General features: G+C 38.1%; 102 protein-coding genes and 4 tRNA genes (1 of these 106 running past the window's edge). 70 read left to right on the forward strand and 36 right to left on the reverse strand.

Going from position 1 to position 115,343, the window contains the following annotated elements; all coding sequences use genetic code 11:
- Window positions 1–319 precede the first annotated feature (319 nt).
- The 6 genes from gyrA to dnaA form a co-directional block, all read right to left on the reverse strand.
- A complete protein-coding gene (gene gyrA / locus ACFX4R_RS18170; RefSeq protein WP_025752396.1) occupies window positions 320–2,830 on the reverse strand; it encodes a DNA gyrase subunit A in 2,511 nt (836 codons plus the stop codon).
- A 126-nt stretch (window positions 2,831–2,956) separates the two neighbouring features.
- On the reverse strand, window positions 2,957–4,873 hold the full coding sequence (gene gyrB / locus ACFX4R_RS18175) for a DNA topoisomerase (ATP-hydrolyzing) subunit B (RefSeq protein WP_025752397.1): 1,917 nt from the start codon (window positions 4,871–4,873) through the stop codon (window positions 2,957–2,959).
- Window positions 4,874–5,113: 240 nt separating this feature from the next.
- Complete coding sequence (gene recF / locus ACFX4R_RS18180; protein WP_043977615.1) at window positions 5,114–6,232, reverse strand: DNA replication/repair protein RecF; 1,119 nt, start codon at window positions 6,230–6,232, stop codon at window positions 5,114–5,116.
- Window positions 6,233–6,246: 14 nt separating this feature from the next.
- Window positions 6,247–6,462, reverse strand: a complete 216-nt coding sequence (yaaA, locus tag ACFX4R_RS18185) for a S4 domain-containing protein YaaA (protein WP_013054822.1) — start codon at window positions 6,460–6,462, stop codon at window positions 6,247–6,249.
- 100 nt (window positions 6,463–6,562) lie between these two features.
- Window positions 6,563–7,699: a DNA polymerase III subunit beta gene (dnaN, locus tag ACFX4R_RS18190; protein ID WP_013054821.1), complete on the reverse strand. Its 1,137-nt coding sequence runs from the start codon at window positions 7,697–7,699 to the stop codon at window positions 6,563–6,565.
- 186 nt (window positions 7,700–7,885) lie between these two features.
- The gene (gene dnaA, locus ACFX4R_RS18195) at window positions 7,886–9,229 is read right to left on the reverse strand and encodes a chromosomal replication initiator protein DnaA (protein ID WP_028411911.1); all 1,344 of its coding nucleotides are present in this window, start codon (window positions 9,227–9,229) and stop codon (window positions 7,886–7,888) included.
- Window positions 9,230–9,983: 754 nt separating this feature from the next.
- Here dnaA and rpmH point away from each other — a divergent pair.
- The 10 genes from rpmH to ACFX4R_RS18245 all read left to right on the forward strand — a co-directional run bounded on the left by rpmH (window position 9,984) and on the right by ACFX4R_RS18245 (window position 19,193).
- Entirely contained in the window at window positions 9,984–10,118 is a 135-nt protein-coding gene (gene rpmH / locus ACFX4R_RS18200; RefSeq protein ID WP_013059930.1) for a 50S ribosomal protein L34, read from the forward strand.
- Window positions 10,119–10,228: 110 nt separating this feature from the next.
- Window positions 10,229–10,582, forward strand: a complete 354-nt coding sequence (rnpA, locus tag ACFX4R_RS18205; protein ID WP_013059929.1) for a ribonuclease P protein component — start codon at window positions 10,229–10,231, stop codon at window positions 10,580–10,582.
- 115 nt (window positions 10,583–10,697) lie between these two features.
- Window positions 10,698–11,462, forward strand: coding sequence for a YidC family membrane integrase SpoIIIJ (spoIIIJ, locus tag ACFX4R_RS18210; protein ID WP_165575680.1), 765 nt, complete (start codon window positions 10,698–10,700; stop codon window positions 11,460–11,462).
- Window positions 11,459–12,088 carry an RNA-binding cell elongation regulator Jag/EloR gene (gene jag / locus ACFX4R_RS18215; RefSeq protein WP_043977608.1) on the forward strand — a complete coding sequence of 210 codons (630 nt, stop codon included), beginning with the start codon at window positions 11,459–11,461 and terminating at the stop codon, window positions 12,086–12,088. The genes spoIIIJ and jag overlap by 4 nt, the downstream gene beginning before the upstream one ends.
- Window positions 12,089–12,393: 305 nt before the next feature.
- Entirely contained in the window at window positions 12,394–13,782 is a 1,389-nt protein-coding gene (gene mnmE / locus ACFX4R_RS18220; RefSeq protein WP_080781575.1) for a tRNA uridine-5-carboxymethylaminomethyl(34) synthesis GTPase MnmE, read from the forward strand.
- Between the two features lie 22 nt (window positions 13,783–13,804).
- Window positions 13,805–15,694, forward strand: coding sequence for a tRNA uridine-5-carboxymethylaminomethyl(34) synthesis enzyme MnmG (mnmG, locus tag ACFX4R_RS18225; RefSeq protein ID WP_013059925.1), 1,890 nt, complete (start codon window positions 13,805–13,807; stop codon window positions 15,692–15,694).
- Window positions 15,695–15,724: 30 nt separating this feature from the next.
- Window positions 15,725–16,441, forward strand: coding sequence for a 16S rRNA (guanine(527)-N(7))-methyltransferase RsmG (gene rsmG / locus ACFX4R_RS18230; protein ID WP_013085565.1), 717 nt, complete (start codon window positions 15,725–15,727; stop codon window positions 16,439–16,441).
- Window positions 16,442–16,576: 135 nt separating this feature from the next.
- Window positions 16,577–17,452: a nucleoid occlusion protein gene (gene noc / locus ACFX4R_RS18235; RefSeq protein ID WP_013059923.1), complete on the forward strand. Its 876-nt coding sequence runs from the start codon at window positions 16,577–16,579 to the stop codon at window positions 17,450–17,452.
- A 117-nt stretch (window positions 17,453–17,569) separates the two neighbouring features.
- Window positions 17,570–18,352: a ParA family protein gene (locus ACFX4R_RS18240; RefSeq protein WP_013085563.1), complete on the forward strand. Its 783-nt coding sequence runs from the start codon at window positions 17,570–17,572 to the stop codon at window positions 18,350–18,352.
- Complete coding sequence (locus ACFX4R_RS18245; protein ID WP_013059921.1) at window positions 18,324–19,193, forward strand: ParB/RepB/Spo0J family partition protein; 870 nt, start codon at window positions 18,324–18,326, stop codon at window positions 19,191–19,193. The genes ACFX4R_RS18240 and ACFX4R_RS18245 overlap by 29 nt, the downstream gene beginning before the upstream one ends.
- 32 nt (window positions 19,194–19,225) lie before the next feature.
- On the opposite strand, the gene yyaC is transcribed toward ACFX4R_RS18245, so the two are convergent.
- Window positions 19,226–19,846, reverse strand: a complete 621-nt coding sequence (yyaC, locus tag ACFX4R_RS18250; protein WP_013059920.1) for a spore protease YyaC — start codon at window positions 19,844–19,846, stop codon at window positions 19,226–19,228.
- 86 nt (window positions 19,847–19,932) lie between these two features.
- On the opposite strand from yyaC, the gene ACFX4R_RS18255 reads away from it, so the two are divergent.
- The 24 genes from ACFX4R_RS18255 (at window position 19,933) to rlmH (ending at window position 39,636) form a co-directional block, all read left to right on the forward strand.
- Entirely contained in the window at window positions 19,933–20,946 is a 1,014-nt protein-coding gene (locus tag ACFX4R_RS18255) for a YkvI family membrane protein (RefSeq protein WP_043977603.1), read from the forward strand.
- A gap of 67 nt (window positions 20,947–21,013) precedes the next feature.
- Window positions 21,014–21,907, forward strand: a complete 894-nt coding sequence (locus ACFX4R_RS18260) for a mechanosensitive ion channel family protein (RefSeq protein ID WP_013085559.1) — start codon at window positions 21,014–21,016, stop codon at window positions 21,905–21,907.
- 14 nt (window positions 21,908–21,921) lie between these two features.
- On the forward strand, window positions 21,922–22,119 hold the full coding sequence (locus tag ACFX4R_RS18265; protein ID WP_013059917.1) for a DUF951 domain-containing protein: 198 nt from the start codon (window positions 21,922–21,924) through the stop codon (window positions 22,117–22,119).
- 170 nt (window positions 22,120–22,289) lie between these two features.
- Window positions 22,290–23,390 (forward strand): redox-regulated ATPase YchF, encoded by a 1,101-nt coding sequence (gene ychF, locus ACFX4R_RS18270; RefSeq protein WP_013059916.1) that lies wholly within the window; start codon window positions 22,290–22,292, stop codon window positions 23,388–23,390.
- 189 nt (window positions 23,391–23,579) lie between these two features.
- On the forward strand, window positions 23,580–23,867 hold the full coding sequence (rpsF, locus tag ACFX4R_RS18275; protein ID WP_013059915.1) for a 30S ribosomal protein S6: 288 nt from the start codon (window positions 23,580–23,582) through the stop codon (window positions 23,865–23,867).
- 48 nt (window positions 23,868–23,915) lie between these two features.
- The gene (ssb, locus tag ACFX4R_RS18280; protein ID WP_013059914.1) at window positions 23,916–24,416 is read left to right on the forward strand and encodes a single-stranded DNA-binding protein; all 501 of its coding nucleotides are present in this window, start codon (window positions 23,916–23,918) and stop codon (window positions 24,414–24,416) included.
- Between the two features lie 66 nt (window positions 24,417–24,482).
- The gene (gene rpsR, locus ACFX4R_RS18285) at window positions 24,483–24,722 is read left to right on the forward strand and encodes a 30S ribosomal protein S18 (protein ID WP_013059913.1); all 240 of its coding nucleotides are present in this window, start codon (window positions 24,483–24,485) and stop codon (window positions 24,720–24,722) included.
- Between the two features lie 138 nt (window positions 24,723–24,860).
- Window positions 24,861–25,805, forward strand: coding sequence for a YybS family protein (locus ACFX4R_RS18290; RefSeq protein WP_043977601.1), 945 nt, complete (start codon window positions 24,861–24,863; stop codon window positions 25,803–25,805).
- A 36-nt stretch (window positions 25,806–25,841) separates the two neighbouring features.
- Complete coding sequence (locus tag ACFX4R_RS18295) at window positions 25,842–27,815, forward strand: DHH family phosphoesterase (protein WP_043977599.1); 1,974 nt, start codon at window positions 25,842–25,844, stop codon at window positions 27,813–27,815.
- Window positions 27,812–28,261, forward strand: a complete 450-nt coding sequence (gene rplI / locus ACFX4R_RS18300) for a 50S ribosomal protein L9 (RefSeq protein ID WP_013059910.1) — start codon at window positions 27,812–27,814, stop codon at window positions 28,259–28,261. The genes ACFX4R_RS18295 and rplI overlap by 4 nt, the downstream gene beginning before the upstream one ends.
- Window positions 28,262–28,377: 116 nt before the next feature.
- Window positions 28,378–29,742 (forward strand): replicative DNA helicase, encoded by a 1,365-nt coding sequence (gene dnaB / locus ACFX4R_RS18305; protein ID WP_028409758.1) that lies wholly within the window; start codon window positions 28,378–28,380, stop codon window positions 29,740–29,742.
- 187 nt (window positions 29,743–29,929) lie between these two features.
- On the forward strand, window positions 29,930–31,216 hold the full coding sequence (locus tag ACFX4R_RS18310) for an adenylosuccinate synthase (protein ID WP_013085553.1): 1,287 nt from the start codon (window positions 29,930–29,932) through the stop codon (window positions 31,214–31,216).
- Window positions 31,217–31,384: 168 nt separating this feature from the next.
- A tRNA-Lys gene (locus ACFX4R_RS18315) sits at window positions 31,385–31,457 on the forward strand.
- A 15-nt stretch (window positions 31,458–31,472) separates the two neighbouring features.
- Window positions 31,473–31,544 (forward strand) — tRNA-Glu (locus ACFX4R_RS18320).
- Window positions 31,545–31,578: 34 nt separating this feature from the next.
- Window positions 31,579–31,654 (forward strand) — tRNA-Asp (locus ACFX4R_RS18325).
- Window positions 31,655–31,658: 4 nt separating this feature from the next.
- A tRNA-Phe gene (locus tag ACFX4R_RS18330) sits at window positions 31,659–31,731 on the forward strand.
- Window positions 31,732–31,993: 262 nt separating this feature from the next.
- The gene (yycF, locus tag ACFX4R_RS18335; RefSeq protein WP_013085552.1) at window positions 31,994–32,701 is read left to right on the forward strand and encodes a response regulator YycF; all 708 of its coding nucleotides are present in this window, start codon (window positions 31,994–31,996) and stop codon (window positions 32,699–32,701) included.
- Window positions 32,702–32,707: 6 nt separating this feature from the next.
- Window positions 32,708–34,615 (forward strand): cell wall metabolism sensor histidine kinase WalK, encoded by a 1,908-nt coding sequence (gene walK / locus ACFX4R_RS18340; RefSeq protein WP_013059906.1) that lies wholly within the window; start codon window positions 32,708–32,710, stop codon window positions 34,613–34,615.
- Complete coding sequence (locus ACFX4R_RS18345; protein WP_028409756.1) at window positions 34,606–35,973, forward strand: YycH family regulatory protein; 1,368 nt, start codon at window positions 34,606–34,608, stop codon at window positions 35,971–35,973. The genes walK and ACFX4R_RS18345 overlap by 10 nt, the downstream gene beginning before the upstream one ends.
- Entirely contained in the window at window positions 35,960–36,739 is a 780-nt protein-coding gene (locus tag ACFX4R_RS18350; RefSeq protein WP_043977594.1) for a two-component system regulatory protein YycI, read from the forward strand. Before ACFX4R_RS18345 ends, ACFX4R_RS18350 begins: the two co-directional genes overlap by 14 nt.
- An 18-nt stretch (window positions 36,740–36,757) precedes the next feature.
- On the forward strand, window positions 36,758–37,552 hold the full coding sequence (locus ACFX4R_RS18355) for an MBL fold metallo-hydrolase (protein ID WP_014457688.1): 795 nt from the start codon (window positions 36,758–36,760) through the stop codon (window positions 37,550–37,552).
- 57 nt (window positions 37,553–37,609) lie between these two features.
- Entirely contained in the window at window positions 37,610–38,842 is a 1,233-nt protein-coding gene (locus tag ACFX4R_RS18360) for a S1C family serine protease (protein WP_043977633.1), read from the forward strand.
- 72 nt (window positions 38,843–38,914) lie between these two features.
- On the forward strand, window positions 38,915–39,073 hold the full coding sequence (locus tag ACFX4R_RS18365) for a CxxH/CxxC protein (protein WP_063611556.1): 159 nt from the start codon (window positions 38,915–38,917) through the stop codon (window positions 39,071–39,073).
- Between the two features lie 83 nt (window positions 39,074–39,156).
- Window positions 39,157–39,636: a 23S rRNA (pseudouridine(1915)-N(3))-methyltransferase RlmH gene (gene rlmH, locus ACFX4R_RS18370; RefSeq protein WP_043977590.1), complete on the forward strand. Its 480-nt coding sequence runs from the start codon at window positions 39,157–39,159 to the stop codon at window positions 39,634–39,636.
- 169 nt (window positions 39,637–39,805) lie between these two features.
- On the opposite strand, the gene ACFX4R_RS18375 is transcribed toward rlmH, so the two are convergent.
- Together ACFX4R_RS18375 and ACFX4R_RS18380 are read right to left on the reverse strand one after the other, a co-directional pair.
- Window positions 39,806–40,804, reverse strand: coding sequence for a tRNA dihydrouridine synthase (locus tag ACFX4R_RS18375; protein ID WP_028409752.1), 999 nt, complete (start codon window positions 40,802–40,804; stop codon window positions 39,806–39,808).
- A 409-nt stretch (window positions 40,805–41,213) separates the two neighbouring features.
- A complete protein-coding gene (locus ACFX4R_RS18380) occupies window positions 41,214–43,112 on the reverse strand; it encodes a PhoX family protein (protein WP_377570038.1) in 1,899 nt (632 codons plus the stop codon).
- Between the two features lie 523 nt (window positions 43,113–43,635).
- Between ACFX4R_RS18380 and ACFX4R_RS18385 the strand changes: the two genes are divergently transcribed.
- Together ACFX4R_RS18385 and ACFX4R_RS18390 are read left to right on the forward strand one after the other, a co-directional pair.
- Complete coding sequence (locus ACFX4R_RS18385; protein ID WP_377570040.1) at window positions 43,636–44,835, forward strand: class I SAM-dependent rRNA methyltransferase; 1,200 nt, start codon at window positions 43,636–43,638, stop codon at window positions 44,833–44,835.
- Window positions 44,836–45,114: 279 nt separating this feature from the next.
- Complete coding sequence (locus ACFX4R_RS18390; protein WP_043977584.1) at window positions 45,115–46,548, forward strand: anion permease; 1,434 nt, start codon at window positions 45,115–45,117, stop codon at window positions 46,546–46,548.
- 29 nt (window positions 46,549–46,577) lie between these two features.
- Here the strand turns inward: ACFX4R_RS18390 and ACFX4R_RS18395 are convergent, their stop codons facing one another.
- Entirely contained in the window at window positions 46,578–48,029 is a 1,452-nt protein-coding gene (locus ACFX4R_RS18395) for an alpha-amylase (protein ID WP_014457695.1), read from the reverse strand.
- A 250-nt stretch (window positions 48,030–48,279) separates the two neighbouring features.
- Here ACFX4R_RS18395 and ACFX4R_RS18400 point away from each other — a divergent pair, with 250 nt between their 5' ends.
- Together ACFX4R_RS18400 and ACFX4R_RS18405 are read left to right on the forward strand one after the other, a co-directional pair.
- Entirely contained in the window at window positions 48,280–48,969 is a 690-nt protein-coding gene (locus tag ACFX4R_RS18400; protein ID WP_025752427.1) for a response regulator transcription factor, read from the forward strand.
- Window positions 48,947–51,196: a sensor histidine kinase gene (locus ACFX4R_RS18405; protein WP_322552511.1), complete on the forward strand. Its 2,250-nt coding sequence runs from the start codon at window positions 48,947–48,949 to the stop codon at window positions 51,194–51,196. Before ACFX4R_RS18400 ends, ACFX4R_RS18405 begins: the two co-directional genes overlap by 23 nt.
- A gap of 325 nt (window positions 51,197–51,521) precedes the next feature.
- Here ACFX4R_RS18405 and katA read toward each other — a convergent pair whose 3' ends face one another.
- Window positions 51,522–52,982 (reverse strand): catalase KatA, encoded by a 1,461-nt coding sequence (gene katA / locus ACFX4R_RS18410; protein WP_162215123.1) that lies wholly within the window; start codon window positions 52,980–52,982, stop codon window positions 51,522–51,524.
- A gap of 274 nt (window positions 52,983–53,256) precedes the next feature.
- Window positions 53,257–55,065 carry a carbon starvation protein CstA gene (gene cstA, locus ACFX4R_RS18415; RefSeq protein ID WP_013085534.1) on the reverse strand — a complete coding sequence of 603 codons (1,809 nt, stop codon included), beginning with the start codon at window positions 55,063–55,065 and terminating at the stop codon, window positions 53,257–53,259.
- A gap of 243 nt (window positions 55,066–55,308) precedes the next feature.
- Here cstA and proB point away from each other — a divergent pair, with 243 nt between their 5' ends.
- Window positions 55,309–56,142, forward strand: coding sequence for a glutamate 5-kinase (gene proB, locus ACFX4R_RS18420; protein WP_043977576.1), 834 nt, complete (start codon window positions 55,309–55,311; stop codon window positions 56,140–56,142).
- Window positions 56,139–57,383 (forward strand): glutamate-5-semialdehyde dehydrogenase, encoded by a 1,245-nt coding sequence (locus tag ACFX4R_RS18425; protein WP_043977574.1) that lies wholly within the window; start codon window positions 56,139–56,141, stop codon window positions 57,381–57,383. Before proB ends, ACFX4R_RS18425 begins: the two co-directional genes overlap by 4 nt.
- Window positions 57,384–57,416: 33 nt before the next feature.
- Here the strand turns inward: ACFX4R_RS18425 and ACFX4R_RS18430 are convergent, their stop codons facing one another.
- Window positions 57,417–58,802, reverse strand: a complete 1,386-nt coding sequence (locus tag ACFX4R_RS18430) for a sugar porter family MFS transporter (protein ID WP_165575686.1) — start codon at window positions 58,800–58,802, stop codon at window positions 57,417–57,419.
- Window positions 58,803–58,991: 189 nt separating this feature from the next.
- On the opposite strand from ACFX4R_RS18430, the gene ACFX4R_RS18435 reads away from it, so the two are divergent.
- The 9 genes from ACFX4R_RS18435 to ACFX4R_RS18475 all read left to right on the forward strand — a co-directional run bounded on the left by ACFX4R_RS18435 (window position 58,992) and on the right by ACFX4R_RS18475 (window position 70,445).
- Window positions 58,992–59,768, forward strand: a complete 777-nt coding sequence (locus tag ACFX4R_RS18435; protein WP_043977570.1) for an alpha/beta hydrolase — start codon at window positions 58,992–58,994, stop codon at window positions 59,766–59,768.
- Between the two features lie 95 nt (window positions 59,769–59,863).
- Entirely contained in the window at window positions 59,864–60,874 is a 1,011-nt protein-coding gene (locus ACFX4R_RS18440) for a LacI family DNA-binding transcriptional regulator (RefSeq protein WP_043977567.1), read from the forward strand.
- Between the two features lie 145 nt (window positions 60,875–61,019).
- Window positions 61,020–61,781, forward strand: a complete 762-nt coding sequence (locus tag ACFX4R_RS18445) for a threonine/serine exporter family protein (protein ID WP_013085528.1) — start codon at window positions 61,020–61,022, stop codon at window positions 61,779–61,781.
- Between the two features lie 14 nt (window positions 61,782–61,795).
- Window positions 61,796–62,251: a threonine/serine exporter family protein gene (locus ACFX4R_RS18450; protein WP_013059882.1), complete on the forward strand. Its 456-nt coding sequence runs from the start codon at window positions 61,796–61,798 to the stop codon at window positions 62,249–62,251.
- Between the two features lie 301 nt (window positions 62,252–62,552).
- Window positions 62,553–63,959 (forward strand): cytochrome ubiquinol oxidase subunit I, encoded by a 1,407-nt coding sequence (locus tag ACFX4R_RS18455; protein WP_377570044.1) that lies wholly within the window; start codon window positions 62,553–62,555, stop codon window positions 63,957–63,959.
- Window positions 63,946–64,962 carry a cytochrome d ubiquinol oxidase subunit II gene (gene cydB, locus ACFX4R_RS18460; RefSeq protein WP_043977563.1) on the forward strand — a complete coding sequence of 339 codons (1,017 nt, stop codon included), beginning with the start codon at window positions 63,946–63,948 and terminating at the stop codon, window positions 64,960–64,962. Before ACFX4R_RS18455 ends, cydB begins: the two co-directional genes overlap by 14 nt.
- Complete coding sequence (gene cydD, locus ACFX4R_RS18465) at window positions 64,962–66,674, forward strand: thiol reductant ABC exporter subunit CydD (RefSeq protein ID WP_377570047.1); 1,713 nt, start codon at window positions 64,962–64,964, stop codon at window positions 66,672–66,674. The genes cydB and cydD overlap by 1 nt, the downstream gene beginning before the upstream one ends.
- Window positions 66,671–68,419 carry a thiol reductant ABC exporter subunit CydC gene (gene cydC / locus ACFX4R_RS18470; RefSeq protein WP_377570049.1) on the forward strand — a complete coding sequence of 583 codons (1,749 nt, stop codon included), beginning with the start codon at window positions 66,671–66,673 and terminating at the stop codon, window positions 68,417–68,419. The genes cydD and cydC overlap by 4 nt, the downstream gene beginning before the upstream one ends.
- 226 nt (window positions 68,420–68,645) lie before the next feature.
- Window positions 68,646–70,445, forward strand: a complete 1,800-nt coding sequence (locus tag ACFX4R_RS18475; RefSeq protein ID WP_043977557.1) for a cation:proton antiporter — start codon at window positions 68,646–68,648, stop codon at window positions 70,443–70,445.
- A gap of 28 nt (window positions 70,446–70,473) precedes the next feature.
- Here ACFX4R_RS18475 and ACFX4R_RS18480 read toward each other — a convergent pair whose 3' ends face one another.
- The 9 genes from ACFX4R_RS18480 to ACFX4R_RS18520 form a co-directional block, all read right to left on the reverse strand.
- Window positions 70,474–71,850: an O-antigen ligase family protein gene (locus ACFX4R_RS18480; RefSeq protein WP_043977555.1), complete on the reverse strand. Its 1,377-nt coding sequence runs from the start codon at window positions 71,848–71,850 to the stop codon at window positions 70,474–70,476.
- A gap of 25 nt (window positions 71,851–71,875) precedes the next feature.
- Complete coding sequence (murJ, locus tag ACFX4R_RS18485) at window positions 71,876–73,378, reverse strand: murein biosynthesis integral membrane protein MurJ (RefSeq protein ID WP_377570051.1); 1,503 nt, start codon at window positions 73,376–73,378, stop codon at window positions 71,876–71,878.
- 30 nt (window positions 73,379–73,408) lie between these two features.
- Window positions 73,409–73,741, reverse strand: coding sequence for an EamA family transporter (locus tag ACFX4R_RS18490; RefSeq protein ID WP_043977551.1), 333 nt, complete (start codon window positions 73,739–73,741; stop codon window positions 73,409–73,411).
- Window positions 73,734–74,069 carry an EamA family transporter gene (locus tag ACFX4R_RS18495; protein ID WP_013059873.1) on the reverse strand — a complete coding sequence of 112 codons (336 nt, stop codon included), beginning with the start codon at window positions 74,067–74,069 and terminating at the stop codon, window positions 73,734–73,736. The genes ACFX4R_RS18490 and ACFX4R_RS18495 overlap by 8 nt, the downstream gene beginning before the upstream one ends.
- Entirely contained in the window at window positions 74,069–75,787 is a 1,719-nt protein-coding gene (locus ACFX4R_RS18500) for a DUF6020 family protein (protein ID WP_043977549.1), read from the reverse strand. The genes ACFX4R_RS18495 and ACFX4R_RS18500 overlap by 1 nt, the downstream gene beginning before the upstream one ends.
- A 2-nt stretch (window positions 75,788–75,789) precedes the next feature.
- Window positions 75,790–76,728 carry a glycosyltransferase family 2 protein gene (locus tag ACFX4R_RS18505; protein ID WP_013059871.1) on the reverse strand — a complete coding sequence of 313 codons (939 nt, stop codon included), beginning with the start codon at window positions 76,726–76,728 and terminating at the stop codon, window positions 75,790–75,792.
- Entirely contained in the window at window positions 76,725–77,825 is a 1,101-nt protein-coding gene (locus ACFX4R_RS18510; protein WP_237075088.1) for a glycosyltransferase family 4 protein, read from the reverse strand. The genes ACFX4R_RS18505 and ACFX4R_RS18510 overlap by 4 nt, the downstream gene beginning before the upstream one ends.
- A gap of 291 nt (window positions 77,826–78,116) precedes the next feature.
- A complete protein-coding gene (locus tag ACFX4R_RS18515) occupies window positions 78,117–78,902 on the reverse strand; it encodes an endonuclease/exonuclease/phosphatase family protein (RefSeq protein WP_013059869.1) in 786 nt (261 codons plus the stop codon).
- Window positions 78,903–78,906: 4 nt separating this feature from the next.
- On the reverse strand, window positions 78,907–80,544 hold the full coding sequence (locus ACFX4R_RS18520) for a PTS transporter subunit IIBC (protein ID WP_025752447.1): 1,638 nt from the start codon (window positions 80,542–80,544) through the stop codon (window positions 78,907–78,909).
- Window positions 80,545–80,819: 275 nt separating this feature from the next.
- On the opposite strand from ACFX4R_RS18520, the gene pgmB reads away from it, so the two are divergent.
- Window positions 80,820–81,527 carry a beta-phosphoglucomutase gene (gene pgmB, locus ACFX4R_RS18525; RefSeq protein WP_043977541.1) on the forward strand — a complete coding sequence of 236 codons (708 nt, stop codon included), beginning with the start codon at window positions 80,820–80,822 and terminating at the stop codon, window positions 81,525–81,527.
- Between the two features lie 88 nt (window positions 81,528–81,615).
- Complete coding sequence (locus ACFX4R_RS18530; protein ID WP_043977539.1) at window positions 81,616–82,485, forward strand: Cof-type HAD-IIB family hydrolase; 870 nt, start codon at window positions 81,616–81,618, stop codon at window positions 82,483–82,485.
- Between the two features lie 33 nt (window positions 82,486–82,518).
- Here ACFX4R_RS18530 and pdxK read toward each other — a convergent pair whose 3' ends face one another.
- Window positions 82,519–83,343 carry a pyridoxine/pyridoxal/pyridoxamine kinase gene (gene pdxK, locus ACFX4R_RS18535; protein WP_013085513.1) on the reverse strand — a complete coding sequence of 275 codons (825 nt, stop codon included), beginning with the start codon at window positions 83,341–83,343 and terminating at the stop codon, window positions 82,519–82,521.
- Between the two features lie 262 nt (window positions 83,344–83,605).
- Between pdxK and ACFX4R_RS18540 the strand changes: the two genes are divergently transcribed.
- Window positions 83,606–84,397, forward strand: coding sequence for a hypothetical protein (locus ACFX4R_RS18540; protein ID WP_162215112.1), 792 nt, complete (start codon window positions 83,606–83,608; stop codon window positions 84,395–84,397).
- A gap of 62 nt (window positions 84,398–84,459) precedes the next feature.
- Here the strand turns inward: ACFX4R_RS18540 and ald are convergent, their stop codons facing one another.
- Together ald and ACFX4R_RS18550 are read right to left on the reverse strand one after the other, a co-directional pair.
- Window positions 84,460–85,593 (reverse strand): alanine dehydrogenase, encoded by a 1,134-nt coding sequence (gene ald / locus ACFX4R_RS18545; protein WP_013059863.1) that lies wholly within the window; start codon window positions 85,591–85,593, stop codon window positions 84,460–84,462.
- Window positions 85,594–85,844: 251 nt separating this feature from the next.
- The gene (locus ACFX4R_RS18550; RefSeq protein WP_028409727.1) at window positions 85,845–87,080 is read right to left on the reverse strand and encodes a PucR family transcriptional regulator; all 1,236 of its coding nucleotides are present in this window, start codon (window positions 87,078–87,080) and stop codon (window positions 85,845–85,847) included.
- A gap of 395 nt (window positions 87,081–87,475) precedes the next feature.
- Here ACFX4R_RS18550 and gndA point away from each other — a divergent pair, with 395 nt between their 5' ends.
- A complete protein-coding gene (gene gndA / locus ACFX4R_RS18555; protein WP_013059861.1) occupies window positions 87,476–88,888 on the forward strand; it encodes an NADP-dependent phosphogluconate dehydrogenase in 1,413 nt (470 codons plus the stop codon).
- A gap of 42 nt (window positions 88,889–88,930) precedes the next feature.
- Here the strand turns inward: gndA and zwf are convergent, their stop codons facing one another.
- Together zwf and ACFX4R_RS18565 are read right to left on the reverse strand one after the other, a co-directional pair.
- Window positions 88,931–90,433, reverse strand: coding sequence for a glucose-6-phosphate dehydrogenase (gene zwf / locus ACFX4R_RS18560; protein WP_013059860.1), 1,503 nt, complete (start codon window positions 90,431–90,433; stop codon window positions 88,931–88,933).
- 305 nt (window positions 90,434–90,738) lie between these two features.
- The gene (locus ACFX4R_RS18565) at window positions 90,739–91,185 is read right to left on the reverse strand and encodes a staygreen family protein (RefSeq protein ID WP_043977531.1); all 447 of its coding nucleotides are present in this window, start codon (window positions 91,183–91,185) and stop codon (window positions 90,739–90,741) included.
- A 177-nt stretch (window positions 91,186–91,362) separates the two neighbouring features.
- On the opposite strand from ACFX4R_RS18565, the gene ACFX4R_RS18570 reads away from it, so the two are divergent.
- The 3 genes from ACFX4R_RS18570 to ACFX4R_RS18580 all read left to right on the forward strand — a co-directional run bounded on the left by ACFX4R_RS18570 (window position 91,363) and on the right by ACFX4R_RS18580 (window position 92,827).
- A complete protein-coding gene (locus ACFX4R_RS18570; RefSeq protein ID WP_043977528.1) occupies window positions 91,363–92,037 on the forward strand; it encodes a uracil-DNA glycosylase in 675 nt (224 codons plus the stop codon).
- A 103-nt stretch (window positions 92,038–92,140) separates the two neighbouring features.
- Window positions 92,141–92,440 (forward strand): YwdI family protein, encoded by a 300-nt coding sequence (locus ACFX4R_RS18575; protein ID WP_377570056.1) that lies wholly within the window; start codon window positions 92,141–92,143, stop codon window positions 92,438–92,440.
- Between the two features lie 15 nt (window positions 92,441–92,455).
- A complete protein-coding gene (locus tag ACFX4R_RS18580) occupies window positions 92,456–92,827 on the forward strand; it encodes a DUF423 domain-containing protein (RefSeq protein WP_252123964.1) in 372 nt (123 codons plus the stop codon).
- A gap of 24 nt (window positions 92,828–92,851) precedes the next feature.
- On the opposite strand, the gene gerQ is transcribed toward ACFX4R_RS18580, so the two are convergent.
- The 3 genes from gerQ to hemQ form a co-directional block, all read right to left on the reverse strand.
- Window positions 92,852–93,331 carry a spore coat protein GerQ gene (gene gerQ, locus ACFX4R_RS18585; protein WP_043977525.1) on the reverse strand — a complete coding sequence of 160 codons (480 nt, stop codon included), beginning with the start codon at window positions 93,329–93,331 and terminating at the stop codon, window positions 92,852–92,854.
- 26 nt (window positions 93,332–93,357) lie between these two features.
- Complete coding sequence (locus tag ACFX4R_RS18590; protein ID WP_016765947.1) at window positions 93,358–93,780, reverse strand: cell wall hydrolase; 423 nt, start codon at window positions 93,778–93,780, stop codon at window positions 93,358–93,360.
- Window positions 93,781–93,957: 177 nt separating this feature from the next.
- Complete coding sequence (gene hemQ, locus ACFX4R_RS18595) at window positions 93,958–94,701, reverse strand: hydrogen peroxide-dependent heme synthase (protein ID WP_323619160.1); 744 nt, start codon at window positions 94,699–94,701, stop codon at window positions 93,958–93,960.
- Between the two features lie 276 nt (window positions 94,702–94,977).
- Here hemQ and pta point away from each other — a divergent pair, with 276 nt between their 5' ends.
- On the forward strand, window positions 94,978–95,949 hold the full coding sequence (gene pta / locus ACFX4R_RS18600) for a phosphate acetyltransferase (RefSeq protein ID WP_013059853.1): 972 nt from the start codon (window positions 94,978–94,980) through the stop codon (window positions 95,947–95,949).
- Between the two features lie 33 nt (window positions 95,950–95,982).
- Here pta and lipL read toward each other — a convergent pair whose 3' ends face one another.
- Complete coding sequence (gene lipL, locus ACFX4R_RS18605) at window positions 95,983–96,834, reverse strand: octanoyl-[GcvH]:protein N-octanoyltransferase (protein ID WP_043977522.1); 852 nt, start codon at window positions 96,832–96,834, stop codon at window positions 95,983–95,985.
- A 128-nt stretch (window positions 96,835–96,962) separates the two neighbouring features.
- On the reverse strand, window positions 96,963–97,637 hold the full coding sequence (locus tag ACFX4R_RS18610; RefSeq protein ID WP_043977519.1) for an RsfA family transcriptional regulator: 675 nt from the start codon (window positions 97,635–97,637) through the stop codon (window positions 96,963–96,965).
- A 201-nt stretch (window positions 97,638–97,838) separates the two neighbouring features.
- On the opposite strand from ACFX4R_RS18610, the gene ACFX4R_RS18615 reads away from it, so the two are divergent.
- From ACFX4R_RS18615 to ACFX4R_RS18625, 3 genes are all read left to right on the forward strand, one after another.
- Window positions 97,839–98,063 (forward strand): YuzB family protein, encoded by a 225-nt coding sequence (locus ACFX4R_RS18615; protein ID WP_013059850.1) that lies wholly within the window; start codon window positions 97,839–97,841, stop codon window positions 98,061–98,063.
- 193 nt (window positions 98,064–98,256) lie between these two features.
- Complete coding sequence (locus tag ACFX4R_RS18620; protein WP_043977517.1) at window positions 98,257–99,564, forward strand: HD domain-containing protein; 1,308 nt, start codon at window positions 98,257–98,259, stop codon at window positions 99,562–99,564.
- A gap of 23 nt (window positions 99,565–99,587) precedes the next feature.
- The gene (locus ACFX4R_RS18625) at window positions 99,588–100,097 is read left to right on the forward strand and encodes a YwgA family protein (RefSeq protein WP_013059848.1); all 510 of its coding nucleotides are present in this window, start codon (window positions 99,588–99,590) and stop codon (window positions 100,095–100,097) included.
- A gap of 46 nt (window positions 100,098–100,143) precedes the next feature.
- Here the strand turns inward: ACFX4R_RS18625 and ACFX4R_RS18630 are convergent, their stop codons facing one another.
- Complete coding sequence (locus ACFX4R_RS18630) at window positions 100,144–100,329, reverse strand: 2-hydroxymuconate tautomerase (RefSeq protein WP_013059847.1); 186 nt, start codon at window positions 100,327–100,329, stop codon at window positions 100,144–100,146.
- A gap of 273 nt (window positions 100,330–100,602) precedes the next feature.
- Here ACFX4R_RS18630 and ACFX4R_RS18635 point away from each other — a divergent pair, with 273 nt between their 5' ends.
- Both ACFX4R_RS18635 and ACFX4R_RS18640 read left to right on the forward strand, forming a co-directional pair.
- The gene (locus tag ACFX4R_RS18635) at window positions 100,603–101,247 is read left to right on the forward strand and encodes a site-2 protease family protein (RefSeq protein ID WP_043977515.1); all 645 of its coding nucleotides are present in this window, start codon (window positions 100,603–100,605) and stop codon (window positions 101,245–101,247) included.
- A 19-nt stretch (window positions 101,248–101,266) separates the two neighbouring features.
- A complete protein-coding gene (locus ACFX4R_RS18640) occupies window positions 101,267–101,779 on the forward strand; it encodes a YwhD family protein (RefSeq protein ID WP_025752469.1) in 513 nt (170 codons plus the stop codon).
- A gap of 39 nt (window positions 101,780–101,818) precedes the next feature.
- On the opposite strand, the gene ACFX4R_RS18645 is transcribed toward ACFX4R_RS18640, so the two are convergent.
- Window positions 101,819–103,885, reverse strand: coding sequence for a transglycosylase domain-containing protein (locus ACFX4R_RS18645; RefSeq protein ID WP_237075085.1), 2,067 nt, complete (start codon window positions 103,883–103,885; stop codon window positions 101,819–101,821).
- 266 nt (window positions 103,886–104,151) lie between these two features.
- On the opposite strand from ACFX4R_RS18645, the gene speE reads away from it, so the two are divergent.
- From speE to argS, 4 genes are all read left to right on the forward strand, one after another.
- Window positions 104,152–104,979, forward strand: a complete 828-nt coding sequence (gene speE / locus ACFX4R_RS18650) for a spermidine synthase (protein WP_013059843.1) — start codon at window positions 104,152–104,154, stop codon at window positions 104,977–104,979.
- Between the two features lie 75 nt (window positions 104,980–105,054).
- Window positions 105,055–105,933 (forward strand): agmatinase, encoded by an 879-nt coding sequence (gene speB, locus ACFX4R_RS18655; protein WP_013059842.1) that lies wholly within the window; start codon window positions 105,055–105,057, stop codon window positions 105,931–105,933.
- 187 nt (window positions 105,934–106,120) lie between these two features.
- Window positions 106,121–106,561: a YwiB family protein gene (locus ACFX4R_RS18660; RefSeq protein ID WP_237075084.1), complete on the forward strand. Its 441-nt coding sequence runs from the start codon at window positions 106,121–106,123 to the stop codon at window positions 106,559–106,561.
- On the forward strand, window positions 106,558–108,228 hold the full coding sequence (argS, locus tag ACFX4R_RS18665) for an arginine--tRNA ligase (protein WP_014457737.1): 1,671 nt from the start codon (window positions 106,558–106,560) through the stop codon (window positions 108,226–108,228). The genes ACFX4R_RS18660 and argS overlap by 4 nt, the downstream gene beginning before the upstream one ends.
- Window positions 108,229–108,259: 31 nt before the next feature.
- On the opposite strand, the gene uvsE is transcribed toward argS, so the two are convergent.
- Together uvsE and cls are read right to left on the reverse strand one after the other, a co-directional pair.
- Complete coding sequence (gene uvsE / locus ACFX4R_RS18670; RefSeq protein WP_043977511.1) at window positions 108,260–109,213, reverse strand: UV DNA damage repair endonuclease UvsE; 954 nt, start codon at window positions 109,211–109,213, stop codon at window positions 108,260–108,262.
- 24 nt (window positions 109,214–109,237) lie between these two features.
- The gene (cls, locus tag ACFX4R_RS18675; RefSeq protein ID WP_052500286.1) at window positions 109,238–110,431 is read right to left on the reverse strand and encodes a cardiolipin synthase; all 1,194 of its coding nucleotides are present in this window, start codon (window positions 110,429–110,431) and stop codon (window positions 109,238–109,240) included.
- Window positions 110,432–110,629: 198 nt separating this feature from the next.
- On the opposite strand from cls, the gene ACFX4R_RS18680 reads away from it, so the two are divergent.
- The 4 genes from ACFX4R_RS18680 to ACFX4R_RS18695 form a co-directional block, all read left to right on the forward strand.
- A complete protein-coding gene (locus ACFX4R_RS18680) occupies window positions 110,630–112,741 on the forward strand; it encodes a (Fe-S)-binding protein (RefSeq protein ID WP_162215103.1) in 2,112 nt (703 codons plus the stop codon).
- A 102-nt stretch (window positions 112,742–112,843) separates the two neighbouring features.
- On the forward strand, window positions 112,844–114,007 hold the full coding sequence (locus tag ACFX4R_RS18685; protein ID WP_097824923.1) for an acetyl-CoA C-acetyltransferase: 1,164 nt from the start codon (window positions 112,844–112,846) through the stop codon (window positions 114,005–114,007).
- 15 nt (window positions 114,008–114,022) lie between these two features.
- Window positions 114,023–114,877 (forward strand): 3-hydroxybutyryl-CoA dehydrogenase, encoded by an 855-nt coding sequence (locus tag ACFX4R_RS18690; RefSeq protein WP_162215102.1) that lies wholly within the window; start codon window positions 114,023–114,025, stop codon window positions 114,875–114,877.
- A 12-nt stretch (window positions 114,878–114,889) separates the two neighbouring features.
- On the forward strand, window positions 114,890–115,343 hold the 5' portion of the coding sequence (locus ACFX4R_RS18695; protein ID WP_377570062.1) for an acyl-CoA dehydrogenase. 674 nt of this gene lie beyond the right edge of the window; only the first 454 of its 1,128 coding nucleotides appear in the window; the start codon lies at window positions 114,890–114,892; its stop codon lies beyond the right edge, outside the window.

Genomic DNA, 115,343 nt, shown 5'->3' on the forward strand with positions numbered 1-115,343 from the left:
CATGTATTAGGCACGCCGCCAGCGTTCATCCTGAGCCAGGATCAAACTCTCCGAAGAAATGTTTGACTTGCTCAATTTAAAAAATAAAAATTAACGTTGACGTTTACTATTTCGTTCAGTTTTCAAAGAACTCTTGTCTTAAAGCGACTCCTATATAATAACACTTTATAAGAATCGTTGTCAACACTTTTATATAACTTTTTTAAAACTACTAAAAAACTCATATATGTTTTGCTGACTTTTTATATATTACCAAAATCAAAAGCCTATGGCAAGGTTTTTTACATAAAAAAAGCCCCTGCTTTTTCAGGGGCTTTTTTTATTCTTCTGTTTCTTCAGCTTCAATTATTATATCTGTCTCTTCATGTTCATCTAATTCGTCTAAAACTTCGTCTTCATCTTCTGAAGTTTGTACTTTTGCAACCGTTGAAACAAACTCTTCGTCTCCTAAACGGATGACTTTGACACCTTGTGTGTTACGGCCCATTTGTGAAATATCTGAAACAGAAACACGGATAAGAACGCCGCTTACTGTGATAAGCATAATATCTTCTTCTTGAGATACGCATTTCAGTGCGACAACATCACCATTTTTATCAGTGATATTACATGTTCTTAAACCTTTACCGCCTCTTGTTTGTACACGATATTCTTCAATCGGCGTACGTTTTCCGTAACCATTTTTCGTAATGATCAAGACATCTGATTGTTCTTCGAGAATCTCCATACCGATTACTTCATCTTCTGAATCGAGAGTGATCCCTTTAACTCCAGTGGCTGTACGTCCCATTGAACGAACATCATTTTCATTAAAACGAATTAACATACCCTTCTTCGTTCCAATAACCATATCGCGCTTACCATCTGTCAATTTAACAGAAATCAATTCATCTTCTTCTCTTAAATTCAAGGCGATAAGTCCGCTATTTCGAATGTTCTCAAAAGAAGATAAAGGTGTACGCTTAGAAATTCCTTGTTTTGTAGTAAAGAATAGATACCAATCGTCTACAAATTCATCGACGCGAATGATGGCATTTACCCACTCACCCTTGTCTACTTCTAACAAGTTAATAATAGGTATCCCTTTAGCCGTTCTTCCGTACTCTGGAATTTCGTATCCTTTCGTACGGTAAACTTTTCCCTTATTTGTAAAGAAGAGAATCGTATCATGGGTAGAAGTTGTTAGAAGATGTTCAACAAAATCATCTTCGTTTGTATTCATTCCTTGAATACCTCTTCCGCCTCTTCGCTGACTCTTATACGTAGAAACAGGCAAGCGTTTAATATAGCCGTTGTGCGTTAAGCTAATAACAATATCTTGGCGAGGAATCAGATCCTCGTCTTCGATAATTTCAGCTCCTCCGCTTACGATTTCTGTTCGACGGCCGTCATTGAATCTTTCTTTTACTTCTATTAGTTCTTCTCTAATAATTTCTAATACTTTTTCTTCATCTGCTAAAATAGCTTTTAATTCAGCAATTAGCGCTAATAAAGATTGATATTCTGCTTCAATCTTCTCTCGCTCTAATCCTGTTAAACGCTGTAGGCGCATATCCAAAATAGCTTGCGCTTGTTTTTCAGATAACGAAAACTGCGTCATTAATCCTTCACGTGCAATATCTGTTGTTTGAGAACCTCTAATTAAAGCAATAACAGCATCTAAATTATCAAGAGCAATCTTTAAACCTTCTAAAATATGCGCACGTGCTTCTGCTTTTCGAAGTTCAAATTCAGTACGACGGCGAATAACCACTACCTGATGGTCTAAGTAGTACTGTAGACATTGCTTCAAGTTCAATACTTTTGGCTGTCCATCTACTAATGCAAGGGTATTAATACCAAAACTTGTTTGAAGAGATGTCTGCTTATATAAGTTGTTTAATAAAACATTCGCATTTGCATCACGTCTTACTTCAATAACAATACGCATACCCGAACGGTCAGACTCATCTCGTAAATCCGTAATTCCATCAATCTTTTTATCACGGGCTAGCTCGGCAATTTTTTCAATTAGCTTTGCTTTATTTACTTGGTATGGAAGTTCATGAACAAGAATAGTTTGTTTACCATTGCTTTGTTCTTCAATTTCTACTTTTGCGCGAACAATAATAGAACCTTTTCCAGTTTCATAAGCTTTACGAATTCCGCTGCGCCCAAGAATTTGTCCTGCAGTTGGGAAATCCGGGCCTGGAATAATCTCCATTAACTCTGCAATTGTGATATCAGGGTCTTGACTTACAGCTAAAACGCCGTCAATGACTTCCCCTAACTGATGCGGAGGAATATTTGTCGCCATACCTACCGCAATTCCGGCTGAACCGTTTACAAGTAAATTTGGAAATCTAGCAGGTAATACAATTGGTTCACGTTCAGAACCGTCATAGTTATCTTGGTAATCAATTGTATCTTTATTGATGTCACGTAACAGTTCCATCGAAACTTTTGACATTCTTGCTTCTGTATAACGCATAGCTGCTGCTGCATCTCCATCAACAGATCCAAAGTTTCCATGACCGTCAATTAGCATATAACGATAGCTAAAATCTTGTGCCATACGAACCATTGTTTCATATACAGCTGAGTCACCGTGTGGGTGATACTTACCAATTACTTCTCCTACGATACGAGCTGATTTTTTATATGGCTTATCCGATCCCATACCTAAATCATTCATTGCATATAAAATACGACGGTGCACAGGCTTAAGTCCGTCTCTTACATCTGGTAAAGCACGCGATACAATTACGCTCATTGCATAATCTAAAAAGGATGCGCGCATTTCTTGACTAATATTTACTTCTCTTATTTGAGAGTTTGGTTTATCTGACATCGATAAGAACCTCCTTCGCGAAGTTCAGTATAGTAATTCATATATATGTAAACGCAGGATAGACCCTATCTCTATCCTGACGTTTATATACCCTTTATAAAAAATATAAAGGGTATTACCGTTCATTTAAATATCAAGATTTTTTACGTACTGAGCATTTTCTTCAATGAAATTACGGCGTGGTTCTACTTTGTCGCCCATTAAAATTTCAAATGTCTCATCAGCTTCAATTGCATCTTGCAAGTTCACCTGAAGAAGGGTACGGAACTCTGGATCCATTGTTGTTTCCCATAATTGTTCAGGATTCATCTCTCCTAAACCTTTGTAACGCTGAAGGTTTGGTTTTGCGCCTTCAGGGAAAGAAGCTAATACCTCTTCTAATTGACGATCGTTGTACGCGTACTCCACTTTTTTACCCTGTGTAACTTTGTAAAGAGGCGGCTGGGCAATGTAAACATATCCGTGCTCAATAATCTGTCTCATATAGCGATAGAAGAACGTTAGAAGAAGCGTACGAATATGCGCACCGTCTACGTCTGCATCTGTCATAATCACAATTTTATGGTAGCGGGCTTTCGAAATATCAAAATCGTCACCAATACCCGTTCCTAGAGCGGTAATGATTGTACGAATTTCGTTATTAGATAAAATTTTATCTAAACGCGCTTTCTCTACGTTGATAATTTTACCACGTAAAGGCAAAATAGCTTGGAAATGACGGCTTCTTCCCTGCTTAGCTGAACCTCCTGCAGAGTCACCCTCTACTACATAAAGTTCGCTAATAGAAGGATCTTTTGATGAACAATCTGCTAATTTACCCGGTAAGTTTGAAATTTCAAGCGCGCTTTTACGGCGTGTAAGCTCACGAGCTTTTTTAGCCGCCATTCTTGCTCTTGCAGCCATTAAACCTTTTTCAATTACCTTTTTCGCCACAATAGGGTTCTCTAGCAAGTAAGTTTCTAAGTGTTCTGCAAACACAGAGTCAGTAATTGTTCTTGCTTCACTATTTCCCAGCTTTGTTTTTGTTTGTCCTTCGAACTGCGGATCTGGGTGCTTAATAGAGATGATAGCTGTAATTCCTTCACGAACATCTTCACCCGTTAGATTGGCGTCACTGTCTTTAAATACGCTGTTTTTACGTGCATAGTCGTTAATTACACGCGTTAACGCTGTTTTAAATCCTGCTTCGTGCGTTCCACCTTCATATGTGTGAATGTTGTTTGCAAAAGAATATAAATTACTTGTATAGCTATCGTTATATTGAATAGCAATTTCTACAGAAATGTTGTCTCGATTACCTTCAATATAGATGGGCTCTTCGTGAATCACTTCTTTCGAACGGTTTAAGTGTTCAACGTAAGACTTAATTCCGCCTTCATAGTGATATTCACGTCTTTTATCTTCTTCACGTTTGTCTTCAATCGTAATTTTAATGCCGCGATTTAAGAAAGCTAACTCACGCAGACGATTAGCTAACGTGTCAAAATCGTATTCAAGCGTTTCTGTAAAAATTTCACTGTCTGGACGGAATTGAATAACAGTACCTGTTTTATCTGTTTCTCCAACTACTTTTAAGTCAGCAGCCGGTACACCTCGTTCATATTTTTGATAATGAACTTTACCGTCACGATGTACGTGCACTTCCAAAGAGGTAGAAAGTGCGTTAACAACTGAGGCACCTACACCGTGTAATCCACCAGATACTTTATAGCCGCCGCCGCCAAATTTACCTCCGGCATGAAGAACCGTTAAGATAACTTCAACGGCAGGTCTGCCCATTTTTTCTTGAATACCAACCGGAATTCCACGACCGTTATCTTTGACTGTAATACTATTATCCTTTTCGATAATAACATTAATTTCATCGCAATAGCCGGCCAGCGCTTCATCAATACTATTATCTACAATTTCCCATACAAGATGATGTAAACCCTTTGCGCTCGTCGATCCAATATACATCCCCGGACGTTTACGAACAGCTTCTAATCCTTCTAATACTTGTATCTGATCAGCTTCATATGCTTGTACTTCTTTTTGTTCCATCGTCAAATGTATCACCTACACTTTTTTTTAACAGCAAACTGCTGTATTTATCATTTTGTATTATGTTTTTCGAATATTATGTGGAAATAATACGGAGCCTTTAATGTATTTGCAATTTGTTTACTTATGCACAAAATTTTCATAATCGAGGGTACGAGTTGAAATATATAGACTTAAAACTATAATGATATCATATTTCAGTTAGATTGCCTTGCGAAAAGTTTTTAGACAGATCAATTGCTATTTGACCTTTTGAATTTGGCCAGCTTCTACGTGATATGTAGCGGCTTTTTCTAAGGTCTCGTGATGAATTCCTTCAATGCTCGTTGTCGTTACAAACGTCTGAACTTTTCCTTGAATGGTATTTAGCAAGTGTGATTGACGAAAATCATCTAATTCAGACAATACGTCGTCTAAAAGCAAGATTGGATATTCACCTACTTCTTGATGAATTAACTCAATTTCAGCAAGCTTTAACGATAAAGCAGTCGTCCGCTGTTGCCCTTGTGAACCAAATGTTTGAACGTCTTTCTCATTAACGTAGAAAAGAAGATCATCACGGTGTGGTCCTGCTAAGGTGACACCTCTATCAATTTCTCTACTTTTTATTTTATCAAACTTTTGATGATATGCTTCTAACATTTTCGACAAATCTGCATCTTCTGATACATCAATTGAATTCTTATACTCAATTTTTAATGTTTCTAAGTCTCGACTGATCCCTTTATGAATAGGCTCTGCCCACTGTTGGAGTAACCGTAAAAACTCAAAACGTTTTTTTAAGATTTTCGCCGCCATTTCACTTAACTGTAACGTAAGTACGTCTAAAAGTGAAAGATCCGTTTGTTTTTTTGTCTGCAGCTGCTTCAAATATTGATTTCTTTGCTGCAAAATCTTTTGATACCTGCTTAAATCATGCATGTAAACAGGCGAAACTTGACCAATCTCCATATCGATAAATTTGCGCCTTACTTGCGGACTCCCTTTAACTAAGTTCAAATCCTCCGGAGCAAACATGACAGTGTTAATTGACCCTATATATTGACTGAGTTTTTTCTGCTCAATGTGATTATATTTTGCTTTTTTCCCTTTTGTTGAGATGACTAAATCCAGTGTAACAGGCCCTCTATGCTTTTCTACAATGCCAGATAGCTTTGCATACTCACAGTCCCATTTAATTAATTCTTTATCGTTGGATGTACGATGAGATTTAGCCATAGATAATACGAAGATCGATTCCATCACGTTTGTTTTACCCTGTGCGTTTTCACCCAAAATGACGTTTACTTTATTTTCAAAAGGAATCGTTGTCTTCGTATAGTTTCGGTAATTTGTTAAAGTAATTTCTTTAATATACAAACGTTTCACCAACTTTAAGTAATGACAACAAATGATCCTGCAGCCGGTATATCCACTTCGTCATTTGCATATAATTTACGTCCGCGGCGCTCTTCTAGCTCCCCGTTTACATATACTTCGTGCTCACTTAAAAACCATTTTACCATTCCACCTGTTTGAATGACGTCTGCTAGTTTTAAAAACTGGCCAAGCGTAATGTATTCAGTTGAAATTTTAACTTCTGTTTTCATGCGACTCTCTCACTTTCTAATGATGTACCTCTATTTTACTAAATAATTCTCCTTGAGAAAAGAAAGCTACTAGTACGGCATGCTAGTAGCTTTCTGAGATTTAATATGTTCGCACTGGTAAAATCAGCTGCAGCATTGAATCATCCTCTAATGTTCGAATGACAAATGGACGCATCGCACCAGTGAAGTTAATTTTGATATCTGTTCCTTCGAGCGCTTTTAATGCGTCTAACATATATTTTGCGCTAAAAGAAATTTTTAATTCTTCTCCTGAGATAGACTGACTTTGTACCTCTTCAATTACTTTTCCGATTTCAGGAGAGTTAGAAGAAATTTCAACAATTCCCTCATCCAGCGTAGATAGTTTTACTACGTTGTTTCTTCCTTCACGAGCTAATAAAGAAGCGCGGTCAATCGATTGCAAGAATTCTTTTACGTTCAATATAACATCCGTTTTACTATCAGCTGGGATTAATCTTGAAGTATCAGGATAATTTCCGTCCAACAATCTTGAGAAAAATAGTAAATGTTTTGTTTTAAATAATACTTGATTTTCCGTGATAACAATGTCTACTAATTCATGAGAATCATCAAGGATCTTACTGAATTCACTTAAACTTTTACCTGGAATAACCACATTATACGTTGCTTCATTTCCAGTTTCAATGGTCGCTTTTCGCAAAGCTAGGCGGTGGCTGTCAGTGGCAATGCACGTTAATTCTTTGCCATCGACTTTCCAGTTTACACCTGTCAAGATAGGTCGTGTTTCTGAGGTGGACACCGCAAAGACAGTTTGTCGAATCATGTTTTTTAATAAGTCTGTCGGTAATCTAAACATATTGTTTTCTTCGATCTGTGGCAAATGAGGATACTCTTCTGCATCTAAACCGTTTAAGTTAAATTCAGCTTTTCCTGAACGAATGATTGTTAAGAAGTGACTTTGGACGTCTAATTCTACAATGTCTTTAGGAAGCTTTTTGACGATTTCACTAAAGAAACGAGCTGGGAGAACAACGCTGCCTGGTTTTTGGATATCAACAATCTCTTTTCCTTCTTCTTCGTTTGGAATAAACGATTCAATCGAGATATCAGAATCACTTCCTGTTAAGGTAACACCTTCTTCAGTCGCTACAATTTTAATCCCCGTTAAAATTGGAATGGTTGTTCTAGAAGATACAGCTTTCATAACGTCTTGAACGCTTTGAACTAGATAGTCTTTCTGTATGATAAATTTCATAATAATTAATCCTCCTTAAAAGTAGGTTTAAAAGCTTATTATTTATTATATTTTAAGATAGTAGTAGTAATAGGGGCTGTGGAAATGTGGATAACCCCTAAAAACGTGAGAACACAGCCTATCCACATGTGGACAGACTGTGTACAATCCTAACTCACTTATACACAAAATACAAGTAAAAAAAGCCTATATTTTTAGTGATTCACTTATTTCTTTAATTTGTTTTTGTAGGTCAGTATCTGTTTGAACAAGTTTTGAAATTTTTTCATGAGCATGGATGACAGTAGTATGGTCTCGCCCGCCAAACTCTTCTCCAATTTTAGGCAGCGAAAAATCTGTTAGTTCGCGAGAAAGGTACATGGCAATTTGTCTAGGAAACGCTACTGACTTTGTACGTTTCTTCGCTTTAAAATCATCTAATTTTATATTAAATTCTTGTCCAACAATCTGTTGGATGTCTTGAATCGTAATAACCCTAGGTTTTGAACTAGGAATGATATCTTTTAATGCTTCTGCTGCTAAATCAGCGTTTATATCTTTATTAATTAGTGAAGAATAAGCTACTACACGAATAAGTGCGCCTTCTAATTCTCTGATATTTGAATCAATCTGATTGGCGATATAAAGCATAACTTCATTTGGAATAACTAAGCCGTCCGCTTTTGCTTTTTTACGCAAAATAGCAATTCGTGTTTCCAAATCTGGTGGTGTGATATCTGTAATAAGGCCCCATTCAAAGCGAGAGCGAAGTCGATCTTCAAGTGTAGGAATTTCTTTCGGCGGTCGATCACTTGAGATGACAATCTGCTTGCTTTCTTCGTGAAGCGTATTAAACGTATGGAAAAATTCTTCTTGTGTCTGCTCTTTACCTGCTAAGAATTGAATATCATCAATCAGTAAAACATCTACATTACGGTATTTGTTGCGGAATTCTACTGCTTTATTGTCACGAATAGAGTTAATAAACTCATTTGTGAATTTTTCAGATGATAAGTACACGACTTTCGCGGCAGGATTATGATCTAACACATAGTGGCCTATGGCGTGCATTAAGTGTGTTTTACCTAATCCTACTCCCCCGTAAATAAAAAGCGGATTATACGCTTTAGCCGGCGCTTCTGCTACTGCTAAAGAAGCTGCATGCGCAAACCGATTTCCAGATCCGATAACAAATGTATCAAAGGTATACTTCGAATTTAGCATGCTTTGAGGAAATTCTGCTCCTTCGTCTTTATTGACTTTCTTTTTAGGAGTTTGAATATCGAATTCTTCCTCGGCCTGGTTAGGAGGAATAATAAATTTTACATCTAACTCTTCCCCCGTAAGATCATAAAGCGTTTCAGCAATTAAATTAGAATACCTAGATTCTAACCAGTCCCGTGCAAAATCATTAGGCGCAGTAATAATGAGCGTGTCTCCTTGTAAAGCATGAGCTTTTGTCGATTTGAGCCACGTTTCAAAACTAGGTTTGCTTAATTTTTTTTCAATTTGATCTAAAGCTCTATTCCATAAATCATGAATGTTTTCCAACGAGCAATCCCTCCTTTTTCTAGCTTTTATGCGCTTTGTACAACTCTTGTACAACCTGTACAAAACCTTATGCATAAAAAATTTATATTTATACAATTGCTATTATGTGGGTAAATATATATTATAGAAGAAAGCCGACTATTCGACAGATTCCACATGGTGTGGATAACTTTATACAGTGATAGTGGAAATGATGTCCACAAGTTGTCCACAGTTTGTGGATAAAAACCAACTGTGGAAAAGTAATTAAGAGTGAAAACAAAAATATAATATCAAAGAATTCGGCATGATGCAATGAATTTTCGAAACTTATCCACAATCACTACACCTTGTGGAGAAAAGTTTTCCACAACACAAGATAGTGTGCATGAGTTGTCGATAAGAAATGGAAAAGTAGAAAAATGTCGAAAAAACTTATCCACAAAGGTTTAAGAGAAGAATTTGAATAAAAAAGAGGCTTTTTATAACATTTATTGTTGTAGTTTTGTTCAGTAACGATGCGATCACAGCTGGTAGAGAAAGAAAAAGAGATGAAAAGGAAAAATTTTTTCTTTAATAAATCAATGAATTTTATTGATTAGGTATAGACAATTGGGTTATAAAGATATTAGAATGAAGAAGATTGAGTAAAACAGATAATGAAACCAAGAGATTGAAAATTTTATTTTTTAAATAACATTGACATCTTCTTAGTCTTTTCATTATAATTGCAAGGACTGTCTTTTTCAGTTATTCCTCGAGGAGGTGTTTATAGATGAAAAGAACTTACCAACCAAACAAACGTAAGCACAGTAAAGTACACGGTTTCCGCGCTCGTATGAGCTCAGCGAATGGACGTAAAGTTTTAGCTCGTCGTCGTCGTAAAGGAAGAAAAGTATTATCAGCATAATAGACCACTGACGCCAGTGGTCTTTTTTCGCTTTATAAGACTAAAATCACCTCTGTTCCTGTAGGGACTACATAAAAGCATGACCTGAAAAAGGGCAGGAGTTGTTAAAAATGAAAAAAAGATATCGTATAAAAAAGAATGATGAATTTCAAACAGTTTTTAAAAAGGGCAAGTCCGTAGCGAATCGCCAATTTGTCTTGTATGTTCTAGACAAACCGGATCAAGAACATTTCCGCGTAGGATTCTCCGTGGGCAAAAAGATTGGAAATGCCGTGACTCGTAATCGAGTTAAGCGCCTTGCTAAACAAATTATGTTTGAATTCACACCGTATTTGAAGCAAGACAAAGATTATATTGTAATTGCAAGGCAGCCTGCTGCAACAATGAGCTATGAAGAAATTAAAAGCAGCTTGCAGCATGTCTTTAAGCGTGGCAAATTACTTACACATAGACAAAACGATTAATAAACAATAGAAGAAAAGCCTTTAATAGCTGTTGTTTTTCTACTGCATCCTTATATAATGGATTTTGACGCACTTTCAGAATTGAAAGGTGAACATGTAGAAGGAGGAAAAACAGGTGAAGAAGAAGTTGTTTTTAGGGATAACGCTTATCTTTCTATTAACTGTTTTAGCGGGTTGTACGGAAATTAACCAACCTATTACAGATGATAGTAAAGGTTTTTGGAATGAGTATGTTGTGTATCCGCTGTCATTAGTCATTACGTATCTGGCGGAGGTATTTAAAAGCTATGGAGTTGCGATCATCGTTGTCACAATCCTGATTCGCTTACTTATTCTACCGCTTATGATTAAACAGATGAGAAACACGAAAGCAATGCAGACACTTCAGCCCGAAATGCAGAAGTTAAAGGAGAAGTACAGTTCAAAAGATGCCCAGACGCAGCAGCAATTGCAGAAAGAAACGATGGCATTATTCCAAACTTACGGAGTAAATCCTTTAGCTGGGTGCTTCCCAATTCTAATTCAAATGCCCATTCTTATTGGGATTTTCCACGCGATTACACGAACGTCAGAAATCGCAAACAACAGCTTTTTATGGTTTGATTTAGGTACGCGTGACCCGCTATTTATCTTACCAATTGTCGCAGGAATCACAACGTTTATTCAGCAAAAGATGATGATGGCCGGAAATGCAAATCAAAATCCTCAAATGGCTATGATGCTTTGGGTTATGCCGATTATGATTGTGGTTTTTGCAATCAATTTTCCAGCCGCCTTATCTCTTTATTGGGTAGTGGGAAATCTATTTATGATTATTCAAACCTACTTCATTAAAGGGCCAGACTTAAAACAAGCGAATATTGAAGGGGTTAAAAAATGAACGAAATCACAATTACGGCCCAGACGATTGAAGCTGCTGTTCAAGAAGCATTAGATGCTTTAGAAGTAGAGCGAAATCAAGCAAATGTAGAAATAATTGAACCAGGCAAAAAAGGATTTTTAGGAATCTTTAAGGGAAAACCTGCAGTTGTAAAAGTTACAAAAATAGTTGACCCTGTAGAGGAAGCGGTTCATTTTATTACAAATGTTAGCCGTAAAATGGGGATTTCGATTCATACGAACGTCAAAAAAACCTCGAGAAACTGCATAATTGAGATTAGTAGTGATTCTGCGGGAATGTTGATTGGAAAACATGGACAAACCCTTAATGCGCTCCAGCTTCTCACACAACTGGTAGCTAATCGATACAGTCAGCAATTTTTAAATGTTGTATTAAACCCAGAAGGCTACCGAGAAAAACGAAAAGAAATGGTCGAAAAACTGGCATTAAAAATAGCAAATCAGGCGATTAAAACGAATCGATCTGTTCAACTAGAACCAATGCCTTCGCATGAAAGAAAAATGATTCACCAAGTGTTAGCTAAAAATTCTTTAGTTGAGACACACTCTGTCGGAAAAGAACCAAAAAGAAGTATTTTGGTTCAGCCCGTCGGAAAAAAGCACTAGCAAAATGCGCTAGTGCTTTTTTATGTTTACTTTTATCAAGCTAGCGTTCAAAAAATCAAGTTACATACGTTGTTATTCACATGTGGATAAGTTAAAATAGTACATACTGCCTGTTTTTCTTACTGTGTATAACAGAAGAACGTTAGAGATGTTCCAAATCGGTGAATTGTGGTATTCTATTTATTTGGTTCATACAAATTACGGGCCTTAAAATAGATGTTTTTGTTCGTGGAAAATTGTTAACGATGATAGTATATAACATCGTTTAAAATAAAAGGTTTATAAAATGAAATGAGGTGAAGTTGGTGCTAGATTTTGATACAATTGCGGCCATTTCTACACCAATGGGAGAAGGAGCTATTGCCATCGTCCGCCTGAGTGGTGAAGAAGCCATTACGATTGCAGATCGTATCTTTAAAAGCGTTTCGAACAAACGATTAACAGACGTAGCTTCTCATACTATTCACTACGGTCATATCGTAGATCCCAAGACAGAGCAAGTCGTCGAAGAAGTGATGCTTTCCATTATGAAAGGTCCCAAGACATTTACTAGAGAAGACATTATTGAAATTAACTGTCACGGAGGAATTGTATCCGTTAATCGTGTGCTGCAGTTAGTTATTGCAAATGGTGCCCGTTTAGCTGAGCCGGGTGAGTTTACAAAACGAGCGTTTTTAAATGGTCGAGTAGACTTGTCACAAGCAGAAGCTGTCATGGATTTAATTCGTGCCAAAACAGATAAAGCGATGAATATGGCGATTGGCCAAATGGAAGGGCGTTTGTCCAAGCTAGTACGTCATTTACGGCAGGAAATTCTCGAAACACTTGCCCATGTAGAAGTAAACATTGACTACCCAGAATATGACGATGTAGAGGAAATGACTCACCAAGTATTGATCGAAAAAGCTTCAAATGTACGCCAAGAAATTGATAAGCTTCTTCAAACCTCTCATCAAGGAAAAATTTTAAGAGAAGGATTGGCTACGGTTATTATTGGACGTCCTAATGTAGGGAAATCTTCTCTTTTAAATAGTTTAGTGCAAGATGCAAAGGCCATTGTCACAGACATTCCTGGAACGACGCGAGATGTAATCGAAGAGTACGTCAATGTGCGAGGAGTTCCTCTGCGATTAGTTGATACAGCTGGAATTCGTGAAACAGAAGATATTGTAGAACGAATTGGTGTGGAACGCTCCCGTCAGTACTTGAAAGAAGCAGATTTAATTTTGCTTGTGTTGAATTTTAATGAAGAACTAACGGACGAAGATAAAAAGCTATTTGAAGCTGTAAAAGGCATGGACGTTATCGTGATTGTGAATAAAACAGATCTTGAGCAAAAAATTAATCTAGAGGAAGTGCAGAAATTTGCTGGTGATCATCCAGTAGTTACGACTTCGCTTCTTCAAGAACAAGGAGTAGATCAGCTTGAAGAAGCAATCGCAGCTCTTTTCTTTGGAGGAACAATTGAATCTCAAGATTTAACATATTTATCTAATACGAGACATATTGCGCTTTTAACGCAAGCAAGAGGAGCTATCGATGAGGCCATCACAGGCATTGAAAGTGGTGTTCCAATCGATATCGTCCAAATTGATTTAACAAGAACGTGGGAACTATTAGGTGAAATTATTGGTGATGCTGTTCACGAAAGCTTAATTGATCAGTTATTCTCTCAATTCTGTTTAGGAAAATAGATTATTAAAGGAGGCTACTATTATGCAATATGAAGGTGGACAATATGATGTTATTGTCATTGGAGCAGGTCATGCAGGTTGTGAAGCGGCACTTGCTTCTGCGCGTATGGGTGCTAAAACGTTAACGTTGACCATCAACTTAGACATGGTGGCGTTTATGCCCTGCAACCCTTCTGTAGGGGGTCCTGCAAAAGGTATTGTCGTACGTGAAATTGATGCTCTTGGCGGAGAAATGGGTAGAAATATCGATAAAACTCATATTCAAATGAGAATGTTAAACACAGGAAAAGGTCCAGCTGTTCGAGCACTTAGAGCTCAAGCGGATAAATTTGCTTATCAGCATGAAATGAAAAAAACGTTAGAAAATGAAGAAAATCTAACGCTTATGCAAGGTATGGTAGAACAATTAATCGTAGAAGACGGTGTATGTACGGGCGTTGTCACTCAAACGGGAGCTGTGTATAAAGCTAAAACAGTTGTTATTACGACAGGGACATTCTTACGCGGGGAAATTATTTTAGGTGAACTAAAATATTCAAGCGGTCCTAATAATCAACAACCGGCTATTAAGCTTTCTGAACACTTAGAGGAGTTAGGACTGGACATGGTCCGTTTTAAAACAGGAACTCCACCTCGTGTTAATAGCTCAACTATTGATTACAGCAAAACAGAGATTCAGCCTGGGGATGATGTGCCTCGTGCTTTCTCATACGAAACAACACAGTACATTACAGATCAACTGCCTTGCTGGTTAACATATACAAGTGAACAAACTCATCAAATTATTGATGACAACCTTCACTTATCTCCTATGTATTCTGGGATGATCAAAGGTACTGGACCACGCTACTGTCCATCTATTGAAGATAAGGTTGTGCGCTTTAATGATAAACCGCGCCACCAAATTTTCTTAGAGCCAGAAGGACGAAATACGCAAGAAGTATATGTTCAAGGACTATCAACAAGTCTTCCTGAGCACGTACAGCGTCAAATGCTTGCGACAATTCCGGGTCTTGAAAAAGTCCAAATGATGCGTGCGGGCTATGCTATTGAATATGATGCAATTGTTCCGACTCAGTTATGGCCAACGCTTGAAACGAAGAAAATTAAAAATCTTTATACGGCTGGACAAATTAACGGAACATCTGGTTATGAAGAAGCTGCAGGCCAAGGTCTTCTTGCTGGAATTAACGCGGGAAGAAGAGCCCTGGAACAAGAAGAAGTCATCTTAGGACGTTCTGATGCTTACATCGGTGTATTGGTGGATGATTTAGTAACAAAAGGAACAAATGAACCGTATCGTCTGTTAACGTCTCGTGCAGAATATCGTTTATTGCTTCGTCATGATAACGCTGATTTACGCCTTACTGAAATTGGTCGTGAACTAGGATTAATCAGCGATGAGCGCTATGCTAAATTTGAACAGAAGAAAGCGGAAATCGAGCAAGAGAAGAAACGTCTTTTCTCCTTTATTATTAAGCCGAACGAAGCTGTTCAACAACTGATTAAAGAAGCTGGCGGCAGCGAATTAAAAGATGGCATTCGTGCGACAGATTTACTTCGCCGTCCTGAAATGACATATACTCATATTCATCAATTAGCACCAGCTGATGAGACGGTAGATCCTGAAGTAGCTGAACAAGTAGAAATTCAGGTGAAATACGAAGGATATATTCAGAAATCACTTCAGCAAGTTGAACGCTTGAAGAAGTTAGAAAACAAAAAGATTCCTGATTATATTGATTATGATGCAATTAACGGTTTAGCTACAGAAGCACGTCAAAAATTAAACCAAGTGCGGCCACTAACGGTAGCGCAAGCTTCACGTATTTCTGGAGTCAACCCAGCTGATATTTCAATCTTGCTTGTTTATATTGAACAAGGGCGCATCGCTAAAGTATCAAATGATTAAAACTCTTAGGCGCGAAGAAAGGGAAACTCAATGAATATTCAACAGTTTCAACAGCTATTAGAAGAAAAGGGAATTTCTCTTTCTTCTAAACAGCTGAATCAATTTGAAAAGTATTATCAAGTTTTAGTGGAATGGAACGAAAAAATGAATTTAACTGCTATCACTGATCACGGTGAAGTGTATGAAAAGCATTTTTACGATTCTATTTCAGCTGCTTTTTTTCAAGACTTTACAGAAATTGAATCCATGTGTGATGTAGGTGCAGGAGCAGGATTTCCAAGTATTCCGATCAAAATTTGCTTTCCGCATTTGCATGTAACAATCGTTGATTCGTTACAAAAGCGTATTACGTTTTTAACGCATCTTGTAAATGAGCTTGAACTAGACAATGTCACACTATGTCATGATCGAGCTGAAACATTTGGTAAAAAAGAAACGATTCGCGAGTCATTCGATCTTGTAACGGCAAGAGCCGTCGCACGTATCTCGGTTCTTAATGAATTTTGCTTACCGCTTGTTAAAGAACAAGGACGCTTTTTAGCAATGAAAGGTGCTTCTGCCCCAGAGGAATTGAAAAATGGAGAAAAATCATTCCAAGTATTAGGCGGAAAAGTGAAGTCGATTGAACATTTCCAATTGCCTTTGGAGCAAAGTGAACGTTACATTATTTTAATAGACAAAATCAAGAAAACGCCTAAAAAATATCCTAGAAAACCTGGTACCCCAGTTAAGCTTCCACTAGAGTAGGCATTAAATAGATAGAGAAGAGAATGTTTCATATGAAACATTTTCTTCTCTATATTTTCTGTTTAGAAAGCAGGATATGGTTAAAAAACATCGAATTAGTTTAAGGCGGGATTTTCCTGAAGGTGGTGTGGGACTATGAAATCTGCTTTTTCACGTTTTTTTAATTTAAAGGAAAAAGATGAGGATATTCATGTAGAGATTGAAACTGTCCAAGATGAAAATGTCGAAAAAGTTTTAAGAGATGAAGTAAAACAAATTAGGGTTTCAAGTATTATTCCAAATCGTTACCAGCCGCGTACTGTGTTTAATGAAGCAAAAATTGAAGAGCTAGCTCTGACTATTCATACACACGGTATCATTCAACCTATTGTGGTTCGACCGACTGAGGGCGAAGAATACGAATTAATTGCTGGAGAACGCCGTTGGAGAGCTGTACAAAGCTTAGGATGGGATACGGTTCCTGCAATTGTGAAACATTTTAACGATACAGAAACGGCCTCTGTGGCTTTAATAGAAAACTTACAACGTGAAGAGCTAACGGCTGTCGAAGAAGCACTAGCCTACGCAAAGTTAATTGAGTTACATAATCTTACCCAAGAGGCATTAGCTCAACGTTTAGGAAAAGGCCAATCCACAATTGCAAACAAGCTTCGTTTGTTAAAGCTTCCTGTTGAAATACAAGAAGCAATCAAACAAAAATTGATTACAGAGCGACATGCAAGAGCGCTCATTCCCCTCAAAAATCAAGAAAAACAACTTCAAGTATTAGCTGAAATTATTGAAAAACAATTAAATGTAAAACAAACGGAAGATCGAGTAGTTAAATTGTTAGAAACGCAGGTTAAAAAGCCAAAAGCAAAAAGAAAAGCGTTTAGTAAAGATACGCGCATCGCAATGAATACAATTCGTCAATCCTTGACAATGGTTAGTGACAGCGGTATTTCATTAAACACGGAAGAAGAAGAGTTTGATGAGTATTTTCAGTTTACTATTAAGATTCCGAAAAAATAAAGAAATAGCCCTCATCTTTTTTTGATGAGGCTTTTTTATCAAAGTTTTTCGTCAGAAAATTCAATGAGCAATTAAACTGTCTGGACAAATGGGATGGAAATGAAAGTAGGTGACAACATGGGGAAAATTGTGGCAGTTGCGAATCAAAAAGGCGGAGTTGGAAAAACAACAACCGCTGTTAATTTAGGAGCTTGTTTAGCTGAACAAGGAAAAAAGGTTCTACTTGTAGACGGAGATCCCCAGGGTAACGCTACGAGTGGAGTTGGCATAGATAAAGCAGATGTAGATGAATGTATTTATAATGTAATCGTGGAAGATATGGAAGCTAAGAACGTTGTTCGTTCAACAGCCGTCGGAAATTTATCAATCATTCCCGCGACCATTCAATTAGCTGGTGCAGAAATTGAATTAGTGTCCACCATTTCACGTGAAGTTCGACTTAAGAGAGCTTTAGAAACGGTGAAAGATCACTTTGATTATGTTATTATTGATTGTCCCCCTTCTCTTGGTTTACTGACATTAAATGCGTTAACGGCAGCTGATTCTGTTTTAATACCTGTACAGTGTGAATATTATGCGCTTGAAGGGTTAAGTCAACTGCTAAATACCGTTAGATTAGTCCAAAAACATTTGAATAATCAACTGCGTATCGAAGGTGTGTTACTGACTATGCTTGATGCACGCACAAATTTAGGACTTCAGGTAACAGCAGAAGTGAAGAAGTACTTTCAGGATCGCGTTTATCAAACGATTATTCCTCGAAATGTTCGTTTGAGCGAAGCACCTAGTCATGGTGAACCAATTATCTTATATGATGCAAGATCTAGAGGGGCCGCAGTTTATACGGAACTTGCAAAGGAAGTGATTTATAATGGCGAAAGGATTAGGGAAAGGAATTAATGCCTTATTTTCAGGCTTAGATGCACAGGCTGATGATTCAATTCAGGAAGTTGCTATTCACGAACTCAGACCCAACCCCTATCAACCACGTAAAACGTTTAATAAAGAAGCAATTAATGAGTTAAAGCAATCCATTTTACATCATGGCATCTTACAGCCTATTGTAGCTCGCAAAAGCATTAAAGGCTATGAAATCTTAGCGGGTGAAAGACGATTTAGAGCTGCTAAAGAAGCCGACCTTGCTACTGTTCCTGTCATTATAAAAGACTTTTCAGAAAAGCAAATGATGGAACTAGCTTTGTTAGAAAATTTACAGCGTGAAGATTTGACGCCAATTGAAGAAGCAACCGCTTATCAATTGCTTATGGATAAGCTCGATATGACACAGGAGCAACTTGCTACACGACTGGGAAAAAGCCGACCTCATATTGCTAACTATGTTCGCCTCTTGCAGTTGCCTGAGGAAATTCAAACCCTCATTTCTACTAATGAATTGTCTATGGGCCACGGCCGTACGCTAGTCGGTTTGAAAAATAAAGCTCTTCTACCTAAAGTCGTTGAAAAAATACGCAAGGAACAATTGAATGTTAGACAGCTAGAGGCTTATATTGCCCACTTAAATAAAGCCGTTCCACGTGAAACATCAAAAACTAAAAAAGATAAAGATTTATTTATAAAACAAAGTGAAACACAGCTTCGTGAGCGTTTTGGTACCTCTGTTCATATTACACAAAGCAAGAAAAAAGGAAAAATTGAAATCGAATTTTTCTCTAAAGAAGATTTAAACCGTCTTCTTGAATTATTTAACGATCTTTCTCAGACTAACAAATCTTCTGTATAAAAAAGGTTGTCCTAGTTTTAGGACAACCTTTTTTATTGTTTATAATGTCTTACAGGTTGGTAAACCGAAGAATTATTAAACTCTTTCTCTCGTTCGTTGTGCGCAGTCTCAATACTTTTCGCGATTAAATCGGCAATGCACATAACGAGGTGAAGCCTCGTATTTTGCAAGACGAAAAACTCCATAAATCCGCTCACGTTGACAACCCCTGTTATATGAATATCCCCGACTGGCGGCAATTCTTTATTAACTCCTGCTCCTGGTTTAACGGGTCCTATTCCAAGTGATGCAGAGCCTACGCTTTTCATACGACCTAAACAAGCATCAATTCCAATAATAAAAGGATTCGGGAAAAGTTTTTGAATATGTTTTAACGTTTCTTTCAAATTAACAGCATGAACAGGCTCTTCTAACGTTCCAAAAATGTGAAAAGACGAAACCTTCTTTTCATTCAATTTCGTTCCGACTAATGGACCCAATGAGTCCCCAGTTGAACGGTCCGTTCCAATACATACAAAAACAATTGGTCTGTCTTTCTGTGCTGGAAGTAAAGATAGTAACTGTGTACTCAGCTTCTTTGTAGCAGATTCTTCATCATGAAATACACGGGTTGAATGTTGTGTCTTCTCAAAGAAGGGAGATTTTAAATTCATAGGGTCCACTCCTTATACATAATAGTAACAGTATACGAAGATTTTGAAGATTCTATACATATATTTCATGGATTGGGGGAAAATCGATGTGGAGAGCAGGATGTAAATGGATATTCTTAATTATGGGAACCATGATAGGCGCTGGGTATGCTTCAGGGAGAGAGCTATGGCAGTTTTTTGGCGAAGAAAGCGGACTTGCTATTTTTCTATTTTCTATTATTTTTGCGATTTCTTGCAATGTGATTATGCAAATCAGCTATCGCTACCGAACCAATCAATTTTATCCAGTACTAATTGAATTAATAGGAAAGAGATGGGCTGCAGCCTACGATGTTTTAATCGTTTTTTATTTGTTTACGACGACGGTGATTATGATCGCGGGCGGCGGGGCGACATTGGAAATGTGGCATGTTCCTTACTGGTGGGGAATTGGCGCTCTTAGTGCGTTTATCGTCTTTGTTTTTTCAAGAGGATTAAATGGGCTTCTTTCTATCAATTCTTTCGTTATGCCAATTTTAATGATTGGACTAGCTGGCGTACTTCTTACATTTGTTTTACGTCATCCTGGAGTAACTGATTGGCATCTTCAGCATAATTGGCCTGCTGCTTTTACCTTTACGGCTTTAAATATTCTTCCTCTTGTCGCGGTATTATCTACAATTGGAAAGGAAATTAAAAGCAAAAAAGAGATTTATATTGCAAGTGTTGGCAGTGGTTTTTTATTAGGGGGGCTCTCCTTTATTTATAATGAATCGCTTATTCAAGTTTCAGGCCTTCTTTCTTCTTATGAAATTCCATTATTCGCTATTCTGAAAGACTTTCCTTATACGATGCTGTTTTTGATGAGCATTGTTTTGCTCATTGCAATTTATACAACAGCCGTATCGGGAATCTTAGGACTGACCGCGCGTTTTCATACTGAAAGAGTGCAATCTCTTTGGAAATTGGCAGCCTGCTGGCTACTTTTAATGATTCCCTTTACAAAGTTAGGCTTTTCTACTTTGATTGCCGTTTTGTATCCAATGTATGGAATCGTCAATTTATTTTTAGTAACAGCTGTTCTATTGTATCCATTTCGAAATCGCTACAAAAGTTCGTAGAAACTTGCTACAATAGATTAAAACTTTCTCGTATGTAGAGTATGTTACGATAGGAGCTACATGTAGTATGAATTCGTTGACGTCAGTTTTTAAGAACGTATTTGAGCCATTTTTTCAAGAAGAAACGTGGGCACATATTGGAGAAGGCTTCATAAAAATTCTGTTGATTCTGCTTATTTCCATGTTTTTAATTCGAATTGGAAAGCAAGCGTTAAATAAATTTGTAGAGGTTCGCACAAATAGCCCTCTGCGTATTTCTGAGCGACGAGAAGCTACGATGGTCCGTTTGCTTCAGAATGTTTTTTCTTATGCTATTTATTTCGTTGCGGGAGTTATGATTTTAGAAACATTATCGGTAGATGTTCGAGGATTGCTAGCGGGGGCTGGAATCGTAGGGCTCGCGGTAGGGTTTGGTGCTCAAAACTTAGTGAAAGACATCATTACGGGATTTTTTATTATCTTTGAAGATCAGTTCTCCGTTGGGGATTATGTTCGAGTAGGAACATTTGAGGGAACTGTAGAAGAAATCGGTCTGCGAACAACAAAGATTAAGAGTTGGACAGGCGAGATTAATATCTTGCCCAATGGCAGTATTGTGGAGGTCACTAATTTTTCGTTACATAACAGCGTAGCTTTTGTTGATGTAAGCATTTCTTATGAAGAAAACATACAAAAAGCAGAAAAAGTGATTTTAGAGCTGCTAGAAGAATTACCAAGCCGCTATGAAGATATGGTTAAAACGCCTGAATTGCTGGGGGTTCAAAATATCCATGCAACTGAAGTCACAATGAGGATTACAAGCGAAGTAAAACCAATGAGACATTTCCATATTTCTCGTATGATTCGTAAAGAAGTGCGTACAAGGCTAAATGAACATGGCATTGAAGTTCCATTTCCTCGTATGGTTATGTATAATCGTACAGAAGAAGCACAGCATTCGTCGACGTTGAAAGGGAAATAAGGAGGAGAGAGTTGATGACGGAAAAAGAATTTGGTTTAAATGACGTTGTGGAAATGAAAAAACCTCATCCTTGCGGTACAAATGAATGGAAAATCATTCGAATGGGAATGGATATCCGCATTAAATGTGAAGGCTGCGGCCATAGCGTAATGATTCCAAGACGTGATTTTGCACGTAAAATGAAAAAAATTCTTGTAAAGCATGAGGAATAACCTCATGCATTTTCTATGTTTATGCCTTATACTGTAAGGTGGGACAAAATGAAGCATCTTAAAGCGGTGTTACTAAAGGTTCTTTATTAAACTTGTATTTCAAAAGTTGACTCACTATAATTGTGACAGGTTAACTTGTTTCGGATATATAAAGAGGAGTGAATAAATATATGGCTTTAACAGCTGGAATTGTTGGTCTTCCGAACGTTGGGAAATCAACATTATTTAATGCAATTACACAAGCGGGCGCAGAATCTGCGAACTATCCTTTCTGTACGATTGATCCTAACGTAGGTATTGTAGAAGTACCTGATCATCGTCTTCAAAAACTTACAGAGCTTGTAAAACCTAAAAAAACAATTCCAACAGCATTTGAATTCACAGATATCGCTGGAATCGTAAAGGGTGCTAGTAAAGGTGAAGGACTGGGAAATAAATTCTTATCTCATATTCGAGAAGTAGATGCGATTTGTCACGTTGTGCGTTGTTTTGAAGATGAAAACATCACGCACGTTTCAGGAAAAGTAGATCCTATTTCAGATATTGAAACAATTAATTTAGAGTTGATTTTAGCAGATTTAGAAACGGTAGAGAAGCGTATTGGCCGTGTTCAAAAGATGGCTAAACAAAAAGATAAAGAAGCAATGTATGAATACGAAATTTTAGAGAAACTAAAGAATGCATTTGAAAGTGATCAGCCAGCTCGTGCTGTATCATTTACAGAAGAGCAAATGAAACTAGTAAAACAATTTCATTTGCTAACGATCAAACCTATTCTTTATGTAGCAAACGTTTCTGAAGATGAAGTAGCGGATGCATCTGCTAACGAATATGTAGCAAAAGTGCGCGAGTATGCGGCAAGTGAAGGTGCAGAAGTGATTGTTGTTTGTGCACGCATTGAATCTGAAATTGCTGAGCTTGAAGGAGAAGAAAAAGCAATGTTCCTTGAAGAACTAGGCATCGAACAGTCAGGTCTAGATCAGCTTGTACGTGCAGCGTACGACTTACTTGGATTAGCTACGTACTTTACAGCTGGTGAGCAAGAAGTACGCGCATGGACGTTTACACAAGGTATGAAAGCTCCTGAGTGTGCAGGTATTATTCATACAGATTTTGAACGCGGATTTATTCGCGCAGAAACGGTGTCATATGAGGATTTATTAGCTGCCAAAACAATGGGAGCAGCTCGTGAAGCTGGAAAAGTACGTTTAGAAGGAAAAGAATACATCGTAAAAGACGGAGACGTTATGCATTTCCGCTTTAACGTATAAGATTAAAAGCCGAAAGGAGATATCTTCTTTCGGCTTTTGTCGTTGGCTAAAATATTAGCATATATTTACGAAACAGCCCGCAATGCGTATTGCTTTGCCTATGGTAGTATGCTATAATTTTAATTCGTGAGTAATATTTTATTGCTCCTTGCCCATTTCGGGCCGTTAGACCAAAAGGAGGTGACAGTGATGAGAAAGTATGAAGTAATGTACATCATCCGTCCAAGCATTGATGACGAAGCAAAGAAAGCATTAGTTGAGCGCTTTAACGGCGTATTAACTGATAATGGTGCTGAAATCGCAAATGTTAAAGAATGGGGTAAACGTCGTTTAGCATACGAAATCAATGATTTCCGTGACGGTTACTACATGATTCTTGACGTGGCGGCTACTTCAGAAGCAGTTTCTGAATTTGATCGTCTTGCGAAAATCAACGAAGACATTATCCGTCATATCGTTGTTAAACAAGAAGCATAATTAAACGTTTAAATAAATTGGGTTTTATTTCCTTAAGGAGTGGTTCTGATGATGAATCGCGTAATTCTCGTAGGACGCTTAACCAAAGATCCTGAATTACGTTATACCCCGAGTGGAGCAGCGGTTGCAACATTCACTTTAGCGGTAAACCGCACATTTACAAATCAGCAAGGTGAACGTGAAGCTGACTTCATCAACTGTGTTGTATGGCGTCGTCAGGCTGAAAATGCAGCCAATTTCCTTAAAAAAGGAAGTTTAGCTGGTGTTGATGGTCGACTACAATCTCGCAGTTACGAAGGACAAGACGGTCGTCGCGTATACGTAACGGAAGTTGTAGCGGAAAGTGTGCAATTTTTAGAGCCGAAAAGTGGCGGTGGGGATACGCAACGCAGTAACTTTGCTAACACTGGAGGATCTGGACAAGGCTCTCCATTTGGAGATAATCAGAACCGTAACTCAGGTAATCAAGGTTATACTCGCGTTGATGATGATCCATTTGCAAATAATGGCGAGACAATTGACATTTCAGATGACGATTTACCGTTTTAATTCGCAGTAGATTATCCGGAGTATAAAATTTTATAGAAACTTTTAAGCGGAAGGAGGCGTATCAAAATGGCAGGTGGACGTAAAGGTGGACGCAACAGACGTCGTAAAGTTTGTTTCTTCACAGCAAACGGCATCACTCACATCGATTACAAAGATGTAGATATGCTTAAAAAATTCGTTTCAGAGCGTGGTAAAATTTTACCTCGTCGTGTAACTGGAACAAGCGCTAAATACCAACGTAAATTAACGATCGCTATCAAACGCGCTCGTCAAATGGCATTATTACCATATGTTTCTGGTGAATAATGAACGGTATAAAAAGAGGCAGTAAGGATTCCCTTACTGCCTCTTTTTACATTACATAGGTGCTCTTTTGTCAAATAGTTGCTTCTTATGAATTGAATCGATAAAATAAATAATAGTCTATATCAACGAGGTGAAGTTGTGAAAGGAATTCGATATATTACAGAAGGAGCAGCTCTTTTAGCGCTGTTTGTGGCGCTGTTGCTTTTTTCACTATACATACCTGTTGTGGGAACCATTTTTCAACTAGCGCTAGCTGTTCCATTTATTGTGTATACCGTTCGTCATGGGTGGAAAAAGGCAATATTATTTTTAGTAGTAGGGTTGTTATTGACTTTGTTATTTGGAAATGTGTTGACTCTTCCTTTTACATTTGTATTTGGTATTGGTGGATTAGCAATAGGAATGCTTTACCGACAAAAACAAAAAAGGTATACCATTTTACTAGGCGGCACGGTTGCGTTTAGTTTAGGTTTACTTTTATTGTTCGTAGGAGCAAACATCGTTTTTAATGTTAATCTAATGGAGCAAATAAATAATGCTTTAGATCAATCGATTAATCAAAGTATTGAAATGATGAAAAGTTTAGGACAAGACGTTAAGGAATCTCAAATTGACCAAATGAGAGATGCATTTGATATGTTTAAAAATCTGTTGCCTCTATTAATTGTTATGGGTGGAGTTATTCTGGCCTTTTTCTCTCAGCTTATTGCTACGCCTATTCTTAAAAGAACAGGTTATGAGGTGCAAGCATTCCCGCCTTTTCGTGAATTTAAACTTCCTAAAAGTATTCTATGGTATTATTTGATTGCATTAATTTTATCCTTCCCATCTTTTAATATTGAACAAGGTACATTTATGTACGTAGCTATTATCAACATCGTGATGGGACTGCAAATGCTAGTCGTGTTACAAGGGATCTCTTTTATTTTCTATTTCTCACATCAAAAAGGGTATGCCAAAGCAATTCCAATTGTTGTAACAATTTTAGCATTAATTATTCCAATTATCCTTCAAATTGTGCGCATCTTAGGTATAATTGATTTAGGGTTTAATTTAAGAAAACAATTAGACACAAAAAAGTAGATATTGTGGAACTTAAAAAAGTAGGAGCTGAAATGGATGCCTGTCTTTACAAAAAAGAACGTCATTCGCTATCCATTTTACTCATTGTATAGTATAGCTCTGATTTTAGTAGGTATCGTGACCTATCATAATTGGATCATAGGAATGATAGGCTTTATATTACTATTAGCCTGTCTTTTTCTATACATGAGAATGGAGCGAATGCTGTCCGATGAGTTTGAAACCTATATTTCAATGCTGTCTCATCGGCTGAAAAAAGTAGGCGAAGAGGCATTAATGGAAATGCCGATTGGGATTATGCTGTTTAATGATGAATATCAAATTGAATGGACGAATCCTTTTCTAGCATCTTGTCTCGGTGAAGACACACTAGTGGGAAGATCATTATACGATGTAGCCGAAAGTATTATTCCACTGATCAAACAAGAAGTGGAAACAGAAGTTGTCACGTTGCATGATCGGAAATTTAAAGTGGTGATTAAACGAGACGAGCGCTTACTGTACTTCTTTGATATTACAGAGCAAATAGAAATCGAAAAATTGTATGAAGAAGAACGAACAAGTTTAGGTATTATCTTTTTAGATAATTATGATGAACTAACGCAAGGAATGGATGATCAAGTTAAAAGTAACTTGAATAGTCAAGTAACCTCTATGTTAAATAGTTGGGCTCAAGAATACGGTATTTTTATTAAACGTACGTCTTCCGAGAAATTTATTGCGATTATGAATGAACAAATCTTAATTCATTTAGAGCGAAGTAAATTTTCTATCTTAGACCAAGTTCGTGAAGAGACGTCTAAACAAAATATACCGCTTACATTGAGCATTGGTATCGGAGCTGGTTCTGCTGATTTACCTGAGCTGGGTGCTTTAGCTCAATCTAGTTTGGATTTGGCCTTAGGTCGAGGTGGAGATCAAGTAGCGATTAAACAGCCGAATGGAAAAGTAAAATTCTTTGGGGGCAAGACAAACCCAATGGAAAAACGGACGCGCGTGCGTGCAAGGGTTATTTCTCACGCGTTAAAAGAGCTCATTACAGAGAGTGGAAAAGTGATTATCATGGGTCATAAGTATCCGGATATGGATGCTGTAGGAGCTGCTATTGGGATATTAAAAGTAGCGCAAGTCAATCAGAAAGACGGTTTTATCGTATTAGATCCTGATCATATTGATACAGGTGTTCAGCGAATGCTAGAAGAGATTAAAAAGAAAGAAGGCCTGTGGGAACGATTTATTACGCCTGAAGAAGCCTTAAATCTTGTGAGTGATGATACTCTTTTAGTAGTAGTAGATACGCATAAGCCGTCGCTCGTTATTGAAGAAAGGTTATTAAATCGTATTGAAAATGTCGTGGTCATTGATCATCATAGACGAGGAGAAGACTTTATCGAAGATCCTCTTCTTGTCTATATGGAGCCATATGCTTCCTCGACAGCAGAACTCGTTACTGAGCTTCTTGAATACCAGCCAAAACGATTTAAAATTGATATGCTAGAAGCAACAGCACTTTTAGCCGGTATTATTGTCGATACAAAAAGCTTTACATTACGCACGGGATCTCGTACGTTTGATGCAGCGTCCTTTTTACGTTCTCAAGGCGCAGATACGGTTCTTGTTCAAAAGTTTTTAAAAGAAGATATCACGCAATATGTACAGCGAGCACGCTTTATTGAACATGCAGAGATTTATACAGCAGGTATTGCCATTTCACGAGCTGAACCAAACAAAATGTATGATCAAGTGTTAATTGCGCAAGCTGCAGATACGCTGCTTTCAATCAGCGGAGTGGTTGCTTCGTTTGTTATTTCTAAGCGACGGGATAATCTAATTGGCATTAGTGCGAGATCGCTTGGAGATATCAATGTACAAGTTATTATGGAAAGTCTCCAAGGCGGAGGCCATTTAACGAATGCTGCTACTCAGCTTCAAGACATTAGTTTGGATGAAGCTGAAGAACGGCTTAAACAAGCAATTGATGAGTACTTAGATGGAGGTAAAAAATCATGAAAGTAATTTTCTTAAAAGATGTAAAAGGAAAAGGCAAAAAAGGTGAAGTGAAAAATGTTTCAGACGGTTATGCACATAACTTCTTATTAAAAAATGGTTATGCTGTTGAAGCTACAGGCGGTAATGTGAAAGTATTAGAAGCACAAAAAAATAGAGAGCAAAAAGATGCAGCTGCAGAACTTCAAGCAAACAAAGAGTTAAAAGCAACTCTTGAAGAACTAACAGTTGAATTAACAGCAAAATCTGGTGAAGGTGGCCGTTTATTCGGTTCTATCACAAGCAAACAAATTGCTGAAGAATTAAAGAAAAAGCACAAAATTAAAGTAGATAAGCGTAAAATTGAATTAAATGATGCAATTCGCGCATTAGGCTACACAAATGTACCGGTTAAATTACATCCGGAAGTAACGGCTACAGTAAAGGTACACGTGACTGAACAAAAATAAACGTAAGATTGAGAAATAAGTAAATAATATAAAGGGTTGGCGCGGACTTGTATTTGTTCGCGCCAACATTTATGATGAAAGAAAATACTGAAAGAATATAAGAGGGGCATAGAAATATGAGTGATCTTTTTGCTGATCGTCTTCCGCCTCAGAATATTGAAGCAGAGCAAGCGCTATTAGGGGCCATTTTCTTAGAGCCTTCTTCTTTAACCTTAGCATCTGAACTGCTAATACCTGAAGATTTTTACCGGGCATCGCACCAGAAAATCTTTACATGTATGCTGAAACTTTCTGACCAAGGTGAACCGGTTGATTTGGTAACGGTAACGTCTGAATTAGCTGACCAAAAAATCCTAGAAGAAGTTGGCGGCGTATCGTATTTAAGTGATTTAGCTAACTCTGTTCCAACGGCTGCAAACGTAGAGTATTACGGTAAAATCGTAGAAGAAAAGTCGATTTTACGCCGTTTAATTCGTACTGCAACGCATATTGCTTCAGAAGGATATGCAAGGGAAGACGAAGTGGAAGTTTTATTAAATGAAGCGGAAAAAAACATTTTAGAAGTAGCACAGCGTAAAAACAGCGGTGTGTTTCAAAATATCAAAGATGTACTTGTACAAACGTACGATGATATCGAAGTTCTTCACAATCGAAAAGGTGACATTACAGGTATCCCAACCGGGTTTAGTGATTTAGATAGAATGACAGCAGGGTTCCAGCGAAATGATTTAATCATTGTAGCGGCCCGACCATCGGTAGGTAAAACGGCTTTTGCCTTAAATATTGCGCAAAACGTTGCAACGAAAACGGATGAGAACGTAGCCATCTTCAGTTTAGAGATGGGTGCTCAGCAGCTTGTTATGAGGATGCTGTGTGCCGAAGGAAATATTGATGCACAAAGGCTGCGTACAGGTTCGCTTACAGCTGATGACTGGGGAAAGCTCACGATGGCAATGGGATCTTTGTCCAATGCAGGGATTTATATTGATGATACACCGGGTATTCGTGTAGGTGAAATCCGTTCTAAGTGCCGTCGCTTGAAACAAGAAGGCGGGCTTGGGATGATTTTAATTGACTACTTACAGCTCATTCAAGGAAATGGACGAAGCGGAGAAAACCGACAGCAGGAAGTATCTGAAATTTCGCGTGCGTTAAAATCTTTAGCTCGTGAATTAGAAGTTCCTGTTATCGCCTTATCACAGCTTTCCCGTGGAGTAGAGCAAAGACAAGATAAGCGGCCAATGATGTCTGATATCCGTGAATCCGGAAGTATTGAGCAGGATGCCGATATCGTAGCTTTCTTATATCGTGAAGACTATTATGAAAAAGATACAGAAAATCAAAATATTATCGAGATTATTATAGCCAAGCAGCGTAACGGTCCAGTTGGAACCGTACAGCTTGCCTTTGTAAAAGAGTACAATAAATTCGTTAATCTCGAGCGGCGCTTTGATGACGCAGGAGTGCCGCCTGGTGCATAAAACCTCTCAATATGAGAGGTTTTATTTTATTGTTATCGCATTCGTTCCGCAAAATACGATATATTTGTAATAACTTTTGTTAAATCGTTCGGATTTAATTGACTTTAGTGTGATAAATTGATACACTTATCCATGGTTAAATTATGTCGTAGTGAGCTGTTGCTTACTAAGCGGAGGTGCTTAAGATATGTCTTCAGTCGTTGTAGTAGGAACACAATGGGGAGATGAAGGAAAAGGGAAGATTACAGACTTCCTATCAGAAAATGCAGAAGTGATTGCACGTTACCAAGGTGGGAACAATGCAGGTCACACAATTAAGTTTAATGGTGAAACTTATAAGTTACATTTAATTCCTTCAGGTATTTTTTATAATGACAAAACGTGTGTAATTGGAAACGGTATGGTTGTCGATCCAAAAGCGCTTGTTCAAGAATTAAAATACTTACATGATCGCGGTGTAACAACAGAAAACTTACGTATTAGTAACCGAGCTCATGTGATTCTTCCATATCATTTAAAATTAGATGAAGTTGAAGAAGAACGTAAAGGTGAAAATAAGATTGGTACAACGAAAAAAGGTATTGGACCAGCTTATATGGATAAAGCAGCACGTGTTGGTATTCGAATTGCCGATTTACTAGACCGTGAAGTATTTGAAGCAAAATTAACACAAAACTTAGCTGAAAAGAACCGCCTTCTTGAAAAAATGTATGAAGTAGAAGGCTTTACATTAGAAGAAATTTTAGATGAGTACTATGAGTATGGTCAACAAGTTGCAAAATATGTTGTTGATACATCAGTAGTATTAAATGATGCGTTAGACGAAGGACGTCGTGTACTATTTGAAGGCGCACAAGGTGTTATGTTAGATATCGACCAAGGAACATATCCATTTGTTACATCTTCAAACCCAGTAGCGGGTGGAGTAACAATTGGTTCTGGTGTAGGTCCATCTAAAATCAAACACGTTGTAGGTGTATCAAAAGCGTATACAACTCGTGTTGGTGACGGTCCTTTCCCAACTGAATTAACAAACGAAATCGGTGATCAAATCCGTGAAGTAGGACGTGAATATGGTACAACAACTGGTCGTCCTCGCCGTGTAGGTTGGTTCGACAGTGTAGTTGTACGTCATGCTCGTCGCGTTAGCGGAATCACAGATTTATCTTTAAACTCAATTGATGTATTAACGGGAATTGAGACATTAAAGATTTGCGTAGCTTACCGTTATAAAGGGGAAGTTATGGAAGAATTCCCTGCTAGCTTAAAAACACTTGCAGAATGCGAACCTGTATATGAAGAGCTTCCAGGTTGGACAGAAGATATTACGGGTGTGAAAACATTAGATGAGTTACCTGATAACGCTCGCCACTACTTAGAGCGCGTGTCTCAATTAACAGGTATTCCTTTATCTATTTTCTCTGTAGGTCCAGATCGTACACAAACAAATGTATTACGTGGTGTATATAGCTAAATAAAAAAGGTTAGCTCCTCGTGAGCTAACCTTTTTTATTTATAATTGGTGCTTTGTTAACAAGATTTTTTAAAAAAGCTCAATAATAAAAAGAAAGTTTTAAAAAAACTATTGCATTCATATGAAATATCATGTTATTATAATAAGCGTCGCTAAGAGATATAACATGAGCCATTAGCTCAGTTGGTAGAGCATCTGACTTTTAATCAGAGGGTCGAAGGTTCGAGTCCTTCATGGCTCACTTTTGTTACAACGTGGCCCGTTGGTCAAGCGGTTAAGACACCGCCCTTTCACGGCGGTAACACGGGTTCGAATCCCGTACGGGTCATTTTAATATTTTTAATACATAGCATATAGACTGAGGTCCCGTGGTGTAGCGGTTAACATGCCTGCCTGTCACGCAGGAGATCGCGGGTTCGATTCCCGTCGGGACCGCCATTTTGGCTCGGTAGCTCAGTTGGTAGAGCAAAGGACTGAAAATCCTTGTGTCGGCGGTTCGATTCCGTCCCGAGCCATCAAAAAGCATGACTTTATTTAAAGTCATGCTTTTTTCTTTTATTTACATTTAAAAGAAAACGTTATTTGCTTTGTATCTCTTTTGTGGTAATATATTACTTTTGTATTTAGAGATGGTTGAAAATCATATATCTTCATGTATAGTAGAGGATGAACTTGTGACGTTTCAAGGGTTATCAAGTATAATAAAACTACGGTATTCAAACAGTATGAATACTATCTTTTATATTTTGCTTCAACTAATAAAGGAGAACGATGATCATGGATAAACGTATTTTAGTCGTAGATGACGAAAAGCCGATTGCAGATATTTTAAAGTTTAATTTGCAAAAAGAAGGTTACGAAGTATTTTGTGCTTATGATGGCGTAGAAGCACTTGAAAAAGTGGAAGAAGTACAGCCTGAAATGATTTTATTAGATATTATGCTTCCTCAGAAAGATGGAATGGAAGTTTGCCGAGAAGTGCGCAAAAAATATGATATGCCAATTATCATGTTAACAGCAAAAGACTCTGAAATTGACAAAGTTTTAGGTCTAGAATTAGGTGCAGATGATTATGTAACTAAGCCGTTTAGTACGCGTGAATTATTAGCACGTGTAAAAGCTAATTTACGTAGACATCAGCAGGTAGCTGTTCCAACGGAAGAAAGCGAAACGAATGAAATTACGATTGGAGCACTTGTTATTCACCCAGATGCTTATATCGTGTCTAAGCGCGGAGAAACGATTGAACTGACTCACCGTGAATTTGAGCTGCTGCATTATTTAGCGAAGCACATTGGACAAGTCATGACGCGTGAACACTTGCTTCAAACTGTATGGGGTTATGACTATTTTGGTGATGTGCGTACGGTAGATGTAACAGTTCGAAGATTACGTGAAAAAATTGAAGATAATCCAAGCCATCCAATGTGGATTGTAACAAGACGTGGAGTAGGCTATTATTTACGCAGCCCAGAGCAGGAGTAATTTTAGATGAAGAAAGTAAGGCTCCTGCAATCTATTCATTTAAAGTTTGTATTGATTTATGTGCTGCTCATTTTAATTGCGATGCAAATTATTGGGGTCTATTTTGCACGACAATTAGAAAAAGAATTAGTTAACAACTTTCGAACGTCTCTTCAAGAGCGGACAGACTTGCTGACGTATAATATTGGACAAGAAATGGTGAAAAATCGTGATGATGATTCACCCACTCTTGAGGAAGACTTAAAGACTATTTTACGAGATTTTGCTTCAAGACCCAATTTAGCTTCAAATGATATGAATGACATCTCTGAAGTAAGAGTCATTGACCAAAATAGAAGAATCATTGCTACATCGAACTCAAATCCTCAACAGATCATAGGTAAAAAGACTAATGATTTAGCGATTACAAATGCGTTGTTAGCAGGAACAAACTCTGATAATGTATTTGTTGATCAAAGCGGACAGCGAATCAGAGTTATGATACAGCCTATTCGTTTACAGGATAAAGTAGGTGCCAGTCAATCAAATTCAACTAATAAAAATGGAAAAGTTCAGTCTAGCGAAGAAATCTTAGGTGCTATTTACTTAACAGCTTCCATGGAGCCTGTTTACGATCAAATGAGTAATATCAATCAGATCTTTAAAGCAGGTACGGTGATTGCTCTTTTTATTACAGCTATTTTAGGCGTGTTTTTAGCTCAGACGATTACTCGTCCAATGTCTGAAATGAGAAAACAAGCACTTGAGATGGCCAAAGGAAATTTTACTAGAAAAGCTAAGGTATACGGGTATGATGAAATTGGTCAGCTAGCTCTCACATTCAACAACTTAACAAGAAAGCTTCAAGAAGCACAGGCAACTACAGAAGGGGAGCGCCGTAAGCTTAGTTCGGTATTAGCTCATATGACGGACGGCGTTATTGCCACGGATCGAAAGGGAAGAGTAATTTTAATTAATGATCCAGCTGCCGCTATGCTAAATGTTTCACGTGAAACGGTTTTGTCTGATCCAGTTGTTTCCCTACTAGATCTTGAAGAAACGCATACGTTTGAAAGCTTGCTCGCTAATCAAGAGTCATTAATTTTGGACTTTAGTACAAAATCGGATCCCTTTATTTTAAGAGCTACCATTTCCGCTATTCAAAAAGAGACCGGTTTTATTAACGGGATTATCATTGTCTTGCATGATATTACAGAGCAGGAGAAAATTGATCAAGATCGCCGAGAATTCGTAGCGAATGTTTCACATGAATTGCGTACGCCGTTAACAACGATGCGCAGTTATTTAGATGCGCTTGCAGAAGGAGCATGGCAAGATAAGGACTTAGCTCCAACATTTTTAAATGTAACGCAAACGGAAACAGAACGAATGATTCGTCTCGTTAACGACTTGCTTCAATTATCTAAGCTAGATAGCCAAGACTACCGATTTAGTCGTGACCCAATCAATTTTGTGAAGTTCTATCATTACATCATTGATCGCTTTGAAATGACAATTGAACAAGGCATTTCGTTCGTGCGCGACTTGCCAAATGAAGCAATCTATGTCGCTATCGATCAAGATAAAATTACACAAGTATTAGATAACATTATTTCCAATGCAATAAAATATTCACCTGAAGGCGGAACCATTACATTTTCAATTGCTCAGCATACGCATGAAATTGTTGTGAGCATTAAAGACCAAGGTATGGGAATTCCAAAATCAAATTTAGCTAAAATTTTCGAACGTTTCTATCGTGTAGATAAAGCACGAACGCGTAAATTAGGCGGAACAGGATTAGGGCTTGCTATTGCCAAGGAAATTATTGAAGCACATGATGGACGTATTTGGGCAGATAGTCAGGAAGGAAAAGGAACAACGATTTACTTTACTCTTCCGATTGAAAGTGAGAATGATGACGAATGGGAATGAGATATGAACATATCAAAACGGCCATCTTAGTTGTTCTCGTCGCTTCCAGTTTAATTATGACGTATCATATATGGACGTATCAGCCTTCTTATAAGGTCATTTCAAAAAATCAACATTTGCAGGAAGTTGAAGTGAGTTCAAAAAGTAAAATAGAAGATCATATTCTTCCAACAGAAGTTCTCTATCATCGAAACGATAATCACTACATGTCTCACGACGAAGATGATGTAAACAAATGGGTAAATGAAATGAAAAAGTGGAAATTTTCGAACGTGACGGACGTTTCGGATGCTATTTCTCCTGATGGATTTTTAAATTATGTCCATGGCAGTAATTCTATTGAAGTGCTGTATCCAGACGCGCTGCCTTTGAAAACATTTCAACAGCTTTTTTCATTTTCTCAAACGTCTTTGCCTAATCAAACATTTGACCGTGTACTCATTAAAATTAAGCGTACACCTTCATTTTTCGTGAGCGTGTATCTTGTGAATTATGAGCAAAAAAAGATTTATTCGGTTACAGTCAAGAATTTGGCCAAAGATGATATCAAAGAATTAGAAGATAAGATGAAACGTACGTATGCCCCGAGCTTTGTATATAAAGAAAACAAAAATCGGTATATCTTCCTTCCAGAAAACAATATCACGATGAATAGTGAAGTCTACTATACGAGCATGAGGCATTTAGATATTGAAAAATATAAGGAAGCGCTTTTTAACAACCCAGACTATGCACGGAAAGAAACGTCTACAAACCGAGATGTCTACACCGAAGGTACAAAAGTGATTAATGTTAATACGAAGACAGATGTGATGGAATATGTGAATCTTGTAAATTCCACGACCGAAGTAATGGAAGATTATAATTTAATAAACCGCAGCTTTAGCTTCGTTAATGACCACGGCGGCTGGACGGAATCTAATTACAGGTTCAACAGCTGGAATCGTATTACAAAAGAAATTAGCTATCGTTATTATAAAGATAACTATCCAGTGTACAGCAATCAGGGAATGACTGAAATATATCAAAGATGGGGAAATGCGGAGATTTTAAATTACCGTCGTCCTCTTTATCGTTTTGTGAGAGTACAGGATTCGAGTGTAGAAAAGCTGCAGTCATCTCAAAAGGTGATTCAATTAATTGAAAAACACCAAAACTTTGACCCGAATCTGTTAAAAGATATTTCAATAGGCTATCAGCTAGAAGAAGTCTCCCAGCAGCCAAAAACCGGTGAAAAGACGGTTGAGTTTAATTCTAACTCTGTCAAACTCGTTCCTTCTTGGTTCTATTATTATAATAGTAAGTGGTATCGAATTGCACCGCCGACCGAAGGAGGCGATAACGATGGATTGGAATAGAACAAAAACCATCTTTATTTTCACTTTCTTGATCCTTAATATTTACTTAGGCTATCAGATTTTTAAAACTCATCAAGAAGATCAGTACTCTCTATTTGTGGAGTCGAGCGTTGAAGAACAATTAACGAGTGAAGGCATTGAATATAAACATTTACCTGTAGATGTGAAGGAAGCTTCGTCGTTAAATGCTAAAAGCAAACTGTTTAAAGATGAAGATTTAAAAAAGCTTAAAGAACAAAAAGCAGCGCTGCTTGAGGAAAAAACAATTCGAAGTGTACTAGACAAACCTTTTTCAGTACCTGAAAAAAGTCCCGAAGCAAAGCTAAGTCAATTTCTAAAACGGTATGTGCTCTCGGGTAAGGATTATGAGCTATGGAATGTTAACAAAGAGAAAAAAACAGTTACATTCTTTCAACAATATAAGAAGCATAAAATCTTTGATAATGAAAATGGCATGATTATTGCTCATTTAAATGATAAAGGTGAAATTATTTCGTATGAACAAACAATGCTAGGTTCTGTGAAAACGTTAGATGATGAGCAGGATGTTTTAACGCCTTTAAAAGCATTAGAAAATTTGTTTTTGAAGGGTGAATTGAAAAAGAAAGATTCTGTAACAAAAGTAGAGTTTGGGTACTATACGTTTGATCTGCCACTACTAAATTCTCAAGTTTTAGCACCAACTTGGCACATTGTTGTAAATGGAGATACGAGTTATTTTGTAAATGCCTTTGAAGGGCAGATTATTAAAAAAGGAAATAAATAAGTATTTGGAGTGAGATAAATGAGCCTGCATTTCAGCGTGCTAGCGAGTGGGAGCACAGGAAATGCGATTTTAGTAAGTGATGGAGAACATTCCTTACTAGTTGATGCAGGGCTGAGCGGAAAACAAATGGAAGCTCTATTTCAACAAGTAAATCGCAATATCCCGGATTTATCAGGAATTTTAGTGACTCATGAACATAGTGACCATATTAAAGGACTAGGTGTTCTGGCACGTAAATATAAGCTCCCTATTTTCGCAAATGAAAAAACGTGGAACGCAATGGATGGCTTGATTGGCAACATTGATACAGAACAGAAGTTTCACTTTGAAATTGGCCAAACGAAATCGTTTGGTCAATTGGAAGTGGAGTCTTTTGGCGTTTCGCATGATGCTGCAGAGCCTATGTTTTATGTCTTTCATCAAGGATCTAAAAAATTAACCCTTATTACGGATACCGGCTATGTAAGTGACCGCATGAAAGGTACGATTAAAAATAGCGATATGTACGTATTTGAAAGCAATCATGACGTTGAAATGCTGAGAATGGGGCGATACCCTTGGAGCATTAAAAGACGAATTCTAAGCGACGTGGGACATGTATCAAATGAAGACGCGGCTCTTGCAATGGCAGATGTGATTGGAGATCAAACCAAACGCATTTACTTAGCGCATTTGAGTCAAGACAATAACATGAAGGAAATTGCCCGCATGTCGGTTGCACAAGTGTTACAACAGAAAGACATCAATGTAGAGGACAATATTCTCCTATGTGATACTGATCCAAAAAGACCAACTGATATTGTTTATGTATAGTCTCTAGAAAGGAAGCGAAAAATAACTTCATTTAGTACGTGAATGCAGACATTCACGATGATAAATGAAGGGTTCGGTGATAGTGTGGAACATTATGATGAAGGCCAAGAGCCAAATAGTCGGCCGCCTAAACGCCGCAGAGGATATTTCGCTTCTGCTCTGATTGGAGCAATTATAGGTGCACTTATTGTACTGCTTCTTATGCCAGCCTTGGTGAGGAACGGGATTTTACCAGATGGGTGGATGACGGATGAAAATAGAGATGAACAAACAGGGTCTACCATTCAAAAGTCAGTATCTCTTGACGTCACTACGGCCGTCACAAAAGCTGTTTCTGAAGTCAATGCAGCAGTTGTAGGAGTTGTAAACATTCAGAACTCTGAAAGCTTTTGGAATGATGAACGAACTGATGCCGGGACGGGCTCAGGTGTTATTTACAAAAAACAAGGCAACAAAGCTTATATTGTGACAAACTATCATGTCATTAAAGGCGCTAACGAAATTGAAGTGAGCTTCAGTAACGGTACAAGGGTATCGGCTAAAATTCTTGGCAGCGATGATTTAATGGACTTAGCAGTTCTTGAAATTGACGCAGGCCACGTGACAAAAGTGGCTACCTTCGGAAATTCTGATAAGCTTAAAGCTGGTGAACCAGTGATTGCTATCGGAAACCCGCTAGGCCTTCAATTTTCTGGCTCCGTTACACAAGGAGTTGTCTCAGGGGTTAACCGTGTCATTCCTCAAGATTTGAATGGCGATGGAAATCCTGATTGGCAATCAGAAGTTATTCAAACAGATGCCGCCATTAACCCTGGTAATAGCGGGGGTGCTCTTGTTAATATTGATGGTGAATTAATCGGTATTAATTCCATGAAAATTGCTCAAGAAGCAGTAGAAGGCATTGGTCTTGCGATTCCAATCAACATGGCTAGGCCCATTATTAATGACTTAGAACGATATGGTGAAGTCAGACGTCCGTATCTTGGAGTTAGTACACTATCATTAAGTGAGGTATCAGGGTATCATTTAAAAGAAACCCTTAAGTTACCGCATGATGTAGTAAACGGAGTCGCTGTTCTAAAAGTTGAGCCAGGTTCGCCAGCCGCTAAAGCCGGATTAAAGGAATATGATGTGATTGTTGAGTTAGATCACAGCAAAGTAAGGGACATTGCGACACTTCGCAAACACCTCTACATTGAAAAAGAAATTGGCGATAAAATGAACGTAACGTTCTATCGCGATGGCAAAAAGAAATCCACAGAAGTAAAATTAACGCGTCAAATGAAGTAAAATAAAGTTATCCACAGGGGATAAACTCCTGTGGTTTTTTAATGAAAAGAATAGAGAAAGGAAGATAAATACATGAAGATATATTGCTGTTTAGAACATACAGAACTAGCGCTGGATGTAATGGTAGATGAGATTGAGCTAGCGCCGGTTTTTGAAAAAATAGAAAATTCCACTGACAAAAAAAGCTGTGAATATTGTGAAAATGAAGCTGTATATGTAGTAGGGAACTAATATTCTTATACAAAATGTGGATATAACATGTGGATATGTGGATAATATCTGTGGATAAGAGATAAAGGAGAGGAGAATAGCCTGTGAATATCTCTATTATAACCATTGGAAAGCTAAAAGAAAAATACTTAAAACAAGGTATTCAAGAATATTTAAAGCGTTTATCAAGCTATGCAAAAGTGGAAATTATTGAGCTTGCAGATGAAAAAGCGCCAGAAAACTTAAGTGAATCTGAAATGGAACAGGTAAAACAAAAAGAAGGAGAGCGCATCTTAGCGAAAATCTCAGACGATACTTATGTGATCGCATTAGCTATTAACGGAAAACAAAAGTCTTCCGAGGAACTCGCAAAAGAAATTGATTCATTAGCTACCTACGGAAAAAGCAAAGTAGCGTTTGTCATTGGCGGGTCGCTTGGTTTAAGCAGCGAAGTAATGAAACGCTCAAACGCAGCCCTTTCTTTTTCAAAGATGACGTTTCCTCATCAGCTTATGCGCCTAGTATTAGTAGAACAGATTTACCGAGCTTTTCGTATTATTCGAAATGAACCTTATCATAAATAGATCGTGTGGATATTTTTTCATTAAAAGCTGAGGCAGAAGGAAATGTAAAACCTTCTGCCTCAGCTTTTATCATATGTGGATAAATAGCATACGTCTATAAAAAAGAACAAGAGGTTCTTCTCTCCGATAAAATGTTAGAACAATTGAGTTTAAACAAACGAGATCTTATTTAAGAAACAGAAAAACCTTCGTCTTCTTTCACTCCAGCTCTGTCTTTAAACTCATCAAGCAACGCACGCACTTCGTCAGTTGTTTCCGTGCTCATGAGTAGATTTCTTAATTCACTTGCACCGCGGAATCCGCGAACGTAAATTTTGAAAAAGCGTCGAAGCGGTTTGAAAGGGCGCGGCTCTAATTCTTCAGAATACTTATCATGAAGATCTAGCTGCAGGCGAAGAAGTTCTAATAGCTCTTCGCTTGTGTGCTCTTTCTTTTCTTTTTCAAACGCAAACGGATTATGGAAAATTCCGCGTCCAATCATGATTCCATCAATGCCGTACTTCTCCGCAAGTTCAAGACCTTTCTGGCGGTCAGGAATATCACCGTTAATTGTTAGTAGCGTATGAGGCGCAATTTCGTCACGAAGCTTCTTGATCTCCGGAATTAACTCCCAGTGCGCGTCAACATCGCTCATTTCTTTTTTTGTACGAAGGTGAATAGAAAGGTTCACGATATCCTGTTCTAAAATGTGCTTCAGCCAGTCGTACCACTCATCAACTTGCGTATAGCCAAGACGAGTCTTTACGCTTACTGGAAGCCCTCCAGCTTTGGCTGCCTGGATAATCTCAGCCGCAGTATCTGGACGGCGAATCAGACCAGAACCTTTTCCGTTTCCTGCAACATTCTGCACAGGACAGCCCATATTAATATCAATGCCGCGAAAGCCCATTTCGGCCATGCCAATACTCATTTGACGGAAGTATTCAGGCTTGTCTCCCCAAATGTGCGCAACGATTGGCTGTTCATCATCTGTAAACGTCAAACGTCCTTTTACGCTATCTTTCCCTTTCGGATGGCAGTAGCTTTCCGTATTCGTAAACTCTGTAAAAAATACGTCAGGTCGTGCTGCTTCGGTCACAACATGGCGAAAAACGACATCCGTCACAGCTTCCATCGGTGCCAAAATAAAAAACGGACGCGGCAACTCATGCCAAAAATTATCTTTCATCTTATATCTAAACCCTTTCTTTTAGGGGAAACATATTCCCAAAATTAAAAAGTGTAATTTCTTTTATAAGGTTGAATGCTAGTATAAACTTCAACCAATATATACTTTAATGGTATGGGAGGAAAAGTGCAAGGGAACGAGTGGTTTTGTTTTGCTGGAAATACTTATTGAAACAACTTTTATATCTAGTATTAGTGGGGTGTAAGCAATTAAAAGCAAGCTTGAAGGCATGTACCGGATACTCGCGAATAAATATCCTAAAGCATTTGGTTTGTGTGTAGGCACTTTCTCCAAGGATATTATAAAGTATTCACCATAATTATGATTACGATAAACGATTTTATAAATAACTTCGACTATATAAAAAACCACGTCTGTCACTGCACAACAGACGTGGCTTCATTACATATTAATGCTTTTTGTAAGGAGCGCCGTCCTTAGAAGGCAGTCCAGAAATGTATCCGACACCGCCAGTTTCTTGAATGCCGATGCTTTCTTTCATTGCATTAGCTAGCTCTTCTTTATCAACAGCGGTAATACTTTTGTCGCTGATGTCCTCGCCCGGGTGCTGATAGTTGCTTAGTACGTAGCGAGAGTTTTGAATGTTTTCTACTGCACGAAGTCCTGTTGCTTCTGCTCCCACTGGAACTGAAAGGATGCGTGATAGTTTTTTAGTTTTTACATTATAAGCCCATACGAAGTTGTTTGTATGCAGTGAGCTGTCTTCTCCGATAAACAGTGTATTTAAGTTATTTGAATACGTAAGGTTGTCAGGGTTGGCAATTTTATTTGGGTCCGCTGTATTACCGTATGCATCTGCTTTTTCTAGGTCTTGTCCAATCAGTAGCCCTTCCATGCTTGCAGGAACGTAGCGACTGTTAATCTTGCCGTTTGCTAGGTCTTTTTGATGCGATCCTAAGTTCAGCTGGTAGGTCACACCAGACTCTAATTTTGGAAGCTGGATATCATCTTGTACAGCGCCAGATTCTTTTAGCATGGCACTATTTTGGTAAGAAATAGCCATATACGCTTTTTTGTCTTTTTTGTTAACCGTTAGTCCTTCCATCTTGTTGAATTCAGATGTTGCACCTAAAATTGCACCGTATCGGCGTGATTCTAAAAAGGCAGCTGCTTTTTCCATATCAGGCTTTACTTTTAGGTATTCAACTTTTTTACTTGCAGCGGTTTTCACAGCTTTAAATCCTTTTTTAGGCTGGTCAGCTGTTTCAAAAATATCACTAAATTTTGTGCCTTTGTCGATTATTGTTTTCACTTCATTGTCTGTTGCATGGCCAAGCTTAATCCATTGAAGGTCGCCTTTACCTCCATTTTCTGTGCTCGTTTGTTTAAACTTTGCCGCATAAAGAGTTCCTGCTGAGAAGTCTTTTTCCTTATCTGCTACATACATAAACATCATGGTATTAGACCCATCGTCTCCAAAAAGAGCGGTTTTGTTATCTGGAAGTACCTGCATCATTTCGTGTGAAAAACGGCCTGTGCTGTAATGTTTTACGACGGATGCATGGCCGCTTTCATCCACTGAAATTTCTGGAATCCAGCCGTAGTAGTAAGGGTTTGCTTTTGACGTGTCGCCGAAATAAAGCTTAGCGAAGTTCGTGACGTCTTTATAAGAGCTGGATGAAGGATCTTCAAAAGCACGTGCATCGGGCTCATATTCTTCTGAACCAAGGTGAGTACCCCAATCCGTTGTAGAGCCATTACACGGCGTCCACAAACCATTTACATTGGAAAAATCAATTTTTTTAGCATGGTTGACCGTTAATTTTCCTGTTTTATCATCTCGGTCAACTTGTGTAAGCGTCATTGAAGCGGGAAGACCGGAAATCTCTTTTCCAGCATTATTAACAGATTCATATTCATAATGTGAAATAATATAAGACTTACCGTTGATGGTGATAAAGCTGTTTGAATCCGGTGCGTCTGATACGTACGGTGATGGCTTATCGGGAACGCTTCGGTCAATAATCGGATCCCCGTTTGCATCGATCGGTGTACCTGCGGCGATTAATTCCCCTTTATTATCGACAATTTTATCTTTTGAAAGAAAGAGCTGGTTATAGTTAAGCGGCGTTTCTTCAACGCTTCCATCTTTATACGTTACTTTTACAGATGCCTCTGTATACGTTTTAATCATATTTTCAATCGTAGTAGGTGCTTTCATTGGCTGAAACTCGACGCTTTTGATTTGTTTAGGATGTTGAACTGGGTGATGCTCTGCTGCAAAAGCAGAAGCGGCACTAGAAGCTAAAAGGGTGAGAGATAGTCCAAGAGATACTCGTTTTTTCATGGTTGATAACCTCCAAATTGTATTCATACACTTATTAAATCATTTGATTGTTGAGGAAATATAAAGAGAAGCGCTGGATTTGTTGAGCTGTTGTTAAGAACGTTGAACATTTATATGACAAGTTTAACTAGAAGTTATTCAGCTATCTTTCAGAATTTGTTCAGATAGCATTCAGCCGGACTTCACAGTGCATTCATGTGCCGCTCTTACAATAAAGACATAGCTAAAGGCGACAAGAAGCGCTTTGGCTCGTACAGCAAAATTGAAAGGTATTTTAGCAGAAAAAAACGTCACTCAGTTCGATGCTTATACGGGGCAAGAGTGCTCATAATTTTTTATCTTAAAACATAAAACATACATTTCATTTTTTATTCATATCAAGCAGAGGGTGTTTCAAGGCATCCTCTGCTTTTCTATTTATAACTAGAAACGGGGCTGTTTATCTATGTTAAGATAAATGTAGATTATTGTTGTAAAATGGATAGAACTAGAATGAAATAAATTAAATAGATAGGGTGTACACATGAGAAAAGAAGTACAAGTTATAGCCAAAGAAGCTTTTATTAAAAAAGTGAACAAGGGTTATCCACTCATTGAAAAAGATGCGCTTGTTGATGGTCATAAACTGCAAGAAGAAGGGGTTATTATTAACTTAGTCACTCCCAAGAATCAATTTTTAGCCAAAGGCTATTATGGAAAACAAAACAAAGGCTACGGATGGATTCTTACGAAGAAGAAAAATGAGCAAATTGACGCGGCGTTTTTTGCTAGAAAAATTCAGCAAGCTATTTCGTCTCGTCATGACCTTTATGCGTCTGAAGACACAACTGCTTTTCGCGTATTTAATAGTGAAGGTGACGGAATCGGTGGCTTGATTATTGATTATTATGACGGATATTACGTCATGAGTTGGTATAGTGAAGGAATTTATCAATTTAAAGAATACGTCATTGAAGCCTTAAAGTCTGCGCCTAACTTTAAAGGGCTGTACCAGAAAAAACGTTTTAACGTAAAGGGGCAGTATATTGAAGAAGCTGATTTTGTAGCAGGGGATAAAGGCGAATTTCCTTTAATTGTAAAAGAAAATGGTATTCGTTTTGCCGTTTACTTAAATGACGGAGCGATGGTGGGAGTCTTTTTAGATCAGCGAGACGTCCGTAAAACGATTCGAGATAACTATGCAAAAGGAAAGACCGTGCTAAATATGTTTTCGTATACAGGCGCATTTTCAGTGGCGGCCGCTCTTGGAGGAGCTGCGAAAACAACAAGTGTCGATTTAGCCAATCGCAGCTTGGCTAAAACAATTGAGCAATTTAGTGTAAATGGAATTGATCACGAAGCACAGGACATTATCGTAGAAGATGTTTTCAAGTATTTTAAATATGCGGTCAAGAAGAACATGACCTTCGATCTTGTGGTGCTAGATCCGCCGAGCTTTGCCAAGTCGAAAAAGCATACGTTCAGCGCGGCAAAAGACTACAAAGATTTATTAAAAGAAGCCATTGCTCTTACAAAGCCAAATGGTGTCATTGTAGCATCTACGAACGCAAGCAATTTTGATATGAAAAAATTCCATTCGTTTATTGAAAAAGCTTTTAATGAAAAAGGGGAACAGTACAAAATGATGGAGCAGTTCGCTCTTCCAGCTGATTTTAAAACAATAAAAGAATTTAAGTCAGGTAATTATTTAAAAGTCGTGTTTATTCAAAAAGTAAATCGCTAAATGCAAGGCTGCATGATGAATTCATGCAGTTTATTTATTTTCAAAAAAATAACGCTTACAAGCTATTTTGAAGGGAATAAAATGAAGGTAAGAGATAAATATTGTCAATATATATGATAAAATAATAAAGGAATTATGCTCAACACTTCACAATTTTACAATATCATCCTTACGAAACGTATTTTTACAATTATTTTATTTTAAATGGGATAAGTATTGAGTACGAAGTGGAAAGAGCATACTATTACTATTATTTAAAAACATGAAAGGAGAAAGATTATGGCTGAAACAACAAAAAAGCCTGCCGGCGAAGTGAAATTTATTCCTTTATTAATTTGTCTGGCAATCGGACTTATTTTATGGTTTATTACACCTCCGTCCGGACTTGATTTGAAGGCTTGGCACTTATTCGCTATTTTTGTGGCTACTATCGTAGGGCTTATCATTAAACCATTGCCATTGGGCAGTGTAGCTATTTTATCTTTAACCATTATTGTATTAACTAATACATTAACGCTTGAACAATCGCTCAGCGGTTTTCAAAATACGACGATTTGGTTAATCGTTATTGCATTCTTTATTTCTAGAGGTTTTATTAAGACTGGTCTAGGAACAAGGGTTGCCTATATCTTCGTTCGTTTGTTCGGTAAAAAGACGTTGGGACTATCGTATTCTCTTATCGTAAGTGACTTACTTTTATCACCTGCAATGCCGTCTAATACAGCACGAGCTGGAGGAATTATTCTTCCAATCATTCGTTCTTTATCCGAAACATACGGATCGAGAACTGGCGACGGTACGGAGCGCAGAGTCGGTGCTTTCTTAACAAAAGTATCGTTTCAAGGAGATATGATCACATCCGCTATGTTCGTAACAGCAATGGCGGCCAATCCTCTTGCGGTTAAAATGACGGAACAAATTACAGGCAAGACTATTTCATGGGTTGGCTGGGCAGCGGCTGCAATCGTACCTGGAATTATTAGTTTAATCGTTATTCCGCTCGTTATTTATAAGCTGTATCCGCCAGAATTAAAAGAAACGCCGGAAGCATCTGAAATTGCAGCAAAAAAACTAAATGAAATGGGTCCGCTAAAGAAAGAAGAATGGTACATGATTGGCGTATTTTTACTTCTTCTTGTGTTGTGGATTTTTGGCGCTAATTTAAATATTAATGCAACAACAACTGCTTTTATTGGTCTATGTGCGCTGCTTTTAACGCAAGTGTTAAGCTGGTCGGACATCAAAAAAGAACAGGGAGCATGGGATACATTAGTCTGGTTTGCTGTTTTGGTTATGATGGCAACTTTCTTAAATGATCTAGGCATGATTCCTTGGTTCAGTGATCTGATGAAAGGCACTGTTAGCCATATGTCTTGGATGACGGCGTTGATTGTATTAGCTATTGCATATTTTTATTCTCACTACTTTTTTGCGAGTAACACGGCTCACGTCAGCGCTATGTACGCAGCATTTTTATCTGTCATCGTGGCCGCTGGTGCGCCTCCGTTACTGTCAGCATTAATTTTAGCGTTCTTTAGCAATTTATTTGGCTGTTTAACTCACTACGGAAGTGGACCGGCACCGGTGTTCTTCGGTAGTGGATATGTAACGCAGCAAAAATGGTGGTCGCTCGGCTTTTTAATTTCAATTATTCATATTATCATTTGGATTGGAATTGGCGGCTTGTGGTGGAAACTGCTAGGTCTATGGTAAAAAAACAGTGGCGCAGGCCACTGTTTTTTTTATGCTTCAGCCCAAACGGATACAGAGCCGCCATTTACAGGGAATTGTCCGTAGCCATCTTCTTCAATCACAACTTGGTCCTCTCGGTTGTTTGTGAAGTCAATCCACGTTTGTCCACTTCGGTGTTCGCCGACGAACATTCTCTTTTCGCCATCTTCACCGTTTGACATCACCACAGCGCATCCAGACTTCTCAAATTCCTCTACACCATGCCTTACCCATCCAATAGTATTCGGGTGATCAAAATAATCGTCTTGCTGGCCGTATGCTTTGTCATAGCGTACATGCAAGAGAGCGGAAATATCTTTTTCTTTTCCTTCAATTGGGTGCTCTCCGCCTATCCCAAAATAGTCTCCGTAAAACACACAAGGATAACCGTCTTCACGAAGTAAAATTAGAGCGTAAGCACTCTGTTTGAACCAATCTTCTACCCAAGATTCTAAAGATTCATTTGGCTGAGAGTCATGGTTATCTACAAATGTGACAACATTCAAAGGGTGAGTCTTGACTAATGTATCATCAAAAATCGTGGTTAAATCAAAATCTCTTCCTTGCTGAGAGGCTTCATGCAGTTTATAGTGCAGCGATACGTCAAACAAATCGATTTGATAATCAATCACGTCTAGGAATTCCTGACAGGCTGTTAACTCTGGATTCCAAAACTCTCCCACAAAATAAAAGGGCTTTTCTTGAGAAGAGGACAATTCGTGGGCAAACTCTTTAATAAAATCGTGGTTAATATGTTTAATGGCGTCTAATCGATAACCGTCGCACTGCAGAGTGTCTGCTAACCATTTTCCCCATTTGATCATTTCTTCTCGAACTTCAGGATGATCGTAATCAATATTCGCAAACATTAAATAATCGTAGTTGCCAAACTCTTGATCCACATTTTCGTTCCAGCTTTTGTTTTCTCCGGCAATACGAAAAACGCCTTCTTTTCCATTTTTATCATCGTAATCAGTGCCGTTAAAATGATTAAAGTTCCATTTGAAAGAAGAATATTGATCGCCGCGCCCTTCAAATGTAAACTTTGTCCACCCTTCAATTTCAAAAGGTTCAGAAATTTCTTCTGTTCGGTTCATGGGGTCCACTTCAATGACGTGGAACGTTTCTTTTTCATCTGCTGCAGCTTTATGGTTCATTACAATATCCACATAGACATTAATTCCATGATTATGACAGGCATCAATCGCTTCATGCAGCTCTTGCTTGGTTCCATACTTTGTACGAACGGTTCCTTTTTGATCAAATTCGCCAAGATCGTATAAGTCATAAACGCCGTAGCCATTATCCTCTGATGAAACACCTTTTGTAACCGGGGGAATCCACACGGAATCAATTCCTTGTTCTTTTAGTTGAGGAGCGAGCTCTTTAAGGCGTTGCCAATGCTCGCCATCAGCTGGCACATGCCATTCGAAAAATTGCATAATTGTATGATTCCGTTCCAAGTTAAATCATCCTCCTTTTAAATAAAAAGATATAATCGCTCACGGATAGTTCTTTAGAATCAAATGAGGAATTGATTATATTTTTTCTTTTAACGTTCCTGTTATCCCTATTCTTTAAACCTTTTTCAACATATGAAGCTTAAGAAAATCTTAAGATTTCCCCTTCCTTTTTCTTAAGAAATGCAGTTTACAATAAAATCCATAGACGAAATGACCCATGATATACTTTTGAAAGGAGTGTGAGAAATCAATGAACGAATATGTGGTTTTAGTCGTAGACGATGAGCAAGAAATCCGTAATGGCATTGCTATTTATTTGAAAAATGAAGGCATTAAAGTCTTTACGGCCAAAGATGGAATCGAAGCCATAGAGATACTAAATAAAGAAAAAGTTCACTTAATTATTCTTGATATTATGATGCCAAGGCAAGACGGCATTTCAACGACGTTTAAAATCCGAGAACAAAAAAATATCCCGATTATTATGCTGAGCGCTAAAAGCGAAGATGCAGATAAAGTGCTCGGTCTGCAGGTAGGAGCAGATGATTATGTGACAAAACCTTTTAATCCATTAGAACTGATAGCTAGAGTTAAATCACAGTTAAGAAGATATGTAACATTAGGTACATATGAGGAAACAAAGACGATTGATATCCGAGGTCTCGTACTTGATATTGAGGCTAAGTCCGTCACTCTTGACGGGGTGTTCATTAAGCTGACTCCCATTGAGTATAAAATTGTAGAGTTATTAATGAAAAATGCAGGGAGAGTTTTTTCTATACATGATATTTATGAACGCGTATGGAATGAACCAGGCTACAACGCAGAAAATACAGTAGCGGTACACATTAGAAAAATAAGAGAAAAAATTGAGATTGAACCAAAAAATCCGAGGTATGTAAAGGTTGTGTGGGGACTTGGATACAAAATGGAAAAGTAGCGTCATTTCAGCTATAGGGATTATCTTGTTTTTATTTGGTTTAGGAGCAACTATTTCTTCAATTAGTAACGTGCATAATCTATTAAAAACAAACTATTTACAAAAAAGCAGCTATGTAAAATCAGAAGACTTCAAAAAGCAAATAAGTCGTTTTACAAATGATCTCTACCTTTTAGAATTGACACAAAAAGATAAGAATACCGTTAATGCAAATAAGATAACAGGAGAAGAGATTGAGTCGTATCGATATACGGAAGGAACATTAACAGAACAAATAAAAAACGTGCACGATAAATATGAAGAAAAAATAGAAGACGCTAAGCAGGCAAAGAGCAAAAACGTTGAAGATGCCTATATAGAGCAGCAGGATCTAGAAGTTAAAAACATTCAAAAAAAGTTTCAAGATGATCAATTCGTTCGAGAAGAAATAGCGAAAAACAAAAAACTCGAAATGAAGAAACTATATGATGAAGCTTTTGATCGACAAGAAACATTATCTCAATATAAAAAAGACATCGTGTATTATTTAAAAGATAGGAACACAAACAAAATATACACGAACATCCAAAACGCAGGCAAAGAAGATGTTAATCAATTAGTAAAAAAGAAAAATATATTGTATAAACATACTTATTCAGCTCAATCACCGCTTGTGTTCCAAGCAGATGAATATAAAAATTCATCGTTAAGCAGTGAGGTAGACTCAGAGATCCCAACCTGGTATTTAAAGCAGAAGTTTACGGGTATAATTGCTGTTCCTGAAAAAGAAACCTTCATTAGTCCTTTATTTGATGAATATAACTATTATCATCATCAAAATGTAGCGTTTCTCGTGTATGCATTTTCAGGGATACTAGCTCTGTTAATAGGTTACTTTATTTATAAAAAAACAATAACTGGACATTTAAAAGAAATAACAAGACAAACTGCAGTACAGAGGGTTTATAAAAAAATACCTTTAGATATTTGTATAATTGTTTTTCTTTTATACTCATTTTTTACTTTAAGTCTAATTCTGAACGGCTATCCTGCTTCTGTATTAGAATCATATAAGCATGTTGCTACGTTCTTCTTTTATATGATAGCAATATCTATAGCTATTTCTCTATGGGCACTTCAAGTATTTCTACTGTTTCAGCGTATACGTACAATAGATGATATAAAAGAAGAATATAAAAGAACGTGTGTTTATCAAGTAATTTATTTTCTTCAATCTATTTTTATTATCAGACACATTGGCATGCATATAATGGTTGTAGTGCTGCTTTTAGTGTTTGCCGTGTTTGCTGTTGCAGCTCTATTGACTAGTGGATCTATGTTTGCAGAACAAGTATCCATACTGTACTTAGCTATAGGCAGTGTTGTAGGAGTGGTTACTTTGATACTGCTTATGCTACGAGTTAATTATTTAAATAAAATTATTATCTCAATTGATCAAATTGCCACAGCCGAGTGGAAAGAGCCGTTACCTATCAAAGGAAAATCAGCTTTGACTCAAGCAGCGCTAAACATAAATCATATCCAGCAGCAGATTCAAACATCTCAGCATGTTCAAGTTAAAAGTGAACGCTTGAAAACAGAGTTAATTACCAACGTCAGTCACGATTTAAGAACACCATTGACTTCTATTATGACATATACAGCGTTGCTAAAGTCACAAGATCTTACTTCGGACGAACAACATGCTTACGTTGAAATTATTGACCGTAAATCAAAACGTTTACAGACACTTATTGATGATTTATTTGAAGTGTCAAAAATGGCAAGTGGAAATGTAGAATTGCATAAAGACAAAATTGATATTAACCAGCTTCTTCATCAGGCTTTAGCTGAATATAATGAAGCAATTGAAGATTCAACTCTGCAATTTCGTATTCAATCTCTCGAAAAGCCGATATTTGCTACTGTAGATGGTCAAAAATTATGGAGAGTATTTGACAATTTGATAGAGAATATATTGAAATATTCACTTGAACAAACGCGTGTCTATATTTCTGTTCAAGAAATAAACGAACAAGTGAAACTAACCTTTAAAAATGTAAGTAAATATGAACTAAATGAGCAGGCAGATGAGCTGTTTGAACGATTTAAAAGAGGGGACACTTCAAGACAAACCGATGGCTCCGGACTTGGGTTAGCTATTGCTAAGTCAATTATTGATTTGCACGGAGGAGAACTGAATATTAAAATTGACGGAGATTTATTTAAAGTAACGATTACTCTTTAATGTCAGTGAATATAAACAGCATATCTAGTGAAAAAGAGAAGCAACCTCACTATGCTGGTTGCTTCTCTTTTTTTAGCGTTCGTAATTTTATTCCGCAACCGCAAAGCGTACTGTGTTTTAGTACTTTTATTTCTCTATCACACTGATTACATCTTATTTCTTGTCCAATCATTTCTTCATCCCTTCCTCTTTTTACAAGAATTTAAATAAGTATCCATAAAATATGGATACTTATTTATTGATAAAATGTTAAACTAATTGAGAATAAATGATAATCTAAAATGAGAAAAATACTCTTATTTTTTCATTTAGAAAACGGATAAATTTATTTTACTTGCTGCGGAACAGATAATCCTAAACCGTCTGCAATGCGTGTTCCATACTCTGGATCCGCTTTGTAGAAGTGTTGAATTTGACGCAGTTTAATCTCTTCTTTTTCTACAGGTTTCATAGCTTCAACGATGTTTGCAACTAGTCGTGTACGCTCGTCTTTGCTTAGAAGGCGGTATAAGTCACCTGCTTGCGTGTAATGGTCGTTATGATCATATGCAACACTATCGGCAACGCCTGAAACAGGGTATGCTGCTTGTTTGTTTTCCTGTGATTCTGTCGGGCCGCCAAAGCTGTTTGGCTCATAATAAACAGAACGGCCGCCGTTATCGTCAAAGCGCATTTGGCCGTCACGCTGATAGTTATTTACTTCGCTGCGCGGACGGTTAATCGGTAGCGCTTGATGGTTAGCACCCACGCGGTAGCGATGTGCATCGCTGTATGCGAATAGTCGACCTTGCAGCATTTTATCAGGTGATACGTCAATTCCCGGCACAAGCGTTCCAGGTGAGAATGTAGCTTGCTCCACTTCGGCAAAATAATTTTCTGGATTGCGGTCTAAGACCATGCGACCTACTTCAATTAACGGGTAGTCTTTTTGTGACCAAACCTTTGTTACGTCAAACGGATCAAAGCGATACGTATCAGCATCTTCTAATGGCATAATCTGAACGTACAGCTTCCATGAAGGAAAATCGCCTTTTTCAATGGCATTAAATAAATCTTCAGTATGATAATCTGGATTTTCACCAGCTAGCTTTGCAGCTACGTCTGGAGACAGATTTTTTACGCCTTGCTCTGTTTTGAAGTGATATTTTACCCAAACGCCATCTCCTTCGGCATTAACCCATTTAAATGTGTGGCTGCCAAATCCATGCATATGGCGTAAAGTTGCGGGGATACCGCGGTCAGACATTAAAATAGAAACTTGATGCAAAGATTCAGGAGATAAAGACCAGAAATCCCAAACGGCCGTCGGGTTTTTTAAATGTGTGCGTGGATCGCGTTTTTGTGTATGAATAAAGTCAGGGAATTTAATCGCATCTCGGATGAAAAATACAGGTGTATTATTTCCGACTAAGTCGTAGTTTCCTTCTTCTGTATAAAATTTAACAGCAAATCCGCGAGGGTCGCGAACGGTATCTGCTGAGCCGTTTTCACCAGCTACTGTTGAAAAGCGAGCAAATAGAGGTGTTCGTTTTCCTACTTCAGAAAGGAAAGCTGCTTTTGTATAGGCTGAAACATCATTTGTCACTTCAAAATAGCCGTGGGCACCGGCGCCTTTTGCGTGTACGACGCGTTCAGGAACTCGCTCTCGGTTAAAATGGGCTAATTTCTCTAAAAGGTGAACATCTTGAATTAAAGTAGGTCCGCGTGAACCAGCGGTCATTGAATTTTGATTATCTCCAACCGGAGCTCCCCAACTAGTCGTTAGGTTATTCTTGTTTGTTGTCATCTTAGAACCACCTCTTATTTGAATTTTATTATGTTAGAAATAATAATAACATTTTTAAATAAAAAATCAATACTAAATTATAATTATTATAATTTAAATTGTTAATTTTGAGATGTAGTCAGTGGGGGATACGCATGTGGAATGTACGAACTATTTTAAAAATTTTCTGTATAGTATATTTAGTTTAATAATAAAAATGCCTGGTGTGCAATTATTTTGACCGGCTATTACCATATCAAAAACACGCTTGCTTATATAAGCAAGCGTGTTCGTTTTATATATTTTGTGATAAGTTTGCTTTCGCTGCCAGTTCAGCCTGAGGCGTGCGCCAAAGCTGCGTCCATTTTTGAATCGCAGCAATCATAATAATGAGACCGAGTATAAGCATGATGATTGAAAGAGTCGCATTTAATATGCTGTAACCTGCCGCAGCTTCATTTAAATAGACATTCTTAACCATCCAATAACCTGCGTAGTTAACCGTTACGTAAAGGTAGGCTAGTGGAATAAGGCAAGTAAGCATATAGGAGCGTTTATCTGCAATTCTAAGAATAACGGTTGCTCCAATAATTAAACCAATAGAGGCCATTAACTGATTCGATACGCCGAACAGCGCCCAAACTGAGCCAATATCTCCTGAGAACAATAAGTACCCCCACATAAAACAGGCTAGGGCGCTTGCAAAAATGGAACCGGGAAGCCAGTCTACTCGCTTCAATGGCTTATAAAATTCACCGAAAAAGTCTTGAATTAAATAGCGAGAAACGCGTGTACCCGCGTCGATAGCAGTTAAAATAAACACTGCTTCAAACATAATGACGAATTGGAAAAAGTAAGAAGACAGGTGGCTGAACCAAGGAATTTCTGTGAAGATATATGTCATTCCTACAGCCAGTGTAACAGCGCCGCCTGTACGGCCTTCTAAGTTTAGACCAATCTCTTGGCTAAGCTGAGGAAGAGCTGTCACGTTCATGCCGAGCGTTTTGAACACTTCAGGTGTAGAGTTGATTGCAAAATAGTCTCCAGGATGTAAAGCTGTTGCGGCAATTAATGCCATAATTCCTACCAAGCATTCGACTAACATCGCCCCGAAGCCTACAACTTTAATGTCACTCCAACGGTCGAGCATCTTAGGGGTTGTCCCTGAACCAACAAATGCATGGAAGCCGGAAATAGCACCGCAGGCGATCGTAATGGAAATGAACGGCCACACGGGTCCTGCTAGAATAGGGCCGCCTCCGTGAATAAATTCAGTAACTGCAGGAAATGGAATTGCTGGATTTACGAAAAACACGCCTACAATCAGCGCGATAAAGACACCAATTTTCATAAAGCTGCTTAAATAATCTCGAGGTGCTAAAAGCAGCCAAACGGGCAAGGCCGCTGCGAAAAATGCATAAACGGGAAGAATAATTGAAAGTGTTTTAATATCTAGCGTTAAAAAATCTCCTAAAGCTGTTCCTTGAATATAAGGACCGCTAAATACGGCGATTAAAATTAAAATGAAGCCGACGGTAGAAGCCGCTTTTAAATTACCGGTTTTTTTGTGGTAAATACCTACCCCCATTGCAATCGGAATCGTAATTCCAACAGCGAATGTACCCCAAGGGTTTTTCTCAAGTGCGTGTAGCACGACCATAGATAAACCGGCCATTGTGATGGTAATGATAAAAAGCATAGCTAAACCTGTACAAAAACCAGCGACAGGTCCTAGCTCTTTTTTAGCCACTTCGGAAAGCGACTGGCCTTTTTGGCGCATAGATGCAAATAACACAACCGCATCGTGAACGGCTCCTCCGATTACAGCTCCTATTAAAAGCCAGAGCAGTCCGGGCAAATAGCCAAACTGAGCTGCTAAAATAGGTCCAACAAGCGGACCAGCAGCTGCAATAGCTGCAAAGTGATGACCAAATGTTACCCATCGGTTGGTTGGCACATAATCTTTCCCATCTTCAAGTTCATGTGCTGGCGTTTTTTGCGAATCGTTTAGTTTCAAGACCTTAACAGCCATGAATGTTCCGTATAGCCGATACGCAATCATTAAAATACAGATAGATCCAATAACAATCGTAACCGCATTCATTACAAATCCCCCTATCCCTTAGTTGTCTGATGTTTGTACTACTACACAACGTTATGTAATTGTGTGTTCCCCTTACAACTTTCATTATAAAAGAAGAAAGCGCTTTTATCACCAGTTTTTCCCTTAATTATTTAAAAAATTAGAAAGTTCAAATTCCCTTTGAAAAACTATAAGACTTTTCGCATAATCTCTGCTATAATTTTTAAAAAAATTAGTACGCATTTAGGTGTTTTAGTTAGGGAGATGAAAAGAGTGAACCATCGTCAAGAGTTACAAAATAGCAAGCGTATCGTAGTCAAAGTAGGGACATCTACGTTGACCTATGATAATGGAGATATTAACTTAGCACGCATTGAAAAACTAGCGCGTGTTTTATCCGATTTAATGAATGCAGGAAAAGAAGTTGTGCTTGTTACATCAGGTGCCGTTCAAGTGGGAGTAAAAAAACTAAAGTTAAAGGAAAAGCCAACTTCTATTCGAGAAAAACAAGCAGCGGCCTCTGTCGGGCAATGTGAGCTTATGCATATCTATAGTAAATTCTTTGGTGAGTACAGCCACATCGTTGGTCAAGTACTGTTAACGAAGGATGTAATCGAAGATGAACATGTGCGCAATAACGTTGTGAATACGTTTGAAAAATTAATTGAAGACAAAGTAATTCCTATTGTGAATGAAAACGATACGGTTGCAATCGATGAAATTGAAAACATCGTGCGCTTCGGCGATAACGATAATTTATCTGCCATTGTTTCAGTTTTGATTCACGCAGATTTACTTGTTATTTTATCTGATATTGACGGTTTCTTTGATTCAGATCCCACAAAAAACCCTAACTCTAAATTAATGAAAGTAATAGATGGCATCACACCGGAGCTTGAGAATTTTGCTGGAGATAGTGGAACTGACGTTGGAACAGGCGGAATGGTCACAAAGCTTACCGCTGCTAAAACAGCTACAAGTGCAGGCGTAAGCTTAATCTTAGCAAATGGTAAAGAGCCAAATATTTTGCGAGATATTATTGAAGGCCAAGAAATTGGAACGTTATTCTTAAAACAAGCTGAAGGAGTAATGAAATGAGTGAATTGCAGCTTAAAGGAAAGCAGGCAAAAGATGCCTCTTATTTCTTAGGAAATGTAACGAGCGAACAAAAACAGCAGGCACTTTATAAAATGGCGGCTGCTTTATTGAATCAGCAAGAAGCGATTTTAAAAGCCAATGAATTAGACATAGAAAAAGCCGTTCAAAAAGGCACATCAAAAGCGATGTTGGATCGCCTATCTTTAAATAAAGAGCGGATTCACGGAATGGCAGACGGCCTGCGCCAAGTAGCTGCGCTTGCGGATCCAGTAGGAGAAGTGCTGTCTATGGCGAAGCGACCAAATGGCTTACAAATTGGGCAGCAGCGTGTACCTATTGGTGTCATAGGAATTATTTATGAAGCGCGTCCAAACGTTACGTGTGATGCAGCAGGCTTATGCTTAAAAGCAGGAAATGCAGTTATCTTGCGCGGAGGCAGCGAGGCGTTTTATTCGAATCAAGCGATTGTTTCTGTATTATCTCAAGCTGCGGCAAGTGCAGGGTTGCCTGAGCATAGCGTACAGCTTATTGAAGATACGTCGAGAGAAACAGCACTGGAGTTAATGAAATTAAATGAATATATCGATGTATTAATTCCTCGAGGCGGTGCTGGTTTAATTGAAGCAGTGGTAAAAAATGCAACGGTTCCCGTTATTGAGACAGGAACTGGGAACTGCCACATTTATGTCGATGAAGAATATGACGGTGACATGGCGGCCAATATTGTCATTAATGCAAAAACATCTCGTCCAGCGGTGTGTAACTCAGCCGAAAAGCTGATTATCCATAAACGAGCGGCTCATGAATTTTTGCCGATTATTGTTCAAGCGCTACGAGAGAAAGATGTAGAAGTACGCGGTGATGAACGTGCGGTAACAATCGTTCCAGATCTTGTTCCCGCAGGGGATGAGGATTGGAAAAAAGAATACTTGGATTTCATCATGGCGGTTAAAATCGTAGATGATATCGATGAAGCGATTTCTCATATTAATGTTCATAGTTCACATCACTCTGAAGCGATTGTAACAACAAATTATGCTCATGCTCAGCGTTTTTTACAGCGCGTTAATTCAGCCGCTGTTTATGTGAATGCTTCAACGAGGTTCACGGACGGAGAAGAGTTTGGTTTCGGGGCAGAAATCGGAATTAGTACACAAAAGCTTCATGCGCGTGGACCAATGGGATTAAAGGAATTAACAACGCTAAAATATATTATTTACGGAGATGGACAAATTCGATAAAAAAGAAGCCTGAGGCATATGCCCAGGCTTCTCTTATTTCCATATACGTTCAATTTCTTCAAGTGACTTTCCTTTTGTCTCCGGAACCCACTTCCATATAAACAAAAATGAAGCGAGACACATAAACATAAAGAATAAAAATGTAAAAGATCCTCCAGCTTTGTTCCAAAGGATAGGGAAAAACTGAGATACAAACCAATTAGCTATCCACAAGAAAAACGTAGAAATAGACATTGCATAGCCTCTCGCGTGATTAGGAAAAATTTCAGAAATCACAACCCATACAACCGGTCCCATAGAAATATTAAAAAGAAATAAATAAAAAACAATAAGTAAACTAGTAGTCAACCCTTCAGTACCTTGAGAATGAAACCCAAAGGAAACGAGAAGCTGCGTAACGGCCATACCAGCTGTGCCAATAAGCAATAAAGCTTTGCGGCCAATCCGGTCGATAAGCCACATGGAACAAAGAACGCCTAAAAAGGCAGCCACACCAATCATAGACGTAACAAGGAGCGATAAATCTCCTCTAGCTCCAGCTGCTTTAAAAACTTGCGGGGCGTAATAAATAATGGCATTAATTCCGACAAGCTGTTGAAAGGCTGCAAGTAGAATACCAATAAGCAGCGCTTTTCGAAGACAGGCCTCTTTAAAAAGCGAAAGAGAAGCTGGTTGATTTTCTTTTAACGATTGCTCAATATGATACAGCTCTTGGCGTGCAATGTGTGTACCATTGATTTTAATTAAAATGTCCATAGCTTCTAAAGTGCGGTTTGCTTTTACCAGCCACCTCGGACTTTCAGGAACAGGAGAAAGAATAAGAAGAAATAAAAGAGCTGGAATACCAGAAGCACCGATAATGTAGCGCCATCCTGTGGAATTCTGCCAAGCGTCTTCCCCAATAGATAAAATGTAGTCATTTACAAAATAGACAGAAACAATCCCAACGGCAACAGCAAATTGGTATAGAGAGCCTAAGCGGCCACGCATGTGCGGAGGGGCTATTTCAGAAATATAGGTAATAGAAAGAACAGAAGCCATACCAATGCCTAGTCCTCCAATAATTCGAGAAATAATCACAAAAGAGATGGATGAAGATAGCGCTTGCATAATTGCGGATACGACAAATAAAGAAGCTGCTAAAAGTAAGATGCTTTTTCTACCGAATCGATCACTCAGTTTTCCTGAAGCAAGTACCCCAATGGCACCACCGAGCAGCAGACTAGATACAACAAAACCTACCATCGTTGGACCAAGATTAAAATGTACTTTCATCAACCCAATAGCTCCTGAAATGACGGCTGTGTCATAGCCGTAAAGCAACCCTCCAAAAGCAGCTGCACATGAAATGAAAATCACGAAAAATAGATTTCTTTTTTGCTCCTTATACTCGTCAGAAGTTACTTTTACTATCCCCATATAAATTCCTCCTTTGAATCACCGTCACTATTTCAATTAAAAAAACGTTATACGTAAAACGTTTTCATAAAAGATGTTTTTATGTTAAACTAAAAATTGTAAATAATCAAACTATTTTTCACCTTTTATATGAATTATGTACGTTTTGTTATCAACCAATAGGGAAGAAAAAATAGGGGGAAGAGAAATATGGCGTTTATGCAATGTGATTTTTTTTCAGAAGTATTGCAAATAAGTACTTCAATGAACGTTTTGATACCGCAGCACACAAAATCTCAAATTGGTTTACAAACCAATACAAGAAGTGAGAAACACCCTACGCTCTATTTATTACACGGTCTTTCTGATGATCATACGATATGGATGAGAAGAACTTCGATTGAACGCTATGCATCAGAATTAGGACTTGCAGTTGTAATGCCAAATGTAGATCGCAGCTTTTATAGAGATATGGCTTATGGAAAGAAGTATTGGACGTTTGTAACAGAAGAACTTCCTCACTTGGCTAGATCATTCTTTCCGTTATCGGAAAAAAGAGAAGATAATTTTGTAGCTGGCCTTTCTATGGGAGGGTATGGCGCTTTAAAATGGGCGTTTCGCAAACCACATCAATTTTCTGCAGCTGCCAGTTTATCAGGAGTGATGGACGTTGAAGGGCTTGGAGGGCGAGGAGAAGTTCAGTTCTTAGATTATCCTTTGATTTTTGGCATGCCCCCTGTTATTAGACCTGAGGATGATCTTTTCTGGCTGCTTGAAAATCGCCGGCGCTATGGAGAAGTGACTCCGCGTATTTATCAATGCTGTGGAACGGAAGATTTTTTATATCAGGAAAATAAACGTTTTTCCGAGCGTTGTAAGCAAGAGCCTATTTGTTTTACATATGAAGAAGGAAAAGGAAGTCACGACTGGGCATATTGGGATCAAAAAATTCAAGATGTGTTAAAGTGGCTGTTTAGTGAAAAGTAGGGAAGGTAGTTTTCAGTGGTGCCGGCTTCTAGTAGTATAATAAAGAAAAATGTTTACTTGGTCGATAGACTAAAAGAAAATGGGAGTCGGTACGAATGGGGAGAAAAAAAGTCACGATTACAGAAGTAGCAAAAGAAGCGGGTGTTTCATTAGCTACGGTATCAAGAATCTTCAATAATAAAGAAGGTAAAATTAAAATTAGTGAAACAACTAAACAAAAAGTGCTAAAAGCAGCAGCTCATTTGGGGTATCAGACGAATCCATTTGCGGCAGCTCTTCGGGCCCAAAAAACAGGGATTATCGGGATATTAATTAGAGATTTAAAAGATCCGTTTCTAATTGAACTATTAAAAAAGGTACAGCAACAAGTCCAAAGTCGAGGGATGGACGTTCTTATTGGACACACGGATTACGAAGAAACAACGGCTGAGCGTCAATTAAATGCTATGATGAACCATTGGTTTGATGGGGTCATTTTATTAGACTATGTAGCTGCTCAGCATCCGTTTGTAGATGTATTAAAACAATATCAAACGCCTTACGTTTCTCTTACAGGAGACGCCTCTTCTGCACTTTGGCCGATTGTACATGTAGATGATGCGGTGGGAATGCAATTAGCTGTTGCTCACTTAACGGGCCTTGGTCATAAGAATATAGGGTTCGTTGGAAAAGCTGTAAGCGGAGTCGAGCACCGTCTGTCCCTTTTTTATCAGTATGTACCGTCAGCAAACGCAAAGTTTGTGAAAGAAGATATGAATAACTCAGATGAACTATATCAGTTTATAAATGAGCTAGCTCATCATCCAGAGCCTCCAACTGCGCTTATTTGTGCTACGGATTACATTGCTCTGAAAGTGATACACTGTGCGTGGCAAAACGGGCTTCACGTTCCAGCAGATTTATCTGTTATAGGGTTTGATGATATTACAGAAGCTAGTGAAGCGCATCCTCCACTAACAACTATCCGTCAACCGATGGAAAAAATGGCTGAAAAAGCAGTAAACCTCTTACTTCAACAAATTCAGGATCAGCAAGAAATAGATCAGATACAGTATAAAATGGCACCTTTATTAGTAGAGCGCGAGACCACAAAACGTATGAATTGATAAGGAATGTATATACTATTCCTGAAAGTGTGAGACAAAAAGTCCACACTTTTTTGCATTAACCATTGCGTCCACTTCCCTCTTTCTTATACACTGTATGCTGTGGGGGAAAAAAACCAAGCTTTAATATGTTTGGAGCGATTTGATGACACAACAAAAATTAGATAAATATGAAATTATGGACGTTAGCTTACTAGCAGGTAAAATTATGTTAGAAAGCGGAGCAGAAACGTATCGAGTAGAAGACACAATGATGCGGATTGCAGCGTCTTACGGTATAAAAAAATCCCACAGCTATGTGACGCCAACAGGGATTATGTTTTCACTTGAAACGAAAGAACCGACGAAAACGAAGTTAATTCGTATTTCCGAACGAACGACAGATTTAAAAAAAGTAACCATGGTAAATAGCGTCTCAAGAACAATCAGTCAAGGAAACATCTCCTTGGAGGAAGCGTATGAAATGCTACAAGAAATTGAAGCAACAAACGTAGCTTTTCCACTATGGGTTCAACTTGCAGCTGCATCCATTTCTAGCGGATGCTTTTTAATCATGTTTCAAGGTTTATGGACGGACTTTATTCCAGCTATGTTTTCAGGAGGTCTCGGATTTTTAACCGTGGTGTATTTCCACCGTCTTATTCCGATTCGCTTTTTTGCTGAGTTTACCGCTTCGTTAGTTATTGGACTTTTATCAGCTCTTTTAGTCGCTTCAGGACTAGGCACGCAAATCGATAAAATTATTATTGGATCCGTTATGCCACTCGTTCCTGGCTTATCCATTACCAATGCAGTGCGAGATTTAATGGCGGGACATTTACTGTCTGGATTATCAAAAGGAGCAGAAGCGTTTCTGACGGCATTCGCTATCGGTGCAGGTATTGCCATTGTATTTACACTTCTATAGAAGGGAGGCATCATATGCATATCGTAGAGCAGATAATTACAAGTTTTATTGCTTCAGCAGCATTTGGGATCATTTTTAATGTTCCACGTGAATCATTATTAAAAAGTGGCTTTGTCGGAATGATTGGCTGGCTCATTTACTATTTGCTAACGTTCTATGGCGTAGATGAAATTCCAAGCACAGTTGCATCGGCCTTCTTTATTGCTATTATTAGTCAAATTTACGCAAAAATTTATCGAACGCCGATCATTATTTTCACCGTAGCAGGTATTATTCCGCTGGTTCCGGGAGGAACAGCATACGATGCCATGCGTAACTTTGTAGAAAATAACTATAATGAAGCGATTAGTCTTGCAGCAAAAGCCTTTATGATTTCAGGTTCAATTGCCATTGGTATTGTGTTTTCTGAAGTCATCAATCAAATCATTCGTCAGTCTAAATTAAATGCCAAAGCAAAATATCGACCATAGAGAAGCAAGCTCAAATCAGAGCGTGCTTTTTTTATGAAAAAAATAAAGAGATCCTTCACTTTTTTGTCACAAGAAAGTCACGTTTTAGTCTAAAAACGTTCAAAAAATGTACGTGCACAGCTAAAAAAATAGACTATACTATGTAAATAGAAAGAGAGATATTACATATGTATGTGAAACATTGAGCATATCTCTCGAATTATTATGCTCAATGTTTCACAATGTAAGTAAAAGATGCTCAGAAATGAGCAAAGTATCTATGGAAATGATGAATGTTCTTATATATGAAAGGAGAAAGAAGATGGATACAGTTATACTATCACGTATTCAATTTGCATCAACGACGCTGTTTCATTTTATCTTTGTACCGCTATCTATCGGTCTTGTCTTTTTAGTAGCGATCATGGAAACGATGTACGTAGTAAAAAAAGATGAAAAGTATAAAAAGATGGCAAAGTTTTGGGGGCACTTATTCCTGATTAACTTTGCTGTCGGAGTCGTAACAGGTATTTTACAAGAATTTCAGTTTGGCATGAACTGGTCAGAGTACTCAAGGTTTGTAGGAGATGTATTCGGTGCGCCGCTTGCTATTGAAGCACTACTCGCGTTTTTTATGGAGTCCACTTTCCTTGGACTGTGGATTTTCGGGTGGGATCGTTTGCCTAAATGGCTGCACTGTCTATGTATTTGGCTTGTTAGTCTAGGTACTATTTTTTCGGCGTTCTTCATTTTAACGGCTAATTCTTTTATGCAGCATCCGGTTGGAATGGAGCTGAATAATGGCCGTTTAGAAATGAATGACTTCTTTAAATTGTTAACAAACGGTCAGCTGTGGGTTGAATTCCCTCATACCATTTTAGGTTCGTTTGCAACAGGCGCCTTTTTTATCACGGGTGTTAGTGCCATTATGCTCTTGAAGAAAAAACATTTGGCTTTTGCCAAAAAATCATTTCAAGTTGCCATTATTGTAGGGTTAGTTTCAGGTGTGGGAATTGCGTTATCTGGTCATGAACAGGCTGGATACTTAGTTAAAACACAGCCGATGAAAATGGCCGCAAGTGAAGGATTATGGGAAAACAGCGGAAGTCCAGGCGCTTGGACGGTGACAGCAAATATTCACCCCGATGAAAAGAAAAATACGGGGGAAATCAAAATACCTTATTTATTAAGCTTCTTATCATACGGGAAATTTTCAGGTTCCGTTCCTGGGATGAACGAGCTGCAGGAGCAGTACACGGCGAAATATGGAGCAGGAAATTATATTCCACCCGTTCGGACAACATTTTGGAGTTTCCGCATTATGGCTGGTCTAGGTGGCGTATTATGTGCATTAGGCATTTGGGGCACGTACTTGCTTTCTCGTAAAAAACTTCAAGAAAGCAAACTATTTTTGCGTATTATGACGATTGCCATTGCCTTTCCGTTCCTTGGAAGCTCAGCAGGTTGGATTATGACAGAGATTGGCCGTCAGCCTTGGGTTGTATTTGGCTATATGAAAACGGAAGATGCCGTGTCTCCTGGTGTAACAGCAGGTGAATTGCTGTTTTCTATTATCTCGTTTTCATTCTTTTATTTAATTTTAGCTGTGATTATGGTGTTCTTGTTCGTTAAAGAAATTAAAAAAGGTCCAGATCACGATCACGAAGCACATACAAAAGTAGTATCAACTGATCCGTTTACCAAGGAGGGATACAATGTTTTCTCTTAATGAATTCTGGTATTTACTAGTATCCATTCTGTTTGTTGGTTTTATCTTTTTAGAAGGCTTTGATTTTGGGATTGGAATGGTGTCTCGTTTTTTAGGAAGAAACGACTTAGAGCGACGAGCGTTTATTAATACAATCGGTCCTTTTTGGGATGCAAATGAAGTTTGGCTAATTTCAGCAATCGGTGCTATGTTTGCCGCTTTTCCAAACTGGTATGCAACGCTATTAAGCGGGTCATATGTTCTTTTTGTTCTTCTTTTGCTTTCGCTTATTGGCCGCGGTGTAGCATTTGAATTTCGAGGGAAAGTTGAAAAACAAGCGTGGAAAAATGCATGGGATTGGGTTATCTTCTTTGGAAGTCTTTTTCCACCGCTCATTTTTGGTATCTTATTTTCAGCTCTAATGAAAGGACTGCCTGTTGAGCGCAATATGCAAATGAACGCCGGCTTTTCGGATATTGTTAATCTATATACCATCACAGGCGGCGTTACGTTAACAATGCTTTGCTTATGGCACGGACTTATTTTTGCCACGATCCGTACGATGGACGATATTAGAGATCGTTCACGGAAGGTCGCTATGAAGCTTTTGCCTATAAATGCTTTATTACTTCTTATCTTTTCAGGCATGACGTTTTTTGAAACAGATTTATTCAGTAATCATAGCCGCTTGATGCTATATACATTTTTCATCGGTATTTTCGTGTATTTACTAGCAGGATTTTTCCTTACACGTAAAAAAGACGGATGGGCATTTGCTATGTCTGGCTTAATTTTAATTTTATCAATTTCCTCTATATTTGCAGGATTGTTTCCAACCGTTTTGGTTAGTTCAATCAATGAAAGCTATAGTTTAACGATTCATAATGCAGCATCAGGGAATTATTCCTTAAAAATTATGTCTTACGCTGCTATTGCATTACTGCCTTTTGTGTTAGGTTATCAAATTTGGAGCTACTACGTTTTCAGAAAACGTGTAGATCATAAGGAGCATATGGAGTATTAATGGGTAGAAATTTAATGGTTTACAACGGAATAAAAATGGTTCTTGCCATGTTAATAGGGCTTATTACTATTCAAAGTGTAGCCATTATTTTTCAAGCTAAGTGGCTCGCCGAAGTAATTACCGCTCTTTTTCATGGTGAAAGTTTAACCTCGCAGACAAAAGCAATCGGATTGTTTTTGTCTGCCTTTATGATTCGTCAGATCGTAGGTTTTATAGTAAAAAAAACAGCATATCAATTTGGAGTCAAAACGACTCAGGAACTTCGTTTGATAGTCATGCAAAGCATTTTTTCATTAGGACCGCGTTTTACCAAAGATGAAGGAACAGGAAACTTGGTGACGCTCATCACCACAGGCCTACAGAAGCTTCGTGCTTATCTCGAGCTGTTTTTGCCTAAACTGGCTGCCATTAGCGTAACACCTTGGCTGGTGCTTACTTTCGTTTGGTACCATGATCGGCTTTCAGGCATTATTTTACTTGTGACCATGCCAATTTTAATTTTATTTATGATTTTGCTTGGATTGGCTGCACAAAAAAAAATAGACAGCCAATGGGAGACATATCACGTGTTGTCCAACCACTTTGTAGATTCGCTTCGAGGGTTAGAAACTTTAACATTTCTCGGGAAAAGTAAGGAGCATGCTGAAACGATTGAAAGAGTCAGTGACCGTTATCGAAAAGCGACAATGGGAACGCTCCGAATTGCTTTTTTATCTACGTTTGCTTTAGATTTCTTTACGATGTTATCTGTAGCCATCGTGGCTGTTATGCTTGGTTTGCGGCTCGTAAACGGGTCTATGACATTAGAGCCTGCACTTATGATTTTATTGCTGGCGCCTGAATATTTCCTGCCGATACGAGAAATCGGAAATGATTACCATGCAACATTAGACGGAAAAGAATCCGGAGATGCATTACTTAAGATTGTGAAGCAGGCTGAAAAATCGCCGGCTAAAAAAGAAGATATTCCTAGTTGGACTGAAAATAGTGAACTTCAATTAAGGCATATCACTGTAAAATATGACGAAGAGCATCCACCTTCTCTTGAAGATGTGTCACTGCATGTTAAAGGAATGCAGAAAATTGGAATCATCGGAAAAAGCGGAGCTGGAAAATCGACGCTTATTGATATACTAAGCGGCTTTGTACAATCTACAGAAGGCTCTGCTGAAGTAAACGGCGTGCCAATTGATTTACGCTCAGATGCTTGGCAAAAGCAGATTACGTATATCCCTCAGCACCCATTTATTTTTAATGGAACAGTAAAAGAAAATATTGAATTTTATCAAGACAGAGGCGGCTCATATGATTATGAAGATGCTTTAACGAAAGCAGGACTTTTATCAACGGTTCAACAGATGCCTAAGAAGGAAAATGAAATGATAGGGGATGGGGGGCGACAGCTTAGCGGCGGCCAAGCTCAAAGGATTGCTCTAGCAAGAGCGTTTCTAAGCGACCGTCCTATTATTATGCTTGATGAACCAACGGCACAAGTCGATATTGAAACGGAATATGAAATAAAGCAAGATATTTTAACGATGTTCCAAGACAAGTTATTTATTTTAGCTACGCACCGTCTGCATTGGATGAAAGACATGGATCTCATTGTTGTAATAGAGGACGGAAAGGTTGCAGAAATCGGTAATCATCAAGAACTGATTCAAAAAAAAGGAGTTTACTATCAATTTTTACATGAAGAGGAGGAGATATGATGAAATATAAAAGTTGGATATGGCCCTACTTTAAAACATATAAATATCGTATCTTTTCTATCTTATTACTAAGCTTGTTAACGATTGGTTCTGCTTGCGCGCTAATGTTCACTTCAGGTTATTTGATTTCAGCTTCTTCCTTACGGCCAGAAACGATTTTATTGGTGTATGTTCCAATTGTACTTGTGCGTACATTTGGTTTAAGCCGAGCCGCTTTCCGTTATGCGGAGCGTCTTGTCAGTCACGATTTTATTCTTCGCATTTTAGCTAAAATGCGTACGCGTCTTTATCATTTGATTGAACCGTTAATTGCTACATCTCGCTATCAAACAGGAGATGTTTTAGGAGTTCTCGCGGAAGATATTGAAAGTTTACAAGACTTGTTCTTGCGTACCATTCTTCCAACAATTTCAGCTGTTATTTTATACGTTATTTCGATTGTAGCTTTAGGATTCTTTAGCCTAAAGTTTGCATGTTTGATTGCCATCTATTTATTTTTATTAGTAGTAGTAATGCCGCTTTTTTCCCTTTGGCATATGAAGGCAGCCAATCAGCGATATAAATCAAGCAAAGCACAGTTATATGCCAAGGTCACAGATGGCTTTTTAGGAGTTGCTGATTGGGTGTTAAGCGGTCAGCAGCAGTCATTTTTTCATTCGTATGACAAAACAGAAAATGAGTTAGACGGCATGGATCGTAAGCTTAAACTATGGACGTATTACCGAGAATTGTTTGGACAACTTATTGTAGCAGGTTTAATTGTCACAATGATTTGGTTTGGAGCTTCTCTTTTTGCAGATAAAGAGCTTGCAGGTGTGTTTATTGCTGCTTTTATTTTAGTAGTATTTCCTTTATCTGAAGCCCTGCTGCCAGTATCCAATGCAATAGAAAAGATTCCTCAGTTTGAAGAATCATTAAATAGAGTACAGGCAATGGAAAAGAACTGGGAAGATGTGAACGAAAAGAAAAAACATACTCTTTCTCTACCTTATGAAGGTTCATGGAATTCGGTTAGATTAAAAGTTGAGCATGTAAGCTTTCGCTATAGTAATGAGGAGGAGTCAGTCATTCATGATCTTTCATTTCAAGTCGAGCAAGGGAAAAAAATTGCGATTCTTGGCAAGAGTGGAGCTGGAAAATCGACTCTATTAAAGTTGCTGGAAGGCTCCTTAGTACCTACAGAAGGCACAGTTCAACTAAACGGTCAGTCTGTTGCTGAAGTTCGTGAAGATGTACCAAAACTCATCTCTGTATTAAATCAAAATCCTTATTTATTTAATACAAGCGTAGCCAACAATTTATTACTAGCTAATGAAAAAGCTACAAAAGAAGAAGTAATTGAGGCCATGAAGCAAGTGAATATGCACTCCCTTGTGGAAGGTTTGCACCAAGGATATCAAACGCCGATGCTCGAAACAGGTCAGCGCTTCTCGGGAGGAGAACGTCAGCGGATTGCGTTAGCACGCGTTCTGCTTCAGCATACGCCAATTGTTATGCTAGATGAGCCAACTGCAGGGTTGGATGCTATGACTGAAAAGCGTCTATTATCCACTATCTTTGAAACTCTTCAAGATAAAACCTTAATTTGGGTTACGCACAATTTAGTTGGGATGGAAAAAATGGATGAAATCTTATTTTTACAAGATGGTAAGATAGCCATTCGAGGAACACATGATGAATTACTTGCGACGAACAGTCACTATCAAAAGCTATATGAATTGGATCATCCGGCAAAAAGCCTTTAGCAGAAGCTAAAGGCTTTTTATTATTTGATCATAAAGTGAAATTCGACAAACACGAGTAAAATATGTGTCGAATGAAAGAAAACAGCTTGGATTCAAAGAAAGGAGTATGCGTTTAGCATTTTTGAAAAAGTGGTAAAACAAGGTAGTGTTTGTTTCTTCCTGTATAACATCGGTTTATTTTAGGGAAAATATATACACATTATGCGAACGAGAGAAGGAAGATACAATGGAACCTATGCTTATACATATCACGCTCGTAGTGGGACTAGGAGTTCTATCTCAGTGGCTGGCTTGGAGATTTAAGTTACCAGCAATTGTCGTGATGTCAATTATCGGACTGCTAACAGGCCCTATTTTAGGTTTAATTGACCCTAAAGCACAATTTGCTCAGCTTTTTGATCCTTTTGTATCGATTGCTGTAGCTGTTATTTTATTTGAAGGCAGCTTGAACTTAGACATGAGAGAGGTAAGGGGAATCGAAAAGCCCGTGTTTCGCATTGTGACGCTCGGAGCCATGCTAGCTTGGATTTTAGGCTCTTTAGCTGCTCATTATATAGCGGATTTATCATGGGCGGTGGCAATTGTTATCGGAGGGCTTTTTATTGTGACGGGTCCAACCGTGATTTTACCTCTTTTACGACAAGCTAAATTAAAACCAAAACCAGCAGCGATTTTAAAATGGGAAGGTATTATTGTTGATCCATTTGGTGCACTCCTGGCCGTTTTTTCGTTTGAAATTGTTCAATTTTTAGTGCTGAGAGAAGTCAGTGGAAAAACAATTCTCTTTTTCTTTGCAGCCTCTATTATTGCTGTTTTAATAGGATGGCTTCTTGGCCGCGGAATAGGATGGATGTTTCAAAAGGGGCATATTCCAGAGTATTTAAAATCTCCTGTCGTATTTATTGTTGTTATTGCCTGCTTTACGATAGCTGATGAAATTAAGCATGAAACAGGTCTTCTAGCAGTGACAGCGATGGGGATTACCCTTGCTAATATGCATATTTCATCTATTAGTGATATGCGACATTTTAAAGAGAACATTTCGGTTCTATTGACTTCTACTATTTTTATCATGTTAACGGCTGGACTGACGATGAAGACCATTACTGAAATTTTTCATTGGAATATTATTTTGTTTGTTTTACTTATGCTGTTTATTGTCAGACCTGTCTCCATCTTTTTATCAACGGTAGGGACAGATTTATCTATAAAAGAAAAAATACTGATTGGCTGGATTGCCCCGCGCGGCATTGTGGCGTTAACGGTCTCAAGTTACTTTGCGAAAGTACTAATCGATGAAGGGTTTAAAGATGCTTCCATCCTAACAACACTGACATTTGCTTTAGTATTTGCTACGGTTTGTGCACACGGTTTTTCCCTTTCCTGGCTAGCTAAGAAGCTTGATTTATCAATTGGAGAAGAACCTGGTATTTTGCTTGTAGGAAGCAATGATTTTACGGTTGCCTTTGCTTCCAAGTTAAAGCAACTGGGCTATCCAGTGTTAGTTGCTGATTCTTCGTGGGAGCGGTTAAGAGTTGCGCGCAGAGCGGAAGTAGATGTGTATCACGGAGAAGTTCTAGCTGAGCAAACGGAATATCATCTAGATTTAACTCCTTATGAATACGTGATTGCTGCAACTGAGTTAGATGCATATAATGCACTTGTTTGTACTGCTTTTCTTCAAGATATGGGACGGAACAATGTTTTTCAATTGAGTATTCGTGATCAAGAAGATTCAAGAGAAGATGTCGATGAAATTATGCACACGGTAAGAGGACGCATGCTCTTTAAGAAAGGAATTACGTGGGAGTTTCTACATCATAAAATGGAGCATGGACATACGATTTACAATACAAAAATTACGGATGAATATACGTATGAAACATATCTTGAGGAGAAAAGCGATGATTCTCTTTTACTAGCAGTGAGCAAGCAAGGAAAGGCATTGAGTTTTTTTGCTCATGATCAAGAAATAAACGTTAATGCGGGTGATACGGTGTTAAGCCTTCAGCCGTTAAAAAGATAAAAAAACAGGCCTTCAGTGGCCTGTTTTTTTATGCTTGTCTTTGTTTAAAATGAATGACGAACAGATAAGCAGCAGCTGCTGCAAAATAGATAGTAACAGCTGGTGCGGTGAAGACATGCCCAGCTACAAAAGCAATTCCAAGAGCTAATACAATTGCTGTACTATACATCATAAAGCTTTCATCAAGAAGCTGTGACGGGTTTTTAAATAATCGAACCAGTACGGTTAAACCAACTACTAGAAGTGGAAGAACCCATAGTAAAAATCCGATGATACCTAAAGAGAAAAACAGATCATAAAAATCCATTTCAATCATCTTTGGCGGAAGCTGTTTTGTATAGTCACCAGAAAAGCCCATACCTATCATTTTTCTTGCAATAGGTGCTTTTGCATACTCTTCCTTATGATGAGCTAAAAATTGCTCACGGCTGCTTAGAATCAGATTTTGAATATCTTTGTCATCTAAATTTGATTCCTTTTGCTTTTTCTTTTTAGCCGGCTTTTCTTTTTCTTTCTTTTCCGGCTTTTCTTGCTTTGTTTTCTCTTTTTTAGCCTCTAACATATCGATGTGCGTATATGTGTTTTTATAAGCTGGAGAAATCGGAGTGGTTGCTCCGGTTACAATTAAAAGCAGAATCGAGATTACTAAGTTGGCTTTAATTAAGCTGCGTTTATTCGTAAATAATTTTGCAAATAAGACAACTGTTGCTACAACTAAAGAAAGAATAACGGCACCTAAGCCTACTTTCGTTCCAAGCATGATGGACGAAACAGCTAACAATATAAAAGGAATCCAGTAATAAGCTTTTGAAAACGAACGTACTTTATCTAAAGCTAAAAGCAGTGTGAGAGGAAGCAAAATAGCAATGGTTGCCCCTAGCTCATTCGCTGCATAAAACCAGCCTTTGAATCCGATTTTATTATACTGATAACTCTCTAGTGCTGTACCTGTTAGCATTGTACCGATAAAAACAATACTGATGATGAGTGAAGCAGTCAATAAGTTTTTGCTCAATATTCTTTTTACATCCAAAGACGATCGATAATGTGAAAACATCACAATCATTCCAAGTAATGTAACGTTCATATAAACAACCTTATTGAAAAATTTAATTTCTTGCCCAATATAATAAGGATCTTTCCATTGATGATTTAAGTAGATATTGAGTCCAAGAAAGAGTGCAAAAACAATAAGGTAGATAATCGAATATCTAGCCCATTTTGATTGTTTAGCAAACACTAAAAGTAGGACACCTGCAAAAATCATATATAGAAAGCGAATAACAACCCCAATTGAGAGACCACTATCCATGTTCAAAACCATGTACGTCGTTAGCATATCAATAATTGGCTGAATTGAAATAAAACCAACGAACAGAAAAAATAACCAGTATGTGTTCTTCATATAGTACTCTCCTGTTTTACGTGAATTAACGTTTTCTTTTAACTAAAAGCATAACACCTTCTACTCTGCATAATAGCGTCGACATTAAGTATACTAAACCACCTGCAAGACAGACAATACCAAATCGTAAGATAACATGTAATGAATTCAAAAATGCGATGTCCTTCAAGAAGAACATGAGGATAGCAACAGGTACAGAAGCTAAAAGAATTTTTCCTGTTTCTTTCACTAGATATCCGTAATGGAAGTGATTGATTTGTTTTGCCAGCATAACGAATATGATGGCCGTATAGAAAAAGGCAACCACTGACATGGAAAGTGCTAATCCTTGGTATCCCATAAATTTAGTGAAAATCATGTTAAAGATGATGTTTAACACAATGGATAATAAGCCTGCTCTCATAATAAGATAACCTTTTTGAAGAGAATAAAATCCTTTTGCAAGAACAGCTTGCAGCGAATAGAAAAACACCGAACCTAGGTAATAATAAGATACATCGGTTGTTTTTAACGTTGAATTTGCGTCAAATGCACCGCGCTGATAAGCAATCATTACAATGTCTTTCATGTAAAAGATCATAATAACAATCGTCGGAATCAGCAGCATCAGCATAAACGTAATCCCTTTTTCAATTCCAGATTTAAAGCGTTCTTCATCTTTTTCAGAAATGGCTCTGGCAATCAGCGGATAAATAATGGTTGCGACCGTAACCCCGAATATTGCCTGGGGAATACTTACAAGTCTGAAGGCGTAATTTAAGTATGAAATAACACCTTCACCAAAGGAGCCAGCAAAGAAGAAGTTTACAGTTAAATTAATTTGACCGACCATAATGGTCACACCAACAGGGATGAATACTTTATAAAAAGCCACCACTTCATCACGGTCAATTTTTTGCTTCCATAACAGCAGATGCTGCGGTTTAAAATAGACAACTTTAATTAAGAAAGAAGCAATTGTTCCTATAAAATAGCCAAGAGCAATTGCATAGCCGCCCATAATTGAATGTAATAGGATTGTACTTAAAATCGTAAATAGTACAACAACCGTTTGAGAAAACACAGAGAAAGAATATTGACTTCGTGCATCAAATACACCTTCGTATACGGCATTCACTCCAACTAGTGAAAGAGATAAAAAGTACATAACGCCCGTATAAATTCCTAGTTCAATTGCTGCTTTGGAAAAATTAGAGTACGAAGCGGGAAAGTAAAAGAAAGCAGCAATTGATCCGAGAACCGAAATAATGAAACAAATAAGAAAGGTTGATTTAACAATATTAGTCAAATGAACCTTTCCTTTATTTTCTTTTTCATAACGTAAATAACTAGGAATAAACGCATCCTTCATCCCCGTTAGCATAAATAAAATAAAAGCGTTTGGAATGATCATTGCTGCGTTGTATGAATCGACAATATAACTTGTACCGAAATAGTTAGCAATAACCAAATCACGAATCATACTAGAAAATTTCAAAAATAATGTTGATATGAGCAGTAAAATGCTCGCGAATTTTAAGTTTTTCATGCGAAACTCCTACCTTTTCAAGTTATCTCATCAACTATTAGCAATAAAGAAGCATCCGACAATTAGAAGAATACAGCCGATAACTTGTTTTGTTGTAACTTTTTCTTTAATTAAAAAGTAACCGAATGTTAATGTCCAAATATACGTAATAGACGTGAGCGGAAATACAATAGAATAAGGTAACAGCGTTAAAACATACACATTAAGCAGAGCTGCCGCCCCGTAAAAAAGGCCGCCACCCACAAAGCAAATAAGCGCTAGCTTTATCTTTTTTTTATTTAAATACGTAGAAATATACTTGAAAAAGACAGCTCCAACTGAACCTAAAAGAGTCATAATAAGTAAAAGAGGGATACTATTCATCTTGGCCACCTACTAAAATTACACCTACGATAATAATAAGAGTACCGACCAGCTTCATAGGGCTAATGGTTTCATTTAATAGAAAGAAACCAAGAGCAATGCTGATTACGTATCCTAGGCTTAAAAATGGATGAAGCAAGGAAACTCTTTCAAATTTAAAAGCGGCAATCATAAAAACCGCTCCTAATCCATAAAGAAAAAAACCAATAATTAAATTTAAGTTAAATGAAGCTTCGGACAACTTCCAAAAAAGTTGTCCAACAGCTGTAAACAGGGAAGCCACGATAATGAGTGTGATTCCTAGCTTTTTGTTGTAATTGCTCTCCATCAGGAGGTCACATCCCTTTCTTTCTGATCAAATCGGATAAAAGGAAGACCAATAAAGAAGAAAGACACAAATACGCTTGCTAATAAATATCGAAAATCTTGAGCCGGCAATGCCGCAAGAACAGAAAGCGTGTTAAGAGCCCAAGGAATGACGATAATAAGTGACGTAATTCCTCTTCGAATCACTAGCATTAATGAAAATAATAAAATGACACAGTGATAAAAAGCTGGTTTCCATAAGAATGTAAAAACAGGGTGCTTAAAAATAGCTAAGTAAGCATTGGCAGTATGCGTAATAAACGGCTCGATTACTTTATTTTTAAGACCTAAATCATTGCCGTAATAAATGTTGGTTACATACGTATCTGTGTAGCCATCTTTAAAAGGATTGATTTGCCATACTAAAGCTGTTTGTTTGAGAAACCCTTCCGTTGCTAGATAAGGATTTTTGATGACAATGCTAGCATAATTCTTAAAGTAAAGACCTAGATCATTAAAAATAAACTCGCGGTCGTAGTATTTCCAAGTGAATTTAATAGGATCGCTTTTATATGGATTGTACTTTTCTTTCCACAATTCAATAGGAAGCACTTTATTAAAATATTCGCGCTCTTCTTTTGACATCTCCCCATCATTTGAAATGATGTTTGCAATTTGTTGAGTTGGGATAGACAAAGCTTCATTTGGATCCGAAGGCTGTACATCAAGCCACGTGAACACAGGGCCTGTAACAATCTTTTGTAAAATAAAGACAACTAAGAAAATCGTGACAAGAGGTTTCCAATTTTTTCTGAATAAGACGATCATTAAAAGGAAAGTCAAAACAAATACAGGAAAACCATTATGTCTAAAGAAAGCTACTCCAAATGCAGAAAGTAAAAGTAAGAAAAAGCCTGCTTTACTTTTAATCCAAGCACCTTTTGACAAATAGATTTTTGCGATATTCACCGTAAAAAACAGCAGAAAAGCACTGTATAAAATATCTTTCCAAATAATAATTGAAAAGATTAAAAAGCTTGGAATAATGACAATAATAGCTGTTAAAAGTCCAATCATAACAGGATGTGCTTTGCGTTTAATGAAAAAATCGAACGTATAGGCGTATATGCTTACTACAACAGCAATTTGCGTGAATGCTACAATTCCTGGGTTATCCCATATTTTTGTCAGCAGCATAATCAGCCACGTAATCATAATAGGGTGCCAATCGTTAAATTCTCCGTTATGTGCCTGTCTCCACTGTGCTAATGAATCGGGAGTCATGGCCGCTGGGAAAAAGGCGAACCAGTAATATAGACTAACAGCTAAAATAAGAATCGTAACAATTCCTAGGTAACGCTTTGGGTGTGCAAATGTATAGTGAAAATCGTTTATCTGTTTGATAGCGCTGAGTACAGCGGCCGTTAGCAGCATTGCCAATAAAGTACGGCTGACGGCATACAAAACGAGTAAGAAAATAGTTGAGCTCGTCATATGTAAGTTATCTAAAAGAGAAAACTGTACGATAAACGAAAAAACAATCAGCAATAGCCATTCTAGCGGTTTAAATGAAGCATAAGCTCTATTTTTATAAATAAAAATAGAGCTTATGATGGTAAATACAAGTGCAGCAAAAAGGGAAAGATAGTGAACACCGTCTGGATTACCAATACTTAAACCGATAAGAATAATTAAAGCTGTTACTGTAAGCAGCAAAATACTTTTTTTATTCTTCATCATTGTTATTCTCCTACTTGTTCAATCTGTTCAATTTTTTTATTTAGTTCTAATTCATATTGCTTGCGATTTAATGAAGCGATTGTATCTAGAATTAATCCACAGACGAAAGATAAAACACCTAACACCATCAATCCAGTTGCTAAGATAGATGAAGGTACTTTGGTAATAAAGCCTGTATCAAAAAATTCATAAAGTACTGGAGCACCAACAGCTAATCCTGCGACAATAAATAACACTGTCCAAATGGAGAAGAACTGAAGCGGCTTGTACTCTTTAAATAACGTAAAAATCATTCGTAACACTTTAAATCCATCAGAGAACGTATTAAGTTTCGATTCGCTGCCTTCAGGTCGATCGCGATAATCGATCGCGATTTCTTTTAGGCGGAAGCGTTTATCTAACGCGTGAAGACTCATTTCTGTTTCAATTTCAAATCCCGGGCTCATCACAGGTATTGATTTTACAAATAATTTATCGTACGCACGATAACCTGTCATGATATCTTTAATGTTGCTTTTGTACAGGCCGTTAATTAAAGAACGTACTAAGTTGTTTCCGAAATTATGGAAAGCACGTTTGTTTTCTTCGAGATACGTTCCGTTTGATAAACGATCTCCAATGACCATGTTAGCTTCTCGATTTCTAATAGGCTCAATTAATTGATGAACAAATTCTGCAGGATACGTATCATCCCCATCTACCATGACATAACAATCTGCATCAATTTCTTGAAACATCGAACGTACAACGTTTCCTTTTCCTTGCTTGAATTCTTTTTTGACGATTGCCCCGTGTTCAAGTGCAATTTCACTTGTGCGATCTTTTGAATTGTTATCGTACACATAAATATCTGCACTAGGCAGTTCGCGTTTGAAATCGTCAATTACTTTTCCAATTGTTACTTCCTCGTTATAACAAGGAATTAAAACTGCGACTTTCATTTTTCCACCTCATCAAAAAAAATTGTTGGGAGTTGTTCAGCAATTACATCTACTGTGTAGCGGTTTGCTGTTTGTAACGCCTGTTGAGACATTTGCTGTTTCACATCTTCAGGAAGATTAATAAAAGCCTGTAGTTGTGAAGCTAGTTCGTCTACATTTTTAGGTTCAAAGAATAGACCATTCTTTCCGTTTATAATGTAATCTTTTAGACCACCAATCTGACTCCCAATTACGGGTGCTCCGCAAGCCATAGCTTCGAGGCCGACTAAGCCCAAACTTTCTCCTTTTCTTACGGTCGGAAACACGAATGCTTCAATTGCATTATATACGTAAGCAAGAGAGGACTGAGGAAGGAGAGGGAAATGGATGACTTTTTCCTCTAGGCCCAGAGTCTTGATCATTTCTTTAAATGCAGCTTCATCTTTTCCGCTTCCAACGTATAGGTATTTGTAAGAAGTGGGCATTTGTTGTTCAGCTTTTGCAATTGCTTGCAGATAGTATTCCCATCCTTTACCCACATCGATGCGGCTTACACATCCAAGATAACGGATAGTAGGGTCCAAGTTTAGTTCTTGATAAGCTTTGCTTTTATCTGCATAAGGGTGAAACAGATCTTTATTCACTCCTCCGCTTGGAAAAATATAGATTGGGTTAGGAACCTTATATTTCTCTTCAACGAGCCCTTTATAATAAGGAGAAGGAGTAATAATTTTAGTAGAATGGTGCAATAAGTCATTTACTCTAGGCTGATACTTTTCCTGTGAAGGTACTTCAGGTACAACGTCTGAACCATGCACGTTTGTCACAATCTTCACATTCTTCTTTAGCTTTTTAAGAATCAGCAGCGGAAGAGCATTATGAGATGCATAATGTACGTAAAGGTAGTCGTAGTTTTTTGTCAAGCCCGTCAAGACGACATTAGCATAATGAGAAGCATAGCTAAAAAGCTTGCTTAATTTACTTGTCTTTTTTTGCATGACAATTTTATCAACTTGAATACCATGTTGAACTAAAATTTTTTCAGTGTTTTGAACAAATACACCATAGCTAGGGAATTGTTCCGAAGGATACATATTTGAAATCAACAAAATTTTCATGATTGTTTCACACCTATTTTTCTTTATTAGTTTATGATAATGACAACGGGTGTTCATTTAAATAGAGCTTACATGTATCATCTTACTATTAAGTTGAGCGATTTCATTGATAAACATGCAAAAATGGGTTGCATATCGCCAACATCACAATATTATAGCACACCTACTTTTTAAAATGCGAAAGTTTATCGGACACTTCCAAAACGATAGATAAAGCAGTAAAGAAGATGATTTTCACATCATCATAATCACACGAAAAAAAGCGAACGCTATTCGTTCGCTTTATGTCACTTATTTCACTTCAACGCTTACCCCAAAATGGTCAGAAACAACGGGATAATGTATGCCGTTAAACACCACAGTTGATGACTGAATATCCTGCGCATGACTCGATAGAATTAGATCAAGGCGCAGTGCCCGTTCATTATCATCCCATCCAGCAATGTTACCTTTAACTGTAATACCGCTGTCTTTTTTATTCGATAGAGTATACGTATCATAGAGGCCTTGGCTCAACAGGTAGTCGTAACCTTCATTTCGTCTATGAGCGTCATTATTAAAGTCTCCAAGTAGGAAAAATGGGTTATCTTTGTGTACATGAGCTAGCAGTGTATCAACTTGCTGCTTGAACGGCTCTTCCTCGTCATCCCACCAGCCAAGATGACAAGAATAAAACGTAAGAAGTTCTTTTTCATATTCGATTGTGGCTCCAACAATTCTTCTCGTTTTCCAATAGTCAATATTTGACGTTTGTGAAACAAAAAATGAATGCTCTTCAATAATCGGGTGTTTCGTTAAAATGGCAATTCCTTCTTCATACACTTCATAGCCTATATGAGATAAATCCCATACCAATTGATAGTCTTCACCTTGCTTACCCAGTTCTTTTGCTAAAAGCCAAGCGTAATTATCGCTGCGAATGTAGTCATATACATAAGGTGCGTCTACTTTTTGGCTTACTTCCTGTAAAGCAATGACATCATATTTTTCTTTTTTAATTACTTCAGCTAGACAAGATAACTTGTCTAGCTGATTTTCCTCTTGCCAAGAGTGGCAATTTAACGTTAATAGCTTCATTATGTTAAGCTCCTAACAAATCTTGAATGTCGGATTTCAAAACATCCGCTTTAGGTCCATAAATAGCTTGTACCCCTTTATCTTTCAAGATTAAACCAAGGGCTCCGTTTTGTTTCCACTCACTTTCTCCTGCAACGGCATGTATATCTTTTACCGTTACACGTAAGCGAGTCATACAAGCATCAACGTCTTCAATATTGTTTTCTCCGCCAAGCAGTCCAATAATGACTGGGGCAAGCGAATCATTTTTCACCTGCTTGCTGCTTGTTGCAGTTGTTTCTTCATCGATATAGTTTCCGTTACGTCCCGGCGTTGGGAAGTTAAAACGTTTGATTAAGAAGTTTGCCACTCCAAAATTTAAGCCAAAGAATACAAGGCAGGCGATGACAAAGTTCATTAAGTCAGCCCATAGTCCGGCTTTGATAATCATTGGTGTACGTGTTAATAGTTCAATTACGCCAAAGGAGTGTACGCGAACATGAACAATATCAACAATGGCAAAAGCCAGTCCAGTCATAATTGCATATACGACATATAAAAGAGGTGCTGCGAACATGAACATAAATTCGATTGGTTCTGTTACGCCTGTTAAGAAAACAGCTAGTCCAGCTGAAAAGAACATTGAACGATATTTTGAACGTTTGTCAGGATCTACGTTACGATACATTGCTAAAGCGATTCCAATTAATGACGCACAAGATAAAATCATCTGTCCTACTTTAAATCGTGCAGGTGTAACGTCATGTAAGAGCTGTTTGTAGCTGTCCATATCTCCTGCAGCGCGGAAATTATTTAAATCTGCAATCCAAGCAAGCCACAAAGGATCTTGACCGGCAACAGTGGAACCTGCTCCAGAACCTGTTAAAATTTTGTACGTTCCGCCTAGCTCCGTGTAGTTCATAGGAACTGTCAGCATATGATGAAGACCAAATGGAAGAAGTAGGCGCTCCAATGCTCCGAAAATAAATGGTGCTAGAATAGGAGCTGTGTCTCTAGATGTTGCAATCCACTGTCCGAAGCTGTTTAATGAACCTTGGATGAACGGCCATACAATGGATAAAAGCAGTGCCGTTACAACTGAACCACCGATGACCACAAATGGTACGAAGCGCTTGCCGTTAAAAAACGAAAGGGCTTCAGGCAATTTATCATAGTTGTAATATTTATTGAATAAATTCGCACCTAAAAACCCAGCGATAATTCCTACGAACACTCCCATGTTAAGAGCAGGAGATCCTAAAATAGATGTGAAGTAGTCTTTTACAACTAATTCTTGTCCAAACAGTGATTGAACCGTTGCTTTTGAATCTGAGAGCATTTCTGCTTTAACTCCGAAAATGGCTCCTGTAATTCGATTAATAAGAATGAATGCGATGAGTGCAGCAAATGCACCTCCAGCACGTTCTTTTGCCCAAGAGCCCCCGATGGCAACAGCGAACAAAATATGAAGATTTGTAATGATACCCCAGCCTATGTCTTCCATCACGCGTGCAATTGTTTGTACAGCAGTGATGTCTCCCCCAGTCATTGCAACTAGTTTTCCAAGTGAAATCATAATACCAGCTGCGGGCATAACCGCTACTACTACTAATAAAGCCTTACCAAATTTCTGCCAAAAATCAAATGAAAAGAACTTCTTCATAGTTTTTCCCCTTCCCCTATGTATGGGTTTTCATTTTATTTTTTGATAAACTATATTTCAAAGATAGTGCAACCGTTTGCATAACCTTATTGTAATAAAAGGGCTTTCATAATGCAAGACTGTAATTTCTCTTTTTTTGAAAAATTTATTCATGAATCATAAATGATGAAAAAAATTTTATGATAAAGTGAACAGTATTAACGGTATTTTAACACGATAGAATGTAATCAAAGCATTCAAGTAATGGCATAAAGACAAGTGCAGAGGAGGATAATATGAAAAAAGAAGGGCTACAAGCGATTATTTTTGATTTAGACGGTGTTATTGCAGATACGGTACATTTATATTATAGAGCAAATAAAAAAGTAGCAGATCAACTTAACGTTTCATTTTCTGAAGAACTGAATCAGCAGCTTCAGGGGATCAGCCGAGTGAAAACTGTAGAGCTCATTGCTGCACAAGGCAACGTACGTCTCACAGTGGAAAAAAAAGAACAGCTTGCTGATGAAAAGAATAAGCATTACCAAGCATTAATAAGGGAAATGACAAAGGATCATCTACTTCCAGGAATACAATTGTTGTTAGAAGATTGCAAAAAGCAAGGCATTAAAATGGGAATTGCTTCTTCTAGTTCAAATGCAAATACTGTAATAGATTCGCTAGGAATACGTTCTTTTTTTGATTGCATTGTGGATGTGAGAAAAATAAAGAAGGGAAAACCAGATCCAGAAATATTTTTGACAGCTGCCGATCAATTACAAGTAAAACCCTATGCATGTGTGGGCATAGAAGATGGAGAGGCCGGTATAAAAGCTATTAATCAAACAGATATGGTTTCTATCGGCGTTGGTAAGCATCTGAAGGAAGAGGATGTGAGTTTTCACGTATATTCAACAGCTGATTTGCATTTAAAGACGATCAAAGAGGTTTTCGAAAAAGCAAGAAAAGGAACAGATTATAACAGCGCGTATACAAAAAATTAGTAAATCTTTTACATGCAAGTAGCAAAGCGCAAAAAAACATATGCTAGAATAAAATAAGAGAGCAAAGATGCATAGGAAGGGGTACATCATGATTAAATGTATTGCGATCGATATGGATGGAACTTTAGTAAATAGTGAACAAGTTGTAAGTAAAGAAAATGCCCAAGCGATTAAGACAGCTCAAAAGGCAGGGGTGGAAGTTGTTGTTGCTACGGGACGTTCTTATGAAGAGGCCCGTTATGTTTTAGAAGAAGCAGGACTTCATACATATTTAATTTGTGCAAACGGAGCAGAGCTTCGGAATCCACAAGGAGAAAAACAATATTCAGTAGGCATGACGATGGAATCTATTCGCGAAGTAGAGGATATTTTTAAGAAGTTTCAGCTGTACTTTGAAGTCTATACAAGTGAAGGCACGTATTCAAATGACTATGAAAAAGCTTTGTCGGTATTAATGGATATTTATTTAAGCGCTAGCTTAAAAAATAATTATGAAAAATCGTTAGAAGCGGCAAAAGAGCGTTTCAATAGCGGCAGAGTAAAGCTTATTGAAGAGTATGAAGCGTTATTTCAAGATCCAAACAAGGACATTTATAAGCTGCTTGCTTTCTCTTTTGACAAAGAAAAGTTAGAACAGGCAAAAATAGAACTTGTGAAGTTAGATTCGATTGCAGTCAGTGCATCTGGTAAAGAAAATATTGAAATAAATGATGAAAATGCTCAAAAAGGAATTGCAGTTACATCATTTGTTCAAGAACGCCATATTTCTCTAGAAGAAACGATGGCCATTGGAGACAATTATAACGACGTATCGATGTTTCAGCGAGTTGGACGTGCTGTAGCGATGGGGAATGCCCCTCAAGAAATTAAAGAGTTTGCCCATATCGTAACAGGAACAAATGACGAGCACGGCGTAGCTCAAGCTATTTTAAATGCGCTTGAAACAGTTAAACAATAAGTAAACTAAAAAGCATGCCTTTAGGCATGCTTTTTAGTTTGTTACTTTCTCCTTGTTACGACGGTATGCACCGTGATTTGTCGGTCCAACATATTGATTTAAAGCAAATGAATGACGAATTGCTTCTGTAATAAATTCTTTTGCTGTATAAATAGCTTGTTTGACGTCACTGCCTTTTGCCAATTCAGCAGCAATCGCAGCTGAGTATGTGCATCCAGCACCGTGCGTGAATGTTGTTTCAATACGTTCAGACTCTAAGATCTCAAACGTTTTTCCATCATAAAGCAAATCAATTGCTTTTTCATGCGCCAATTTACTTCCGCCTTTAATCAATACATATTCGGCACCAAGGTCAAAAATCTTGACGGCTGCTTCTTTCATTTTATCGACCGTTTTGATAGGACCAAGTCCACTTAATTGACTAGCTTCAAATAAATTAGGGGTTACGACTGTTGCTTTTGGAACTAGTACATCACGCAAGCTGACAGTTGTTTCCGGGTGAAGCGCTTCGTCTTCTCCTTTACATACCATCACAGGATCTACTACGACATTTTTTAAACCATATTCTTCAATTGTTTTTGCGGCTAGTTCAATAATTTCCACTGAGCCAAGCATACCTGTTTTTAGAGCTTGTACGCCTACGCCTTTTACAATTGTTTTCAACTGCTGTTCAACAGTTGAAACTTCTTGCGGAAATACGTTATGAGACCAGCTGTTATCGGGATCCATTGTTACAATTGTTGTTAAAGCTGTCATTCCGTAAACACCCAGTTCTTGGAATGTTTTTAAATCCGCTTGAATGCCAGCTCCGCCGCTGCTGTCAGAACCCGCAATGGTTAATGCTTTATTCATTGTCATAAAAAATCCTCCCGTATTTTAAGTTCATAGAGAAAATAGAGTAAAACTTCCACCGGTCGGTTTTTAGCTGCCCAATGTGTTTTAGATAAATTTCTTCCATTCACTTTTCACTTTTTCTTTTATTTTATCGCTTTTAATGTAGATATTCAATTTCTAAAAACTGTATGAATCCTAAGTGTATACTTTTGTCTTAGCCTCTTTTACCTTATGGTACAAGCACTCTTTCTTTTCATGAATAAAATAAAGAGAAACTTAAGAAAGGGTGATTCACATAAAAAAACATTCTAATCATGACAGTTATAAAGACGATTCGTATGCTTTCAATAAATCACAACCTCGCAAAAAAAACCACAAAGATTATTATATGAATTCAAATTTAACAAATGATCACTTCAGAACTGTTAAGGCAGGCACTTTAAATGTTTGTATAATTGTATTACCAGGAGCTAAAGTTGATCGAAACTCCACAGATCATCAGTCTATAGTTCCCAATCGTGTAAAAAGAGACATAGCCGCTGCTAATAAAATATGGAAACAATATGAGAAAAACCGATTAATCCAAGGTGTTACATTTACTATTACACGTTCAGTTGTTTTTTTGGAAAACATCAGTGGCATTGTTAATAATGCGGAAAATTTTCCAATTGGAGGGGCTAGTCATCTTACAATGGTACAAGCAATGCTTAAAACTGGCCGAAAAGTTTGTCAAAATGCTGATGTGTATGTATTTTATATGAATGGAAATAGATTTGGGCCTGTTAATTTTGATTATTCATCTACTCTCGCTGTAACTTATAATTCTTTTCCGCTTATTATTATGACAAATGCAAGTACAGAGGAGTATCTTCTCGCACATGAATTAGGTCATTTTATGTTTATTACGAATCGTTTTAACGAGACGGATGATCCAGAACCTTTTCATGAACTAGATGGAAATCATAATAGAACGCCTAGTAACCTTATGTTTCCTACTCCTGAATTCTGGCCAATAGTACCGGAGATTACCAGTGAACAGATACACAAAGCTTTAAATAGTCGTGTTTTTTATAGCTAATTGTTGTTCATGTAAAATAAAAACGCCCTTAACAGCGGGTTAAGGACGTTTTTCACTATTTATTAGATAGAAGCTAATTCTTTTTCAAGAGCTACGTCTACTGATACATAATCATAACCTAAATCATGTGCAACTGCTTCGTACGTAATGGCTCCGTTTGCAACGTTCACTCCTAATTTTAACGCTTCGTTTTGAGCGATTGCTTTGTGAACACCTTTAGAAGCAATTTGAAGTGCGTAAGGTACGGTTACGTTTGTTAAAGCAATTGTTGATGTGCGAGGAACTGCTCCCGGCATGTTTGCAACTGCATAGTGTACAACCCCGTGCTTTTCATAAGTCGGCTGATCGTGTGTTGTAATGTGGTCGATTGTTTCAACAATACCGCCTTGGTCGATTGCTACGTCAACAATAACAGAACCTGGCTTCATTGTCTTCACCATTTCTTCCGTTACTAGTTTTGGAGCTTTTGCACCTGGGATTAATACTGCGCCAATCACTAAATCTGACTCTGCTACTGCATCTGCAATATTGTAAGGGTTTGACACTAGCGTATTGATTTGGTTGCCAAAGATATCGTCTAATTGACGTAGGCGTTCAGGACTTAAATCAATAATTGTTACATCAGCACCGAGACCGATTGCGATTTTTGCAGCATTTGTACCAACACCGCCGCCTCCGATAATCGTTACTTTTCCGCGGCTAACTCCAGGAACACCCGCTAATAAAATTCCTTTTCCACCGTTTGATTTTTGAAGGAATTGTGCACCGATTTGAGCAGCCATACGTCCTGCTACTTCACTCATAGGTGTTAATAGAGGCAATGTACGATTTACTGCTACTGTTTCATAAGCAATGGCTGTTACGCCGCTATCTTTTAATGCTTTTGCTAGTGCTGGTTCAGCTGCTAAGTGAAGGTATGTGAATAAGATAAGACCTGGTCTAAAATAGCCGTATTCACTTGCTAATGGTTCTTTTACTTTCATAACCATTTCAGCTTGTGCCCAAACGTCAGCTGCTGTCTCAACGATTTCAGCTCCAGCTTTTACATAATCTTCGTTTGTGAAGTTACTTCCAATACCCGCTTCATTTTCAATTAATACACGATGACCTGTACCAACAAATGATGCTACGCCTGCTGGTGTAATCGCTACTCGGTTTTCGTTGTTTTTGATTTCTTTTGGTACGCCAATAATCATGATTAATTTCCCCCTTGGTCGTTTGTGTACCTTTAGTATAAAGAAAGTTTTATGAAATTTCTTTGTCTAGAAAGAAGAATTGAAGAAGTGGTTTTTGTTTAAACACACAAATGTAAACGCTTACTTATCGGAATTTTTAATTTTTATGTAAGGTCATCTAACATCATAAGGAAATAAAAAGTAAAAAAAGAGCTATTTGTTTATTAGAAAATAAACGAATAGCTCAATGTTAAAAGAAGTTACATTATCTGTTATTTTTTATATTTCATTAACTTAATATCAATATAAAGAGTCATTTTTTGATTAACGTCCTTTAAGTTAATATCACCAATCTCTGAAATTCGCTTTAATCGATAGCTAAGTGTATTCATATGCACATTTAATTCTTTTGCTGCTTCGTTAATGTTATTATCATTATTTAAAAATACTTCGAGAGTCTCCACCAAGTTGCTATTATGACGAAGGTCGTAATCAGTTAGCTTCTTTAAAGAATGGTTTTCAAATTGATCTTGCACGCGCTTTTCTAAAATAACATCAAGAAATTGATAAATACCTAATTCCTGATAGTTAATAATCTCTTTCGTTTCTTCTGGAAACTTACTTTTCATATCTAATACGTTCAAGGCTTCTTTATAACTTTTTTCGATATGATCGTGCGATGAATAAATACTGCTGCAGCTGGCTTTAATTTGAGTAACATCAAAGCGTTCATACATGTTGCCTCTAAAATAGTCTACAAAATCTCGCTGTTCATCAAGAGGGTTTTCAACCGCATCCAAAGAAAGCAGTAAGATTAAGTCATTGCAATCAATCGTATAAAGAACGATTTTCAAGCGATGCATCGTTTTTAGCATATACGAGATTTGACGTTCAGCTTCAGGCGTAATATCTTCTTGGAAGCGGAAGATAGCAATGGAAAATGTTGATGGAGCTGTAATTTGAGCTTCATAAAACGCTTCTGAAATTTCTTGGCGAGACTTAATGTGACCAGTTAATAATTTCCAGAAAAATTCTTGTGAACGTTCCTCTCGTTTATACTTTCGAATTTGAAGCTGTAGCAATTTATTTTTTAATACATTCGCAGCTTTTTTTAATAGCTCTACTTCTTCGTCGCCTAAGGCTTTCTCAATTTCAACAGCCCAGATGAATCCTAGAACTTCTTCATTTTTCCAGATGGAAATAGCTATGCGATCTCCAAGCCCAATTTCATTTATATTTTTCACACGCACAGGTTCATTTGTCTCAAGCAGTTTAGGAATAATGCCTTCTTTCCATAAGTTGTTGATGACTTTTTCCGGAACTCTTCTTCCAATAATTGTGGCAATACGCGCCTGGTCCGTTCTTTCGTCATGGGTGCTATAAGCTAATAAGCGATGATTAGCATCTTCAATGGTAATAGGACAGTTCAATACTTCACTAATGCGATCAGCGAATTCTTCAAGCGTATCAAAATTTTCCTTGAACGGATCTTTGATTGGTTTCGTCATATATAAAATCCCTCTTCATAAAACAAAATAAGTACTAGTACAGCTTTTTAGCTACAATAAATATAGTAAAACGGTAACAACCGTGTTGATCATCAATTCATTGAAATGATTAACTGCTTAATATTTTAACAAAAGTAATTGTTTAAGAAAATGTTAAAATGCGTCTAAAGGTAGTTAAGAATGTACGGATGATTAGTAACTGCGTTCATTTCGCTTATTTTATCGAAATTTTCTTCAAAATAATCAATGTTCGGTGAGCATGATTCTTTTCAAATGTGTATAATAAAACGTATGATTATGGTTATATCAAACTTGAATCTGTAACTTTCTTTATGATATGTTCAGTTACGATTAGGTTGACCAATTCATATTACACATGAAGGGAAGAATTTAACATGGCAAAACAACAAATCGGTGTTATCGGTTTAGCGGTTATGGGGAAAAACTTGGCGCTAAACATTGAGAGCAGAGGCTATTCTGTTTCAGTTTATAACCGCTCTCCTGAAAAGACAGAAGAGTTCCTAAAAACAGAAGCAGAAGGTAAAAATTTTGCAGGTACATACAGTGTGGAAGAGTTTATTAATTCTCTTGAAAAACCGCGTAAAATTTTATTAATGGTTAAAGCTGGTGCTGCTACAGATGCAACAATTGATTCGTTAAAACCATACTTAGAAAAAGGCGACATTTTAATCGATGGCGGAAATACATTCTTCCAGGATACAATTCGTCGTAACAAAGAGCTAGAAGAATTAGGTATCCATTTCATCGGTACAGGCGTATCCGGCGGAGAAGAAGGCGCATTAAAAGGACCTTCAATCATGCCTGGCGGACAAAAAGAAGCATATGAACTTGTAAAACCAATCTTAACAGCTATTTCAGCGAAAGTTGAAGGCGATGATTGCTGCACATACATTGGACCAAATGGTGCAGGTCACTACGTGAAAATGGTTCATAACGGCATCGAGTATGGTGATATGCAGTTAATTTGTGAAGCATACTTCATTATGAAAAACGTATTAGGTTTAGAAACAGATGAACTACATGAAGTATTTGCTGAATGGAATAAAGGCGAGCTAGATAGCTACTTAATTGAAATCACAGCTGATATCTTTACGAAAAAAGATGAAGAAACAGGTAAAGCACTTGTAGACGTTATTTTAGACACTGCAGGTCAAAAGGGTACAGGTAAATGGACAAGCCAAAGTGCGCTTGACTTAGGTGTACCACTACCAATCATTACGGAATCTGTATTTGCGCGCTTTATTTCAGCTATGAAAGAAGAACGTGTAAAAGCAAGCAAAGTATTGAGCGGTCCAAATGCAGCTGCATTTGAAGGTGATAAAACCGAATTAGTAGAAGCAATCCGTAAAGCATTGTACATGAGTAAAATTTGTTCATATGCGCAAGGGTTTGCTCAAATGAAAGCAGCTTCTGAAGAATATGACTGGAATTTACAGTACGGTGATATTGCAATGATCTTCCGTGGTGGTTGTATCATCCGTGCACAATTCTTACAAAAAATTAAAGAAGCTTACGATCGCGATGCAGATCTAACAAACTTACTATTAGACCCATACTTCAAGGATATCGTAGAAGGCTATCAGTCGGCTCTTCGTGAAGTTATTTCAATTGCGGTTAAACAAGGTATTCCTGTACCAAGTTTCTCAAGTGCATTAGCTTACTATGACAGCTACCGTACAGAAACGTTACCAGCGAACCTTTTACAAGCGCAACGTGACTACTTCGGAGCTCACACATATCAACGTGTTGATAAAGAGGGCGTATTCCATACTGAGTGGTTAAAATAAAAAACAAGAAAAGCAGCTGTATACTACAGCTGCTTTTTTTATTTACTCTTTAGGTGAGAAGTTGTCTTCTCCGACTGGCCACCAGTGGAAACCGTCTTCAGCAAGCAATGCGTCTGATTCTTTTGGTCCCATTGAACCTGATTCGTAGTTCGGGAAGTTTTGTGCTTTTGTGCTTTCCCATGCTTCTGAAATGGTATCAACAAACTTCCAAGAAAGGGCTACTTCATCCCAGTGAGTAAAGTTCGTTGCATCTCCAAGCATGCAATCATAAATAAGGCGCTCATAAGCTTCCGGTGTATTCATTTTATCTCCACAGTTATTGCAATAGTTCAAGTTAATTGGTGTGGACGATGTTGCACCCGGCGTTTTACGCGCATTTAAGTGAAGCGTAATGCCTTCTTCCGGTTGGATATGAATGACAAGCAAGTTTGGATGAATTTCTTTATCTTTATTGAAGTACAGGTTCATTGGTAAGTCTTTGAACTGTACAACAATTGTCGTTGCTTTTTCTTTCATGCGTTTACCTGTACGGATATAAATTGGTACGCCAGCCCATCTGAAGTTATCGATCATAAGCTTACCAGAAACAAATGTAGCGGTGTTAGACTCAGGATCAACCGAGTTTCCTTCGCGGTAGCCGATCACTTCTTCTCCTTCAAGTACACCTTTGCCGTATTGGCCTCGTACAAAATAATCATCTACTTCATCTACTGATAAAGAGCGAAGAGCACGCAGTACTTTTACTTTTTCACTACGAATTTCTTCCGGTGTTAATTTAATTGGCGGTTCCATTGCAAGCAATGCTACCATTTGAAGCATATGATTTTGTACCATATCTCGAAGGGCACCTGAAGATTCATAGTAACGGCCACGATCTTCTACACCAAGCGTCTCGCTAGACGTAATTTGGATGTTTGAAATGTATTGGTTGTTCCACATCGGTTCAAATAGAGCATTTGCAAAACGGATAACTTCGATATTTTGCACCATTTCTTTACCGAGGTAGTGGTCGATACGATAAATTTGATCTTCCTTAAATGCATGGCGAATTTGTTCGTTTAGTTCTTTAGCGGAAGGATAATCATGACCAAACGGCTTTTCAATGACTAGGCGACTCCAACCGTCTGTTTGTGTTAAACCTTCATTTTTTAAATTCGAAGCAATTGTTCCGAAAAATTCAGGTGCCATTGCTAGATAGAAAATACGATTTCCAGGCACGTTGTATTGCTCATCAAGGCTTTCTGTTAGGCTTTTTAATTCTTGATAAGAAGCGACATCTGTTACGTCAAACGGTTGGTAATAAAAATGTGAAGCAAACTTTTCAATGTCAGCGTCACTGTTTTTGAAACTGCTCACTGATTTTTTTACATTTTCGCGTAATTCGTCATTAGTCCAAGGTCTTCTTGCGACACCAACAACAGCGAAATCTTCCGATAGTTTGTTCGCTTTATATAAGCGGAAAATAGAGGGGAATAACTTACGTTTTGCTAAATCACCTGTAGCGCCAAAAATTACGATAATGGATTTTGGTTGTACATTTGTCATTACTTCTAGGACCTCACTTTGTCGTAGTTACGTTCAATTTTTTTCCGCTTTAACAGACAACACTTAAATGAAATCTGGGGATTCATTGCCCGTTAAACTCGGCCTTTATAAACAAACGAATGATTGCTTGTTTACCTTTTCCTTTATGTATAGAACTACTAATAAATTGTAACGATTTTAAAGGGTTAACGCAAATAGATTAAAACAATTTGTAGTTATTATTCCATGTTTTTAACAAGTTTAAAAGTATTTTGTTTCGAATACGGAGAAAAAGCTACCGTTATTTTAACAGTAGCTTTTCTCATTTATTTATATTGATACAGGGAACCGATAGATTTTTTTGTTGAAAATGGCAAGTCAGGACTATCGGCGATGATAAAAATAGGACAGTGCATTAAAAGTGGATGTTTTTCGAAAAAAGAAGCATCAGCGTGATAGATGGACGATAGAATGACAGGGAGCTGTTCTAAAAAGTGAAGGTAGCGTGTAATGGTTTCATCTGTTGATGTATGCGAACCGATGTAATAATACACAGTAAGGGAATAAAAACCTTTATCAAAGACGAAGGATGCTAAATATTCGTTCCGCTCTTTTTGCATATGATCGTAGGCAAATTCAATGCCGATTTGAATGGAAGGAACAGAAGTGTGTTGACCTGGGAAAACGGTGTATTTTCTTGGTATCATCGGTTCAACGGGTGTAACACCCAGGCTGTAGGTTACATCTATTTGGTGGGGATTGCTAATGATCATATGGAATCCCTCCTTTAATATAAAAATACACTCTTTATAAGTGTATACAAAGTTTCATTGAACATGACAATATTAAAATATGCCCAGGCTCTTAGCATATTTAAAGCAGGCAATGTTTGAGCAGGGGGCAGAGTTTACGATAAAATAACAAAAAAGATTATTATGAGGTGATAAGCGATGAGTATTTTAAAAAATGACTGGGCTTCTTTATTAGAAGAAGAATTTCAAAAAGACTATTACATACAGCTTCGAGAATTTTTAGTGGATGAATATAATCACCACACCATTTACCCTGATAAATATGATATTTTTAATGCTTTACACTATACAGATTATAAAAATGTAAAAGTGGTCATATTGGGACAAGATCCTTATCATGGACCAAATCAAGCGCATGGACTGAGCTTCTCTGTTCAACCAGGAGTAAAAACACCGCCTTCTTTAGTGAATATTTACAAAGAGCTGAAAAATGAAATGGATTATCATATTCCGAATAACGGTTATTTAGTCAAATGGGCAGAACAAGGTGTTCTTTTGCTTAACACTGTCTTAACAGTTAGAAGAGGAGAAGCGAACTCTCACAAAGGAAAAGGGTGGGAACAGCTGACGGATCGTATTATTGAATTAGTGGCACAAAAAGAGGAGCCAGTCGTGTTTTTGCTGTGGGGCAAGCATGCACAAGCTAAAAAAGAGCTTATTCATCATTCGCACCATTTAATTTTGGAAAGCCCGCACCCTAGCCCATTTTCGGCTAATCGAGGCTTTTTTGGCAATAATCACTTTCAACGAGCAAATGAGTTTTTGCTCCAACAAGGACGTCAATCTATTGATTGGCAAATTGACGATGTGTAAAAGTGAGCATTTCATGAAGATTAGCTTCAGACATAGCCTCCTATTTCATCTTTTGATAAAATAGCTGTATAAAGTCATATTGAATGTAAGATGAGGTGTCTACATGGATATAAAAATGACGCAGCTCCTTGATAAAATTAGTGCAGAAGTACAAAAAGCAAAGCACCATTCGAATAGTGCGAACGTTCGAGATCAATTGGTTGCCATAAAAGCACTATGTGAGCTTGCATTAGATCAAAATGGAGAGGTTTCAGTATCGAAACCTGTTGTAATGTCTTCACCGGAAATGATGCAATCGCCTGAGATTATGCAGCAACAGATTATTCAGTCATCCAAACCTAATTTTGAAGGAACGAAATTGAAATCAGATGATGCAAACGGCGATAGTCTGTTTGATTTCTAAAGTGAGGAGAAAAACATGAAACTATTTTTAATAATCGGTGCAATCAATGCAATGTTAGCGGTTGCTCTTGGTGCTTTTGGAGCACACGGGTTAGAAGGGAAAATTTCAGAGAAGTATTTAGAGGTATGGAAAACGGGAGTGCAGTACCAAATGTTCCATGCAATGGGGCTGTTTGTCATTGCATTTCTATTAAGCAAATTTCCTCAATCTTCTTTGTTAACAGCTTCGGGCTGGATTATGTTCGCGGGGATTGTGCTGTTTTCGGGCAGTCTCTATATATTAAGTACGTCCGGTATTAAAGTTCTCGGCGCGATTACTCCGCTAGGTGGAGTTGCGTTTATTGTAGCTTGGATTTTAATTGTTGTTGCAGCTGTAAAATGGCTATAAAAAAACCCCTGAAAAGGGGTTTTTTTAACGCGGAGAATAATTGCTCAACTGCTGGCCTCCACCGCTAAACGGATAGTTATATTTGATTGGACCCTCAAAAGTGATGTAATCGAGATAAACCATAAGCAGTAAATAACGAGTGCCAGTTTGTGGATCACTTAAAATGATATGATCGCGTCCGGCTGCTTCAATTTCCCCTCTAAAGACTTTCGCGTTCCACTGCGTATTATTTTCAAACGTCATATATACAGTCGCTATTTTTCCTCGATTTAAACGTAAAATATTTTCAATATATGATTCTTCAATGGGCAGTTGATTTGGGTCTTGCGGGGCACCGCTGCCTCCAGAAGAGGTAGGGGGCGGACCTCCTTGGGTTTGCCCTTGAACCTGCTGGCCGCCTGGCTGGGGCTGCTGCGGCTGAGGCATATAATAAGGGTAGTTTGGACTCATATACGGGTTTTGCATATATTGCTGTTGCGGTTGATTAGACTTTGGTTTTTTCATAGGAACCTCCTTCAAACAAAAAGAAATTAGTAAACTCCTGGACAATCAGCTTGAGTTGGTGCAAAGAAACAGTGAGATTTAAATCGTCCTGTGTTATTTTGGTTATACCATTGAGCAGGACAGTCGCCGCTGGGCTTGAAAAACCACAGTGAGTTTTCTGCGGGGTTAAAACGTTCCCCTCTTAATACACGTCGTGCAAGTGTAATTTCAGACTGGCGGGCACGCTGATAAAAGTAGCCTTTTTGAGTTGCTTCAAATCCGCCTGGGTTTTGAAACACCATCTGACGAATGGTTCTTATATTTCTAAAATCTAAACAGGGAGCTTTAGCGCGGTTCACGCCTACATTTCCTACCAGTAACATCCCTTGTTTTCCTTCACTTTCAGCTTCAGCTCGAATGAGTCTGGCTAGGAGCTTAACATCTTCTTCGTTATGTGCAACGACTGCCATTATCCCACCTCGCTTACTTGTGACACTGTTGTATATATATGGTCCTGTAAGTGCGAATATGCCATGGCTAGAAAATAAAAAACCTGTTTCCAAGTGGAAACAGGTTTTTTAGATAAGGCTCATTGATATTTATTGCTCTAGGCGTTACAAAAGAGATGAGCGCTTTTGAGGCTTAGTTTAAACGTGTAAAAAACGTGCAATAGCTTCTTCTTTTAATAAATTTCCGACAAAGAAGCTGCCAAATTCTCCGTAGCGAGCACTTACTTCGTCAAAACGCATTTCGTATACTAATTTTTTAAATTGAAGTACGTCATCTGCAAAAAGAGTAACGCCCCATTCGTAATCATCAAAACCAACAGAACCCGTAATGATTTGCTTTACTTTTCCAGCGTATTGACGTCCAATCATTCCATGACTGCGCATTAAGCTGCGTCGCTCTTCCATGGGAAGCATGTACCAATTGTCATTTCCTTGACGACGTTTATCCATTGGATAAAAGCAAACATGACTAGCTTTTGGTAAAGTTGGATATAGTCTAGCTTGGATTTGAGGATTTTCATAAGGGTCCTCCCCAGCAGGTAAGTAGTTGCTCAATTCAACTACTGATACGTATGAATAAGTAGGAATGGTAAACTCAGCAAGCTTTGTTTTATTAAATTCTGTTTCAATTTTATTTAGTTCTTCCATAGTAGGACGAACAAGCATTAGCATAAAGTCTGCTTTTTGGCCGACAATGGTATATAAAGCATGACTGCCTTGCTTCTCAGCTTCAGTTCCTTTCCATTTCTCAATCAACCCTAAAAATTCATGGATAGCCGCTTGGCGATCGTCGCTTGATAACTGCTTCCAAGCGCTCCAATCGATTGAACGGAAATCATGAAGTGCATACCAACCGTCTAATGTTTGTGCTGCTTCTGCCATTTCGTTTCACTCCTATTGTCCGATTATGATAAATTCCAATTCTACTATATCATAGTTTGTCCGAAGAACTGGAATGAAAAACCTGTGATTTTGTGACTAAACTTTAAACAATTGTCGCAAAGTAAAAACAGGTTTCATTTTAGGTGTTAGTGGAAAATTAAGAATTAAAAGACTTTTTCGTAATCATGGATTCTTGAAGGACATGCCTTTGATTTTTAAAAAAAGTGGAGTATCCTATTATGAGAAAAGTTTTTTACATATCGAGGAGGATTTACTTTGAGTGATTTATTTACAGGTTTAAAACAAAAAGTATCAGCTAGCGATGTATCAATCGTATTCCCAGAGGGATTAGATGAGCGCGTATTAGGCGCTGTTTCTCGTTTAGCTGCCGACAATATCTTAAAGCCTATCGTTGTTGGAAACAAAGACGCTGTAGCATCAAAAGCAGCAGAACTAAACGTAAAATTAGACGGTGTTGAGGTTCTAGATCCTCAAAGCTACTCTGAATTTGATGAAATGGTAGCAGCGTTTGTTGAGCGTCGTAAAGGTAAGGCAACAGAAGAAGATGCTCGCAAAATTTTATTAGATGAAAACTATTTTGGCACAATGCTTGTTCATATGAACAAAGCGGACGGTCTTGTAAGCGGAGCTGCTCATTCTACAGCAGACACAGTACGTCCGGCTCTACAAATTATTAAAACAAGACAAGGTGTTAAGAAAACATCTGGCGTATTTATCATGGTTCGCGGTGATCAAAAATACGTATTTGCTGACTGTGCAATTAACATCTCACCTGACAGCCAAGATTTAGCTGAAATTGCTATCGAAAGTGCTCGTACAGCTGAAATGTTCGATATCGATCCTCGTGTTGCTATGCTAAGCTTCTCAACAAAAGGATCAGCAAAATCTCCGGAAACAGAAAAGGTAGCAAACGCAGTAGAAATTGCAAAAGAATTAGCACCAAGCGTAACATTAGACGGCGAATTCCAATTCGACGCAGCATTTGTTCCTTCTGTAGCTGAAAAGAAAGCACCAGGTTCAGTGATTAAAGGAGATGCAAATGTATTTGTATTCCCAAGCCTTGAAGCAGGTAACATTGGTTACAAAATTGCACAGCGCCTAGGAAACTTCGAAGCAGTAGGTCCAATCTTACAAGGTCTAAACAAACCGGTAAACGATCTATCTCGCGGTTGTAACGAAGAAGATGTGTACAAGCTTGCTTTAATCACAGCAGCTCAAGCACTGTAATAAAAAAAACTCCGTCCTTGGGCGGAGTTTTTTTTATTCGGCTAATGAACCTAATGCTTTTTCGTTGCGGTCATACATGCGCTGCAGCTGCGTCTCAAACAGCTCTTGTTCGGTAGCATTTAAAGGCATATTTATAAGAGAAGAGCTCATGCTATTCAGTGTTTGCAATAAAAGCAGCATGACATCAGATACAGTTAACTCAATCTGTAATAGTTCAGATAGAGAAGCCATTGTGTGAGGCTCGATATCTGGGTATGAAAATTTAGTTTCCGTGTTTTGGAGACCTTTTTTGTAAAACTCTTGAATAAGAGAAGCACGTTTAGAACCGCTTCCTTTAACGCATAAGTAAATTTGTACAGCTACTCCGCCGCGAACGCGTCGCTGTGAAATGCCCGCAAACTTTTGATTGCGAATGCTTAAATCAAAGCTGCCGGGACAATAAGAGCCTACGATTTCCTTCGCTTCAATTGCTGTCCCGTAAGATGCAAACATGACCTTAATCAAATCAAACATGGCTTCATATCCACGATCAATATCAATTCCTTTTTCTGCATCAGGAAAAATTAAAGAAATGTTTAGAACATCCTGATCAAGTACGACAGCGAGGCCGCCTGAATTGCGGACGATTGTTTTATATCCCTGTTCATGTAAATAAGCTGCACCTTCAGCTAAATGAGGTAGCTTTGTATCTTGGATGCCTAATACAATCGTATCGTGATGCACCCAAGAGCGCATGACAGCTGGAGATTCACCTCTTCCAACGGTTGTACAAAGCGTGTCATCGATGGCAAAAGAATGACGGGCATCAAAATGAGGACCTAGACTGGATTGATCAATAATACGCCAAGCGGGCTGTGCTAAAAGCTTTAAACTATTCTGCTGCATATCTCAAACCCCTTTATAAACAGTAAACGAACATATTATAGCATAAAGGCGTCGTGTCATTGGCTGTAAAATAGAAAAAGAAGAAAGAAGAGCCAAGTTTGACATCCCTCTTTCTTCGTTCATGTAGCTTATTCAGCCATTTTCTCAAGATTTCCGTTACGATCCATTTTAAATGTAGTAGAAGAACGTTCTTCTTCATCGAATAGAGCTAACTTTCGCGCACGGTTCATGATTTGCATTAATGTTTCATAGTCTTCTTGAATAGTAGTAGCATTTGCCTCGAGATGTTTGATTTGTTTTTCCAACTCTGTGTTTTTCTTAGCTAATTCTGTATTTTCTTGCATCAAGCGTTTGTTTTCGCTTTGCAATGCCTGTAAATTGCTCGCTTGATTTGGCATTGTTTGCAAAAAGCGAATAACGTCAGCCATTGAAAGCTCCTCACTGCTGCTTTTTTCTACTTGTGTTTCAGATAAGCTATATGTTGCTGTAGGTGCAGACATCATTTTTTCCACATGCTCTACAGATGCTGGTGGCGTATATAATAATTTCTTTTTGCCTTGCTCTTGTCCAAGTGCACGCATGCGCTGTTTTCGCTGTTTTTTGGCTAGCTGAAGTGCTTTTTCATACTGATGGCGTACCACAGCATTCCATCTGAATCCACATGCTGCTGAAGTGCGATTTAATTCATCTCCCACTTCTTCAAACGCATTCAGCTGCGTACTTCCTTCGCGGACATGGCGCAGTACTGTTTCAGCTAATAATAAGTCGTTTTCTTCTGTCCAAGCATCTTGTCTATCTTTCACTTTGTTCACTCCTCTATTTTCCATGACTCATAGTAATCATGTTTTGTAGTATCATCATGTACAAAAAATCCATACTTTATACCATTTCTTCTAGGAGTATGATAGATTTTGCTTCCTTCTTTAACTTGCATCGGACTTCAAATAGGGGTAAAATACCCCTTAGACAAAATGATGAACCAATTTTGAAAGGATTGTGTCAACATGGCAAATGAATTTAGAATTTGTGATGATTGTCAGGCAACAAACGTCAAAACGTTGTTACCTCGACTTAAAAAAATAGATGAACAAGCTGAAGTACAAATCGGCTGCCAGTCTTACTGTGGGCCCGGACGTAAAAAGTCATTTGCATTTGTAAACAACCGTCCTGTAGCAGCGCCAACAGAGGATGAATTAATCGAGAAGATTGAGAAAAAAGTAAAAAAATAGATAGTGAAACAATAAATAGCTGCTTTTCTGCTACTTATTTGTCGAACGAGCTTCTTACAAACAGAATCGCCTTGTTTGTTAGGTAAATCACCTTGGTTGCTTGACAAGGTGATTTTTTATTCTGAATAGGAAAATAGGAAGTGAGTGTCGAAAAATTATAGCAACAACAAAGTGAAGATAGAGAGGTATGTAAATGACATATCCTAATGAAAAACTCAGTGAAGAAAAAGTATTTAAAGATCCTGTTCACCGCTATATCCATGTAAGAGATCGTGTTATTTGGGAGCTAATCGGGACAGCCGAATTTCAAAGGCTGCGTCGCATTAGACAGCTAGGAACGACATACTTAACGTTTCATGGGGCTGAGCACAGCCGTTTTAGTCATTCCTTAGGTGTTTATGAAATTGTGCGCCGTATTATTGATGACGGTTTTCAAGGACGCCCTGAATGGAATGAAGATGAGCGTCTTCTTTGTCTTTGTGCTGCTTTACTGCACGATTTAGGTCACGGTCCGTTTTCCCATTCGTTTGAGAAGGTTTTCCACTTAGACCATGAAGAATTTACACAAGCTATTATCGTAGGTGACACAGAGGTAAATCGAGTGTTAACGAAAGTAGGAAAGGATTTTCCTAAAAAAGTGGCTGAAGTAATTGCGAAAACATATGAAAATAAGCTTGTCGTTAGTTTGATTTCCAGTCAAATTGATGCAGATCGCATGGATTATTTGCAGCGTGATGCGTATTACACAGGAGTAAGCTACGGTCACTTTGATATGGAACGAATTCTGCGCGTGATGCGTCCTAGGGAAGACCAAGCCGTGATTAAACACAGCGGTATGCATGCGGTTGAAGATTATATTATGAGCCGCTATCAAATGTACTGGCAAGTGTATTTTCATCCTGTTACGAGAAGTGCTGAAGTGATTTTGACAAAAATTTTACATCGTGCAAAAGAGCTCCATCATCATTACTATGAGTTCAAGCAGGAGCCAACTCATTTTTATTCGATTTTTGAAGAGGAAATATCGCTAAAAGAGTATTTGAAATTAGATGAATCTGTTATTTTATTTTATTTTCAAGCGTGGGAAGAAGAAGAGGATGAAATTTTATCTGATCTATGCCGAAGATTTATGAATCGTCAGCTTTTTAAATACATTGAGTTTAATCCGAATTCACAAATGAAGATGTGGATGGAGCTTACAACATTATTTAAAAAAGCGGGTATTAACCCAGATTATTATTTAGTCGTCGATTCTTCAAGCGACTTACCATACGATTTTTATCGACCGGGTGAAGAGGAAGAACGTTTGCCGATTCATCTGTTGATGCCAAATAATGAAGTGCGTGAATTATCACGTCAGTCGGAGATTGTTGAAGCAATTTCAGGGAAAAAGAGAACCGATCATAAATTATATTTTCCACAAGATCTCATTGATCAATTGTCGTCTAAGCGAAAAGTTAAAGATCAGATTATAAACTTACTAAAAGGAGATCAGAGTTAAATAGTATAGGAGTTGAAGGGGCTGTGTTAAACGATCACGCAAAGATTGTGAAAGTATTTTCCGCGGCGGGAGAAGTTGTTGGCAGAAAAAAGTTACAAAAGATGATATTTATCGGAAAAAAGCTGAAGTTTCCTTTTTATGAAAAGTATAATTTTCACTTTTTTGGACCTTATTCTGAAGAATTAACGCTTCGAATTGAAGAGCTATGTAACTTAGGATTTTTAAGTGAAATTAAAGAGAAAAAAGGCGGGTATATGCAGTATCGCTACGTATTAACAGAAGCGGGGGAAGGGTTTTTAAGCCACTATGACTTAGAACTTCCTCACTTGCAGGAATGTATGAAGGATATGAACGAACAAAGCTCTAAATTTTTGGAGCTTGTCTCTACGATTTTATATTTCGATAATTTACCGAAAGAAGAAGTAAAAGAAAAAGTGTTTACGCTAAAGCGTAAGCAAAACTATACAGAAGAAGACATTTCAGAAGCATACAAATATATTGAAAAACTTCAGGCAACGCTGTCTGTCCATTAAAAAAATGCCATAGGTTCACTCCTATGGCATTTTTTTTATGTAGAGGTTACTGATCGCTCATGCGCTTGCCCGCTACAGCGTAATGGTTTTTAGACATTTCTTCGATGATAATAGATACTTTTTCAGGTGCTGCACCTGTTGTTTCCACAACAGCATCCGTTACTTTTTCAACAAGAGCTCTTTTTTGATCATCTGTACGGCCCTCAAGCATTTTAACAGTTACAACTGGCATAATGTGTACACTCCTTTTTGATCATTATATGATTAGTGTACCCGTTTTCTGAATAAAATGACAGTATGAGATAGTGATGGAGGACATAATCTGTAGTATACTTTTATAATAACATCGATATAAAAAAACAGGTGTGCCTAAAGGAGGCCCATCGCTGGTCTTTGAGAACTTTTAGGGCATATTTGGAAAAAATTGTATCCTTTTTACCGCAAAAAAAGATTCATCTAGTAGATGTGATAGGTAGAAATTATTTTAAAATAAAGGAGATAAAGAGTGGAACATTTTTTAGCTTTTGCATTGCAAGACCTTCCTTACGTGGTAATGACTCTTATTGTTGCATTCACGCTGCATGAGTTTGCACATGCGTATGTAGCTTATTTATTTGGAGACCACACGGCTAAAAAGCAAGGAAGGCTAACGCTTTCTCCGCTGGCTCATTTAGATCCATTTGGAACGCTTTTGTTAATCATCGCAGGTTTTGGGTGGGCGAAGCCGGTTCCTGTTAATCGCTATTTCTTTAAAAAGCCTCGTTTAGCTGGTATTCTAGTATCGATAGCGGGACCGTTTAGTAACTTGGTGTTGGCATTTATCGGCTTGCTTATTTATTATTTGATGAATAACGCCGCAGTGGACAACGATGCGCTTTATCGTTTTGTTACATTATTTATTCAAATAAACCTAACGCTAGGTGTATTTAACTTGTTGCCTTTTCCGCCTTTAGACGGCTACCGCGTGATTGAAGACCTCGTTCCGCCGTCCACGCGAGCCAAGATGACGCAGTATGAGTCTTGGGGCATTTTTGTATTTTTAATTCTTGTGATTACACCTCTGGATCGAATTGTGATCTGGCCGCTTCTAAACGGAGCAGCAACGTTTGTTATGAATATCTTTCAGCAGATATTAGCACCACTGATTTAATGAATAGAGGAGGCTTACTATGACTCAGCCAAAAAAGAAAAGTATAGGATTTAATATCATAAAAGACGATTCAACCGACGGCCACGGCGGTTACGGTGTTGGAGCGTTAAGTTTAGAAAACATCTCACCCGTTTTTGTTTGTCCGAGCGACGAAGAAGTATTTGTAGATATCGGTGCGATGCATGCAAGAAGTGTAGTGGAAAAAGGAATTAAGTTCTTACCGAATAAAGACGAGGTGCCAAACGGCAAGTTATATTGGCTTGTGTGGGTAACGATTGATCGCAAGCAAGAAGGACCTTACTACGCAGGTATGACAGCATGCGAAATGACCGTTGATCGTGAAATTCGCCGCGGCTATAAGTCACTTCCTGAACACGTGAACAAAATGGATAAATCCTTAAAACGACGCATTATGGTAGAAGAAATGGATAACAAGTCTAAGGATTTGCTTCGTGAGTTTTTGAAGTCTCATAATGAAGAAGTTTGGACGTTATCTAATGATGACTTAAAAGAAGCGCTTCAAACATCGTAATGCCAAAAAAAGCTTAAGGCCTTGGCCTTAAGCTTTTTTTTAATCAAACCATTTGGGTAACCAGTGAAACTTTTTATCTTCTTTTTCACGCTCTTTTTTCTTCGTTTTTGCTGCATGATCGATGTGATCAGTACAATATGTTTTTGGCTGTGTTCCAGTTAAATAATAAGCTTTATATTGAACAGGGCATGATTTGGATGCTAACTTTCCATTTTGAGGATTAATGTTTACGCTCATTAATCCGTTTGGTGCTTTAAACTTTTCTTTTTTCTTCCCTTTTAATGCCTCTTCCATAAATAATGCCCACATTTTTTTGGCGTATCCTTTTTCAGCTACATCATCCATTGTTCTTCCTTGATCATATCCAACCCAAACGCCTGAAACGAGCTGCGGAGAGTAGCCAATCATCCAGCTGTCCGTAGAGGTTGTGCCGGATTTTCCCGCGTAAGGACGAGATACATATTTAGAAATAGGCTTTCCTGTGACGGTTGTATAGCCATTTAGCTTTTGATTAAACATGCCTGTCATTAAATGGGTAGTAAGAAAAGCATAGCGCTTATCAATGACTTGTTTCTGTTCGGAAGGAGCTTGATAAACAACTTCTCCGTCATGGGTTTCAATTCGTTTAATAAATGTTGGACGAATTTCTTTTCCGCCATTAGCAAAGATGCCGTACGCATTAACCATATCAATAACTTTCACAGGCGAAGTTCCAAGAGCTAAAGATGGAACTTTCTTTAAAGGTGATGATATTCCAAGTGTTTTAGCAGTTTCAATTAAGCGGTTTTCCCCAATGAACAAATGCGTTTTTACGGCATAAATATTATCTGAAAGTGCGATGGCTTGGGCCATTGTAATAGGAGCATCCGCATAATAATTGTGATAGTTGCTAGGCGTATATGTCGAAACGCCATCTTCCAATTTGAACGTCGTTTCTTCACTTTTCATTGGAGTAGATTCAGTAAAACCATCTTTTAACGCCGCATAGTATAAAAATGGCTTCATCGTTGAACCAGGCTGTCTTATTGCTTGAGTCGCGCGATTAAACGGGCTCTTTTCATAATCTCTTCCACCAATAAGAGCTTTCACTTGTCCATTTTTAGGATTCATCGCAACAAATGCACTTTGTACGTCTGAAGAGCTGCTGATAACATCCTTCATTTTTTCTTCGGCCGTTCGCTGCATCTTTTCATCCAGCGTTGTATAAACGCGAAGTCCATTTGTATAAATCATGGTTTCATCAATGCCTAAATCTTGCTTTAATTCTGCTAGCGCTGCATCCATAAAGTAAGAAGCATCTTCTTTATTAGGATCTTTTTCAGCAGGCTTTGCGAATGCTAGAGGTGTTACAAGCGCTTTTGTTGCTTGCTTAGCTGTAATAATTCCATCCTCTTTCATGAGAGATAAAATGATATTTTGTCGTTTTTTTGCATTTTCTTGATGAATAAGAGGAGAGTAGTAGCTAGGGCCTTTTGGAATACCTGCTAACATACTCGCTTCACTTAACGTCAAATTTTTGGCATGCTTATCAAAATACAACCTAGCTGCCGCTTCAATTCCATAAGCTCCATGGCCGTAGTAAATCGTATTCATGTAGCCTTCTAGAATTTCATCTTTGCTATAATTCATTTCTAACCGAATTGTATACAGAGCTTCTTGAAGCTTTCGAGTCCACGTTTTGTCGTGCTCTAGAAACAAGTTTCGTGCATACTGCTGAGTAATGGTACTCGCACCCTGTACTTTTCCCATAGCTTTTATATCAGCTACAATTGCTCCGGCGATTCGATGCATATCAAAGCCGTGATGCTCATAGAAGCGCTTATCTTCAACGGCTAAAGTCGCATCTTTTACGTAAGGTGAAATTTGATTAAGTGAAACCCAGTAGCGCTTTTGTCCATTGTGAACTTCATCAAGAACTTTACCGTTTGCTGAGTAGAAAACAGCTGTTTGAGAAACGTTTAGCGGAGGGGGGCCAGAGATTTTGGCGTAGAGAAAGATGCTTATGTAGGCAAACAACAATAAAGCCCCCGCTAATATACCAAGGACGAGAAGAATTCGGAAGATGCGTCTTGCCTTTTTTAAATGTTCGGTTAATACCGTTTCCATTTCTATTCACCACCAATATGTGTCACTATGCACCATGCATGTTGTTTTCAATACAACAAAATTCTATTAAAAGAGCGGTGCAAGTAGATTCTAAAGCTTGTATCTATCATCAGTATGAAATAGAAAAGGAGGTTTTAAACCTCCATTGCTAAAAATTTTACTTGCTTTTTTGCTGAATTCATCTATACTTTTTTCATGTTTGTATAAATTATGTTAGGGTAATCTATGCATAGGTTAATTCTCAAAATAGAAGGGAAGAGTTTGAAATGGAATTATGGTTCACAGAAAAGCAAACAAAGAACTTTGGTATTACAGCTAAAATTAATCGTACTTTACATACAGAGCAAACGGAGTTTCAAAAATTAGACATGGTTGAAACAGAAGAGTTTGGTAACATGCTCCTACTTGACGGTATGGTTATGACAACGGAAAAAGATGAGTTCGTTTATCATGAAATGGTTGCGCATGTACCGTTATTTACGCATCCAAATCCAGAAAACGTACTAGTTGTAGGTGGAGGAGACGGAGGCGTAATCCGTGAAATCTTAAAACACCCAAGCGTAAAAAAAGCGACGTTAGTTGATATCGATGGAAAAGTTATTGAGTACTCAAAAAAATTCTTACCTTCAATTGCGGGCAAACTAGAAGATCCTCGTGTTGATGTACAAGTAGATGACGGATTTATGCACATCGCTAAAAGCGAGAACGAATACGATGTCATTTTAGTGGATTCAACAGAGCCAGTAGGTCCAGCTGTGAATTTATTTACAAAAGGATTCTATGCAGGTATCTCAAAAGCACTTAAAGAAGATGGTATCTTTGTTGCTCAATCGGACAACCCTTGGTTTACGCCAGAACTTATCTCAAATGTTCAGCGTGACGTAAGAGAAATCTTCCCGATTACACGTCTATACGTAGCAAATATTCCGACGTACCCAAGCGGTTTATGGACATTTACAATGGGTTCAAAGAAACATGATCCATTAGAAGTAAGTGAAGATCGTTTCTTCGATATTGATACAAAGTATTACACAAAAGAATTGCACAAAGCCGCATTTGCTTTACCTAAATTTGTGCAAGATCTTATTAAATAAGTTATCACATACAAGTGAGGTGCCAGAGATTTAAGACTGGCATCTTTTCTATGAATAATGAAGGAGGAACAAAATATGCGTTTTGATGAAGCTTATTCAGGTAATGTATTTATCGGCAGTCACCCTGTTTTTGAAGAAAGTGAAGCGGTTCTTTATGGAATGCCAATGGACTGGACAGTTAGCTATCGTCCAGGTTCACGATTTGGCCCAACTCGTATTCGTGAAGTATCAATTGGATTAGAAGAATACAGCCCGTATTTAGATCGAGAGTTAGAGGAAGTAAAATATTTTGATGCAGGAGATATTCCACTTCCATTTGGGAATCCTCAGCGCAGCTTAAATATGATTGAAGAGTATATCGACCAGCTTTTAGCAGCAGACAAGTTCCCATTAGGTATGGGCGGAGAGCATTTGGTTTCTTGGCCTGTTATGAAAGCTATGTATAAAAAATACCCGGATTTGGCCATTATCCATATGGATGCTCATACAGACCTTCGTGAAGAGTATGAAGGAGAACCACTTTCTCATTCCACTCCGATTCGTAAAGTTGCAGAACTAATCGGACCGGAGAATGTTTATTCATTTGGTATTCGTTCAGGAATGAAAGAAGAATTTCAATGGGCAAAAGAAAACGGCATGCACATTTCAAAATTTGAAGTTCTAGAGCCGTTAAAAGAGATTCTACCAACACTTGCAGGTCGTCCTGTTTATGTAACAATTGATATCGATGTATTAGATCCAGCGCACGCTCCTGGTACAGGAACAGTAGATGCAGGCGGTATCACATCAAAAGAGCTTTTAGCTTCTATTCACGCAATTGCTAAATCAGATCTTCGCATTGTCGGAGGAGATTTAGTAGAAGTAGCTCCAATTTATGATCCGTCTGAACAAACCGCTAATACAGCAAGCAAGCTTATTCGCGAAATGATCTTAGGCTGGGTACAAAAGAAATAAATAAAGTAAAAGGCGGCCGCTGTGGCTGCCTTTTTTATTTGGAATATGTGAATGCGTCACGTACTGTAAAAAGGTGAATTCTCGGCGTATCTATCATATTTCCTTTGAAGTATTATTGAATTCTTTCTTTAGAATGTTTATACTATTTAAGTTATAACGTATTCATTTTAATAAGGAAGTGTCTTTTGTGAGTAACGCTTCAGAAGTCAAGAAACCCATTGAAGTTAAAATTGTGACGGATATCCGCGATGGTCACCGAAAAGAGACAACATCGGTAAATACAAAAGGTATGTATTATGAAAAAGGATCTAAAATTTATCTTACATACACAGAGCGCCAAGAGGAAATCGGAGATATTAGAACAATGGTGAAAATTAGCGAAGATGAAGTATCAATTAATCGAACCGGTGCTGTTCAAATGAAGCAATCGTTTCGTAAAAAGGTACAGATCGAAGGAACTTATATAAGCCCTTATGGACGTATGGATTTACTAACATTCGCTCATAACATTGAATATAAACAAATGACTCAAAAGGGTCGATTATTTTTAACGTATGATCTAGAAGTACAGGGTCAGCCTACCGGGAAATATGCGTTAACCATTACATTCAAGGAGGAGAAAAAATGAACATCGTCGAACAAGTGCAGCAAAAATTAAAAGCTGAAATTCAAGATGCTGTGGTCAAAGCAGGACTTGCTGAAAAAGCAGAACTTCCAGAAGTTCTATTAGAAACCCCAAAAGATAAAACACATGGTGATTATTCTACCAATATGGCTATGCAGCTAGCTCGTATTGCCAAAAAAGCACCGCGTGTTATCGCTGAAGAGCTTGTAGCAAACTTCGATAAATCAAAAGCATCTATCGAGAAAATTGACATTGCAGGCCCTGGATTCATCAACTTTTATATGAATAACTCTTATTTAACAGAGCTTATTCCAACGATTGTAAAAGCTGGTGAAGCGTATGGTCAAACAAACGTAGGGAACGGACAAAAAGTACAGGTTGAGTTTGTTTCAGCTAATCCGACAGGGGATTTACATTTAGGACATGCCCGAGGTGCAGCAGTTGGAGACTCATTATGTAATGTTCTTGAAAAAGCAGGTTACGATGTGTCACGTGAATACTATATCAATGATGCTGGTAACCAAATTAATAACCTGGCTTATTCAGTAGAAGCACGCTACATGCAGGCTCTTGGTTTAGAGAAAGAAATGCCTGCAGACGGCTATCATGGTGCTGACATTATAAACATCGGAAAAGAGCTAGCAAAAGAGCACGGAGACAAGTATGTAAATGCCTCTGAAGAAGAGCGTTTTGAATTCTTCCGTCAATACGGGTTAGATTACGAGTTAGCTAAATTAAAGCGTGATCTTGAACAGTTCCGTGTGAAATTTGACGTATGGTATTCTGAAACGTCTCTTTATAAAAATGATAAAATCTCAGTTGCACTTGAAACGCTGAAAAAACAAGGCCATGTATATGAAGAAGAAGGTGCTACGTGGTTCCGTTCTACGACATTTGGTGATGATAAAGACCGTGTGTTAATTAAAAATGATGGTTCATTTACGTACTTAACACCAGATATTGCGTATCACCAAGACAAAATTCAACGTGGATTTGATAAGCTAATTAACATTTGGGGAGCCGACCACCATGGATATATTCCTCGTATGAAAGCGGCGATTCAAGCGCTTGGTTATGAAAAAGATACGCTTGAAGTAGAAATCATTCAAATGGTTCAACTGTATCAAAATGGCGAAAAAATGAAGATGAGCAAACGTACAGGTAAAGCAGTAACAATGCGTGATCTAGTAGAAGAGGTAGGCCTTGATGCAACTCGCTACTTCTTTGCGATGAGAAGTGCGGATACACATTTAGACTTTGATTTAGATTTAGCTGTTTCTCAATCTAATGAAAATCCTGTATACTACGCGCAATATGCTCATGCCCGTATTTGCAGTATTCTTCGTCAAGGTGAAGAGATGGGGATTCAATCAACATCTGGCGCTGACCTTTCATTAATTAGTGCAGAAAAAGAAATGGAACTACTGAAGAAAATCGGAGAGTTCCCTCAGGCCGTAGCGGAAGCAGCAACAAAACGTATTCCGCACCGCATTACAAACTATGTATTTGATCTTGCTTCTACGTTCCATAGCTTCTATAATGCAGAAAAAGTATTAGACAGCGATAATGTAGAAACAAGTAAAGCGCGTATTGAACTAGTGAAAGCTGTTCAAGTAACGCTTCAAAACTCCTTAAAACTAATTGGTGTTTCAGCACCTGAAAAAATGTAACAAAAAAAAGAGCCTCTTGGCTCTTTTTTATTTAAAAAACAAGCGTGGCACCTCCTGTACGCTTTACTCCTCTCATTGATGCTAAATCTTCCACTAATTTTAGCAGCGCTTTATCTTTTAACTTTGCTTCTATCATTACGTCAAAATCTTGTCCAATATCTTTAGCCATTTGCAAAAAAGGTGCGATAAAATCAGTTGAGACATAATCAGAGTGACTTCTAAATTCTTTTTCAGATTTAGGAGAAGAGATATGTACTTTTGGTTTTAACCCGATATGTTTCCACGTGTCAAAGATACGAGGGAGCAATAATGCGAGAGGTTCTTCTCCTTCATTTGCTTTGTGGTGGTGATAATCAAAGAGGAGAGGGACTTTCTCTTTTTCGCATACAGCTAATGTTTCTTCAGTTGTGTATGTTTTATCATCATTTTCAAGAGTCATGCGCTTTTTAATGACAGGTGGCAGCGTTTGAATGTTTTCATGAAATCGACCGATCGCTTTTTCTTTATTGCCATAGGCTCCACCTACGTGAATATTAATAAGAGCTTGATCGGCCACTCCCATCGCTTCAAGCATTCTATAGTGATAATTCATATCTTTTACCGCATTTTCTGTAATATGTTTTTTGTCGCTTGTAAATAATGTGAACTGATTGGGGTGAAAACTCACGCGCAGCTGATGATTCCGAATCAATTCTCCTATCTCTGACCAATCGTCTTGGAACGCATCAATGTAATTCCAATCTACTTCAGGATGAGTAGCTAAAGGGACAAGAGAAGATGATAATCGATACAGCATAATTTCATGGGCAATATTAAAATGTAAAGCGCGCTTAGTATGATTTAAATTTTGTTTTGTGACGTAATGAAGCTTATCCAGCCTCTCATCTTTTTTCATTTTTTCCCATCTGGTAAACGTGAGGGTTTTCGCAGGTGAGCAGTCCCAAAGCGACAGGGCATGTGATACATAGCCAAATCTAATTTTCATTATAAATTTTCCTCTTTTCGTTCATTAAAGCAACGGAGAAATAAAGGTTGCAAATCCTTGCTTTAGTTTTTCACTCCATTTTCGGTTTTTGACATCTTCTAAAGACAAAATGGGGCATTCCCCCATACAAGCTTTAAAGCTGTTCTTTACCTCTTCAATGTATATGGCATCGTAGATTAAACAGTTGATTTCAGCGTTTAAGAACAAGCTTCTTTTATCAAAATTAGCCGTTCCTACATCGCAGATAACATTGTCTGCAATTAATACTTTTGCGTGGTAAAAACCGTAATAATATTGATAAATCATACAGCCTGCTTGAAGTAATGTAGGAAGATAGGCAAATGCAGCATGATGAACAAGCGGTTGATCTGCACGCATTGGAATCAAAATATGAACTTGTACTCCCCGTGCACGAGCTTGCAGTAAAGCATTCATCAAAGGTTCACTTGGAATAAAATAAGGAGTACCTATGTACAATTCCCTATTGGCTTGGTTGATAATCGATAAAAAGCTTTCTTCAAGTGAAAAACCTTCAGTTGACTGTAGCTGAATAACATAGTCTCCTTCAGAGGTTGGTGGAAAGTATCTTTCCACTTTACGCAGGTCTATGCCGGTAGCAGCATACCAGTCGTTTAACAGCTGCATTTGAAGATCTTGGATACCTTCACCTTCCATACGCAGGTGGTAATCTTTCCACACCCCAAGCTTGGCGTCGAGTCCTAAATATTCTCTTCCGATATTAAAGCCGCCAATGTAGCCAACTTTCCCATCAATAACGGCCATTTTACGGTGATTGCGTGCGTTGAGTGTATAAAACAAATAAGGCCACCGTAGCGTTCGACTGTAAGCAAAATGAACACCTTGTTTCTTTAAGAATGCAATTTTGTTTTTCTTGATTTTATAGCTTCCCACACGGTCTACCAATAACCGGACTTCAATATTTTGCTGTGCTTTTTGGACTAGTAAATCTAAAAAATCTTGACTAATTTCATCATTTTGTACGATGTAAAACGATAAATGGATAAACGAAGAGGCATTTTCTATTTCTTGAAATAAATCTTTATACAAGACATTCCCGTCTGCGAACAAAAAAAGAGAAGCACGGCGCTTTGGAAAAGTATTTTCAGCCTGAGAAAATACTTTCTTTCCAACGCCAAGGTCAATTGCAAGCCAAGCAATAAAAATAATAAAAAGTAAAATTACAACCATGCCGCTCATCATGTCACCTCTTTTCCCGATGTAAATACATTTTATGTTGTTCTTAGTGTCACCTTGTTTAAATAGAATATGAACAAAAGAACGAAAAGATATTGACTGAATGCTCATTCATTATATACAATGAAAACAGATATATTATCAGAAAATTTAGTCGTCAGGAGGAAAGAAAGGTAACAAACTATTCAAGGAGGGGACGAGATGACAGGGTTGCTGTGGGTGAATTTTCTCTTTTTTATTATTGTAACCGCTTACGCTGTTTCTTTGTTTGTATATTTAATTCGCACACGCATTGAGTATATTCAATTAGGGAAAAAAGTTGAATTTGATCAGCGGTTAAAAGAAAGACTGCAAAAAATTTGGGTGAACGTGTTTGGACAAAAGAAGCTGTTAAAAGATAAAAAAAGTGGAATTATGCACGTCATGTTTTTTTATGGGTTTATTTTAGTTCAGTTCGGCGCGTTAGACTTCATTATAAAAGGTTTGCTTCCAGGTAAACATTTGCCGCTTGGACCTTTATATCCCGGTTTTACATTTTTTCAAGAAATGGTGACGTTTTTGATTTTAGTAGCAGTTGTCTGGGCTTTTCACCGTCGCTACGTAGAAAAGCTTGTGCGTTTAAAAAGAGGGTTTAAATCTGGTTTAGTACTGATTTTTATTGGAGCACTTATGCTGTCAGTGCTTGTCGGAAACGGTATGTCAATCATCTGGCATAATCATGAACCGTCATGGACAGAACCGATTGCGTCATCGATTGCGATCTTGTTTAAGGGAATCAATGATATTGCCGCTATCTCCATTTTTTATGTTTCATGGTGGATCCACTTAGCCGTATTATTGACGTTTTTAGTATATGTTCCTCAATCAAAACATGCTCATTTACTGGCTGGACCGGCTAATGTATTTTTTAACCGTGTTTCTAAGCCAGGTAAGCTTGAAAAGATTGATTTTGAAGACGAGACCCAGGAGACGTTTGGGGTTGGAAAGATTGAAGAATTCACGCAGCATCAGCTTATTGATTTATATGCCTGTGTGGAATGCGGTCGATGTACAAATATGTGTCCGGCAACGGGTACAGGGAAAATTTTATCTCCAATGGATTTAATTTTAAAGATGCGCGATCACTTAACAGAAAAAGGAGCGGTTGTGACATCTAAGGCACCTTGGGTTCCTACGTATGCATTCTCCAAAACAAAAGGAAATCAGCTGGCGATGATGGCGGCCGGCCAAGGGGGAGCAGAGGCTGCAGCAACAGCGGAATATAATCCCGCTTTAATCGGAGATGTCATTACGGAAGAAGAAATTTGGGCATGTACAACGTGCCGAAACTGTGAAGATCAATGTCCCGTAATGAACGAACATGTAGATAAAATCATAGATTTACGACGTTTTTTAGTATTAACTGAAGGAAAGATGGACGCGGATGCTCAGCGTGCCATGACGAATATTGAACGTCAGGGAAACCCTTGGGGATTAAACCGAAAAGAGCGTGAAGAATGGCGACATGTAAGAGAAGATGTTCACATTCAGACTGTTAAAGAAGTAAGTAAAGCCGGTGAAACGTTTGAGTATTTGTTCTGGGTAGGTTCGATGGGATCTTATGATAACCGCAGCCAAAAAATCGCTCTATCGTTTGCAAAGCTTCTCAATGAAGCGGGTGTTTCATTTGCGATTTTAGGAAATAAAGAAAAAAATTCTGGTGATACGCCGCGCAGGTTGGGTAATGAATTTTTATTCCAAGAGTTAGCTTCTAAAAACATCGCTGAATTTGAAAAAAATGAAATCAAAAAAATTGTTACGATTGATCCACATGCTTACAATATCTTCAAAAATGAATATCCAGATTTCGGTTTTGAAGGAGAAGTGTATCATCACACAGAATTATTAGCTATGTTGGTGAAAGAAGGTAAGCTGTCACCAAAACATGCGGTTAATGAAAAAATTACCTTTCATGATTCCTGTTATTTAGGAAGATATAACGAAGTATACAGTCCACCAAGAGAAATTTTGAAAGCGATTCCAGGTGTTCGTTTGATTGAAATGGATCGCAACCGTGAAAATGGTATGTGCTGTGGAGCAGGAGGAGGATTAATGTGGACGGAAGAAACGACCGGCCAGCGCATTAATGTAGCACGCACGGAACAAGCCTTGGCCGTTAACCCAAGCATTATCAGTTCAGGTTGCCCATACTGCTTAACGATGCTAAGTGACGGAACAAAAGCAAAAGAAGTAGAAGAAAAGGTTCATACGTATGACGTAGCAGAACTGCTTGAAAAGTCAATTTATGGCGACGTGCAAGAACAGGTTTCATAAAGGAGAAGTAGAGATGGTCTTCATCTCTACTTTTTACAGAAAGGAAATTGAGCAAGCGTTCAATCGGCGAGGACAAAGAGGAAGAAAAAGGAGGAAACAATAGTGGGGAAAACAGTTATTGTGAGTGCAGTTCGAACACCTTTTGGAAAATTAGGTGGCATTGTAAGTGGACTAAAAGCGGCAGAACTAGGCGGGAAAGCGATTCAAGCAGCTTCAAAGGGACGTACAGAAATTGATTCCGTTATTATGGGGTGCGTGCTGCAGGGGGGCCAAGGACAGCTGCCTTCTAGGCAAGCCATGCACTATGCAGGTTTACCGTGGCAAGTAGAGACAGAAACCATTAATAAAGTTTGTGCATCGGGCATGCGTAGCATTACAACTGCTGATCAGCTGATTCGATTAGGAGAAGCAAAAACAATCATTGCAGGTGGAATGGAATCGATGAGTAACGCGCCGTATCTTCTTCCAAAAGCAAGGTGGGGGTTCCGTATGGGAGATAGCGTTGTGACGGATTTGATGGTTCATGACGGTTTGACATGCAGCTTTACAGGGGTTCAAATGGGTACGTATGGAAATGAAATCGCTTCTGAAATGAATATTTCCCGAGAAAAGCAGGATGAATGGGCCCTTCGCAGTCATCAATTGGCGGTAGAGTCAGAAGAGAAAGGGAGATGGACTGCAGAAAGAATTTCAGTTGATATTCCGTCTAAAAAAGGCACGATAACGGTTCAAAAAGATGAAGGACCAAGAAAAGATACGTCGTTAGAAAAACTCTCGTCTCTTCGGCCTGTATTTGGTCACAGCGGAACCATTACAGCAGGAAATGCACCTAGCGTGAATGACGGAGCAGCTGCGCTCATGCTAATGGATGAAGATGTGGCAAAAGCAAATGGCTATGAGCCGTTGGCTACGATTGTAAACCATACTTCTCTTGCGATGGAGCCAAGGGAATTTCCGAAAACGCCTGGGTTTGCTATTAACAAGCTATTGCAAAAAACAAATAAAACAGTAGACGATATTGCGCTGTTTGAAATCAATGAAGCTTTTTCAGCGGTAGCGTTGATGAGTATGGAAATTGCAGGGCTTCCGGCTGAAAAAGTAAATGTGAACGGCGGGGCTGTAGCACTTGGACATCCGATTGGAGCAAGCGGCGCCCGTATTGTTGTAACGCTCATTCATGAATTAAGACGACGAGGCGGCGGACTAGGCATTGCTTCTATTTGCAGCGGCGGCGGCCAAGGTGATGCCATCATGGTAGAAGTGTAAAAGGGGGATACCAACTTGAATATTGAAACAGTTATGGTTATTGGAGCAGGACAGATGGGAGCAGGAATTGCACAAGTATTTGCTGCGAGCGGATATCAAGTTTCTTTGTATGACGTTGATCAAAAAAATACACAAAAAGGAATAGAAGGTATTGATAAACGTCTGAAAAAGCAGGTGGGAAAAGGTTCTCTTTCAGCTAAGGAATATGAAGAAATTATGGAGCGCCTTCACCCGGCAAACGAAATAACAGCAGCACAAAAAGCAGATTTAATTGTCGAAGCGGTTGTGGAAAAGATGGAAGTCAAGCAAGCTATTTTTGCGGAGTTGGATTCGTTAGCCCCCAATCATACCGTTTTAGCAACCAACACGTCTTCGCTTCCTATTACTGAAATTGCAGCTGTGACCACTCGACCTGAAAAAGTAATTGGCATGCACTTTATGAATCCTGTTCCGGTGATGAAACTCGTTGAAATTATTAGAGGGCTGGCTACTACCGATGAAGTGTATCAAGCAGTCTATGAAACAACGAAAAAATTAAATAAAACCCCGGTGGAAGTTCATGATTTTCCAGGATTTGTTTCAAATCGAATTTTAATGCCAATGATTAACGAAGCTGTGTTTACGCTCTATGAAGGGGTAGCAAACGAAGAGGATATTGATCAAGTGATGAAACTAGGAATGAACCATCCAATGGGACCTTTGACATTAGCAGATTTCATCGGCCTCGATACATGTTTGTTTATTATGGAAACGCTTCATAAAGGATTTGGTGACGACAAATATCGTCCTTGTCCATTGCTTAGGAAATATGTAAAGGCAGGGTGGCTTGGTCGAAAAACAGGAAAAGGATTTTTTACGTACGAAACATAAAGGAGTGGCGAAATGATCTTTTTTACGTCTGAACAACACATGATTAAAAAGATGGTAGCTGATTTTAGTGAAAAAGAAGTCGCTGCGGCTGTGCCAAACATGGAAAAGGGTGAATTTCCTCGAGGTTTATTAAAGCAGATGGCTGATCTGGGCCTGATGGGCATTCCCGTTCCTCAAGTATACGGAGGGGGCGGACTGGACTTTGTGTCGTACATGATTGCCATCCACGAAATATCAAAAATAAGTCCAGCCCTCGGCGTCATTCTCTCTGTTCATACTTCTGTAGGTACAAATCCTATTGTCGTATTTGGGACGGAAGATCAAAAACAAAAATATGTAAAAAAACTGGCGACAGGTGAATATTTAGGTGCTTTTTGTTTAACAGAACCTAGTGCAGGGTCTGATGCTGCAAGCTTAAAAACAAAGGCAGAACGAAAAGGAGACCACTATCTTTTAAATGGCTCAA

Origin of the sequence: Priestia sp. YIM B13490, assembly GCF_042787735.1 — a bacterium.
GTDB classification, from domain to species: Bacteria; Bacillota; Bacilli; order Bacillales; family Bacillaceae_H; genus Priestia; species Priestia megaterium.

Coding starts and splice junctions, on each gene's coding strand:
- gyrA (WP_025752396.1), bottom strand. CDS start 2,830: ATGTCAGATAAACCAAACTCTCAAATAAGAGAAGTAAATATTAGTCAA.
- gyrB (WP_025752397.1), bottom strand. CDS start 4,873: ATGGAACAAAAAGAAGTACAAGCATATGAAGCTGATCAGATACAAGTA.
- yaaA (WP_013054822.1), bottom strand. CDS start 6,462: ATGAAAACAGAAGTTAAAATTTCAACTGAATACATTACGCTTGGCCAG.
- dnaN (WP_013054821.1), bottom strand. CDS start 7,699: ATGAAATTTATCATACAGAAAGACTATCTAGTTCAAAGCGTTCAAGAC.
- rpmH (WP_013059930.1), top strand. CDS start 9,984: ATGAAAAGAACTTACCAACCAAACAAACGTAAGCACAGTAAAGTACAC.
- rnpA (WP_013059929.1), top strand. CDS start 10,229: ATGAAAAAAAGATATCGTATAAAAAAGAATGATGAATTTCAAACAGTT.
- jag (WP_043977608.1), top strand. CDS start 11,459: ATGAACGAAATCACAATTACGGCCCAGACGATTGAAGCTGCTGTTCAA.
- mnmG (WP_013059925.1), top strand. CDS start 13,805: ATGCAATATGAAGGTGGACAATATGATGTTATTGTCATTGGAGCAGGT.
- rsmG (WP_013085565.1), top strand. CDS start 15,725: ATGAATATTCAACAGTTTCAACAGCTATTAGAAGAAAAGGGAATTTCT.
- noc (WP_013059923.1), top strand. CDS start 16,577: ATGAAATCTGCTTTTTCACGTTTTTTTAATTTAAAGGAAAAAGATGAG.
- ACFX4R_RS18240 (WP_013085563.1), top strand. CDS start 17,570: ATGGGGAAAATTGTGGCAGTTGCGAATCAAAAAGGCGGAGTTGGAAAA.
- ACFX4R_RS18245 (WP_013059921.1), top strand. CDS start 18,324: ATGGCGAAAGGATTAGGGAAAGGAATTAATGCCTTATTTTCAGGCTTA.
- yyaC (WP_013059920.1), bottom strand. CDS start 19,846: ATGAATTTAAAATCTCCCTTCTTTGAGAAGACACAACATTCAACCCGT.
- ACFX4R_RS18255 (WP_043977603.1), top strand. CDS start 19,933: ATGTGGAGAGCAGGATGTAAATGGATATTCTTAATTATGGGAACCATG.
- ACFX4R_RS18260 (WP_013085559.1), top strand. CDS start 21,014: ATGAATTCGTTGACGTCAGTTTTTAAGAACGTATTTGAGCCATTTTTT.
- ACFX4R_RS18265 (WP_013059917.1), top strand. CDS start 21,922: ATGACGGAAAAAGAATTTGGTTTAAATGACGTTGTGGAAATGAAAAAA.
- ychF (WP_013059916.1), top strand. CDS start 22,290: ATGGCTTTAACAGCTGGAATTGTTGGTCTTCCGAACGTTGGGAAATCA.
- rpsF (WP_013059915.1), top strand. CDS start 23,580: ATGAGAAAGTATGAAGTAATGTACATCATCCGTCCAAGCATTGATGAC.
- ssb (WP_013059914.1), top strand. CDS start 23,916: ATGATGAATCGCGTAATTCTCGTAGGACGCTTAACCAAAGATCCTGAA.
- rpsR (WP_013059913.1), top strand. CDS start 24,483: ATGGCAGGTGGACGTAAAGGTGGACGCAACAGACGTCGTAAAGTTTGT.
- ACFX4R_RS18295 (WP_043977599.1), top strand. CDS start 25,842: ATGCCTGTCTTTACAAAAAAGAACGTCATTCGCTATCCATTTTACTCA.
- rplI (WP_013059910.1), top strand. CDS start 27,812: ATGAAAGTAATTTTCTTAAAAGATGTAAAAGGAAAAGGCAAAAAAGGT.
- dnaB (WP_028409758.1), top strand. CDS start 28,378: ATGAGTGATCTTTTTGCTGATCGTCTTCCGCCTCAGAATATTGAAGCA.
- ACFX4R_RS18310 (WP_013085553.1), top strand. CDS start 29,930: ATGTCTTCAGTCGTTGTAGTAGGAACACAATGGGGAGATGAAGGAAAA.
- yycF (WP_013085552.1), top strand. CDS start 31,994: ATGGATAAACGTATTTTAGTCGTAGATGACGAAAAGCCGATTGCAGAT.
- walK (WP_013059906.1), top strand. CDS start 32,708: ATGAAGAAAGTAAGGCTCCTGCAATCTATTCATTTAAAGTTTGTATTG.
- ACFX4R_RS18345 (WP_028409756.1), top strand. CDS start 34,606: ATGGGAATGAGATATGAACATATCAAAACGGCCATCTTAGTTGTTCTC.
- ACFX4R_RS18350 (WP_043977594.1), top strand. CDS start 35,960: ATGGATTGGAATAGAACAAAAACCATCTTTATTTTCACTTTCTTGATC.
- ACFX4R_RS18355 (WP_014457688.1), top strand. CDS start 36,758: ATGAGCCTGCATTTCAGCGTGCTAGCGAGTGGGAGCACAGGAAATGCG.
- ACFX4R_RS18360 (WP_043977633.1), top strand. CDS start 37,610: ATGATAAATGAAGGGTTCGGTGATAGTGTGGAACATTATGATGAAGGC.
- ACFX4R_RS18365 (WP_063611556.1), top strand. CDS start 38,915: ATGAAGATATATTGCTGTTTAGAACATACAGAACTAGCGCTGGATGTA.
- ACFX4R_RS18375 (WP_028409752.1), bottom strand. CDS start 40,804: ATGAAAGATAATTTTTGGCATGAGTTGCCGCGTCCGTTTTTTATTTTG.
- ACFX4R_RS18380 (WP_377570038.1), bottom strand. CDS start 43,112: ATGAAAAAACGAGTATCTCTTGGACTATCTCTCACCCTTTTAGCTTCT.
- ACFX4R_RS18385 (WP_377570040.1), top strand. CDS start 43,636: ATGAGAAAAGAAGTACAAGTTATAGCCAAAGAAGCTTTTATTAAAAAA.
- ACFX4R_RS18390 (WP_043977584.1), top strand. CDS start 45,115: ATGGCTGAAACAACAAAAAAGCCTGCCGGCGAAGTGAAATTTATTCCT.
- ACFX4R_RS18400 (WP_025752427.1), top strand. CDS start 48,280: ATGAACGAATATGTGGTTTTAGTCGTAGACGATGAGCAAGAAATCCGT.
- katA (WP_162215123.1), bottom strand. CDS start 52,982: ATGACAACAAACAAGAATAACCTAACGACTAGTTGGGGAGCTCCGGTT.
- cstA (WP_013085534.1), bottom strand. CDS start 55,065: ATGAATGCGGTTACGATTGTTATTGGATCTATCTGTATTTTAATGATT.
- proB (WP_043977576.1), top strand. CDS start 55,309: ATGAAAAGAGTGAACCATCGTCAAGAGTTACAAAATAGCAAGCGTATC.
- ACFX4R_RS18425 (WP_043977574.1), top strand. CDS start 56,139: ATGAGTGAATTGCAGCTTAAAGGAAAGCAGGCAAAAGATGCCTCTTAT.
- ACFX4R_RS18430 (WP_165575686.1), bottom strand. CDS start 58,802: ATGGGGATAGTAAAAGTAACTTCTGACGAGTATAAGGAGCAAAAAAGA.
- ACFX4R_RS18435 (WP_043977570.1), top strand. CDS start 58,992: ATGGCGTTTATGCAATGTGATTTTTTTTCAGAAGTATTGCAAATAAGT.
- ACFX4R_RS18440 (WP_043977567.1), top strand. CDS start 59,864: ATGGGGAGAAAAAAAGTCACGATTACAGAAGTAGCAAAAGAAGCGGGT.
- ACFX4R_RS18445 (WP_013085528.1), top strand. CDS start 61,020: ATGACACAACAAAAATTAGATAAATATGAAATTATGGACGTTAGCTTA.
- ACFX4R_RS18450 (WP_013059882.1), top strand. CDS start 61,796: ATGCATATCGTAGAGCAGATAATTACAAGTTTTATTGCTTCAGCAGCA.
- ACFX4R_RS18455 (WP_377570044.1), top strand. CDS start 62,553: ATGGATACAGTTATACTATCACGTATTCAATTTGCATCAACGACGCTG.
- cydB (WP_043977563.1), top strand. CDS start 63,946: ATGTTTTCTCTTAATGAATTCTGGTATTTACTAGTATCCATTCTGTTT.
- cydD (WP_377570047.1), top strand. CDS start 64,962: ATGGGTAGAAATTTAATGGTTTACAACGGAATAAAAATGGTTCTTGCC.
- cydC (WP_377570049.1), top strand. CDS start 66,671: ATGATGAAATATAAAAGTTGGATATGGCCCTACTTTAAAACATATAAA.
- ACFX4R_RS18475 (WP_043977557.1), top strand. CDS start 68,646: ATGGAACCTATGCTTATACATATCACGCTCGTAGTGGGACTAGGAGTT.
- ACFX4R_RS18480 (WP_043977555.1), bottom strand. CDS start 71,850: ATGAAGAACACATACTGGTTATTTTTTCTGTTCGTTGGTTTTATTTCA.
- murJ (WP_377570051.1), bottom strand. CDS start 73,378: ATGAAAAACTTAAAATTCGCGAGCATTTTACTGCTCATATCAACATTA.
- ACFX4R_RS18490 (WP_043977551.1), bottom strand. CDS start 73,741: ATGAATAGTATCCCTCTTTTACTTATTATGACTCTTTTAGGTTCAGTT.
- ACFX4R_RS18495 (WP_013059873.1), bottom strand. CDS start 74,069: ATGGAGAGCAATTACAACAAAAAGCTAGGAATCACACTCATTATCGTG.
- ACFX4R_RS18500 (WP_043977549.1), bottom strand. CDS start 75,787: ATGATGAAGAATAAAAAAAGTATTTTGCTGCTTACAGTAACAGCTTTA.
- ACFX4R_RS18505 (WP_013059871.1), bottom strand. CDS start 76,728: ATGAAAGTCGCAGTTTTAATTCCTTGTTATAACGAGGAAGTAACAATT.
- ACFX4R_RS18510 (WP_237075088.1), bottom strand. CDS start 77,825: ATGAAAATTTTGTTGATTTCAAATATGTATCCTTCGGAACAATTCCCT.
- ACFX4R_RS18515 (WP_013059869.1), bottom strand. CDS start 78,902: ATGAAGCTATTAACGTTAAATTGCCACTCTTGGCAAGAGGAAAATCAG.
- ACFX4R_RS18520 (WP_025752447.1), bottom strand. CDS start 80,544: ATGAAGAAGTTCTTTTCATTTGATTTTTGGCAGAAATTTGGTAAGGCT.
- pgmB (WP_043977541.1), top strand. CDS start 80,820: ATGAAAAAAGAAGGGCTACAAGCGATTATTTTTGATTTAGACGGTGTT.
- ACFX4R_RS18530 (WP_043977539.1), top strand. CDS start 81,616: ATGATTAAATGTATTGCGATCGATATGGATGGAACTTTAGTAAATAGT.
- pdxK (WP_013085513.1), bottom strand. CDS start 83,343: ATGACAATGAATAAAGCATTAACCATTGCGGGTTCTGACAGCAGCGGC.
- ald (WP_013059863.1), bottom strand. CDS start 85,593: ATGATTATTGGCGTACCAAAAGAAATCAAAAACAACGAAAACCGAGTA.
- ACFX4R_RS18550 (WP_028409727.1), bottom strand. CDS start 87,080: ATGACGAAACCAATCAAAGATCCGTTCAAGGAAAATTTTGATACGCTT.
- gndA (WP_013059861.1), top strand. CDS start 87,476: ATGGCAAAACAACAAATCGGTGTTATCGGTTTAGCGGTTATGGGGAAA.
- zwf (WP_013059860.1), bottom strand. CDS start 90,433: ATGACAAATGTACAACCAAAATCCATTATCGTAATTTTTGGCGCTACA.
- ACFX4R_RS18565 (WP_043977531.1), bottom strand. CDS start 91,185: ATGATCATTAGCAATCCCCACCAAATAGATGTAACCTACAGCCTGGGT.
- ACFX4R_RS18570 (WP_043977528.1), top strand. CDS start 91,363: ATGAGTATTTTAAAAAATGACTGGGCTTCTTTATTAGAAGAAGAATTT.
- ACFX4R_RS18575 (WP_377570056.1), top strand. CDS start 92,141: ATGGATATAAAAATGACGCAGCTCCTTGATAAAATTAGTGCAGAAGTA.
- ACFX4R_RS18580 (WP_252123964.1), top strand. CDS start 92,456: ATGAAACTATTTTTAATAATCGGTGCAATCAATGCAATGTTAGCGGTT.
- gerQ (WP_043977525.1), bottom strand. CDS start 93,331: ATGAAAAAACCAAAGTCTAATCAACCGCAACAGCAATATATGCAAAAC.
- ACFX4R_RS18590 (WP_016765947.1), bottom strand. CDS start 93,780: ATGGCAGTCGTTGCACATAACGAAGAAGATGTTAAGCTCCTAGCCAGA.
- hemQ (WP_323619160.1), bottom strand. CDS start 94,701: ATGGCAGAAGCAGCACAAACATTAGACGGTTGGTATGCACTTCATGAT.
- lipL (WP_043977522.1), bottom strand. CDS start 96,834: ATGCAGCAGAATAGTTTAAAGCTTTTAGCACAGCCCGCTTGGCGTATT.
- ACFX4R_RS18615 (WP_013059850.1), top strand. CDS start 97,839: ATGGCAAATGAATTTAGAATTTGTGATGATTGTCAGGCAACAAACGTC.
- ACFX4R_RS18620 (WP_043977517.1), top strand. CDS start 98,257: ATGACATATCCTAATGAAAAACTCAGTGAAGAAAAAGTATTTAAAGAT.
- ACFX4R_RS18630 (WP_013059847.1), bottom strand. CDS start 100,329: ATGCCAGTTGTAACTGTTAAAATGCTTGAGGGCCGTACAGATGATCAA.
- ACFX4R_RS18640 (WP_025752469.1), top strand. CDS start 101,267: ATGACTCAGCCAAAAAAGAAAAGTATAGGATTTAATATCATAAAAGAC.
- ACFX4R_RS18645 (WP_237075085.1), bottom strand. CDS start 103,885: ATGGAAACGGTATTAACCGAACATTTAAAAAAGGCAAGACGCATCTTC.
- speE (WP_013059843.1), top strand. CDS start 104,152: ATGGAATTATGGTTCACAGAAAAGCAAACAAAGAACTTTGGTATTACA.
- speB (WP_013059842.1), top strand. CDS start 105,055: ATGCGTTTTGATGAAGCTTATTCAGGTAATGTATTTATCGGCAGTCAC.
- argS (WP_014457737.1), top strand. CDS start 106,558: ATGAACATCGTCGAACAAGTGCAGCAAAAATTAAAAGCTGAAATTCAA.
- uvsE (WP_043977511.1), bottom strand. CDS start 109,213: ATGAAAATTAGATTTGGCTATGTATCACATGCCCTGTCGCTTTGGGAC.
- cls (WP_052500286.1), bottom strand. CDS start 110,431: ATGAGCGGCATGGTTGTAATTTTACTTTTTATTATTTTTATTGCTTGG.
- ACFX4R_RS18680 (WP_162215103.1), top strand. CDS start 110,630: ATGACAGGGTTGCTGTGGGTGAATTTTCTCTTTTTTATTATTGTAACC.